General features: G+C 67.2%; 87 protein-coding genes. 45 read left to right on the top strand and 42 right to left on the bottom strand.

What is annotated here, in order from left to right:
• On the bottom strand, positions 1 to 311 hold a 311-nt coding region (locus BLQ74_RS24165; protein ID WP_280139870.1), incomplete at its 3' end, for a serine dehydratase beta chain.
• Positions 312 to 625: 314 nt separating this feature from the next.
• Here BLQ74_RS24165 and BLQ74_RS24160 point away from each other — a divergent pair.
• The 4 genes from BLQ74_RS24160 (at position 626) to choV (ending at position 4,776) form a co-directional block, all read left to right on the top strand.
• A complete protein-coding gene (locus BLQ74_RS24160) occupies positions 626 to 1,552 on the top strand; it encodes a choline ABC transporter substrate-binding protein (protein ID WP_090267683.1) in 927 nt (308 codons plus the stop codon).
• Between the two features lie 218 nt (positions 1,553 to 1,770).
• Positions 1,771 to 2,709, top strand: a complete 939-nt coding sequence (locus tag BLQ74_RS24155) for a choline ABC transporter substrate-binding protein (RefSeq protein ID WP_090267680.1) — start codon at positions 1,771 to 1,773, stop codon at positions 2,707 to 2,709.
• Positions 2,710 to 2,751: 42 nt separating this feature from the next.
• Positions 2,752 to 3,591: a choline ABC transporter permease subunit gene (gene choW, locus BLQ74_RS24150; RefSeq protein ID WP_090267678.1), complete on the top strand. Its 840-nt coding sequence runs from the start codon at positions 2,752 to 2,754 to the stop codon at positions 3,589 to 3,591.
• A 6-nt stretch (positions 3,592 to 3,597) separates the two neighbouring features.
• Positions 3,598 to 4,776: a choline ABC transporter ATP-binding protein gene (choV, locus tag BLQ74_RS24145; RefSeq protein ID WP_090267676.1), complete on the top strand. Its 1,179-nt coding sequence runs from the start codon at positions 3,598 to 3,600 to the stop codon at positions 4,774 to 4,776.
• 124 nt (positions 4,777 to 4,900) lie between these two features.
• On the opposite strand, the gene BLQ74_RS24140 is transcribed toward choV, so the two are convergent.
• The 4 genes from BLQ74_RS24140 to BLQ74_RS24125 form a co-directional block, all read right to left on the bottom strand.
• The gene (locus BLQ74_RS24140) at positions 4,901 to 5,926 is read right to left on the bottom strand and encodes an alpha/beta fold hydrolase (RefSeq protein ID WP_090267674.1); all 1,026 of its coding nucleotides are present in this window, start codon (positions 5,924 to 5,926) and stop codon (positions 4,901 to 4,903) included.
• 175 nt (positions 5,927 to 6,101) lie between these two features.
• Positions 6,102 to 6,950 (bottom strand): response regulator transcription factor, encoded by an 849-nt coding sequence (locus tag BLQ74_RS24135; RefSeq protein WP_244507258.1) that lies wholly within the window; start codon positions 6,948 to 6,950, stop codon positions 6,102 to 6,104.
• Positions 6,951 to 7,003: 53 nt separating this feature from the next.
• Positions 7,004 to 8,422, bottom strand: coding sequence for an aminotransferase (locus BLQ74_RS24130; protein WP_090267670.1), 1,419 nt, complete (start codon positions 8,420 to 8,422; stop codon positions 7,004 to 7,006).
• A 172-nt stretch (positions 8,423 to 8,594) separates the two neighbouring features.
• Positions 8,595 to 9,698: a polyamine ABC transporter substrate-binding protein gene (locus BLQ74_RS24125; protein WP_090267668.1), complete on the bottom strand. Its 1,104-nt coding sequence runs from the start codon at positions 9,696 to 9,698 to the stop codon at positions 8,595 to 8,597.
• Positions 9,699 to 9,897: 199 nt separating this feature from the next.
• Here BLQ74_RS24125 and BLQ74_RS24120 point away from each other — a divergent pair, with 199 nt between their 5' ends.
• The 5 genes from BLQ74_RS24120 to BLQ74_RS24100 all read left to right on the top strand — a co-directional run bounded on the left by BLQ74_RS24120 (position 9,898) and on the right by BLQ74_RS24100 (position 16,097).
• Positions 9,898 to 10,545 (top strand): TetR family transcriptional regulator C-terminal domain-containing protein, encoded by a 648-nt coding sequence (locus tag BLQ74_RS24120; RefSeq protein ID WP_090267666.1) that lies wholly within the window; start codon positions 9,898 to 9,900, stop codon positions 10,543 to 10,545.
• A gap of 110 nt (positions 10,546 to 10,655) precedes the next feature.
• A complete protein-coding gene (locus BLQ74_RS24115; RefSeq protein WP_090267664.1) occupies positions 10,656 to 11,393 on the top strand; it encodes a response regulator in 738 nt (245 codons plus the stop codon).
• 10 nt (positions 11,394 to 11,403) lie between these two features.
• Positions 11,404 to 12,195: a substrate-binding periplasmic protein gene (locus BLQ74_RS24110; RefSeq protein ID WP_090267662.1), complete on the top strand. Its 792-nt coding sequence runs from the start codon at positions 11,404 to 11,406 to the stop codon at positions 12,193 to 12,195.
• On the top strand, positions 12,192 to 14,441 hold the full coding sequence (locus BLQ74_RS24105; RefSeq protein ID WP_090267660.1) for an ATP-binding protein: 2,250 nt from the start codon (positions 12,192 to 12,194) through the stop codon (positions 14,439 to 14,441). Before BLQ74_RS24110 ends, BLQ74_RS24105 begins: the two co-directional genes overlap by 4 nt.
• A 246-nt stretch (positions 14,442 to 14,687) precedes the next feature.
• A complete protein-coding gene (locus tag BLQ74_RS24100) occupies positions 14,688 to 16,097 on the top strand; it encodes an amino acid permease (RefSeq protein WP_090267658.1) in 1,410 nt (469 codons plus the stop codon).
• A 38-nt stretch (positions 16,098 to 16,135) separates the two neighbouring features.
• Here the strand turns inward: BLQ74_RS24100 and BLQ74_RS24095 are convergent, their stop codons facing one another.
• Positions 16,136 to 17,023: a dihydrodipicolinate synthase family protein gene (locus BLQ74_RS24095; RefSeq protein ID WP_090267656.1), complete on the bottom strand. Its 888-nt coding sequence runs from the start codon at positions 17,021 to 17,023 to the stop codon at positions 16,136 to 16,138.
• Positions 17,024 to 17,073: 50 nt separating this feature from the next.
• Complete coding sequence (locus BLQ74_RS24090) at positions 17,074 to 17,856, bottom strand: aldolase (RefSeq protein ID WP_090267654.1); 783 nt, start codon at positions 17,854 to 17,856, stop codon at positions 17,074 to 17,076.
• Between the two features lie 161 nt (positions 17,857 to 18,017).
• Here BLQ74_RS24090 and BLQ74_RS24085 point away from each other — a divergent pair, with 161 nt between their 5' ends.
• From BLQ74_RS24085 to BLQ74_RS24015, 15 genes are all read left to right on the top strand, one after another.
• The gene (locus tag BLQ74_RS24085) at positions 18,018 to 18,557 is read left to right on the top strand and encodes a helix-turn-helix domain-containing protein (RefSeq protein WP_090267653.1); all 540 of its coding nucleotides are present in this window, start codon (positions 18,018 to 18,020) and stop codon (positions 18,555 to 18,557) included.
• Positions 18,558 to 18,832: 275 nt separating this feature from the next.
• Positions 18,833 to 19,621, top strand: a complete 789-nt coding sequence (locus BLQ74_RS24080; protein ID WP_090267651.1) for an enoyl-CoA hydratase/isomerase family protein — start codon at positions 18,833 to 18,835, stop codon at positions 19,619 to 19,621.
• Between the two features lie 16 nt (positions 19,622 to 19,637).
• Positions 19,638 to 20,798 carry an acyl-CoA dehydrogenase family protein gene (locus BLQ74_RS24075; protein ID WP_090267649.1) on the top strand — a complete coding sequence of 387 codons (1,161 nt, stop codon included), beginning with the start codon at positions 19,638 to 19,640 and terminating at the stop codon, positions 20,796 to 20,798.
• Between the two features lie 10 nt (positions 20,799 to 20,808).
• Positions 20,809 to 22,893 carry an acetate--CoA ligase family protein gene (locus BLQ74_RS24070; protein ID WP_090267647.1) on the top strand — a complete coding sequence of 695 codons (2,085 nt, stop codon included), beginning with the start codon at positions 20,809 to 20,811 and terminating at the stop codon, positions 22,891 to 22,893.
• Between the two features lie 105 nt (positions 22,894 to 22,998).
• A complete protein-coding gene (locus BLQ74_RS24065; RefSeq protein WP_090267645.1) occupies positions 22,999 to 24,609 on the top strand; it encodes a 5-guanidino-2-oxopentanoate decarboxylase in 1,611 nt (536 codons plus the stop codon).
• Between the two features lie 151 nt (positions 24,610 to 24,760).
• Positions 24,761 to 25,951, top strand: a complete 1,191-nt coding sequence (locus BLQ74_RS24060; protein ID WP_090267644.1) for a pyridoxal phosphate-dependent aminotransferase — start codon at positions 24,761 to 24,763, stop codon at positions 25,949 to 25,951.
• Positions 25,944 to 27,362, top strand: a complete 1,419-nt coding sequence (locus BLQ74_RS24055) for an aldehyde dehydrogenase family protein (RefSeq protein ID WP_090267642.1) — start codon at positions 25,944 to 25,946, stop codon at positions 27,360 to 27,362. Before BLQ74_RS24060 ends, BLQ74_RS24055 begins: the two co-directional genes overlap by 8 nt.
• 46 nt (positions 27,363 to 27,408) lie before the next feature.
• Positions 27,409 to 28,113 (top strand): NAD(P)H-dependent oxidoreductase, encoded by a 705-nt coding sequence (locus tag BLQ74_RS24050; RefSeq protein ID WP_090267641.1) that lies wholly within the window; start codon positions 27,409 to 27,411, stop codon positions 28,111 to 28,113.
• A gap of 299 nt (positions 28,114 to 28,412) precedes the next feature.
• Positions 28,413 to 29,348 (top strand): LysR family transcriptional regulator, encoded by a 936-nt coding sequence (locus tag BLQ74_RS24045; protein WP_212633170.1) that lies wholly within the window; start codon positions 28,413 to 28,415, stop codon positions 29,346 to 29,348.
• Positions 29,349 to 29,468: 120 nt separating this feature from the next.
• Positions 29,469 to 29,666, top strand: coding sequence for a hypothetical protein (locus tag BLQ74_RS24040; protein ID WP_090267636.1), 198 nt, complete (start codon positions 29,469 to 29,471; stop codon positions 29,664 to 29,666).
• A 531-nt stretch (positions 29,667 to 30,197) separates the two neighbouring features.
• A complete protein-coding gene (locus BLQ74_RS24035; protein ID WP_090267635.1) occupies positions 30,198 to 31,055 on the top strand; it encodes a MurR/RpiR family transcriptional regulator in 858 nt (285 codons plus the stop codon).
• A gap of 2 nt (positions 31,056 to 31,057) precedes the next feature.
• Complete coding sequence (locus BLQ74_RS24030; RefSeq protein ID WP_090267633.1) at positions 31,058 to 31,699, top strand: cysteine hydrolase family protein; 642 nt, start codon at positions 31,058 to 31,060, stop codon at positions 31,697 to 31,699.
• Positions 31,700 to 31,800: 101 nt separating this feature from the next.
• Positions 31,801 to 33,138, top strand: coding sequence for a glutamine synthetase family protein (locus BLQ74_RS24025; protein ID WP_090267631.1), 1,338 nt, complete (start codon positions 31,801 to 31,803; stop codon positions 33,136 to 33,138).
• The gene (locus tag BLQ74_RS24020; RefSeq protein ID WP_090267630.1) at positions 33,122 to 33,865 is read left to right on the top strand and encodes an N-formylglutamate amidohydrolase; all 744 of its coding nucleotides are present in this window, start codon (positions 33,122 to 33,124) and stop codon (positions 33,863 to 33,865) included. Before BLQ74_RS24025 ends, BLQ74_RS24020 begins: the two co-directional genes overlap by 17 nt.
• Before the next feature lie 136 nt (positions 33,866 to 34,001).
• Positions 34,002 to 35,345: an APC family permease gene (locus tag BLQ74_RS24015; protein WP_090267628.1), complete on the top strand. Its 1,344-nt coding sequence runs from the start codon at positions 34,002 to 34,004 to the stop codon at positions 35,343 to 35,345.
• 96 nt (positions 35,346 to 35,441) lie between these two features.
• On the opposite strand, the gene BLQ74_RS24010 is transcribed toward BLQ74_RS24015, so the two are convergent.
• Both BLQ74_RS24010 and BLQ74_RS24005 read right to left on the bottom strand, forming a co-directional pair.
• Positions 35,442 to 36,776, bottom strand: a complete 1,335-nt coding sequence (locus BLQ74_RS24010; RefSeq protein WP_090267626.1) for a sigma-54-dependent transcriptional regulator — start codon at positions 36,774 to 36,776, stop codon at positions 35,442 to 35,444.
• On the bottom strand, positions 36,773 to 38,530 hold the full coding sequence (locus BLQ74_RS24005; RefSeq protein WP_090267624.1) for a sensor histidine kinase: 1,758 nt from the start codon (positions 38,528 to 38,530) through the stop codon (positions 36,773 to 36,775). Before BLQ74_RS24005 ends, BLQ74_RS24010 begins: the two co-directional genes overlap by 4 nt.
• 105 nt (positions 38,531 to 38,635) lie before the next feature.
• Here BLQ74_RS24005 and BLQ74_RS24000 point away from each other — a divergent pair, with 105 nt between their 5' ends.
• Entirely contained in the window at positions 38,636 to 39,514 is an 879-nt protein-coding gene (locus BLQ74_RS24000; protein ID WP_090267622.1) for an alpha/beta fold hydrolase, read from the top strand.
• Between the two features lie 41 nt (positions 39,515 to 39,555).
• Here BLQ74_RS24000 and BLQ74_RS23995 read toward each other — a convergent pair whose 3' ends face one another.
• Entirely contained in the window at positions 39,556 to 39,978 is a 423-nt protein-coding gene (locus BLQ74_RS23995; protein WP_170842864.1) for a DUF3301 domain-containing protein, read from the bottom strand.
• Positions 39,979 to 40,129: 151 nt separating this feature from the next.
• Here BLQ74_RS23995 and pdxY point away from each other — a divergent pair, with 151 nt between their 5' ends.
• On the top strand, positions 40,130 to 40,996 hold the full coding sequence (gene pdxY, locus BLQ74_RS23990; RefSeq protein WP_090267618.1) for a pyridoxal kinase PdxY: 867 nt from the start codon (positions 40,130 to 40,132) through the stop codon (positions 40,994 to 40,996).
• A gap of 16 nt (positions 40,997 to 41,012) precedes the next feature.
• On the opposite strand, the gene ybaL is transcribed toward pdxY, so the two are convergent.
• The 5 genes from ybaL to BLQ74_RS23965 form a co-directional block, all read right to left on the bottom strand.
• Positions 41,013 to 42,701 (bottom strand): YbaL family putative K(+) efflux transporter, encoded by a 1,689-nt coding sequence (gene ybaL / locus BLQ74_RS23985; RefSeq protein ID WP_090267616.1) that lies wholly within the window; start codon positions 42,699 to 42,701, stop codon positions 41,013 to 41,015.
• Between the two features lie 233 nt (positions 42,702 to 42,934).
• On the bottom strand, positions 42,935 to 43,438 hold the full coding sequence (locus BLQ74_RS23980) for an acyl-CoA thioesterase (protein WP_090267614.1): 504 nt from the start codon (positions 43,436 to 43,438) through the stop codon (positions 42,935 to 42,937).
• 210 nt (positions 43,439 to 43,648) lie between these two features.
• Entirely contained in the window at positions 43,649 to 44,407 is a 759-nt protein-coding gene (locus tag BLQ74_RS23975) for an SDR family NAD(P)-dependent oxidoreductase (RefSeq protein ID WP_090267613.1), read from the bottom strand.
• 223 nt (positions 44,408 to 44,630) lie between these two features.
• Positions 44,631 to 45,998, bottom strand: coding sequence for a glutamine synthetase family protein (locus BLQ74_RS23970; protein ID WP_090267611.1), 1,368 nt, complete (start codon positions 45,996 to 45,998; stop codon positions 44,631 to 44,633).
• 111 nt (positions 45,999 to 46,109) lie between these two features.
• Positions 46,110 to 47,504, bottom strand: a complete 1,395-nt coding sequence (locus BLQ74_RS23965) for an aspartate aminotransferase family protein (protein ID WP_090267609.1) — start codon at positions 47,502 to 47,504, stop codon at positions 46,110 to 46,112.
• A gap of 127 nt (positions 47,505 to 47,631) precedes the next feature.
• Here BLQ74_RS23965 and BLQ74_RS23960 point away from each other — a divergent pair, with 127 nt between their 5' ends.
• Together BLQ74_RS23960 and BLQ74_RS23955 are read left to right on the top strand one after the other, a co-directional pair.
• The gene (locus tag BLQ74_RS23960) at positions 47,632 to 48,402 is read left to right on the top strand and encodes an SDR family NAD(P)-dependent oxidoreductase (RefSeq protein ID WP_090267607.1); all 771 of its coding nucleotides are present in this window, start codon (positions 47,632 to 47,634) and stop codon (positions 48,400 to 48,402) included.
• Between the two features lie 67 nt (positions 48,403 to 48,469).
• A complete protein-coding gene (locus BLQ74_RS23955; RefSeq protein WP_090267605.1) occupies positions 48,470 to 49,135 on the top strand; it encodes a GntR family transcriptional regulator in 666 nt (221 codons plus the stop codon).
• A gap of 6 nt (positions 49,136 to 49,141) precedes the next feature.
• Here BLQ74_RS23955 and BLQ74_RS23950 read toward each other — a convergent pair whose 3' ends face one another.
• The 3 genes from BLQ74_RS23950 to BLQ74_RS23940 form a co-directional block, all read right to left on the bottom strand.
• Positions 49,142 to 49,354 carry a YgdI/YgdR family lipoprotein gene (locus tag BLQ74_RS23950; RefSeq protein ID WP_090267603.1) on the bottom strand — a complete coding sequence of 71 codons (213 nt, stop codon included), beginning with the start codon at positions 49,352 to 49,354 and terminating at the stop codon, positions 49,142 to 49,144.
• Positions 49,355 to 49,456: 102 nt separating this feature from the next.
• The gene (locus BLQ74_RS23945; RefSeq protein ID WP_090267602.1) at positions 49,457 to 49,858 is read right to left on the bottom strand and encodes an SMI1/KNR4 family protein; all 402 of its coding nucleotides are present in this window, start codon (positions 49,856 to 49,858) and stop codon (positions 49,457 to 49,459) included.
• Positions 49,859 to 50,015: 157 nt separating this feature from the next.
• The gene (locus BLQ74_RS23940; RefSeq protein WP_090267681.1) at positions 50,016 to 50,885 is read right to left on the bottom strand and encodes a Tim44 domain-containing protein; all 870 of its coding nucleotides are present in this window, start codon (positions 50,883 to 50,885) and stop codon (positions 50,016 to 50,018) included.
• 182 nt (positions 50,886 to 51,067) lie between these two features.
• On the opposite strand from BLQ74_RS23940, the gene BLQ74_RS23935 reads away from it, so the two are divergent.
• Positions 51,068 to 51,694: an FMN-binding negative transcriptional regulator gene (locus BLQ74_RS23935; protein ID WP_090267600.1), complete on the top strand. Its 627-nt coding sequence runs from the start codon at positions 51,068 to 51,070 to the stop codon at positions 51,692 to 51,694.
• 49 nt (positions 51,695 to 51,743) lie between these two features.
• Here the strand turns inward: BLQ74_RS23935 and uvrD are convergent, their stop codons facing one another.
• Entirely contained in the window at positions 51,744 to 53,924 is a 2,181-nt protein-coding gene (gene uvrD / locus BLQ74_RS23930; RefSeq protein ID WP_090267599.1) for a DNA helicase II, read from the bottom strand.
• Positions 53,925 to 54,102: 178 nt separating this feature from the next.
• Between uvrD and BLQ74_RS23925 the strand changes: the two genes are divergently transcribed.
• The 3 genes from BLQ74_RS23925 to BLQ74_RS23915 all read left to right on the top strand — a co-directional run bounded on the left by BLQ74_RS23925 (position 54,103) and on the right by BLQ74_RS23915 (position 59,987).
• The gene (locus tag BLQ74_RS23925) at positions 54,103 to 56,985 is read left to right on the top strand and encodes a putative bifunctional diguanylate cyclase/phosphodiesterase (RefSeq protein WP_090267597.1); all 2,883 of its coding nucleotides are present in this window, start codon (positions 54,103 to 54,105) and stop codon (positions 56,983 to 56,985) included.
• An 80-nt stretch (positions 56,986 to 57,065) separates the two neighbouring features.
• Positions 57,066 to 59,258, top strand: a complete 2,193-nt coding sequence (locus BLQ74_RS23920) for a PA5441 family protein (RefSeq protein WP_090267596.1) — start codon at positions 57,066 to 57,068, stop codon at positions 59,256 to 59,258.
• 6 nt (positions 59,259 to 59,264) lie between these two features.
• Positions 59,265 to 59,987 carry a DUF3142 domain-containing protein gene (locus tag BLQ74_RS23915; protein ID WP_090267594.1) on the top strand — a complete coding sequence of 241 codons (723 nt, stop codon included), beginning with the start codon at positions 59,265 to 59,267 and terminating at the stop codon, positions 59,985 to 59,987.
• 36 nt (positions 59,988 to 60,023) lie between these two features.
• On the opposite strand, the gene trhP is transcribed toward BLQ74_RS23915, so the two are convergent.
• Complete coding sequence (gene trhP, locus BLQ74_RS23910; RefSeq protein ID WP_090267592.1) at positions 60,024 to 61,421, bottom strand: prephenate-dependent tRNA uridine(34) hydroxylase TrhP; 1,398 nt, start codon at positions 61,419 to 61,421, stop codon at positions 60,024 to 60,026.
• Between the two features lie 254 nt (positions 61,422 to 61,675).
• Between trhP and BLQ74_RS23905 the strand changes: the two genes are divergently transcribed.
• On the top strand, positions 61,676 to 62,986 hold the full coding sequence (locus BLQ74_RS23905) for an OprD family porin (RefSeq protein WP_090267590.1): 1,311 nt from the start codon (positions 61,676 to 61,678) through the stop codon (positions 62,984 to 62,986).
• A 45-nt stretch (positions 62,987 to 63,031) separates the two neighbouring features.
• On the opposite strand, the gene zwf is transcribed toward BLQ74_RS23905, so the two are convergent.
• Positions 63,032 to 64,501, bottom strand: coding sequence for a glucose-6-phosphate dehydrogenase (gene zwf / locus BLQ74_RS23900; protein ID WP_090267588.1), 1,470 nt, complete (start codon positions 64,499 to 64,501; stop codon positions 63,032 to 63,034).
• Positions 64,502 to 64,607: 106 nt separating this feature from the next.
• On the opposite strand from zwf, the gene hexR reads away from it, so the two are divergent.
• The 3 genes from hexR (at position 64,608) to BLQ74_RS27790 (ending at position 66,873) form a co-directional block, all read left to right on the top strand.
• Entirely contained in the window at positions 64,608 to 65,495 is an 888-nt protein-coding gene (gene hexR / locus BLQ74_RS23895) for a transcriptional regulator HexR (RefSeq protein ID WP_090267587.1), read from the top strand.
• Between the two features lie 137 nt (positions 65,496 to 65,632).
• Positions 65,633 to 66,577 (top strand): cation diffusion facilitator family transporter, encoded by a 945-nt coding sequence (locus BLQ74_RS23890; RefSeq protein ID WP_090267585.1) that lies wholly within the window; start codon positions 65,633 to 65,635, stop codon positions 66,575 to 66,577.
• A gap of 83 nt (positions 66,578 to 66,660) precedes the next feature.
• Positions 66,661 to 66,873, top strand: a complete 213-nt coding sequence (locus tag BLQ74_RS27790; RefSeq protein ID WP_090267583.1) for a PA3496 family putative envelope integrity protein — start codon at positions 66,661 to 66,663, stop codon at positions 66,871 to 66,873.
• Here BLQ74_RS27790 and BLQ74_RS23880 read toward each other — a convergent pair.
• Complete coding sequence (locus BLQ74_RS23880) at positions 66,827 to 67,762, bottom strand: LysR family transcriptional regulator (RefSeq protein ID WP_090267580.1); 936 nt, start codon at positions 67,760 to 67,762, stop codon at positions 66,827 to 66,829. The genes BLQ74_RS27790 and BLQ74_RS23880 overlap by 47 nt on opposite strands.
• A gap of 237 nt (positions 67,763 to 67,999) precedes the next feature.
• Here BLQ74_RS23880 and BLQ74_RS23875 point away from each other — a divergent pair, with 237 nt between their 5' ends.
• Both BLQ74_RS23875 and oadA read left to right on the top strand, forming a co-directional pair.
• Positions 68,000 to 69,415, top strand: a complete 1,416-nt coding sequence (locus BLQ74_RS23875; protein WP_090267578.1) for an acetyl-CoA carboxylase biotin carboxylase subunit — start codon at positions 68,000 to 68,002, stop codon at positions 69,413 to 69,415.
• Between the two features lie 10 nt (positions 69,416 to 69,425).
• On the top strand, positions 69,426 to 71,234 hold the full coding sequence (oadA, locus tag BLQ74_RS23870) for a sodium-extruding oxaloacetate decarboxylase subunit alpha (RefSeq protein ID WP_090267576.1): 1,809 nt from the start codon (positions 69,426 to 69,428) through the stop codon (positions 71,232 to 71,234).
• A gap of 126 nt (positions 71,235 to 71,360) precedes the next feature.
• On the opposite strand, the gene BLQ74_RS23865 is transcribed toward oadA, so the two are convergent.
• On the bottom strand, positions 71,361 to 71,642 hold the full coding sequence (locus tag BLQ74_RS23865) for a hypothetical protein (RefSeq protein ID WP_090267575.1): 282 nt from the start codon (positions 71,640 to 71,642) through the stop codon (positions 71,361 to 71,363).
• 280 nt (positions 71,643 to 71,922) lie between these two features.
• On the opposite strand from BLQ74_RS23865, the gene BLQ74_RS23860 reads away from it, so the two are divergent.
• Positions 71,923 to 72,264, top strand: coding sequence for a zinc ribbon domain-containing protein YjdM (locus BLQ74_RS23860; RefSeq protein WP_090267573.1), 342 nt, complete (start codon positions 71,923 to 71,925; stop codon positions 72,262 to 72,264).
• A 72-nt stretch (positions 72,265 to 72,336) separates the two neighbouring features.
• On the opposite strand, the gene BLQ74_RS23855 is transcribed toward BLQ74_RS23860, so the two are convergent.
• The 3 genes from BLQ74_RS23855 to BLQ74_RS23845 all read right to left on the bottom strand — a co-directional run bounded on the left by BLQ74_RS23855 (position 72,337) and on the right by BLQ74_RS23845 (position 75,288).
• Entirely contained in the window at positions 72,337 to 73,176 is an 840-nt protein-coding gene (locus BLQ74_RS23855) for an acyl-CoA thioesterase (protein ID WP_090267572.1), read from the bottom strand.
• A 78-nt stretch (positions 73,177 to 73,254) separates the two neighbouring features.
• A complete protein-coding gene (locus tag BLQ74_RS23850) occupies positions 73,255 to 74,283 on the bottom strand; it encodes a DUF5924 family protein (RefSeq protein ID WP_090267570.1) in 1,029 nt (342 codons plus the stop codon).
• A 69-nt stretch (positions 74,284 to 74,352) separates the two neighbouring features.
• Positions 74,353 to 75,288 carry a LysR substrate-binding domain-containing protein gene (locus BLQ74_RS23845; protein WP_090267568.1) on the bottom strand — a complete coding sequence of 312 codons (936 nt, stop codon included), beginning with the start codon at positions 75,286 to 75,288 and terminating at the stop codon, positions 74,353 to 74,355.
• Positions 75,289 to 75,466: 178 nt separating this feature from the next.
• Here BLQ74_RS23845 and BLQ74_RS23840 point away from each other — a divergent pair, with 178 nt between their 5' ends.
• The 5 genes from BLQ74_RS23840 (at position 75,467) to BLQ74_RS23820 (ending at position 82,025) form a co-directional block, all read left to right on the top strand.
• A complete protein-coding gene (locus BLQ74_RS23840; protein WP_090267566.1) occupies positions 75,467 to 76,267 on the top strand; it encodes a carbon-nitrogen hydrolase family protein in 801 nt (266 codons plus the stop codon).
• A 162-nt stretch (positions 76,268 to 76,429) separates the two neighbouring features.
• The gene (locus tag BLQ74_RS23835; RefSeq protein WP_090267565.1) at positions 76,430 to 77,920 is read left to right on the top strand and encodes an aldehyde dehydrogenase; all 1,491 of its coding nucleotides are present in this window, start codon (positions 76,430 to 76,432) and stop codon (positions 77,918 to 77,920) included.
• A gap of 49 nt (positions 77,921 to 77,969) precedes the next feature.
• A complete protein-coding gene (locus BLQ74_RS23830) occupies positions 77,970 to 79,352 on the top strand; it encodes an aspartate aminotransferase family protein (RefSeq protein ID WP_090267563.1) in 1,383 nt (460 codons plus the stop codon).
• 140 nt (positions 79,353 to 79,492) lie between these two features.
• The gene (locus tag BLQ74_RS23825) at positions 79,493 to 80,569 is read left to right on the top strand and encodes an ABC transporter substrate-binding protein (RefSeq protein WP_374438580.1); all 1,077 of its coding nucleotides are present in this window, start codon (positions 79,493 to 79,495) and stop codon (positions 80,567 to 80,569) included.
• A gap of 64 nt (positions 80,570 to 80,633) precedes the next feature.
• A complete protein-coding gene (locus tag BLQ74_RS23820; protein ID WP_090267559.1) occupies positions 80,634 to 82,025 on the top strand; it encodes a purine-cytosine permease family protein in 1,392 nt (463 codons plus the stop codon).
• Between the two features lie 128 nt (positions 82,026 to 82,153).
• Here BLQ74_RS23820 and fdhA read toward each other — a convergent pair whose 3' ends face one another.
• The 7 genes from fdhA to glyA all read right to left on the bottom strand — a co-directional run bounded on the left by fdhA (position 82,154) and on the right by glyA (position 91,466).
• The gene (fdhA, locus tag BLQ74_RS23815) at positions 82,154 to 83,353 is read right to left on the bottom strand and encodes a formaldehyde dehydrogenase, glutathione-independent (protein ID WP_090267557.1); all 1,200 of its coding nucleotides are present in this window, start codon (positions 83,351 to 83,353) and stop codon (positions 82,154 to 82,156) included.
• Between the two features lie 302 nt (positions 83,354 to 83,655).
• Positions 83,656 to 84,513 carry a formyltetrahydrofolate deformylase gene (locus BLQ74_RS23810; protein WP_090267555.1) on the bottom strand — a complete coding sequence of 286 codons (858 nt, stop codon included), beginning with the start codon at positions 84,511 to 84,513 and terminating at the stop codon, positions 83,656 to 83,658.
• A 141-nt stretch (positions 84,514 to 84,654) separates the two neighbouring features.
• The gene (locus BLQ74_RS23805) at positions 84,655 to 85,290 is read right to left on the bottom strand and encodes a sarcosine oxidase subunit gamma (protein WP_090267554.1); all 636 of its coding nucleotides are present in this window, start codon (positions 85,288 to 85,290) and stop codon (positions 84,655 to 84,657) included.
• 179 nt (positions 85,291 to 85,469) lie between these two features.
• Positions 85,470 to 88,490, bottom strand: coding sequence for a sarcosine oxidase subunit alpha (locus BLQ74_RS23800; RefSeq protein ID WP_090267552.1), 3,021 nt, complete (start codon positions 88,488 to 88,490; stop codon positions 85,470 to 85,472).
• A 2-nt stretch (positions 88,491 to 88,492) separates the two neighbouring features.
• Positions 88,493 to 88,816 carry a sarcosine oxidase subunit delta gene (locus BLQ74_RS23795; RefSeq protein ID WP_090267550.1) on the bottom strand — a complete coding sequence of 108 codons (324 nt, stop codon included), beginning with the start codon at positions 88,814 to 88,816 and terminating at the stop codon, positions 88,493 to 88,495.
• Between the two features lie 13 nt (positions 88,817 to 88,829).
• The gene (locus BLQ74_RS23790; protein ID WP_090267548.1) at positions 88,830 to 90,080 is read right to left on the bottom strand and encodes a sarcosine oxidase subunit beta; all 1,251 of its coding nucleotides are present in this window, start codon (positions 90,078 to 90,080) and stop codon (positions 88,830 to 88,832) included.
• Positions 90,081 to 90,212: 132 nt separating this feature from the next.
• Positions 90,213 to 91,466 (bottom strand): serine hydroxymethyltransferase, encoded by a 1,254-nt coding sequence (glyA, locus tag BLQ74_RS23785; protein ID WP_090267547.1) that lies wholly within the window; start codon positions 91,464 to 91,466, stop codon positions 90,213 to 90,215.
• A gap of 448 nt (positions 91,467 to 91,914) precedes the next feature.
• Here glyA and BLQ74_RS23780 point away from each other — a divergent pair, with 448 nt between their 5' ends.
• A complete protein-coding gene (locus BLQ74_RS23780; RefSeq protein ID WP_090267545.1) occupies positions 91,915 to 92,940 on the top strand; it encodes a GlxA family transcriptional regulator in 1,026 nt (341 codons plus the stop codon).
• Between the two features lie 98 nt (positions 92,941 to 93,038).
• On the opposite strand, the gene gabP is transcribed toward BLQ74_RS23780, so the two are convergent.
• From gabP to BLQ74_RS23735, 9 genes are all read right to left on the bottom strand, one after another.
• Complete coding sequence (gene gabP / locus BLQ74_RS23775) at positions 93,039 to 94,457, bottom strand: GABA permease (protein WP_090267543.1); 1,419 nt, start codon at positions 94,455 to 94,457, stop codon at positions 93,039 to 93,041.
• A 59-nt stretch (positions 94,458 to 94,516) separates the two neighbouring features.
• On the bottom strand, positions 94,517 to 95,302 hold the full coding sequence (locus BLQ74_RS23770; RefSeq protein ID WP_090267541.1) for a creatininase: 786 nt from the start codon (positions 95,300 to 95,302) through the stop codon (positions 94,517 to 94,519).
• A 45-nt stretch (positions 95,303 to 95,347) separates the two neighbouring features.
• Positions 95,348 to 96,436 carry an ABC transporter ATP-binding protein gene (locus tag BLQ74_RS23765; protein ID WP_090267539.1) on the bottom strand — a complete coding sequence of 363 codons (1,089 nt, stop codon included), beginning with the start codon at positions 96,434 to 96,436 and terminating at the stop codon, positions 95,348 to 95,350.
• A 38-nt stretch (positions 96,437 to 96,474) separates the two neighbouring features.
• Positions 96,475 to 97,266, bottom strand: a complete 792-nt coding sequence (locus BLQ74_RS23760; protein WP_090267537.1) for an ABC transporter permease — start codon at positions 97,264 to 97,266, stop codon at positions 96,475 to 96,477.
• The gene (locus BLQ74_RS23755; RefSeq protein ID WP_090267535.1) at positions 97,263 to 98,186 is read right to left on the bottom strand and encodes an ABC transporter permease; all 924 of its coding nucleotides are present in this window, start codon (positions 98,184 to 98,186) and stop codon (positions 97,263 to 97,265) included. The genes BLQ74_RS23760 and BLQ74_RS23755 overlap by 4 nt, the downstream gene beginning before the upstream one ends.
• Positions 98,187 to 98,208: 22 nt before the next feature.
• A complete protein-coding gene (locus tag BLQ74_RS23750; RefSeq protein WP_090267533.1) occupies positions 98,209 to 99,336 on the bottom strand; it encodes a polyamine ABC transporter substrate-binding protein in 1,128 nt (375 codons plus the stop codon).
• 628 nt (positions 99,337 to 99,964) lie between these two features.
• Positions 99,965 to 101,176 carry a M24 family metallopeptidase gene (locus BLQ74_RS23745; RefSeq protein ID WP_090267531.1) on the bottom strand — a complete coding sequence of 404 codons (1,212 nt, stop codon included), beginning with the start codon at positions 101,174 to 101,176 and terminating at the stop codon, positions 99,965 to 99,967.
• A 249-nt stretch (positions 101,177 to 101,425) separates the two neighbouring features.
• Positions 101,426 to 102,181, bottom strand: a complete 756-nt coding sequence (locus BLQ74_RS23740; RefSeq protein ID WP_090267530.1) for a GlxA family transcriptional regulator — start codon at positions 102,179 to 102,181, stop codon at positions 101,426 to 101,428.
• Positions 102,182 to 102,191: 10 nt separating this feature from the next.
• Positions 102,192 to 102,543: L-serine ammonia-lyase, iron-sulfur-dependent, subunit alpha (locus BLQ74_RS23735; protein WP_212633169.1), on the bottom strand; the 352-nt coding region annotated here is incomplete at its 5' end.

Below are 102,543 nucleotides of genomic sequence, written 5' to 3'. Positions count from 1 at the left end.
CGCCGTTCGCCGGCCAGGTGCAGTTCGCCGCTGTCCAGCAGGGCGGCCATGCGCGGGGCGATCTGGGACGGGTCGATGCGGTCCGGCCACTCGCCCATCAGGCCCATGATCACCGCGCGGTCGGTGCCGTGTCCGACGCCGGTGGCGGAGAGCGAGCCGTACAGGCGCACTTCGAGGCGCTCGACGCGCGCGAGCAACTGGCGCTCGCGCAGGGCGCCGATGAACAGCGCGGCGGCGCGCATCGGCCCCACCGTATGCGAGCTGGATGGGCCGATACCGATCTTGAACAGGTCGAACACACTGATAGCCATGCCGGCCTCCGCGAGAACTGGGCGTCGAACAGGGGAACCGCCCCTGCCTCATGATGCGCCGCCATCATCGGCCCTCGGCCGGGGGCGACGGCGTCCGGCACCGACCCGGCCTTATCCAAAAGCGCCGCTGCCGTCGCACAGGCACGGGGCCGCAGGCGAGCTATCCTGTTCGCGACAGGGGCATGTCCGTGCACGACGCGAGCGTCCAAGACCTCGACCGGTCGATAGGCGCGGGACGCTGGCTGTTCCATGATCCGGCGGCCGACGAACGGTATGTCGCCGTTCGCATTCCGCTAATGGCCGAGGCTGACCTCATGAAGCGTCTTATGTCGTTGCTGTTCGCGTTGTCCGCATTGTCTCCCGCGTTGTCCTCCGCCGCCGAGGCGGATTCCTGTTCCATGGTGCGCTTTGCCGATGTCGGCTGGACCGACATCACCGTGACCACCGCGGTGACCCGCCTGGTGCTCAGTTCCCAGGGCTATCGCACTCAGGTGGAGCGCCTGTCGGTGCCCGACACCTACAAGGCGATGGCCGACAAGCGCATCGATGTCTTCCTCGGCAACTGGATGCCGAGCATGGCCAACGACATCAAGCCCTATGCCGACAAAGGCTCGGTGCAGACCGTGCGGGCCAACCTGGAGGGTGCCAAGTACACCCTGGCGGTGCCGCAGTACGCCTATGACGCCGGCCTGAAGAGCTTTGCCGACATCGCAAAGTTCAAGGACCAGCTGGGCGGCAAGATCTACGGCATCGAGCCGGGCAACGACGGCAACCAACTGATCAAGAAGATGATCGCCGACAAGGCCTTCGGCCTCGGCGACTTCCAGTTGGTGGAGTCCAACGAAGGCGACATGCTCGCCTCGGTCAAGCGCGCCGGCGTGCTGAAACAGCCGATCGTCTTCCTCGGCTGGGAACCGCACCCGATGAACACGCGTCTGCAGATGCATTACCTGGAAGGCGGCGACACCTACTTCGGGCCCAACTACGGTGGCGCGACCGTCTACACCAACGTGCGCGCCGGCTATCTGGAAGAATGCCCGAACGTGGCGCGGCTGCTGCACAACCTGCAATTCAATCTGGACATGGAAAACCACCTGATGGATGCCGTGCTCAACGAGCGGAACAATCCGCGGCAGGCGGCGAAGGAGTGGCTGAAGGCCAACCCGCAGATGCTCGAAGGCTGGTTGAAGGGTGTTCAGCCGCGCGCCGGTGGCATGGCGAAAGCCGTTGCCAGCGAGTGAAAGCGACCCGCCGCGAGCGCCTTGCCAGGGCGCTGGAACTGGATGCGACACCCCTGGTGCTGAATGCGACTTCGCCTGCACTGGTTGCGACGCACCCCGTATGCGGCGGATTTTTCCTGTTCCATGATCGTTCCCGAATCGACGAAAAAAGCCTGCGCTTCGGCGCAGTCCTACTAAAAACCCAAGCAGATCGCCCCACCCCGCAGAGGAGTACGCTCATGAATGGTTGCAAGTCTTTGCTGCTGGCTGTGTCCCTGATTGCGCCGCTGGTGGTTCAGGCCGCTGAACCTGAGTCGTGCGGCACGGTACGTTTCTCCGACGTCGGCTGGACCGACATCACCGTCACTACCGCCACCACTCGCCAGGTGCTGGAGTCGCTCGGCTACACCACCAAGGTGGACATGCTTTCCGTACCGGTGACCTACCGTTCGCTGGCGAACAAGGATATGGACGTGTTCCTCGGCAACTGGATGCCGAGCATGGCCAACGACATCAAGCCCTATACCGAAGCCGGCACCGTGGAAACCCTGCGTGCCAACCTGGAAGGCGCCAAGTACACCCTGGCCGTACCGGACTATGTGTACGACGCCGGCCTGAAGAGCTTCGCCGACATCGCCAAGTTCTCCGACAAGCTCGAAGGCAAGATCTACGGCATCGAGCCGGGCAACGACGGCAACCGCCTGGTCCAGGGCATGATCGATAAGAACCAGTTCGGTCTCGGCAAGTTCAAGCTGGTCGAGTCGAGCGAAGCCGGCATGCTCTCCCAGGTGCAACGCGCCAGCCGGCGTAACCAGTGGCTGGTGTTCCTCGGCTGGGAACCGCACCCGATGAACACCCGCTTCAAGATGAAGTACCTGGAAGGCGGCGACGACGTGTTCGGTCCGAACTACGGCGGCGCAACCATCTACACCAACGTGCGCAAGGGCTACGCTCAGGAGTGCAGCAACGTTGGCCAGTTGCTGAAGAATCTGACCTTCACCCTGGACATGGAGAACAAGCTGATGGATGCCGTGCTCAACGGGGGCAAGAAACCCGAGGACGCGGCCAAGGCTTGGTTGAAGGACCATCCGGAACTGCTCGATGCCTGGCTGGCCGGAGTCACTACGCGTGACGGCAAGCCGGCGATCGCTGTCGCCAAAGCCGCTTTCGCCAAGTGATGGCGGCTGGTTGCTTCCACCCTGCTTCGATGGGCCCGCATTATGTTTCTGACTGATCACAAGATACCCCTGGGAGCGCACATCGCCTCCTTCGTCGATTGGCTCACCCGTCATGGGGCGGCCGTCTTCGACAAGATCTCGGATGTGCTCGAGTTCTTCATCCACGGCGTCACCGGCAGCTTGTTGTGGTTCAACCCGCTGGCGTTGATCGTCATCCTGGTAGCCCTGGTTCACGTGATCCAGCGCAGCCTCGGCCTGACCTTGTTCGCGTTGGCGTCGCTGCTGCTGATCCTCAACCTGGGCTACTGGCAGGAAACCATGGAGACCCTCGCCCAGGTCATCTTCGCCACCCTGGTGTGCGTGGCCATCGGTGTGCCGCTTGGCATCGTGGCCGCGCACAAGCCCTGGTTCTACACCGCCCTGCGTCCCCTGCTCGACCTGATGCAGACGGTGCCGACCTTCGTCTACCTGATCCCCACCCTGACGCTGTTCGGTCTGGGTGTGGTGCCGGGGCTGATTTCCACGGTGATCTTCGCCATCGCCGCGCCCATTCGCCTGACCTGCCTGGGTATCCAGGACGTGCCGGCGGAACTGATGGACGCCGGCAAGGCCTTCGGTTGCTCGCGCTGGCAGTTGCTCACGCGCATCGAGCTGCCGCATGCCATGCCGAGCATCGGCGCGGGTATCACTCAGTGCATCATGCTGTCGCTGTCGATGGTGGTGATCTCCGCGCTGGTCGGCGCCGACGGCCTCGGCAAGCCGGTGGTCAACGCGCTGAACACCGCGGATATTTCCCTCGGCTTCGAAGCCGGTCTGGCCATCGTCCTGCTCGCCATCCTGCTCGACCGGGTGTGCAAGCAACGTTCGCTGCGGGGGAGGTAAGCAACTATGTCAGCGATCCGATTCGAACACGTGGATGTGATTTTCGGCACCCACACCAAGGAGGCCCTCAAGCTGCTGGACCAGGGCATGGGCCGCGAGGAGATCCTCAAGCGCACCGGGCAGGTGCTCGGCGTCGAAGACGCCTGCCTGGACGTCAACCGCGGCGAAATCTGCGTGATGATGGGGCTCTCCGGCTCCGGCAAGTCGAGCCTGCTGCGCTGCATCAACGGCCTCAACCGGGTCAGCCGCGGCAAGCTGTTGATCGAACACGAAGGCCAGCAGGTGGACATCGCCAACTGCTCGCCGGCGACCCTCAAGACCATGCGTACCAAGCGCATCGCCATGGTTTTCCAGAAGTTCGCCCTGATGCCCTGGCTGACCGTCGCCGAGAACATCGGCTTCGGCCTGGAAATGCAGGGCCGCCCGGCCAACGAGCGGAAGAAGGTGATCGACGAGAAGCTCGAACTGGTCGGCCTGACGCAGTGGCGCGACAAGCGTCCCGACTCGCTGTCCGGCGGCATGCAGCAGCGCGTCGGCCTGGCCCGCGCACTGGCCATGGACGGTGACATCCTGCTGATGGACGAACCCTTCTCGGCCCTCGACCCGCTGATCCGTCAGCAGTTGCAGGACGAACTGCTGGTGCTGCAACGGCAGTTGCACAAGACCATCGTGTTCGTCAGCCACGACCTCGACGAGGCGCTGAAGATCGGCACTCGCATCGCCATCATGAAGGACGGCCGCATCATCCAGCACGGCAAGCCCGAGGAAATCGTGCTGAGCCCGGCGGACGAATACGTGCGCACCTTCGTCGCGCACACCAACCCGCTCAACGTGCTGTGCGGTTCGAGCCTGATGCGCGGCCTCGACCAGTGCCGTCGGCAGGCCGACGAAGTCTGCTTCGACCAGGGGCGCGACTGCTGGATCGGCCTCACCGAGGGCGACCAGGTCAGGACCGCCCGCCAGGGCAGCAACATCATCGACCTGCAACGCTGGCGTCCGGGCGACCCGGTGGAAAAGCTCAAGCACGAGCCGACCCTGGTCGATGTCAGCATCCGCATGCGCGATGCGCTGCAGATTCGCTACCAGACCGGGCACAAGCTGGTCCTGCAGGAGCAGAACCGCGTGGTCGGGGTGCTCGGCGACAGCGAGCTGTACCACGCCCTGCTGGGCAAGAACCTGGGCTGACGGGGCTTGGGGATGACAGACGCCGGCGTCCTGTGAGGGACGCCGGCGTTTTTCATTGGGCGGGATTCGGCGCTGGCCGCCTTGCGCGGGCGGGGCGCGCGATTGGCAGACCGGCGCGGTCGCCTCAGTGCGGCAGGTCGGCCAGGCCCTTGAGCAGGGCGGCGTGGAAGGTCTGCGGGTCCTGGATCTGCGGCGCGTGGCCGAGCTTGTCGAACTCCACCAGGGTGGCGTGGGGAATCGCCTGGGCGGTGCGCTTGCCCAGCTCGGCGTAGTTGCCCAGCTTGTCGCGCAGCTCCGGCGGCGCGATGTCCTTGCCGATCGCGGTGTTGTCCTGGGTGCCGATCAGCAGCAGGGTCGGCGCCTGGAGGCGGGCGAAGTCCTGGACCACCGGCTGGGTGAAGATCATGTCGTACTGCAGCGCCGAGTTCCACGCCACGCGCTCGTGGCCGGAGCCGTTGTAGAGACCGGCGAGCATGTTCACCCACTTGTCGTACTCGGGCTTCCACTGGCCGGCGTAGTAGGTCGCCTGCTCGTATTTGCGGATGCTATCGGCGCTGGTCTTCAGCTCGCGCTCGTACCACTGGTCCGGGGTGCGGTAGGGCACGCCCAGGGCACGCCAGTCTTCCAGGCCGATGGGGTTGACCAGCACCAGTTGCTCGACCTGCTGCGGATACATCAGCGCGTAGCGGCTGGCGAGCATGCCGCCGGTGGAATGGCCGAGCAGGGTGAACTTGTTCAGCTTGAGCTTCTGCAGCAGCGCGTGGGTGTTGCTGGCCAGTTGCTCGAAGCTGTACTGGTAGTGCTCCGGCTTGGTCGATTTGCAGAAACCGATCTGGTCCGGCGCGATCACCCGGTAGCCGGCGCCGCTGAGGGCGGCGATGGTGCCTTCCCAGGTGCCGGCGCAGAAGTTCTTGCCGTGCAGCAGGACCACCGCGCGGCCGTTGGGCTTGGTCGGCTTCACGTCGATGTAGGCCATGTGCATGTGCTTGCCCTGGGACTCGAAGCTGAAGTGGCCGACCGGATAGGCGTAGTTGAAGCGCTCCAGCTCGGGACCATAGGTCACCTTGGATTCGGCGGCCTGCAGCGGCAAGGTGGCGGCCGGCAGCGGCAGCGCGGTGGCCAGCAGCAGGGCGGGGAGCCAGCGGGGCATCGGGTGGTTCTCCTGACACGACGGGAAAGGCAGATTTTTAGCACGTTGGCGGCACTAATGCAGTGATCGCAACGGTTAACGCTGTATTTATCAGGAGGCAGTGTGGCCGATGCGTGGCCGGATTGCCCGCGACCGCGCCTGCCACATCCCCCCGGCCGGCGCCCGTGCCCCGCGCCTAGCCGGCGTCCTGGGTCAGCCAGTCGATGAACAGCGAGAACAGCTCGGCCTGGGAGTTGATCGCCAGCTTGGTGTAGAGGTGCTTGCGGTGCATGCGCACGGTTTCCGGGGAAATTTCCAGCACCCGCGCGCTGGATTTCACCGAGTGACCGCGCAACAGCAGGTGGGCGATCTCGCGCTCGCGTTCGGTCAGGCGGTCGCTGCCGAAGTTCATGAAGGCCGCGCGGATATGCCGGTCGAGAGGGCGGCGCGCGCTGGCGCCGCGCTCGCCGCTGCCGGCCAGCAGCCGCTCCAGGCCGCCGCTGCTGTCGAACTGCCGGAACAGCTCGCGGACCAGCGGTTGCGCGGCGCGCAGCAGTTCCAGCTGGCTGGCGGAGAAGCGCGCGCCGCTGTGGCCCTGGTACATGCACAGGGAAATCTTGCGCTGCGCGTCGAGGTCGACGATGTAGTGACAGTCCTCGCTGGAGCCGGCCTTGAGGTAGTAGGTCTTGTAGTACTCGCTGCCGAAGAAATCGTCCGGGGCGATCTCGGCCAGTGGGTAGAAGCCTTCGCTGAGGCCCTCTTCCATGGCCAGGCAGAAGGGATCGAGCAGGTAGCCACGGGCGTAGTAGCGCTCGATCAGCGCCTCGCGGTACTGCGCGGCGATGCCGCGCTGGTACAGCGGTTGCGGCGGTAGCCCCTTGCGCTCCAGGCCGAGCATGATCGACTCGATGGACGCCAGGCAGGCCAGCGCTTCGCCGAGGTGTTCGACGAAGCCCGGCTCGGCCAGGCTGGCCATGGCGCGGGCCAGCCCGGCATGCCAGTCATGCAGGGCCGGGGAGGGGATTGCCGGTTCGGTGTCGCTCATGTCCGGCAGTCTACTGAGCCCGCCGGGCAGGCGCAAAACGCCGAGCGCGGCCATCAGTGCCCCGCGTATTCGCCGCTGCGCTGCAGGTCGGCGGCGGTTTCGAGGATGGCGTCGCGCAGGCTGTCGACGATCTCGTCGACCTGGGCATGGGTGATGGTCAGCGGCGGCGACATCACGTTCAGGTGCACGATCGGCCGCACCAGCAGGCCACGGGCCTGGGCGCGCAGGTGGATCTTCTCGCCGATGTTCAGCTCTTCCGGGAACAGCGCCTTGCTACGTTTGTCGGCGACGAACTCGACGCAGGCCATCAGCTTCTGGCAGCGCACGCTCCCCACCAGGGGCAGTTCGGCGAGGCTTTGCAGACGCTGCTCCAGGTAGGCGCCGACGTCGGCGACGTGCGCCAGCAGGTTTTCGCGCTCGATGATCTCGATGTTCTTCAGCGCCGCCACGCAGCTCACCGGGTGGCCGCTGTAGGTGAAGCCATGGCTGAAGCAGCGGCCGCGGTTCGGTTCGGCGATGACCTTCCAGATCCTCTCGGAGAAGATGCACGCGCCCAGCGGCAGGTAGCCGGAGGTCAGGCCCTTGGCGGTGGTGATGATGTCCGGCTGCATGCCGAACACCGCCTCGGAGGCGAAGAAGGCGCCGAGGCGGCCGAAGGAGGTCACCACCTCGTCGGCGACGTAGAGCACGTCGTACTGGCGGCAGATTTCCCACAGCCGCTGGTGGTAGCCGCGCGGCGGAATGATCACCCCGCCGGAGCCCATGATCGGCTCGGCGAAGAAGGCCGCGACCTTGTCCGCGCCCAGTTCGAGGATCTTGTCCTCGAACTCCTTGACCAGGAATTCGAGGAAGTCGCCTTCGGTCATGCCGTCCGGCGCGCGGTAGGGGTTGGGGCAGGAAATGTGGTGGATGTGGTCCTTGAGGAAGTCGAACTCGGCCGGGTGGTCGGCGACCTTGCCGCCGAGCGACATGGTCAGGAACGTCGAGCCGTGGTAGGCGTTGACCCGACTGATGATGTGCTTCTTCTCCGGTTTGCCGCGGCAGTTCTGGTAGTACTGGATCAGCCGGTAGGCGGTGTCCACCGCGGTGGAGCCGCCGGTGGTGAGGAACACATGGTCGAGATCGCCCGGGGCCAGTTCGGCGAGCTTCTCGCAGAGCTGGATGGCGCTGACGTTGGCCATGTCGCAGAAGGGGTTGGAGTAGGCCAGCCGGCGCACCTGGTCGGCGATCGCATCGGCCATCTCCGCGCGACCCAGGCCGATGTTCGTGCACCACATGCCGCCGACCGCATCCAGGTAGCGGTTGCCGTGGGTGTCGTAGATGTAGGCGCCTTCGCCGGCGGCGATGTTCAGCGCACCGTTCTCGCGGTGGTCGTCGAACAGGTGATAGCCGTGCAGGTAGTGGGCCTGGTCGGCGGCGACCAGTTTGTCGTCGTCGAACTGGGCGAAGAAGGCGGCGGATGGGGCGGTCATGGCTGTACCTCGATCGTGCGGTTTCATCGTGTCGATTCCGTTTGTCCCTCTCCCGTCGGGAAGAGGGAAGCGTTCGGGGTGCGTGGAGCCCCCGAATCTCCCTGGTGCTCTGGCAGCCCCCTCGCCCCGCGGCAAGTGCGCGGGGAAGAGGCGGCGCTGGAGCGGTGACTGTTCAGGTCCCGGTCTTCACCGCGTTCCAGGTGCGGGTGATCAGGCGGGTGGCCTGGGGCGTCTGCACCTTCTGCGTGAACAGGCGGGCGCGGGTCGCGGCGTCCGGGTAGATCGCCGGGTCGTTGCGCACCGCGGCGGTCAGCAGCGGGGTGGCGGCGCCGTTGCTGGTGGCGTAGCGGATGTAGTCGCTGACCTCGGCGGCGACCTTCGGCTGCAGCAGGTATTCGATGAAGCGGTGCGCGTTGGCCGCGTGCGGCGCGTCGGCCGGGATGTAGAAGTCGTCGAACCAGATCAGCGAGCCTTCCTTGGGAATGAAGTAGTCCAGCTTGACCTTGGCCCCGGCTTCGTTGGCGCGGGCCTGGGCGGTGGCGTAGTCGCCGGACCAGGTCATGGCCATGCACTGGTCGCCGTTGGCCAGGCCATTGAGGTAGCTGGTGGAGTCGAACTTGCGGATGTACGGGCGCACCGCGCTGAGCAGCTCCTGGGCGGCCTTGAGGTCTTCCGGCGCGGCGCTGTTCGGGTCGCGCCGCAGATAGGCCAGGGCCAGCGGGATGACGTCGGTGGGCGAGTCGATGATGGTCACCCCGCAGTCGGCGAATTTCGACACCACCCGGGGATCGAAGAGCATCGCCAGCGAGCCGATGGGCGCGTCGGGCATGCGTGCCTTGATCTTCTCGACGTTGTAGGTGATGCCGTTGCTGCCCCAGGTGTAGGGCGCCGAATACTTCACGCCCGGATCGTAGTGATCCAGGTGCTTGAGCACGTCCGGGTCGAGGTTGTTCCAGCTCGGCAGGCGGCTCTTGTCCAGCGCCTGGAACACCCCGGCCTTGAGCAGCGGCGGCACCAGCGCGGCGTTGAGCACCACCAGGTCGTAGCCGGAGCGCCCCGGCAGCAACTTGCCTTGCACCGTCTCGTAGGAGTCGAAGGTGTCGTAGACCACCTTGATCCCGGTGGCCTTCTCGAAATCGGCGATGGTGTGCTCACCGATGTAGTCCGACCAGTTGTACAGCCTCAATGTGTTGGCGTTGCCGGCGTCGTCCGCCAGGCTGAACAGCGGACACAGCGCCAGCGCCGTGCCGATCGCGGCTGCAAGGATTCTCTGCATGTCACTCCCACCTGTGGTTGTTGTTCGGGTCGTGCGGCTGGCTCCACTGTCCGCCGCTGGCCGGACAGCGGCCATTCCCCGAATGGGTGGGTCGGGCTGATATGCTGTTGCCCTTTGCCGCCCGACCCGCCGATGATCCGCGGCGCGGAACAGGCATGGGCCCCGAGAGTGGCGGCGAGCGAGACAGGAGCGACAGGCGATGAACCAGGAAGTGCGCTTTTCCCGGCTGGAACCCGAACAGCGCAAGGCACTGCTGATCGAGGCAACCCTCGCCTGCCTGAAGCGCCACGGCTTCCAGGGCGCCTCGATCCGCAAGATCTGCGCTGAGGCCGGGGTCTCGGTGGGGCTGATCAACCACCACTACGCCGGCAAGGACGAGCTGGTCGCCGAGGCCTACCTGACCGTCACCGGGCGGGTCATGCAACTGCTCCGCGAAGCCATCGCCGAGGCCGCGCCCGACGCCCGCGCGCGCCTCTCGGCGTTCTTCCGCGCGTCCTTCTGCGCCGAACTGCTCGACCCGCAACTGCTCGACGCCTGGCTGGCCTTCTGGGGCGCGGTGAAGACCGCCGAGGCGATCAACCAGGCCCACGATCAGTCCTACGGCGAATACCGCGCGCTGCTCGCGCAGGCCCTTGGCGAACTGGCGCAGGCGGAGGGCTGGAGCGACTTCGACGCCGACCTCGCGGCCATCGCCTTGAGTGCGCTGCTCGATGGCCTCTGGCTGGAGTCCGGGCTGAACCCCAGCACCTTCACCCCGGAGCAGGGCGTGCAAATCTGCGAGGCCTGGGTGGATGGGCTGCAGGCTGGCGCGCGGCAACGCTTCCGCCGCTCGCCGACCGGTTGTTGATCGTCCGTTCAGCAGTCGCTACTCTGCGCCGGCGCGGGAAAAATCCCACGCGTGACCCGCTAATCCAATAAGAATTCCGCCCCGCCACGGTGGGCGGTCGCAGCAGGGCAATGGCGATGGCTCCCCGTGTTCTGATCGTCGATGACGATCCGTTGATTCGCGAACTCCTCCAGTCCTACCTCGCCGGCGAGGGCTATGCCGTGTCCTGCGTCGGTACCGCCGAGCAGGCCGAAGCCAGCCTCGCCGAGGCCGAACGCGGCGGCGCGCCGATCGACCTGGTGCTGCTGGACATCCGCCTGCCCGGCAAGGACGGCCTGACCCTGACCCGCGAACTGCGCGTACGCTCGGAGATCGGCATCATCCTGATCACCGGGCGCGGCGACGACATCGACCGCATCGTCGGCCTGGAATGCGGCGCCGACGACTACGTGATCAAACCGCCGAACCCGCGCGAACTGGTGTCGCGGGCGAAGAACCTGATCCGCCGCGTGCGCCATGCCCAGGCGCCCGTCGCCGGGCCCGGGCGACAGCAGCTCAAGCGCTTCGCCGAGTGGGTGCTGGACCTCGACCGGCGGCGCCTGATCGACCGCGATGGCGGCGAAACCGCGCTGACCCACGGCGAGTTCCAACTGCTCTGCGTGTTCCTGCGCAACAGCGGCCACACCCTCAGCCGCGACCAACTGATGGACCAGATCCGCAACCGCGAATGGCTGCCCAACGACCGCTCCATCGACGTGCTGGTCGGGCGCCTGCGGCGCAAGCTGCGCGACGACCCGGCCGAGCCCGACCTGATCATCACCATCCATGGCGCCGGCTACCTGTTCAGCGCCGCGCCGAGCGACGCGTGAAGGACCGGCCATGAGCCGCTGGTCGGTCCTGTTCGCCCTGCTGCTCGTCCTCCTGCGCAGCGGCGCCGCGCTGGCCGCCGAGCGCATCCGCTACTGCGACTACCCGGTCTACCCTCCGGTGTCCTGGAGCGATGGCGCGCAGGTCCGGGGCCTGGCGCCGCAGGTGGTCAAGCGCGTGCTCGGCGGCCTCGGCTACGAGGTCCAGGTGGTGGTGCTGGGCAACTGGAAGCGCTGCCTGCTCGACGCCGCCGCCGGCCGCGTCGACGTGGTCCTGGCCTATCGCACCGAACAGCGCGACCAGGGCCTGCGCTTCGCCGAGACGCCGGTGCTGCGCGAAGAGGTGGCGCTGTTCTACAACCGCCGCAAGCCGCTGCGTTTCGAACGCCTGGAGGATCTCGCCGGCTACCGTGGCGGGCTGCTCTTCGGCGAAAGCTACGGCGCCGACTTCGACCGCCTGGTCGCCAGCCACGACAACGTCGAATGGGTCTCCGACAGCCAGCAGAACTTCGGCAAGCTGATCCGCCAGCGCATCGACTTCATCGCCTATGAGCGGCGCACCGGGCAACTCTTCGTGGAGCGCCTGCCCGGCGGCGCCGACATAGTCGCGGCGCCGCGGCCGATCACCGTGGACTACCTGCGCCTGGCCGTCTCGCGGCACTCCGCGCTGCTCGCGCGGCTGCCCGAGATCGACGCCGCGCTGCGCCGCCTCAGCGACGACGGCAGCCTGGCGCGTTGGCTCGCGCAAAGCGAGCGCGACTACCGCGCCATGCTCGCCGGTGCGCCGCCGGAAACCGCGCCATGACGGCCCTGCGCGCGCCCGGCCGCCTGGCCCGGCGCCTGCTGCTGCGGGTGCTGGCCTTCAGCCTGTGCTTCACCCTGCTCGCCGGCGCCGTGCAGCTGTGCCTGGAATATCGCCGCGAGATGCGCGACATCGACACGCGCCTGGAGCTGATCCGTGCCGGCTACCTGGCCAGCTTCGAGCGCAGTCTCTGGGACCTCAACCAGGCGCAATTGCGCGTGCAACTGCACGGCCTGGTGGACTTCCCCGACATCGCCTGGGCCAGCCTGGTCAGCGAGGATTTCAAGCTGATCCAGGGCGACATCCAGGGCCCCGGCCCGTTGCGCGTCGAGCATTTCCCGCTGAGCTACCAGCCGCCCGATGGCGAGCCGCGCCAGCTCGGCGAACTGGCCATCGCCATCGACCTCGGCGCGATCTACCGGCGCCTCTGGCACGGCGGCCTGAGCAACCTGCTGTGGATGGGTCTGTTCCTCTGCGGCCTGGCGGTGGCGCTGAGCTGGTTGTTCCACAGCCTGGTCACCCGTCACCTCGGGCAGATGGCCGGCTTCGCCGGGCGCATTGCCGCCGGCGACCTGCAGCACCCCCTGCGACTGGACAAGCGTGTGCGCAGCGAAGCCGACGAGATCGACACCGTGGCCGATGCCCTGGAGGACATGCGTCAGTCCCTGCGCGCCGACCTGCGCCGCCGCGAGGCCGACCGCCAGGCCTTGCAGCACAAGCGCGACGAGCTGCAGCGCCGGGTCGAGCGGCGCACCGCCAGCCTGCAACGGGCCAAGGAGGAAGCCGAGGCGGCGAACCTGGCCAAGAGTCGCTTCCTGGCCACCATGAGCCACGAAATCCGCACCCCGCTCAACGGCATCCTCGGCATGGCCGAGCTGCTGCGCGACGCGCCCCTGGGCGAGCGCGACCGCCAGCGCCTGCACGCCCTGCACAAGGCCGGCGAGGGGCTGCTGGCGGTGCTCAACGAGGTGCTGCATTTCGCCAAGCTGGAGGACGGCGCGAGCCTGCCGGAGTCAGTCGATTTCGACCTGCGCGCATTGCTCGACGAAGTGCTGACCCTGCTCGAACCCTGCGCCGCCGCCAATGGCACCTGCCTGCGTCTGCACATCGAGCCGCGGGTCCGCAGCGCCTGCCGTGGCGCCGAGCAATTGCTCCGCCAGGTACTGAGCAACCTGGTGGCCAACGCGGTGAAGTTCACCGAGGAGGGCGAGGTCTGCCTGCGCCTGCAACTGCTCGAACGCGGCGAGCAGCGCCAGCGCCTGCGCTTCGCCGTGGTCGACGATGGCATCGGCATTCCCGACGCGCTGCAGGCGCGCATCTTCGAGCGCTTCACCCAGGCCAGCGACGAGGTGGCGCGGCGCTACGGCGGCAGCGGCCTCGGCCTGGCCATCAGCAAGCGCCTGGTGGAGGCCATGGGCGGGCGCATCGGTGTCGACAGCCGCGAAGGCCAGGGCAGCACCTTCTGGTTCGAGATCGAACTGGCCGATGCCACTGCGCCCGGCCTCGCTCCGGCGCCGCCAGCGCCGCGCGCGGAGCAGGCGCTGCGCATCCTGCTGGTGGAAGACGTGCCGCTCAACCGCGAGGTGGCCCACGACCTGCTGGCGCGCGATGGCCACGCGGTGACCCTGGCCGAGGACGCCGAACCGGCGTTGGCGTTGTGCCGCGAGCAGGCGTTCGAGCTGATCCTGCTGGACATGCACCTGCCAGGGCTGAGTGGCGTCGAACTGTGTCGGGCGATTCGCCAGCAGACCGCCGGGCGCAATCGTCAGACGCCGATCCTGGCCTTCACCGCCAGCGTGCAGCCGGCCATGGTCCGTCGCTACTTCGATGCCGGCATGCAGGGCGTGCTGGCCAAGCCGCTGCGCCTCGACGACCTGCGGCGCACCCTGGCCGGCATCGGCGCGGCACGTCCGACGCCGCCGGAGGATGGCGTGCTCGACCGCCAGGTGCTGGCCACCCACCGCGAGCTGCTCGGCGCACACCGCCTGCACGAGCTGCTCGGCCTGCTCCGCAACCTGCTCGCGGAACACTGGCCGGCACTGCACGAGGCCATCGCCGCCGAGGACGCGGCGGAAGCCGCGAGCCTGGCCCACCGCCTGGCCGGCGGTTGCCACTCCATGGGCCTGCGCGGCCTCGGCGACTGCCTGCACGCCCTGGAACGAGCGGCGCTGGCCGGCGAGCCGCTGCAAGGCTGGGCGCAACGGCTCGACGCGCAACACGCCGCCGCCGCCGCGCATCTGCAGCCCTAGGGCGAACGACCGCGCAGAGGGCATCCGCCGTCATGCCTCGCCGCGCCGGACTGCGCCGGGCCGCTCGCGACAAATTCCTTACGACTTTTTACATCTTCGATCCGCCCGTACAACGCCGCCTTACATCGCCTTCGAATAATCCTGGCATCCGTGCCCAAGCCACGGCCTCTGACAGATTGGAGATAACAATAATGAGCCAACGTAGAGTTCCGCCCCTGTGCGCCCGCCGTTTCGCGGAGGTGCGCCATGTCTGAGTCGCCCGAGCGCATCCAGCTCACCCGTGCCCTGAAGAGCCGGCACATCTTCATGCTGTCCCTCGGCGGAGTGATCGGCACCGGCCTGTTCATGGGCTCGGGCGTGACCATCAACCAGGGCGGCCCGGCCGGCGCCGTGCTGGCCTATCTGGTCGCCGGCCTGCTGATGTACCTGGTGATGGTCTGCCTCGGCGAACTGTCGGTGCAGATGCCGGTTTCCGGCTCCTTCCAGGCCCACGCCACGCGCTTCATCGGCCCGGCCACCGGGTTCATGATCGGCTGGGTCTACTGGATGAGTTGGGCTTCCACCGTCGGCCTGGAATTCACCGCCGCCGGCATGCTCATGACACGCTGGTTCCCCGAGGTGCCGATCTGGCTCTGGTCGGGCTTCTTCGTGGTCGTCCTGTTCTCCCTCAACGCCCTCGCCACGCGCGCCTTCGGCGAGGCCGAATACTGGTTCTCGGGGATCAAGGTGGCGGCCATCCTCGCCTTCATCGTGGTCGGCCTGCTGGTGATCTTCGGCGTCATCCAGCTGAACAGCGGCGCGCCGGCGCCGATGATGTCCAACCTGGTCGGCGAGCGCCTGTTCCCCAACGGCCTGTCGGCGGTGTTCGCGGTGATGATGACGGTGGTCTACGCCTTCCAGGGCTGCGAGATCATGGGCGTCGCCGCCGGCGAGACCGACCAGCCGGAGAAGAGCATCCCGCGCGCGGTGCGCAACGTGGTGTTCCGCGTACTGATCTTCTACGTGCTGGCGGTCGTGGTGCTCGCCGCCATCGTCCCCTGGCAGCAGGCCGGGCTGATGGAAAGCCCCTTCGTCCAGGTCTTCGACATGGTCGGCATCCCCTACGCGGCGGACCTGATGAACTTCGTCATCCTCACCGCCATCCTCTCGGTGGGTAACTCCGGCCTCTATGCCTCGACGCGCATCCTCTGGGCGATGTCCAAGACCGGCATGGCGCCCAAGCGCCTGTCCAAGCTGAGCGCCCGTGGCGTGCCGCTCTACGCGCTGCTGATCAGCCTGGCCTTCGCCCTGCTCTCGCTGCTCACCAGCGTGGTCGCCGCCGACACCCTGTTCATGGTGCTGATGGCGGTGAGCGGGATGTCCGGCACCGTGACCTGGATCGTCATCGCCTACGCGCAGTACCGCTTCCGCCGCGAGCACCTGGCCAAGGGCGGCAGCGTCGCCGACCTGAAATACGCCGCGCCGCTGTTCCCCTTCCTGCCGCTGGCGTGCATCGCCATCTGCTGCTCGCTGTTCGTCTTCCTCGCCCTCGACCCGACCCAGCGCCCCTCGCTGTACTGGGGCTTCGGCTTCATGGCCGCCTGCTACCTGGCCTACTACCTGCTCAAGCGCAAGCGCCCGCCCGTGGCGAGCGAGACCGCGCTGGGCCTGGGCTGAGGTTCAGCCGCCGCAAGGGCGCCCTGGCGGCGGCTGATTTATCGACGCAGCGGCGCCAGCAGTTCTTCCAGGTAGCGGCAGCCCTCGGCGTCCAGCGCCTGCAGCGGCAGGCGCGGAGCGCCAGCGTCGAGGCCGGTCAGGCGCAGGCCGGCCTTGATGGTGGTGGGTAGGCCCCGGCGGGTGATGTAGTCGAGCAGCGCCAACTGGCGATAGAACAGCTCGCGGGCCTCCTCCAGGCGACCCTCCCGCACCGCCTGGTAGAGCGCCAGGTTGTGCTGCGGGATCAGGTTCGGCGCCGCCGTGCACCAGCCCTTCGCCCCGGCCACCAGCGCCTCCAGGGCCAGGGGGTTGCAGCCGTTGTAGAAGGCTACCTGGCCGTCGGAGAGCAGCCGCAGGCGGTGCATGCGCTGAATGTCGCCGGTGCTCTCCTTGACCATGGTGACGTTGTCCACTTCCCGGACAATGCGCAGGATCAGTTCCACCGACAGGTCGGTGCCGCTGGTGCCGGGGTTGTTGTAGAGCATCACCGGAATGCCGATGGCCGCGCCAATGGCATGGTAGTGGGCGAGGATTTCCGCCTCGTTGAGCTTCCAGTAGGACACCGGCAATACCATCACCGCGCTGGCGCCCAGGCGCTCGGCGAAGCGCGCGCGGCGCACGGTGCGCGCGGTGGTCAGGTCGGACACGCTGACGATGCTCGGTACGCGGCCGGCGATACGGGTCAGGCTGTATTCGACCACCGCCTGCCATTCCGCGTCGTCGAGGTAGGCGCCTTCGCCGGTGCTGCCCAGCGGGGCGATGGCGTGCACGCCGCCGTCGATCAGGCGGTCGATGGAACGGCCGAGGGTGGGCAGGTCGAGGGAGCCGTCGGCGGCGAAGGGGGTGATGGTGTAGCCGATAATGCCGTGGAGGATGGTAGTGGACATGGTTGCACCTGTGGCACGAGTCAATGGGAGAGTCTTGTCGGGGGCGCGGGTCAGCTCAGGCAGTCGCCGTGCTCGCGCAGGCTGCGCCGCGCGTAGTAGTCGAAGGCGGCGCCGTGGCGCTTGGGCGTGGAGATCCAGTCGTGCGCTTCCCGGCCCAGGGCCGGCGGGATCGGCTGGATCTCACCGGCGGCCATGGCCAGCAGCTGCAGTTTCGCCGCGCGCTCGAAGAGCATGGCCAGCACGCAGGCCTCCTCGATGCTCGAACCGGTGACCAGCAGGCCGTGATGCGAGAGCAGGATGGCGCGCTTGTCGCCGAGGGCGGCGGAGATGATCTCGCCCTCTTCGTTACCCACCGGCACGCCTGGCCAGTCCTTGAGGAAGGCACAGTCCCCGTACAGCGGACAGATATCCATGTGCGACACCGCCAGCGGGACTTCCAGCATGGACAGCGCCGCGGCGTGCAGCGGGTGGGTGTGGATGATGCAGTTGATGTCCGGGCGGGCGCGGTAGATCCAGCTGTGGAAGCGGTTCGCCGGGTTGGCCATGCCCTGGCCCTGGAGCACCCGGAGGTCTTCGTCGACCAGCAACAGGTTGCCCGCACTGATCTCGTCGAAGCCCAGGCCCAGGCGCTGGGTGTAGTAGCTGCCGGGCGCTTCGGCGCGGGCAGTGATCTGCCCGGCCAGGCCGGAATCATGGCCGCCGTCGAAGAGGATTCGACAGGTCAGGGCCAGTTTTTGCCGCGCGCTCCACGTATTATCGGCAAGGCTGGTCCGCATCTGCTGCTCGGCGTGCTGGATCAACTGGTCTTTGGGAAGTTGCAAGGTGGTTGCCATGACGGAACTCCTGGTAGCGGGTGTAGGCGAGGTCGCGCTCGCCATCATCGATGGGCACCAGGCAGGGCCGGCGGCTGTCGATGACACAAAACAAGCTATATGACACAAAGTGTCATTGGCAAGGAAAAAGTTTCCCGCACCCGCGCCAAGGGGCGTTCTGCATGTCTATGCGCTTGAAATTATTGAGAAAGAAATTGGGGGTCACCTTGGAAACGCTGGCCGAGAAGACCGGCATGACCAAGAGCTACCTGTCCAAGGTCGAACGTGGCCTGAACACCCCGTCGATCGCCGCCGCGCTCAAGCTGGCCAAGGCCCTTAACGTCCAGGTCGAGGAACTGTTCGGCGAGGAGAATGGCGGTGACCCGGGCTACAGCCTGGTGCGCCGCGAGCAGCGCCAGTCCCTGACCCAGGACGACCAGGGCCCGGCCTATGCCTCCCTGGCGCGGCATATCGGTGGCCGCGCGCTGCTGCCGTTCGTTGTCTATCCGCCGGCGGATTTCAGTCAGTCGACCTTCAAGGAGCACCTGGGCGAGGAGTTCATCTTCGTCCACCGCGGCCGGGTGGAGGTCGACTTCCTCTCCGAACGGCTGGTCCTGGAAACCGGCGACGCCCTCCACTTCAATGCGCAGAAACCGCACCGCCTGCGCTCCCTTGGCGACGAACAGGCCGAGTTGCTGGTGGTGGTGCACAGCGAGGACTGACGCCGCGCCTGCCCACTGACGCCCCTGGCGCCCCCGATCCGCGGCGGGCGCCCCGGCTCGCGCCCCGACGCGGGCCGCTTCCGGCCGATTGTTCGAAGTTGTAACAAACCCCGCCGCGAATCTTCCGAAAACTCCGCAGCCCCCGCGCCACGCGGCCTTCGCGTGCTTTTCCGTTGCCGTTACAAGCCCCCGTTCGGGTGCATTGCCGTCTTGTTGAACACTTGTTTAGTATTGTGACCAACGCGGCACCATGCGACAACAACAACGAGGCCAGCATGACTCAAGCATCCCCGCTCAGCCGGGTCCAGGACGCTATCGCCTGGATTACCCTGAATCGCCCCGAGCAGCGCAACGCGCTGGACATCCCCACGCTGAAGCGCCTGCACGCCCTGCTCGACGCCCACCAGGCCGACCCGGCGGTGCGCGTCATCGTGCTGACCGGCGCGGGCCGCAGCTTCTGCGCCGGCGCCGACCTCGCCGAATGGGCCGAGGCCGAAGCCCGTGGCGAGCTGGAAAGCTACGGCTGGACCGAAACCGCCCACGCCCTGATGCGTCGCCTGCACGACCTGGACAAGCCGACCATCGCCGCGGTCAACGGCACCGCGGTCGGCGCCGGCATGGACCTGGCCCTCTGCTGCGACTTCCGCGTCGCCGGCGCCTCGGCGCGCTTCAAGGCCGGCTACACCGGCATGGCCTACTGCCCGGACGCCGGCGCCAGCTGGCACCTGCCGCGGCTGATCGGCGCCGAGGCGGCCAAGCGCCTGCTGTTCCTCGACGAGCTGTGGAACGCCGAGCGTGCCCTCGGCGCCGGGCTGGTCGGCGAAGTGGTCGCCGACGCGCAACTGCTGGCCGCCGTCGCTGAATTCGCCGCGCGCCTGGCCGCCGGCCCGACCTTCGCCTTCGCCCAGACCAAGCGCCTGATCCGCGACGGCGCCAACCGCTCGCTGGCCCAGCAACTGGAGGCCGAACAGGCCGCCGGGTTGCTCTGCGGGCGCAGCGAAGACGCCGCCGAGGCGCTGCGCGCCGTGGCCGAAAAACGCATCCCCCACTTCCAAGGCCGCTGAGCGGCGAGGTGAGTCCATGGACTTCAAACTGACCCAGGAACAGGAAATGCTCGTCGAGGCGGTCAAGGCCTTCGTCGAGAAAGAGCTGCTGCCCCACGAGGAAGCGGTAGACCGCGCCGACGCCGTGGCGCCGGAGCTGGCCGCGCAGATTCGCGGCAAGGCCATCGCCGCCGGCTTCTACGCCTTCAACATGCCCGAGGAGGTCGGTGGCGGCGGCCTCGACTACCTGTCCCAGGCGCTCATCGAACGCGAGCTGTCCAAGGTTTCCTGGGCGCTGCACGTGTTCGTCGCGCGGCCCTCGAAGATCCTCATGGCCTGCCAGGGCCAGCAGATCCAGGACTACCTGCTGCCCTGCGTGCAGGGCGAGAAGATCGACTGCTTCGCCCTCACCGAACCGGGCGCCGGCTCCGACGCCAACTCGATCAAGACCCGCGCCGTGCGCGACGGCGACGACTTCGTGATCAACGGCGCCAAGCACTTCATCAGCCACGCCGGGCACGCCGACTTCGCCATCGTCTTCGCCGTCACCGACAGCTACGAGCGCAACGGCAAGAAGCGCAACGCGGTGACCGCCTTCCTGGTCGACAAGGGCACCCCGGGCATGACCGTGCGCCGTGGGCCGCGCTGCGTCAGCAACAAGGGCTACCACACCTACGAGATCTTCTTCGACGACTGCCGTGTGCCGGCCGCCAAGGTGCTCGGCGAGGTCGACAAGGGCTGGGACGTGGCCAACGCCTGGCTCACCGCCGGCCGCGTGATGGTCGCCGCCAACTGCGTCGGCCAGGCCCAGCGCGCCATGGACCTGTCGCTGCAATGGGCGGCCGACCGCAAGCAGTTCGGCCAGCCGATCGGCGCCTACCAGGGCATCGCCTTCAAGCTGGCCGACATGGCCACGCAGATTCGCGCCGCCGAACTCATCACCCTGCACACCGCGTGGAAGATGGACCAGGGGACCATGACCGACGGCGAGGCCGGCATGGCCAAGCTGTTCGCCAGCGAAGTGCTCGGCAAGGTCGCCGACGAGGCGGTGCAGATTTTCGGTGGCATGGGCCTGATGGACGAAGGTCCGATCGAGCGCATCTGGCGTAACGCGCGCATCGAGCGTGTGTGGGAAGGCACCTCGGAAATCCAGCGCCACATCATTTCCCGCGAACTGCTGCGGCCGCTGCTGCGTTGAGGTCTGGGCGATGAAACGCGAAAACCTCCAGCGCCTGCTGGCGCCCCGGCACCTGGCCTTCATTGGCGGACGCAGCATGGCGCGCGCGCTCAAGCGCTGCGCCGAAGGCGGCTTCGCCGGCCCGCTGTGGCTGGTCAACCCGCAATACGACGAACTCGAAGGCGTGCCTTGCGTGCGCAGCATCGCCGCGCTACCTGAAGGCCCGGACGCGGTGTTCGTCGCCACCAACCGCGAGCTGACCTTGCAAGCGGTCGCCGAACTGGCCGCGAAAGGCGCCGGCGGCGCCATCTGCTACGCCTCCGGTTTCGCCGAGACCGGCGCCGAAGGCCAGGCCCTGCAACAGCAATTGCTCGCCGCGGCCGGCGACATGGCCCTGCTCGGGCCGAACTGCTACGGCCTGCTCGACTACCTGCACGGCGCCGCGCTGTGGCCGGTGGCCCATGGCGGGCAGCGGGTGGAGAAGGGCGTGGCGGTGCTGACCCAGAGCGGCAACTTCGCCTACAACCTGTCGATGAGCGACCGCTCGCTGCCCATCGCCTACATGGCTTCGGTGGGCAACCAGGCGCAGCTGGGCGTGGCCGAGTTGATGGACGTGCTGCTCGACGAGCCGCGCGTGACCGCCATCGGCCTGCACCTGGAAGGCCTGAAGAACGTCCCCGGCTTCGCCCGCGCCGCCTACAAGGCCTTGCAAAAGGGCATTCCGCTGATCGCCCTGAAAACCGGCGTCTCGCAGATCGGCGCCGAGCTGGCGCTCAGCCACACCAGTTCGCTGGCTGGCTCCGACGCGCTCTACGACAGCCTCTTCGAGCGCCTCGGGGTGATCCGCGTGAGCGGCCCGGTGAGCTTCATCGAAACCCTCAAGGCCGCCGCCTGCGGCAACCTGCCGGGCGGCCCACGCCTGGCCGCGCTGGCCTGCTCCGGCGGCGATGCCGGGCTGATCGCCGACTACGCCGAGCGCAACGGCCTCAGCCTGCCGCCGCTGAGCGAGGCGCAGCGCCTGGCGCTGGCCGAGGTGCTGCCGGACTACGCCAACATCGCCAACCCGCTGGACTTCACCACCGCCATCTGGGGCGACGGCGCGGCCCTGGAACGGATGCTCGACAGCGCCCTGCGGACCCCCGCCGATGCCGCCCTGCTGGTGCTCGACTACCCCGGCGAAGAGACCGGCGAACGCCCGCAGTGCGACCTGCTGCTGGAGCTGTACTGCGCGGCGCTGGCGCGCCACGGCAAGGTCGGCTTCATCGCCTCGGCACTGCCCGAACTGCTGCCGGCGCATGCCCGCGAACGGCTGCACGGCCACGGCGTCGCCGCCTTGCAGGGCGTCGAGGACGGTCTCGCCGCCTGGGGCCGCATCGCCCATTACCGCCAGCGCCGCGAGGCATTGCTGGCGCGTGGCGAAGCGGCGCTGGTGCCGCTGTGTCCGCAAGCCGTAGAAGGCGAAGGCCGGCTGCTGGACGAGTGGCAGTCCAAGCAGGCGCTGAAAGCCTTCGGCCTGCCGCTGCCGGCGGCCGTGCTGAGCACGCCGCGGCAAGCCCGCGAAGCGGCCGCCGACCTGGGTTATCCGCTGGTGCTCAAGGCGGTCAGCGTCGAGCTGCCGCACAAGACCGAAGCCGGCGGCGTGGCGCTGAACCTGCGCAACGAGGCGGCGCTGGAAGCGGCGCTGTTCGACATGCGCGAGAGCCTGGCGAAGCACGCACCCCAGGTGCCCTTCGACCAGGTGCTGCTGGAGCGCATGGCCAGCCCGCCGCTGGCCGAGCTGATCATCGGCATCAAGCGCGAGGTCGGCTTCGGCCTGGCCCTGGTGCTGGGCGCCGGCGGCATCCTCGTCGAGCTGCTCAAGGACAGCCGCAGCCTGCTGCTGCCGACCACCGACGCGGCGATCCGCGACGCCCTGCTGAGCCTGCGCAGCGCTCCGTTGCTGAGCGGTTTCCGTGGCCGCCCGGCAGTGGACATGGACGCGCTGGTGGATGCCATCCGCGCGGTCGCCGACTACGCCTGCGAGCACGTCGACAGCCTGCTGGAGCTGGACGTCAACCCGCTGCTGGTGAATGCCGAAGGCGCCGTGGCGGTGGATGCGTTGGTTCGATTGGGTTAGGCGCCGGATGGCGGATGACGCGCTGGCGTCATTCGCCCTCGGGATTGGAGTAGGGCGAATGACCGCGTGCGGTTATCCGCCGAAGAACAGCTTTGGAGATTTCCCATGCGCAACGACAAGACTCTCACCGGCGGCCAGGCGCTGGTCCGCCTGCTGGCCAACTACGGCGTCGACACCGTGTTCGGCATTCCCGGCGTACACACCCTGGAGCTGTACCGTGGGCTGCCCGGCAGTGGCATCCGCCATGTGCTGACCCGCCACGAGCAGGGCGCCGGCTTCATGGCCGATGGCTACGCGCGGGTCAGCGGCAAGCCCGGCGTGGCCTTCATCATCACCGGTCCGGGGGTGACCAACGCCGCCACCGCCATCGGCCAGGCCTACGCGGACTCCATCCCGCTGCTGGTGATTTCCAGCGTCAACCACACGGCGAGCCTCGGCAAAGGCTGGGGCTGTCTGCACGAGACCCAGGACCAGCGCGCCATGACCGCGCCGATCAGCGCCTTCTCGGCGGTCGCCCTGAGCCCGGAGGATTTGCCGGAGCTGATCGCCCGCGCCTACGCCGTGTTCGACAGCGAGCGCCCGCGTCCGGTGCATATCTCGGTGCCGCTGGACGTGCTCGCTGCGCCCATCGCCCGCGACTGGACCGCCGAGGTGGTGCGCCGTCCCGGCCGTGGCCTGCCGGCGGCCGCCGCGCTGCAACAGGCGGTGGCCAAGCTGGCGGGCGCCCAGCGGCCGATGATCATCGCCGGCGGTGGCGCGCTGCATGCCGCCGAGGCCCTGGCCGCGCTCAGCGAGCGCCTGGCCGCGCCGCTGTTCACCAGCGTTGCCGGCAAGGGTCTGTTGGCGCCGCAGGCAGCGCTGGCCGCTGGCGCTACCCTGTGCACCCAGGCCGGCTGGGACATGATCGCCGAGGCCGATGTGGTCCTGGCCATCGGCACCGAAATGGCCGACACCGACTACTGGCGCGAGCGTCTGCCGCTGAGCGGCGAGGTCATCCGCGTCGACCTCGATGCGCGCAAGTTCAACGACTTCTACCCCTGCGCCGTGGCCCTGCTCGGCGACGCCAAGGCCAGCGCCGAAGCGCTGCTCGCCGCGCTGCCGGGCGCCGCGCGCGACGCCGGCGGCGCCCATGCCCGCGTGGCGCAACTGCGCCAGCAACTGGAGGCCAGTCACGCGCCGCTGCAGCTTATCCACAAGGCGATCCTCGAACGCATCGCCACGGTGCTGCCGGAGAACGCCTTCATCGCCAGCGACATGACGCAACTGGCCTACACCGCCAATTACCTGTTCCCCAGCCGGGCGCCGCGCGGCTGGCTGCACCCCACTGGCTACGGCACCCTCGGCTATGGCGTGCCGGCCGGCATCGGCGCCAAGTTCGGCGCGCCCGAGCGTCCCGGTCTGGTGCTGGTCGGCGACGGCGGCTTCCTCTACACCGCGCAGGAGCTGGCCACCGCCAGCGAGGAGCTGGACAGCCCGCTGGTGGTGCTGCTGTGGAACAACGACGCGCTCGGGCAGATCCGCGACGACATGCTCAGCCTGGACATCGAGCCGGTCGGCGTGCTGCCGCGCAACCCGGACTTCGCCCTGCTCGGCCGCGCCTACGGCTGCGCCGTGCGCCAACCGCAGAGCCTGGACGAGCTGGAGCGCGACCTGCGCGCCGGCTTCGCCCACCCCGGCGTGACCCTGGTCGAGCTGAAACACGCCTGCGCCCGCTGAGCCCGTTCCATGCCTGCCTGCGCTTGCCCATGCGGCGTCGAAGGCAGGCTCGACAGGCACATTTGGCACGCCTAACTGCGCTTTTTCGCCTGCTTTTGCCTGGCCCGAGCGGCGCTCGGACAGGCCTTGAACAGGCCCAGGAGATCGACACATGCGCTACTCACACTTCACCCAACGCATCGCCGGCGACGGCGCCGCCGCCTGGGATATCCACTACCGCGCCCTGGCGCGCAGGGCGCAGGGCGACGACATCCTGCTGCTGTCGGTCGGCGACCCCGACTTCGACACCCCGCAGCCCATCGTGCAGTCGGCCATCGACAGCCTGCTGGCCGGCAACACCCACTACGCCGACGTGCGCGGCAAGCGCACGTTGCGCGAAGCCATCGCCCGCCGGCACACGCAGCGCAGCGGCCAGGCCGTCAGCGCCGACGAGGTGGTCGTGCTGGCCGGTGCCCAGTGCGCGCTCTATGCCGTGGCGCAATGCCTGCTGAATCCCGCTGATGAAGTCATCGTCGCCGAGCCGATGTACGTCACCTACGAAGCGGTGTTCGGTGCCTGCGGCGCCAAGGTCATCCCGGTGCCGGTACGTTCCGAGCACGGCTTCCGCGTGCAGGCCGAGGACGTCGCCGCGCTGATCACCCCGCGCACCCGCGCGCTGGCGATCAACAGCCCGCACAACCCCTCCGGCGCCAGCCTGCCACAGGCCACCTGGGAGGCCCTGGCGGCGCTGTGCATCGAGCACGACCTGTGGATGATCTCCGACGAGGTCTACAGCGAACTGCTGTTCGACGGCGAGCACATCAGCCCGGCCAGCCTGCCGGGTATGGCCGAACGCACCGCGACCCTCAACAGCCTGTCCAAGTCCCACGCCATGACCGGCTGGCGGGTCGGCTGGGTGGTCGGTCCGCCGGCGCTCTGCGCGCACCTGGAGAACCTCGCCCTGTGCATGCTCTACGGCTCGCCGGACTTCATCCAGGACGCCGCCTGCACCGCGCTGGAAGCGCACCTGCCGGAGCTGGACGCCATGCGCGAGGCCTATCGCCAGCGTCGCGACCTGGTCATCGACTGCCTCGCCGATTGTGTCGGCGTTCGCGCCCTGCGCCCGGACGGCGGCATGTTCGTGATGGTCGATATCCGCGCCACCGGGCTTTCCGCCCAGGCCTTCGCCGACCGGCTGCTGGAGCGCCATGGCGTCTCGGTGCTGGCCGGCGAAGCCTTCGGCCCCAGCGCCGCCGGGCATATCCGCCTGGGCCTGGTGCTCGGCGCCGAGCCGTTGCGCGAAGCCTGCCGGCGCATCGCTCTGTGCGCCGCCGAACGGCTCAAGGAGAAGCGCTATGCATGACCGTCGCCAGCTCTACATCGACGGCGCCTGGGTGGCGCCGCAAGGGCAGGGCCTGGCCGAGGTGCAGAACCCGGCCAGCGAAGAAACCATCGGTCGCGTAGCGCTGGGCAGCGAAGCCGACGTGAACCGCGCGGTGGACGCCGCGCGCCGTGCCTTCCCGGCCTGGTCGCAAACGCCGTCCCACGTGCGCGCCGGCTACATCCGTGCACTCGCCGCGCAGCTGAGGCAGCGCGCCGACGAGATGGCCGCGCTGATCACCGCCGAGCTGGGCATGCCCGTCCAGTGGTGCCGCATGGTGCAGGTGGACGGGCCGATCGAGGGCCTGGAAAGCTATGCCGAGCTGGCTGCGCACATGGACACGGTGCGCGAGGTCGGCAACTCGTTGGTGATGAAGGAAGCGGTGGGCGTCTGCGCCTTCATCAACCCCTGGAACTACCCGCTGCACCAGCTCATCGGCAAGCTCGCCCCGGCGCTGGCCGCTGGTTGCACGGTGGTGGTCAAGCCGAGCCAGGACACCCCGCTGCACGCCTTCCTGCTGGCCGAGATGATCGACGCCATCGGCCTGCCGGCAGGCGTCTTCAACCTGGTCAGCGGCCCCGGCGCCAAGGTCGGCGAAGCCCTGGCGCGGCACCCGGACGTGGACATGCTGTCCTTCACCGGCTCCACCGGCGCCGGCGTGCGCGTGGCCGAAGCGGCGGCGCCGACGGTCAAGCGTGTCTGCCTGGAGCTGGGCGGCAAGTCGCCGTTCCTCATCACCGCCGATGCCGATCTCGCCGCCGCCGTGCGCCACGGCGTGCAGGACGTGATGATCAATTCCGGGCAGACCTGCACCGCGCTGACCCGCATGCTGCTGCCGGCCAGTCGCTACGCCGAGGCCCTGGAGATCGCCCGCGCCGAGTGCGAGAGCCTGACGCTCGGCGACCCGCTGGACCCGCGCAGTTTCCTCGGCCCGATGTGCTCGGCCAGCCAGCGCAAGACCGTGCTCGACTACATCCGACTCGGCCAGGAGGAGGGTGCGCGCCTGCTTTGCGGTGGCGCCGAGCGGCCGTCCGGTCTGGCGCGCGGACACTACGTGCGGCCGACCCTGTTCGCCGCGGTGAACAACCGGATGCGCATCGCCCGCGAGGAAATCTTCGGCCCGGTGCTCTGCCTGATCCCCTACGCCGACGAGGACGACGCCGTGCGCATCGCCAACGATTCGCCGTTCGGCCTGTCCAGCGCGGTCTGGGCCGGCGACCGCGAACGCGGCCTGCGACTGGCGCGGCGGATGCGCGCCGGCCAATGCTTCGTCAACGGTGGCGCCTTCAACTACCGCGCGCCCTTCGGCGGCTACAAACAGTCCGGCAACGGCCGCGAATGGGGCGAGGAAGGCCTGGCCGAATTCGTCGAACACAAAGCCATCCAGCTCTGATGCACGGGGAGGGCAGGGCCCTCCCCCAACCCCCCCAAGGATTCCCATGAACGTACTGATCGTCCACGCGCATAACGAGCCGCAATCCTTCAGCTCCGCGCTCTGCCAACTGGCCGAGGAAACCCTGCAAGGCCAGGGGCACGCCGTGCAGGTCTCGGACCTCTACGCGATGAACTGGAACCCGGTGGCCAGCGCCGCCGATTTCGCCGAGCGAGCCAACCCGGACTACCTGGTCTACGCCCTGGAGCAGCGCGAAGGGGCCAAGGCGAAGACCCTCGCCGCGGACATCCAGGGCGAGCTGGACAAGCTGCTCTGGGCCGACCTGGTGATCTTCAACTTCCCGATCTATTGGTTCTCCGCGCCGGCCATCCTCAAGGGCTGGTTCGACCGCGTGCTGGTCTCGGGCATCTGCTACGGCGGCAAGCGCTTCTATGACCAGGGAGGCCTGACCGGCAAGCAGGCGTTGCTCAGCGTGACTCTCGGCGGGCGCGAGCACATGTTCGGCGAAGGCGCCATCCATGGCCCGCTGGAAGACATGCTGCGGCCGATCCTGCGCGGCACCCTGGCCTACACCGGCATGGCCGTGCTGCCGCCCTTCGTCGCCTGGCACGTGCCCTACATCGGCAACGACGCGCGCCAGGATTTCCTGCGCCAATACCAGGAGCGTTTGCAGCATCTGCAGAGCGACCAGCCGCTGGCGTTTCCGCGCCTGGAGCAGTTCGACGAGCGCCTCTACCCGCTGCCGCGCTGACGCAGGATGGCGTGGCGCGATGCGCTGGTCAGCGGCGGACTCAATTAGCGCTGAATCCGCCGGCGGGGGGACGACGAAAAAAGGCGCATGCCGGTCAAGCATGCGCCTTGGAGGAAGAGAGCAGCCGCTGCAGCCAGGTATGCGCGGGGGAGAGTGACCACTCGGTGGGTGTACCGAGGGTCGTACGATGGACGGGGTGGTGCCCACCGTTGCTGCAGCGGCTTGGTTGGCACTATACCCGGCAACGGTTGTAGGAAAATCGCCCTATACTGCGATTCAGTTTTGCAGGCAGGGCAACAGTGGACACATTACATGCAATGCGGGTCTTCGCCCGCGTCGTCGATGCCGGCAGTTTCACCGCTGCCGCCAATGCGTTGGGACTCTCCACCGCCCAGGTTTCCCGGGTGGTTTCCGATCTTGAAGCCTACCTGCAGGCACGGCTGCTGCACCGCACCACGCGGCGCCTGGCGCTGACCGAAACCGGCGAGCGCTACCTGCAGCGCTGCCGCGAAATCCTCACGGATGTCGACGAGGCCGAAGCCGAGGCCAACGGCGCGCACCTGCGTCCGCGCGGGCGGTTGCGCGTGCACTCGCTGACCGGCCTCGGCCAGCAGCACCTGATCCCGCTGATCTCGCAGTATTGCCAGGCGCATCCCGAGGTCTACGTCGAGCTGACCCTGGCCCAGCGCCAGCCGGACATCCTCGAAGAAGGCCAGGACGTGGTGATTACCCGCGATCGCGAACTGCCCGACTCCGAGTTCGTCGCCCAGACCCTCGGCACCATCTTCAGCGTGCTCTGCGCCAGCCCGGCCTACCTGGCGCGGAACGGCACGCCGCAGACCGTCGGCGACCTGCGCGAACACCGTTGCCTGCGCCTGCAGGACCCGACCTTCCCCGAAGGCTGGGCCTTCGAGGAGGGCAACGAGGAAAGCGTGATCCGCCCGCGCGACACCTTCATGGTCAACGTCGCCGAGGCGCTGTCCGGCGCCGCGCGCGCCGGCATGGGCGTGTGCCTGCTGCCCAGCTACGTGGCGGCGCCAGTGCTGCGCCAGGGCGAACTGGTGCGGGTGCTGCCGCAACACAGCCTGCATGTGCGGCAGATTTTCGCTTTGTACCCGTCGCGGCGCTTCCTCGACGCCAAGATCCGCACCTGGGTGGAGTTCCTCAAGGACGAATTGCCCAAGGCCTTCAGCGCCGACGAAGAGGTGCTGAACGACCCGAAGAACTGGGCCTGACGGGGATTATTGCTTTTTAGGCAACTGTATCTTGGTTAGCTGGCTATTTTTCTCGGCGTCATCGAGTCGTAACCTTTCTCTGCCCCCACCAAGCGGGGCTTTCGAAAGGGTTCGAATATCATGTCTCGTAATTTCCTCGCTGCCGCTCTGCTTTCCGTTTGTTCGCTGTCCTTCGTGCAGATGAGCTTCGCCGAAGAGTCCAGCCTGATGACCGACAAGATGGTCAAAGCCAATCAGGCCGCCATTGCCGGCCAATCCTCCGGCGCCGCCGAGCGCACTGCAGGCAAGACTGCACAGCAGCCCCACACCGATTCCTGATCGGTGTGCCCTTCCCCCGGGAGGCCCGGTGCGTGAGCCGGGATTCCCAATACCTTGCGCCGCATATGAAGTGCGGCGCTTTTTTATCGCCGCCGCCGCTGAAGTGATCTTTGCGAATTATGAAAAGGTCTATCGTCAACGCCGGCATTTATCCGAGGTAGATAGGTCAATAGACTTGCCCCTGTCGAACGGCGCCGCGAAGAGCCTTCCCTCCGGGTAGCGCCCGCCACCGTTCCACGGCTTGTTCCTCAGCCTGATGCTTCATCGCTCGACGCTTGCCGCGCGATTCGCCCAAGCGCCGTCGATCCGCTTCCCGACGCCGATATCCGATTGCTCCAATCGACGTCTTCTCTGGCCGCTGCCCTTTCAGCGGCCTTTTTTTTGCGCGAAGAAAATGACCGGGCATGCCGCTCCCATCCTTGAGCGGCCCGGGCGCTATGGCAGGAAAATGTAGTGAATCAGACATAAACAAAGTATTTGCAATGTTCTGAAATATTCATTACAAAATTCAAAAGCAATAGCGGAGCTGCCATGTCCAACCTCAAAGACCGCCTGGCGTCACCGGAAATCGCCCTCACGCCTGCCGAACGCAAGGTCCTGCGCGCCCTGCTGGACGACTATCCGCGCCTCGGCCTGGGGCCCATGGCCCGCCTCGCGCGCCAGGCCGGAGTCAGCGACCCGACCATCCTGCGCCTGGTGAAGAAGCTCGGCTTCGCCGGTTACGGCGAGTTCCAGGACGCCCTGCTCATCGAGGTCGACGACCGCCTGCGTTCCCCACGCACCTTGCTGGCCGATCGCCGCGAGCGGATGGACGACGGCGATGCCTGGTCGACTTACCTGAGCGATGCCGGCGACAACCTGCAGCGCACCCTCGGCCTGACCCGCGCCGACGACATCCACTTGCTCGGCGATTGGCTGCTCGATCCACGCCTGCGCCTGTTCTGTCTCGGCGGCCGCTTCAGCCGCTTCCTCGCCGGTTACCTGGTCACCCACCTGCGCCTGCTGCGCGGTGGCTGCCAGTGGCTCGATGACGGCGTGGCGCTGCCCGACCAGCTCAGTGAGCTGGACCGGCAGTCGCTGCTGATCCTCTTCGATTACCGCCGCTATCAGGCCCAGGCCCAGGTGGTGGCCCAGGAGGCCAAGGCGCGCGGTGCGCGGCTGGTGCTGTTCACCGACATCTATGCTTCGCCGCTGCGCGAGCTGGCCGACCTGATCATCAGCGCGCCGGTGGAGTCCGCTTCGCCGTTCGATTCGCTGGTTCCGGCCATGGCTCAGGTGGAAGCCCTGGTGGCCAGCCTGGTCGCGCGTAGCGACAACCAACTGGACGAGCGCCTGGACGGCATCGATCGCCTGCGCGCCGCGTTCAACACCCACTTGCTCGAGGAGTGATCATGTTCAGCCTGCCCCATCAATCGCCCCGCGATCTGCCGTACCAGCGTGGCCGCACCGCCATCCTTTTCGTCGACATGCAGCGCGCCTGGGTCGAGCCTGGGCTGGATCCGCACGTCGATGCACAGCGGGCCGGCTACTTCTACGAGCGCGTGCACGGACAGGTGATCCCCAACCAGCAGCGCCTGCTGGCGGCCATGCGTGGCGCCGACGAGAACGTCCTGCACACCATCATCGAGAGCCTGACCAGCGATGGTCGCGACCGCTCCCTCGACCACAAGCTTTCGGACATGCACCTGCCCAAGGGCCACCCCGATGCCCAGGTGATAGACGCGCTGGCGCCGAGGCAGAACGAGATCGTGCTGCCGAAAACCTCCTCCGGGGTCTTCAACTCCACCGCCATCGATTATGTGCTGCGCAACCTCGACACCCGCCACCTGATCGTCTGCGGCGTGGTCACTGACCAGTGCGTGGACATGGCGGTGCGTGACGCCGCCGATCGCGGCTACCTGGTGACCCTGGTCGAGGACGCCTGCGCCACGCACAGCGCCGAGCGCCACCAGGCCTGCCTGGAGGCGATCAAGGGGTACTGCTGGATCGCCGACACCGACAGCGTCCTGGCGCGCATCGCCGCCATCGCCTGAACGTCGCCGCGCGCGGTTGCCCGCGCGGCCGAAAGAATAAGGAAAATCGCCGCCGCTTTGTCAGCGTGCCGGTGCAGACAAGTGCTTTCGAGGAGTTCGCCATGAGTCTTCCCAGCCAGACCGGTCCGCTGCGCCTGAGCAGCTTTGTCACCACCGACCTCGCCGGCATCACCCGCGGCCGTTCGCTGCCGGAGTCGGCGGTCGCCGAGCAGCTCGCCAGTGGCTGCGGCTGGGTGCCGGCGAACAGCGCGCTGACTCCGCAGGACATCATCGCCGACGATAACCCCTGGGGCAGTCACGGTGATCTGCGCCTGCTACCGGACCCGGCCAGCCGCGTGCGCCTGGAGCAGGGACCCGATCCGTTGGCGCCGGCCTTCGACTATTTCCATGGCGATTTGGTGGAAACCGATGGCCGCCCGTGGCCAGTGTGTCCGCGCAGCCTGCTGCGCGCGGAAATCCTGCGCTACCGCGAATTGGGCCTGCAGGTCACTGCCGCGTTCGAGCATGAGTTCACTCTGCTCGGCCTGGCGTCGGCGCCGACGGCGGCCTTTTCGCTGCAGGCGCAGCGCGCCGCCGGTGCCTTCCCAGGCTGGTTGATGAGCGCCCTGGAGCAGGTCGGCGCCGAGCCGGAAATGTTCCTCCCCGAATATGGCCGCCTTCAGTACGAGGTGACCTGTCGCCCGACCCAGGGGGTGGCTGCCGCTGACCGCGCGGTGAACGTCCGCGAGATTACCCGCGAGATCGCGCGACAGAGCGGCCTGAGCAGTTGCTTTTCGCCGCTGCGTGCGCCCGGCGAAGTGACCAATGGCGTGCACCTGCACCTGAGCTTGCAGCGCCTGGACGGCACGCCGGTGTTCTATGACGACAGCCGCGCCAATAGCCTTGCCGAACTGGCCGAGCACTGGGCGGCCGGTGTGTTGCGGCATCTGCCGGCGTTGTGCGCGCTGACCGCGCCGACGGCGGTGTCCTATCTGCGCCTGAAGCCGCATCACTGGAGCGCCGCCTATGCCTGCCTGGGCCTGCGCAACCGCGAGGCGGCACTGCGCATCTGCCCGGTGGTGAGCCTCGGCGGCAAGCCGCTGGCGCGCCAGTTCAACCTGGAATTCCGTCCGATGGACGCCACCGCGTCACCGCACCTGGCCATGGCCGCGGTGCTGATCGCCGGTCGTCTCGGCATGCAGGAGCGCCTGCCGCTGGGCGCGGTCACCGATGTCGATCCGGACAGCCTCGGTGCCGAAGAACGCGCGCGGCGCGGTATCGAAGCGCTGCCCGGTTCCCTGGAAGAAGCGCTGCGCCTGCTGGCTGACGACCGCCTGCTCCGCGAGCAACTGCCGCCGGCGTTGCTCGACACCTATTTCGCCATGAAGCGCCAGGAACTGGCGCTGACCCGCGACCTCACCGATGAAGAAGTCTGCCAACGCTATGCCAGTCTCTATTGAAGCCGGGCTCTACCGCGAGCCGCCGTATCGCCTGCTCAACGCCCAGGGCCGCAGCCCGGTGCTGCTGGTCTGCGAGCACGCCAGCCGCTACATCCCCGCCGAGTTGCAGCAACTTGGCCTGGACGATGCCGCCGCGCAGGAACACATCGCCTGGGACATCGGCGCGCTGGCCCTGGCCGAAGCGCTCTCGGCGCGCCTCGATGCGCCGCTGCTGGCGGCCGGATACTCGCGCCTGCTGATCGATCTGAACCGCCCGCTGGCCGCGCCGGACAGCATTCCCGAGCACAGCGAGATCTACCCGATCCCCGGCAACTGCAAGCTCGACGCGGCGACCCGCGCGCAGCGCCAGGCGGCGATCTTCGAACCTTTCCACCGGCGCCTCGGCGAGCTGATCGACCAGCGCCTGGCGGCCGGCGTGCCGCTGCGTCTGGTCGGCGTGCACAGTTTCACCCCGAGCTATCGCGGCGTGCCGCGCCCCTGGAGCGCCGGCGTGCTGTTCGACCGCGCCGCGGGCTATGCCGAGCGGATCATCGCCGGCCTGCGCCAGGGGGATGAGGCGATCGGCGCCAACCAGCCGTACCAGATCGACCCGGCCGAGGACATGACCGTGCCGGTGCATGGCGATGAGCGCGGCCTGGACGCCGTGCTCATCGAGATTCGCAACGATGGATTGCGGACACCGGAAGCGGTGGCCGCCTGGGCCGAGCGTTTGGCGCCCTGGCTCTGAACGCGCCAGGGACCCCGCAGGGATTGGCCGGTGGATCGGCGCCAAGGCGCCTGTCGACCGGCATCGGCCGTCACAACAAAAACAACAGCGCATCCGCGCAGCCTTCCCACACTGCCTCCTCCAGAGGAGATGCCCCATGGCCATCGAACAGTTCGGATATCAGCAACAGCTCCGCCGCAGTCTTTCCCTCAGCGACCTGGTCATCTACGGGATGATCTTCATGATCCCCATCGCGCCCTTCGGCGTGTATGGCTGGGTCCATGCCGACTCCCACGGCATGGTGCCGATGGCCTACCTGGTGGGCATGCTGGCAATGCTCTTCACCGCGCTCAGCTACGGCGCCATGGCCCGCGCTTTCCCCATCGCCGGCTCGGTGTATTCCTACGCTCAACGCGGTATTCACCCGCACGTCGGCTTCCTCGCCGGCTGGGTGCTGTTGCTCGACTACCTGCTGATCCCGCCGTTGCTCTACGTGTTCAGCGCGCTGGCGCTCAACCACTTGTTCCCGGCACTGCCGAAGCTGGTCTTCATGCTCTTGTTCCTGGTCTCGGCGACCCTGGTCAATCTGCGCGGCATCACCTTCGCCGCGCGCTTCAACCTGCTGTTCCTGATCGCCGAGCTGATCGTCCTGGCGATCTTCCTGGTGGTCGGCTACCAGGCCCTGCAAGGTGGCATGGGCAATGGCCGCCTGACCTTGGCGCCGCTGTACCAGCCGGAGCACTTCGACCTTGGCCTGGTGATGAAGGCGGTGTCCATCGCCGTGCTCTCCTTCCTCGGCTTCGACGCCATCTCGACCCTGGCCGAGGAGGTCAAGGGTGACCCGGCCCGGCAGATTGGCCGGGCTTCGCTGATCGCCCTGTTCGTCATGGGTGGCATCTTCGTCGTGCAGACCTGGCTGGCCACCGACCTGGCCGCCGGTATGACCTTCCAGTCGGCCGACACCGCCTTCTACGAGATCGCCGAAGCGGCGGGCGGCGCCTGGCTGTCCACCCTCACCGCAGTGGCTACCGCGCTGGCCTGGGGGGTGACCGTGTCCATCACCTCGCAGGCGGCCGTGTCGCGACTGCTGTACTCCATGGCCCGCGACGGCAAGCTGCCACGGGTGCTGGCCAAGGTGCATCCGACATACCAGACCCCGCACGTCAGCCTGTACCTGGTGGCGGTGCTGTCGCTGGGCATCGGCATCGCCTTCCTCGATGCCCCGGACGTGCTCACCTCGCTGGTCAACTTTGGCGCGCTGACCGGCTTCTGCCTGCTGCACCTGGCGGTGATCGTGCATTACTTCGTCCGCCAGAAGACCGGCCAGGTACTGCGCCACCTGCTGTTCCCGCTGATCGGCCTGGCGATCATCGGCTACGTGCTGGCGAGCATGAGCCGCGATGCGCAGTACCTGGGCCTGGCCTGGATCGCCGTGGGGCTGGTGTACCTGGCGGTGCTGCAGAAGCGCGGCAAGGCCGGGGTGCTGGCCGAGGGGCTGTGAGGGCGCCGGGCGGATAAGGCGCAGCGCGTCGGTCGCCCGGCGCGGCGGGCGCGCTCGCAGGGCCCATGACCTCTGCGGCGCTGAGCGCCGCAGGCGTCACCCCTCGCCGCGGTAGTCGCCACGGCTCAACCCGTGGCGCTGCATCTTCTCGTTGAGGGTGCGGCGTGGCAGGTCGAGCAGTTCCATCACCGCCTTGATGTCGCCCTTGCACTGTCCCAGGGCCTGGCGGATGCATTCCGCCTCGTAGGCTTCCATGCGTTCGAACAGGCCGTTGCCGGCCGGCATCGCGACGGCCTGGCCACGGTCCAGACCGAGGACGTGGCGCTCGGCGGCGTTGGCCAGTTCGCGGACGTTGCCCGGCCAGTCGTGGGCCAGCAGGCGCGCCAGTTCGGCGGTGCTCAGCGGCGGCGCTTCGCGGCCGAGCCTGGTGCTGGCGAGGTGCGCGTAGTGCTCGAACAGCAGCGGGATGTCTTCGCGGCGCTCGCGCAGCGGCGGCAGGCGCAGTTCGGCGACGTTCAGGCGGTACACCAGGTCTTCGCGGAAGCGCCCGGCGCGGGCTTCTTCGAGCAGGTCCGGCTTGGTCGCGGCGATCACTCGCAGGTCGACGCGGATGCTCTGGTTCGAGCCCAGGCGTTCCAGTTGCTGCTCCTGCAGCACGCGCAGCAGCTTGACCTGCTGGGCCAGCGGCATGCTCTCGATCTCATCGAGGAACAGGCTGCCGCCGTCGGCGTGCTCCAGCTTGCCGATGCGCTTGCCCTGGGCGCCGGTGAAGGCGCCGCTCTCGTGGCCGAACAGCTCGCTCTCGAAGAGTTGCTCGGGGATGGCCGCGCAGTTCAGCGCGACGAAGGGCTTGCCGGCGCGCGGGCTGAAGTCGTGCAGACAGCGCGCCACCAGTTCCTTGCCGCTGCCGGTTTCGCCACGGATCAGCACGTTGACCGGGGTATCGGCCAGGGCCAGCACCTGGCGGCGCAGCGCCTCCATCGGTCGCGACACGCCGAGCAGGCGCGATTCGACCTGGTCCTTGAGCGCCGCCTGTTCGCGCAATTGGCGGTTTTCCTGGACCAGCCGGCGTTTCTCCAGGGCGCGGCGCAGGCTGTCGAGCAGGCGTTCGGGGGTGAAGGGCTTCTCGATGAAGTCGTAGGCGCCCTGGCGCATGGCCTGCACCGCCATGGGCACGTCGCCGTGGCCGGTGACCATGATCACCGGCAGGTCGCGGTCGAGTTGCTGCAGGCGTTCGAGCAGGGCCAGGCCGTCGGTGCCGGGCATGCGCACATCGCTGATGACCACGCCGGGGAAGCCACGGTCGAGGCTCTTCAGGCACTCCTCGGCGCTCTGGCACAGGCGCACGCTGAACCCGGAGAGTTGCAGCCACTGCTGCACGGCTTCGCGGATGGCGGCTTCGTCGTCGACGAAAATGACGTGTTCGCTCATATCTCTTCTGCGGCGGCGGGCAGGCACAGGCGGAACTCCGCGCCACCCTGGGGTTGGTTGGCGGCTTCCAGGCGGCCGCCAAGCTCATGGACGATGCCGTAGGATACCGCGAGGCCGAGACCGAGTCCTTCGCCCACCGGCTTGGTGGTGAAGAAGGGGTCGAAGACGCTGGCCAGGTGCTCGGCGGCGATGCCCGGGCCGTTGTCGGCGACCCGCAGGCACCAGTCGGCGCCTTCGCGGCGCAGGCTCACGGCGATGTGCGGACGCTCGGCGCCCGCCACCGCGTCGAGGGCGTTGCGCAGCAGGTTGACCAGCACCTGTTCGAGGCGGATGGCGTCGCCCAGCACCCAGGCCGGGATGCTCAGCTCCTGGCTGATTTCCACCTGTTCGGCGCGGATGCGCACGGCCAGCAGTTGCAGGGCCTGTTCCAGCACGTTGCCCAGTTCGATGCGCTCGCGCAGGCCGCCGGGGGTCTTGCGGGCGAAGGTCTTCAGGTGTCCGGTGAGCGCGGCCATGCGCTCCAGCAACTCGTCCAGGCGCGCCAGGGCGCCGCGCGCTTCCTCGGTGCGCCCGGCATCGAGCAACAGGCGAACGCTGGCCAGGTGCATGCGCTGGGCGGTGAGCGGCTGGTTGATCTCATGGGCCAGGGCCGCCGACATCTGTCCCAGGGCGGCCAGCTTGGCGGCTTGCACCAGGCCGTCCTGGGCGGTGCGCAGGGCCGCGGTGCGTTGCTCGACCAATTGCTCCAGTTCTTCCCGGCTGCGCTGGTGCAGGCGGGCGATACGCCAGCGCTGTTGCAGCAGCAGGATCAGGCACACGAGGGTCAGCCAGGCGCCGGCGGCGGCCGCGCGGGCGGTGGCCACGTCGCTCTGGATGCCACTGCTGTCGCGCAGCAGGTGCAGGGTCCAGGCGTCGTCGGGCAGGGCCAGGGATTGCCAGAGGTAGTCGCTCTCGCGCGGCGGGCCGGCGACCCGTTCCAGGCGGCTGTCTTCGCCGAGGTGTTCCAGGGTCTGGTGGCGCAGGGGGCTCAGCGGCTGGCGGTCGTACTGGCGGGTCTGCGCCAGTTCCAGGCGGGCGAAGGTGTCCAGCGGTTGCAGTTCGCGGTAGCGCCACTCCTGGCGGTTGGCGAGGAAGACGATGCCTTTGGCGTCGCTGACCAGTACCAGGTCGGGGGTCTGGCTCCACTGCCGTTCGAGGTCGGGAAACTCCAGCTTGACCACGATGGCGCCGAGGAAGCGCCCTTGCTCGTCGCGCACCGCGTTGGCGAGGAAATAGCCGGGAACGCCGCTGGTCACGCCGACCGCATAGAAGCGGCCGGTGCCCTGGGCGATGCACTGGCGGAAGTAGGGGCGGAAGGCATAGTTGTGGCCGACATAGCTGGTCGGCAGGTCCCAGTTGCTCGCCGCCACCGCCAGGCCGTCGCGGTCGAGCAGTTCCAGGGTCGACGAGCGCGCCGCCGTGTTGATGCGTTGCAGCTTGAGATTCAGCGCCTGTTGCCGCTCGCCTTGCACCGGGCCTTGCAGGGCGCGGCCGATCTCCGGATCGAGGGCGAGCACCGCCGGCAGGCTGCGGTAGCGCTCCAGCAGGGTGCGCAGGGAGTTGGCGTACAGGCCCAGCTGTTCGTGGGCGGTCTCGGCCTCGGCGAGCAGCGCGCGCTGCCGCGCCTGCTGCCCGGCCCAGTGCATCGACAGCAGCAGACCGGCCAGTACCAGCAGGGTGACGAGGACAATGCGCAGCGGACGGGGTGGCGGCATGGCGAATCGGAGACTGGGCGCGGAGCGCGACCATAGCATGCCGCGGCGCTGGTCTGGCGCGCTCGTCGGTCGCTACACTTCGCGGCCTTCGAGGAGAGTCTTCCGATGCAGTTGATCGCCTGGTCCCACCCCTGTTCCGCTGGCTTCACCCTGCGTGGCTGGCGCAGCGAGCCGAGCGGCAAGCCCTTGCTGCACTTTCTGCATGGCAACGGCTTCTGCGGCCGCGCCTACGAGCCGATGCTGGCGCGCCTGGCCGCCGACTTCGACCTCTGGCTGTGCGACGTGCAGGGCCACGGCGACAGCGACCATGGCGGGCGCTTCCACGGCTGGAACCGCAGCGCGGAGATGGCCGTGGAAGCCTTCGAGGCCGGCCGCGGGATCTTCGGCGAGGTACCGCGCCATGCCTGCGGGCACAGCTTCGGTGGGGTGCTCAGCAGCCTGATCCTCGGCCGTCACCCGGCGCTGTTCCGCCGGGCGGTGTTGCTCGACCCGGTGCTCTTCACCCCGGCGATGATCGGTGTGATGGCGCTGTCCGAAGTGCTCGGCCTGCACGAGCGCCGGACCATGGTGCAGAAGGCGCGGGCGCGTCGCAGCCAGTGGCCGGACCGCGCCGCCGCCTACGCCGGGCTGCAGGGCCGGGGGATCTTCAGGGGCTGGAGCGACGAGGCGCTGTGGGCCTATGTGGAGAACGCCATCAAGACGGTCGAGGGCGGCGTCGAGCTGAAGTGCCGGCCGAGCCGCGAGGCGGAAATCTTCAGCTCCTTCCCCAAGCGCCTGTGGCCGTCGCTGGCCAAGGTCGTGACGCCGAGCCTGGTGCTGTTCGGCGAGCAGACCTATCCCTTCGTGCCCAAGGCGGTGGCGCGCTGGTGCGCACAGAACGACCACGTCAGCGGCCAGTGCGTCGCCGGCGGGCATTGCTTCATGCAGGAATATCCAGAGGACAGCGCCGAGCGGGTCGCGCGTTTCCTGCTCGCGCACGAATAGCCGGAAGCCGCTTCAGCGGCCGGGCGGCCGGCGCCCGTGGCTCAGTCGCCGACCTTTTTGTTCTGGTGCGCGCGCCGCCACTCGGCGAGGTGCACCACGTCGGCCTTGTGCGGCGGCGGCAGGGTTTCCGCCTGGGGCGGCACCACTTCGATCACGTTGCCCGCCTCGTGCGCCTCGGGCTGGAAGCGGAAGGCTTCCAGCTCCACCGGACCGGGGCGCTGTCCGAGCATGGTGATGCGCCCGCTGTAACGATCCTGGCCCGTGGCGGTGAACTCGAAGGCGTACTCGCGGGCCAGGCAGAGCACACCGCTGCCGTTGCGTTGCAGGCGCATGCGGCGCAGCGCGACGTTCTCGTCGAGCAGCTCCACGCCCTGGCGCGCGCAGTGCTGCTTGGCCAGTTGCAAGGCGCGCTCGCGAATGCCATGGACGCGCCACCACCAGGCGGCGGCCGCGGCTAGCAACATGAATGCGAAAAGGTTGCCCAAGGTCACTTCAAGGCTCCGCTCGGGAATCGGCGCACCAGCTTACCCACTCTGTCGTTCAGCGGCGAGCGCCACTGGTTCCCTGGCTGTGAATTGCGCCCCATACTGACGCATTCTTCCGTAGGAACCCGCCATGTCGCGTACGCCCCATGTTCTCGCCATCCAGTCCCATGTGGTTTTCGGCCATGCCGGCAACAGCGCGGCGGTCTTCCCGATGCGCCGTGTCGGGGTGAATGTCTGGCCGCTGAACACCGTGCAGTTCTCCAACCATACCCAGTATGGACACTGGACCGGACAAGTGCTGCCACCGGAGCAGATTCCGGCGCTGGTGGAGGGCATCGCCCAGATCGGTGAACTGGGCAATTGCGACGCGGTGCTTTCCGGCTACCTCGGCAGCGCCGCCCAGGGCCGCGCGATCCTCGAAGCGGTGGCGCGCATCCGCGAGGCCAATCCGCGGGCGATCTACCTCTGCGACCCGGTGATGGGCCATCCCGACAAGGGCTGCATCGTGGCGCCGGAGGTCGGCGACTTCCTCCTCGAAGAGGCCACCGCGGTAGCCGATTACCTGTGCCCCAACCAATTGGAGCTGGACAGCTTCTGCGGCCGCTCGCCGGCGTCCCTGGGCGATTGCGTGGAGATGGCCCGCAGCCTGCTGGCGCGCGGCCCGAAAGCGGTGCTGGTGAAGCACCTGAACTACCCGGGCAAGCCGAGCGACGATTTCGAGATGCTGCTGGTGAGCGACCAGGAAACCTGGCACCTGCGCCGGCCGCTGCTGGCCTTCCCGCGCCAGCCGGTGGGCGTCGGCGATCTCACTTCCGGGCTGTTCCTGGCCCGCCTGCTGCTCGGCGACAGCTTGCGCGCGGCCTTCGAATTCGCCGCCGCCGCGGTGCACGAGGTGCTGCTGGAAACCCAGGCCTGCGGAAGCTACGAGCTGGAGCTGGTGCGCGCCCAGGATCGCATCGCCCACCCGCGCGTGAAGTTCGAGGCGCGGATGCTCTGAGGCGCGCGGCGGCGGCTCAGGCCGGCGCCGGTCGCTGCGCGTCGTCCGCGCTTTCCTCGGTCAGGCCGAGGCGCTTGGCCATGCCGCGGGCGATTTCACGCTCGCCCATGATCACCAGGTTGGCGCCGTTCTGCTCGAGGTATTCCACCTCGGCATCGAAATGCGCGCGGGCGATGATTTCCAGACCAGGATTGGCGGCACGCGCCTGGCTGGCGATGCGTCCCGCCTCGAAGCCGTTGGGGATGGCGATCAGCATCCAGTGCGCCGCCTCGATATTGGCCTGGGCCAGTACTTCCGGGCTGACCGCGTTGCCGACCACCACGCTGAGGCCGCGCTCGCGCAGTTCGGCGGCTTTCTCGCGCTTGTCCTCGATCACCACCAGCGGCACCCCGGCGCGCTGCAGGCGGGTGCTGAGCAGCGTGCCGACGCGGCCGTGGCCGATGAGGATGGCGTGCTCGCGCTCGCGTACCGGCGGTGGCAGGTCCGGCGCTTCCAGCGGCGTCTGATCGGTGCCGGTGTCGAGCAGGCGCGCCTGCAGGCGTTCGATGGCGATGAACAGCAGCGGGTTGACCAGGATCGACAGGATGGCCCCGGCCAGCACCAGGTCGCGGCCCTGTTCGGGCAGGAGGTTGAGCGTGCCGCCGAGGCCGACCAGGATGAAGGAGAACTCGCCGATCTGCGCCAGGCTGGCGGCGATGGTCAGCGCCGTGCTGTTGGGGTGGCCGAAGGCGCGCACGATCACATAGGCGGCGATGGACTTGCCGAAGACGATGACCAGGAAGGTGGCCAGCACCGGCAGCGGTTCGTGGATCAGGATCGCCGGGTTGAACAGCATGCCCACCGACACGAAGAACAGCACGGCGAAGGCATCGCGCAGCGGCAGCGAGTTTTCCGCCGCCGCGTGGCTGAGTTCGGATTCGTTGAGGATCATCCCGGCGAAGAAGGCGCCGAGGGCGAAGGACACGCCGAACAGCACGGCCGAGCCATAGGCGATGCCAAGGGCGATGGCCAGCACGGCGAGGGTGAACAGCTCGCGCGAGCCGGTCGCCGCGACCCGCTCCAGGACCCAGGGCACCAGGCGTCGGCCGCCGAGGATCATCAGCGCGACGAAGGCCACCACCTTGCCCAGGGTGAGCAGGATCGGCAATAGCACGCCAGCCGCGTTGCCGTCCGGGGTGCCGCCGAGCGAGCCGGCGAGGGCTGGCAGCAGGACCAGCGTGAGGACCATCGCCAGGTCTTCGACGATCAGCCAGCCAATGGCGATGCGCCCGCGCTTGGTGTCGATCAGCTGGCGCTGCTCCAGGGCGCGCAGCAGCACCACGGTGCTGGCCACCGACAGCGCCAGGCCGAACACCAGGCCGCCGCCGAAGCTCCAGCCCATGGCCCGCGCCAGGCCGATGCCGAGCAGGCTGGCGACGCCGATCTGCACCACCGCGCCGGGAATCGCGATGGCTTTCACCGAGAGCAGGTCTTTCAGCGAGAAGTGCAGGCCGACACCGAACATCAGCAGGATCACCCCGAGTTCGGCGATCTCCTGCGAGAGGGCCTGGTCGGCGACGTAGCCGGGAGTGAAGGGGCCGGCCAGCACGCCGGCGAGCAGGTAGCCCACCAGTGGCGAGATGCGCAGGCGATTGGCCAGGGTGCCGAGGATGAAGGCCAGCACGAAGCCGGCGGCGAGGGTGGTCAGCAGCGGAGTGTGGTGCATGGTCTGGGCTCCGGGCACACAGGGAGCCGCCGTGCCGGATCGGCGCGGCGGCTCGAAGCTGAGTCACGGGGGCAAACCCGCGCAAGGGAAAAACCTGGTTCTGTACGAAGGCTTGCCGCGCTCGGTGAGCTGTCGTACTGAGCCTAGGCGCTGGCAAGGCGTTCGCCATGGCCAGCGCTCAAGGTTAACCCGTTGACGCGTTGAGGTTTTTCAGTGGAGCCGGGGATTTCTTGTCAAGACATGTCGGCCGGGCGGTCCCACTCCTCGCGGATCGCCTGGTAGCGCTGTTCCAGTTCCTGGCGCAGTTGGCGGCGCTGCTGTGCCTGGGCGAAGCGGCGCTTCTCCTCGCGGGTCTGCGGTTGCAGCGGCGGCACGTTGGTGGGTTTGCGCTCGTCGTCCAGCGCCACCATGGTGAAGAAGCAACTGTTGGTGTGGCGCACCGATTTTTCGCGGATGTTCTCGGTGACCACTTTCACGCCGATTTCCATGGAGGTGCGCCCGGTGTAGTTCACCGAGGCGAGGAAGGTCACCAGCTCGCCGACGTGGATCGGCTCGCGGAAGATCACCTGGTCGACCGACAGGGTCACCACGTAATGACCGGCGTAGCGGCTGGCGCAGGCATAGGCCACTTCGTCGAGGTACTTGAGCAGGGTGCCGCCGTGGACATTGCCGGAAAAGTTGGCCATGTCGGGGGTCATGAGGACGGTCATGCTGAGTTGATGGTTGCCGGGTTCCATAACGCTCTCGGGTGAACGGTGACAAGGGACCAACACTGGACGCGCGCGGCCGGGGCTGGCGACACAGTTTTTTCTATACACGCCCTTGGCGGCGATGAACAGCCGGGCGTGGTCTGGCCGAGGCGGAAGTGGGCGATCAGTGCGCGCGGCGGGATCGCGGGCGGCTCGTGCTCCCTTTCGGAAGCGTGCGCCGCCCGCGCGGGGTGGGGCTCAGCGCCCGGCGGAGAGACCGAAGTCGATGGCCAGGTCGGCACCGGTGATGGCTTCGGATTGCGGGCAGCAGAGATACCAGACCAGTTCGGCGACTTCTTCCGGGCGGATGAAGCGCGCCACCTTGCCCTGTGGATAATCCATCAGCAGGGCGCGTTTGTAGGCGTCGGGGTTGCCCTGGCCGTAGCGCTCGGCCTGGTAGTCGAGCATCGGCGTGGCGATGTCGGCCGGCGAGATGGCGTTGACCCGCACGCCTTGCTCGGCCAGTTCCAGGGCCAGGGTGCGGGTCAGCATGGTCAGCGCCGCCTTGCTCGCGCAGTAGGCCGCCGAGCCGCGGTAGGCCTGGCGCCCGGAGTCGCTGGAGATGTTGACGATGCAGCCGTGGTTTTCCTTCAGGTAGGGCGTGGCGGCCTGGCACATATAGAAGGCGGCCTTGAGGTTGACCCCCAGCACCAGGTCGAAATCGTCCTCGTTGAAGGACTCCACCGGCCCTTCGCGCCAGACCCCGGCGGCGTTCACCAGGGCATCCAGGCGGCCGGTGCGGGCGAGGATGTCGGAAACCAGGCTCTGGCAGTTGTCTGCGTGGCGCAGGTCGGCCACCGCGCTGGCTTCCAGCGGCACCTGCGCGTTGAGGGCGTGCAGCCCGCTCTTGTCGACGTCGGTGGCGGCAATGCGCCAATGGCTCTGGGCGAAACGCTTGGCGATGGCTTTGCCGAGGCCGCCGGCGGCGCCGGTGATCAGAACAACGGGTGTGCTCATTGTGTGAGAGATCTCCCTGCCTGATAGGGAAAGGCGCGCCGCCAGGCAGCAGCGGAGGCGCCGTGGGGAAGGGCCCTTCGGACCCTTGCATCTACTGACCAAGAAAAGACCAGAATCTTCGCTTTGCCAGGGTAATTTTTGCGTAAAGGCCCGGGCGTCCATGGACGCCCGGGCCGTGTTCCTTCAAGCCGATAGCCGCTCGGAGTTACGGCGGCGCCGGCGCTCAGGCGTGGTGCAGATACCAGCGCCAGTCCTGCTCGCCGACTTCGCCCATGAACTGCCGATACTCCTCCCACTTGATCGCCAGGAACACCTTGAGGAAGTCCTCGCTCAAGGCCTCGCGCGCCCAGGTCGACTGTTCCAGCGCGCGCAGGGCGGTGAGCCAGTCGGTGGGGAGGAATTCACGGGCCTGTGCATAACCGTTGCCGGTGATGGCGGCGCCCGGGTCGAGTTGCTCGCGGATGCCCTGGTGGATACCGGCGAGGATCGCCGCGGCGGCCAGGTAGGGGTTGGCGTCGGCGCCGCAGATGCGGTGCTCGATGTGCCGGCTGTTGGCCGGGCCGCCGGGCACGCGGAAGGACACGGTGCGGTTGTTCACGCCCCAGCTCTTGGCCAGCGGCGCGTAGCTGTTGGCCTGGAAGCGGCGGAAGGAGTTGGCGTTGGGGCAGAAGATCGCCAGCGAGTCGAGCAGGGTCGCCATCATGCCGCCGATCGACTGGCGCAGCAGCGGCGTGCCGTGCGGGTCTTCGCTGGCATAGAGGTTGTTGCCGTCGGCATCGGCCAGGCTGACGTGCATGTGCATGCCGCTGCCGGCGCGGTCGCCGAACGGCTTGGCCATGAAGCAGGCCTGCAGCCCGTGCTTGTTTGCCACGCCCTTGACCAGGCGCTTGTAGCGCACCCCTTCGTCGACCGCCTGGAGGGCGTCGAAGCGGTGCTCCAGGGTCAGTTCGAGCTGGCCGGGGGCGTACTCGGAGATCGCCGTGCGCACCGGCAGGCCCTGGGCCTCGCAGGCGGCGTAGAGGTCGTCGAGGAACGGCTGTACTTGCTCCAGCTCGTAGACGCCATACACCTGCGGCGCGTCCGGGCGCACGCCGTTCATCTGCACCGCCGGTTGCGGACGGCCCTGGGCGTCGCGTTGCTTGTCCAGCAGGTAGAACTCCAGCTCCACCGCCATCACCGGGTGGAAACCGTCGGCCTTGAGCCGCTCGACCACGCGCGCCAGCACCTGGCGCGGATCGGCCGGGGTGGCCGGCAGGCCCTGGGTCGGATGCATGCTCACCTGCAACTGGCCGGTCGGCGTGGCGCGCCAGGGTTGCAGGGTCAGGCTGCCGGGCAGCGGGTAGGTCCAGCAGTCGGCGTCGGCGACTTCCCAGACCAGCCCGGTGCTCTCGACGTCCTCGCCCTGGATGGTCAGCGCGAGAATCGAGCTGGGCAGCGGCCGGCCGTTGTCGTAGATCGCCAGCAGTTCGTCGCGGTGCAGCAGTTTGCCGCGCGGCACGCCGTTGGCGTCGATGATGAAGAGTTCGATGCTGCGCACCTCCGGGTGCGCGGCGAGGAAGGCTTCGGCTTCCTGGCGATTGGCGAATTGCATGGCGATGTCTCGTTGTGGAACCTGGATTGGATGGGCCGGCCGCGGCGCGGCAGGACCCATCGATACGCTGCGCGCGCGCGTCAGCATGGCATTCGCGCTACTCGGCCGAGCCTACGCCGCGCGCGCGCCGGGGATCGCCAGCAGCTCGGTCAGCGCCTGGTCGAGGGTGGCGATCAGGCGGTCGACGTCGGCCTCGCTGGTGGCCGGACAGCACAGCGTCATGTTGTGGAACGGCGTGATCAGGATGCCGCGGTTGATCAGGTACAGGTGCAGGGCCATCTGCAGCTCGTCGTGGAAGGCCGCCTCGGCTTCGGCGCCGGTGCGCGGCGAAACCGGGCAGAACTGGAACTCGCTGCGTGCGCCGAGTTCGGTCACCGACCACTTCAGCGCGTGCTTGGCGATCAGCCGGCGGAACCCGTCTGCCAGGCGCTTGGCCAGGGGCAGCATGTGCGCGTAGGCGGCCGGGGTCATCACCTGCTCCAGGTTGGCGCGCATGCAGTGCATGGCCAGGGCGTTCGCCGAGAGCGTGGTGCCCATGCCGCTGTGGCCGTGGCCATGGCTGTCTTCCTGGGCTTTCTGGCGCGAGGCGAGCATCTTCTCGGCCATCTCCGCGCTGCAGCCGAAGATGCCGCAGGGCACGCCGCCGGCGATCGGCTTGCCGACCACGAAGAAGTCCGGGTCGAGGTTCCACAACTTGGTGCAGCCACCGATATCGGTGGAGATGGTGTGGGTTTCGTCGATGATCAGCAGGCTGCCGTACCGGCGGGTCAGCTCGCGGCACTTCTGCAGGAAGCCAGGATCGGGCAGGACCATGCCGATGTTGGTCATCGCCGGCTCGCAGAGCAGGGCGCAGACGTCACCCTGGGCCAGCGCGGCTTCCAGTGCCTCGAGGTCGTTGAACGGAATGGCGCGGCTGTACTGGGTCAGGTCGTAGGCCTGGCCGACCAGCCCGGAGCGGTGCACGGTCGCGCCGTCGCGGTAGCGCACCATCACGTCGTCGACGGTGCCGTGGTAGCAGCCGTCGAACACCAGCAGGGTCTTGCGCCCGGTGATGGCGCGCGCCCAGCGCAGCACGTAGCGGTTGGAGTCGGTGGCGGTGGCGGTGACTTGCCAGAAGGGCAGGCCGAAGCGCGCGGCGAGCAGCTCGCCGCAGACCACCGCGTCCTCGCCCGGCAGCATGGTGGTCAGGCCGTTGTTCGCCTGCTCGGCGATGGCGCGCGCCACGGGGTCCGGCGAGTGGCCGAACATGGTGCCGGTGTCGCCCAGGCAGAAGTCGATGTACTCGTGACCGTCGACGTCATAGAAGCGCGCCCCCTTGGCGCGATCGACGAACAGCGGGCAAGGCGTCGACCAGTCGGCCATCCAGTGCATCGGCACCCCGGCATACAGGGAGTTGCGCGCGCGTTCGGCGAGGGCCACGGATTTCGGGTTCTGTTCCAGGAAACGTTGCCGTTCGCGGGCGGTGAAGGTTGCCACTGCCTGTTCGCTGATACCGCTGGCGGTCATTTTGCACACCTCGTTTGTTTTTTTGCACATCTTCCATTTGTGATCACAAAAATGTCAATACAGGGCGATGAACGCCTGTTAATCTTTCCTTCACACAAATTTGTGATCACAAAAGCGAGGATAGACCATGCAATGGCAAGGCCAGGTCGCTCTGGTGAGCGGCGCCGGCAGTGACGCCGGGATTGGTTTCGCCATCGCGCGCCGGTTGGCGCGCGAGGGTGTCAAGGTACTGCTCAGCGCCACGGGCGCGCGGGTCGAGCAACGCGCCGCCGAGCTGCGCGCGGAAGGCTTCGAGGCGCGCGCCAGTCGCGCCGACCTGACCGACGAGGCGCAGGTCGCCGCCCTGGCCGAATGGGCCCAGGCGCAATGGGGCAGGGTGGACATCCTGGTGAACAACGCCGGCATGGCCATGCAGGGCAGCCCCGAACCCTTCGCCGAGGTGGCGGCCATGGACCTGGCGACCTGGAACCTGTCCCTGGCGCGCAACCTGACCAGTGCCTTCCTGCTCACCCGTGCCCTCTTGCCGGGCATGCAGGCGCGTGGCTACGGACGCATCGTCAACATCAGCTCGACCACCGGCACGCGCGGCAGCAATCCCGGCGAAGCGGCCTACAGCGCGGCCAAGGCGGGAATGCTCGGCATGAGCATGGGCCTGGCGCTGGAAGTGGGCCGGCAGGGCATCACGGTGAACAGCGTGGCGCCCGGCTGGATCGCCACGGCGTCGAGTACCGAGGAAGAAGCCCGCGCCGGCCTGCAGACGCCGGTCGGCCGCGCCGGGCGTCCGCAAGAGGTGGCGGCGGCGGTGGCCTTCCTCGCGTCGCCCGAAGCCAGTTACATCACCGGCGAGTTGCTGGTGGTGGATGGCGGCAACTGTCTGATCGAAAACAAGGGAATCTGAACATGCACAACTGCAGCCTGACCTTCGCCCAACTGCCGGCCCCACCGGCCGGCGCGGAGTGACCCGAATGGCCGATAACCTCCAGGAACAGCTGTACCAGAACCTGCGCCAGGCGCTGTTGAGCGGACGCTTCCAGCCAGGCGAACGCTTGAAGATCCGCGACCTGGCCAACGAATGGGGCACCAGCCCGATGCCCGTGCGCGCTGCTTTGCAGCGGCTGGTGGCCGAGGGCGCGCTGGAGGGCGAGCCGCAACGCTCCCTGCGCGTGCCGCTGATGACCCGCGAGCGCTTCCTGCAGATCCTGCAGGTTCGCCAGTCACTCGAAGGCCTGGCCGTGGAGGCGGCGGTGCCGCGCCTGAGCGACGCGGACAAGACGCTGCTGCGGGTGTGCACCGATGGCATGGAAACGGCCCTGCAGCGGCGCGACGTGCGGGCCTACCTGGAAGACAACAGCCGCTTCCACCTGACGCTCTACCGTGCCTGTGACAATCCCACGCTTCTGCGCATGATCGAGGCGCTCTGGCTGCAGGTCGGGCCTTTTTTCAACCGTCTGTTCACCGAGGCCGACTTGTCGCTGCGCCTCAACGATTTCCACGAGAATGCCCTGGAGGCCGTGCAGCGCGGCGATGCCCGGGCGGCCCGGGCGGCCATCGAACAGGACCTCGGCTATTTCGGCCAATACCTGCTCAATCTGTTGGCGCTGGACTCGGGCGGCCGGCTGGACGCGCGCTGAGCGGCGTCACTCCGAGCGGATGTAGCGGACGTTGTCCTTCTTGATCAGGATGGTCTGACCATTGAGTTGCTCGAACTCATAGTAGTCATGGTACTTGTCGTAGTCGGCATGGTCCTTGACGAGGACCTCGCTGCCATCCTGCAGCGCCACCACGGCCTTGTCGGCACAGCCGGCAAGGCCTAATAGCAAGGCGCCGAGGCACATGAATTTCAGCTTCATAAAGTCTCCACGGGGCATCGTGGGCCGGCTTTGGCAGGAGGGCCGACGCACGCTGGGTTGCCAGTCTGACAACCGAGTCTTTTGGAAATTCAGAAATTTCGATCAAGTATCCAGCCATACGTCGCGTGCCCAGGTCCACACCGAGTCCCAGGTTTCCTCGGTGAGTTCGCCGTCGGCCCAGAGCACCACTTCGCCGTCCTGGGCCACCGCGTAATAGTCGTCGCCATCGGCGCAGATCGGAATCAGTTCCCGCGGCAGCCCCATGGACCAGGCCACCGCCGCCACTTCCGGCAGGTAGGTGTGGGATTGCGGATCGCTGACGGTGACGGGTTCCAGGCGCCCATAGACCACGTCGCTGACCTTGAGGAGGAATTCGCGGAACTCCGAGGGAATGCTGATCAGCAGCTGTTCCTCGATTTCCACCAGCAGTTCCTCGTCCGGCAGTTCCAGTGGTACCGGCACCGGCTCGTTGAGTTCACGTAGTTGGTCGATGACGTCTTCCACGGCAGGGCCCTCTCGATTGGATGGCGCGCTTTATACAGTAGTAGCCGGGCCTGGGCGCAAGTACACCGGTGGGCGCTCGCGCTGACGGGCGGCATTGCGCGCGGCCCGGAATGAAAAAGCCCGGCATGCGCCGGGCTTTTCGATTGCGACGGGAGGCTCAGCCGTTCTGCCGGATACCGGCCAGCAGCCAGGGCTGGTTCTGCCCTTGGGCGCGCTCCATGCGCCAGCTTTCGCTGAACGCTTCGCCCTGGTCGAAGCGCGAGCTCTTCGACACGCCGCTGAAGGTCAGGGTGGCGATGGTCTTGTCGGCCTGATCGTCGATGCCGTCGAGCTGCACCTGAAGGTTGTCGATGTAGGTCGACTGGTAGCCGTCGCCGAGATCGGCGCGTTCCTGCTTCAGCCACTGCAGCATCTGCGGGGTGACGAACTCGCCGATCTTGTCCATTTCGTTGGCGTCCCAGTGCTGCTGCAGCGCCAGGAAGTGCTCGCGGGCGGCGCCGATGAAGCGTTGCTCGTCGAACCAGCTCGGTGCGTTGAGCGGCGCGCGTGCCGCCGGTTGGGCGCTGCCGCCGAAAATCGGCGCGGCGGCCGGCATGTCGCGTTGCATCGGCGCGGGGTGCCCGGCCGCGAGTGGACGTGCCTGCTGGCGACGGCGCGCGGCGATGAAGCGGAAGGCGATGAAGGCGATCAGGGCGATGATCAGGATGTCGAGGAACTGCATGCCCTGGAAGCCACCGCCCATGAACAGGGAGGCCAGCAGGCCACCGGCGGCGATGCCGGCCAGTGGGCCCAGCCAGCGCGAGGCGCCACCGGCCGCGGCTGCGCCAGCGGCGGCACCCGCGGCGGGAGCGGCGGTGTTGGGCGTGCTCGGGGTGTTCGGGGCGGTGCTCGGTTGCACCTGACGGGTCTGGTGGCTGGGCGCCGAGCCCATGCTCTTGCCGCCGCCGAAACGCTTGGCTGCTTGGACGTCGAGGCTGAGCGTCACGGCGACACAGAGGGCCATGGCAAGGCTGAGAAAGCGCTTCATGGTGGTCATTCTCTTGGTTGGAATACGACGCGCGTCATGTTGCCCAGCATCCTCAGCAGCGACCAGCCGGATTTTGTTTCCGGCTATTGCCCTTGCGGCAAAGTGTTTTCGCTGGCTGTGACTGGCGTCGACGGCGGCGACAGGGTAAACCGGACGGACATTCATCGCCAGGAGTCGACCACATGTACCTGCCCTCTGCCTTTCGTCAGGATGACCGCGGCGAGTTGCTGCGGCTGATCGGCGAAACCCCTCTCGCCACCCTGGTGACCGCCGGCGAGCAGGGGTTGCAGGCCAGCCACCTGCCGCTGTTGCTGGCGGCGGACGAGGGTGAACAGGGCACGTTGTATGGCCACCTGGCGCGTGCCAACCCGCAGTGGCGCGAACTGGCCGCCGGCGCCGAAGCCATGCTGATCTTCCAGGGCCCGGACGCCTACGTCAGCCCTTCCTTCTATCCGTCCAAGGCCGAGCACGGCAAGGTGGTGCCGACCTGGAACTTCATCGCCGTGCATGCCTATGGCGTCGCCGAAACCATCGAGGACGCGCCGCGCCTGCTGCAGATCGTCAGCCGCCTGACCGAGTTGCACGAGCGCGAGCGGGCGCAGCCCTGGGCGGTCAGCGACGCGCCGGAGGACTACGTCGCCGGCATGCTCCGCGCCATCGTCGGCTTCCGTCTGCCGATCGCCCGCCTGGAAGGCAAGTGGAAGCTCAGCCAGAACCGTACGGCGGAGGATCGCGCCGGGGTTCGCCAGGGCCTGGGCGCCTCTGCCAGCAGCACCGATCGGGCGCTGGCGCAACGCCTGCCGGAGTGACCCGGCGCGGCTTCGCTGTTGGCGGGTGCGCAGCGGTCTTGGCGGCGCGCTAAACCGCCTCCAGCTTCGCGTAGCCGAGCATCAGCCACTTGCTGCCTTCGCTGTCGAAGTTCACCTGCACGCGGGCCTGGGCACCGGAGCCTTCGAAGTTGAGGATCACCCCCTCGCCGAACAGCGGGTGGCGCACCGCCTGGCCAAGCGAGAAGGGCGTATCGGGGACGCCGGCGCCGCTGAACAGGCTGCCGCTGCGCTGGTTGCCGGCGAGCGGCCGGCTCACCGAGTTGGACAGGCGCACTTCCTGGATCAGCGCCGGGGGGATTTCGCGGACGAAGCGCGAGACCTTGTTGTAGGTCTCGCTGCCGTACAGCCGGCGGGTCTCGGCGTAGGTCATCACCAGGCGCTGCATGGCGCGGGTGATGCCGACGTAGGCCAGGCGGCGCTCCTCTTCCAGGCGGCCGGGTTCTTCCAGGCTCATCTTGTGCGGGAACAGGCCTTCTTCCATGCCGGCCATGAACACCAGGGGGAACTCCAGGCCCTTGGCGCTGTGTAGGGTCATCAGCTGCACGCTGTCCTCGAAGGCGTCGGCCTGGGTGTCGCCGGATTCCAGCGCGGTGTGGTCGAGGAAGGCCACCAGCGGCGGCATGTCCTCGTCGTCGGGCGTCTCGAAGGCCCGCGCGGCGCTGACCAGTTCTTCGAGGTTTTCCACCCGCGCCTGGCCTTTCTCGCCTTTTTCTTCCTTGTGATAGGTGATCAGCCCGGATGCCTCGATGACGGTCTGGGTCATCAGGTGCAGCGGCATGCCCTCGACCTTCTGCGCCAGCAGGTCGATGGTTTCGAGGAAGGCGTTCAGCGCGCTGGCGGCGCGGCCGGTCACCGCCTTGGCGGCGATCACGTCGTTGATCGTGCGCCACAGCGAGGTGCCGTTGGTGCGCGCGGCGTTGCGCAGGGCTTCCACGGTTTTCTCGCCGATGCCGCGCGGCGGCACGTTGATCACCCGTTCCAGCGCGGCGTCATCGTCGCGCAGGCGGATCAGCCGCAGGTAGGCCAGGGCGTTCTTGATCTCGGCGCGCTCGAAGAAGCGCTGGCCGCCGTAGATGCGGTAGGGGATCTTCTCCCGCAGCAGGGCCTCTTCGAGCACCCGCGACTGCGCGTTGGAGCGGTAGAGGATGGCGATTTCGCTGCGCTTGAGGCCGTCCTTGCGCAGGGCGTCCTCGATGGTTTCGACGATGTAGCGCGCTTCGTCGTGCTCGTTGAACGCGGCGTACAGGGTGATCGGATCGCCATCGCTGCCGTCGGTCCACAGCTGCTTGCCGAGACGCCCCTGGTTGTTGGCGATCAGCGCGTTGGCGGCATTGAGGATGGTGCCGGTGGAGCGGTAGTTCTGCTCCAGGCGGATGTCCTCGGTGCCGGCGAAGTCATCGGCGAAGTGCTGAATGTTCTCGATCTTGGCGCCGCGCCAGCCGTAGATCGACTGGTCGTCGTCGCCCACCACCATGAGGCTTTCGCCACCCTTGGCGAGGAAGCGCAGCCAGGCGTACTGCACGGCGTTGGTGTCCTGGAACTCGTCGACCAGGATGTGCCGGAAGCGCCGCTGGTAGTGCGCCAGCAGACCGGGGTTGTTGCGCCACAGGTCCAGCGAACGCAGCAGCAGCTCGGCGAAATCGACCACACCGGCGCGGGCGCAGGCTTCTTCGTAGGCCTGGTAGATGCTCACCATGGTGGACAGGTAGAGATCGCCGGCGGCCTGGATGTTCTGCGGACGGTTGCCCTCGTCTTTCTGCCCGTTGATGAACCACTGCGCCTGGCGCGGCGGCCAACGCTGCTCGTCCAAGCCCAGCTCGCGGACCACGCGCTTGACCAGGCGCAACTGGTCGTCGCTGTCGAGGATCTGGAAGCCCTCCGGCAGGCCGGCCTCCTGCCAGTGCGCGCGCAGCAGGCGGTGGGCCAGGCCGTGGAAGGTGCCGACCCACATGCCCATGGGGTTGATCCCCAGCAACTGCTCGATACGCGCGCGCATTTCCGCGGCAGCCTTGTTGGTGAAGGTCACCGCCAGGATGCTGTGTGGCGAGGCGTGCTCGACCTGGATCAGCCAGGCGATGCGGTGCACCAGCACGCGGGTCTTGCCGGAACCGGCGCCGGCGAGCACGCGCTGGTGCCCGAGCGGGGCGGCGACGGCCTGGCGCTGCGGGTCATTGAGGGAGTTGAGCAGGAGGGAGAGGTCATCGTTCATGGGCCGGCATTCTACCGATGGCGGGGAAAGCCCGGCAAACCGGGGCGCCATTCGGCGTGCTCCAGACGAAAGTTCAGTCGATTACTGGCATATTGCCGAACCTGCACCCTTGGGTGACCCCAGCGCCTCGGTTATGCTCCGCCGACGCCTAGGCATCAGACTACAAGAAAAAAAGCCTATGACCGCTTATCTAGAGACGTCGGCTGCGCCTGTCAGTCATACCGAAATTCACCAGCAATACGCCCACCAGATCGCCATCGAGCGCATCCGCCTGCTCTACCAGGGCTCGCGGGTTCCGACCCTGCTGATGCTGCTCAACGGCCTGGCCTGCGCCGGATTGCTGTGGGGCACCCAGAGCACCGTGCTGTTGGCCGGCTGGCTGGTCTGGCTGGTGTTGCTGGGCGTGCTGCGGCTGGTCCAGGTCGCCGCGTTCAATACCGCCTCGCCGTCGCGCCAGGCCGATCCCCATTGGCAACGGGTGTTCCTCTTTGGCGCCGGCGCGTCCGGGTTGACCCTGGCCTTCGCCGTCATCGCCCTGGTGCCGCCCGACGCCTTTCTGCAACAGGCCCTGGTGTTCGGCCTGATCGCCGCGGCCATTCTCTCCGCCAGCGTCGCCTACGCGGTCAGCCTGTCGGCCTTCCTGACCTTCGCCTTGCCCTGCCTGCTGCCGGCCATCGGCTACCTGCTATTCCAGGGCAGCCAGTTGCAGCAGGGCTGGGGCGTCCTCGGGATGATCCTGCTGTCGGCCCTGCTGGTGATGGCCTGGCAGATTCACCGGCTGGTCCAGGGCAGCCTGCTACGGCGTTTCCAGACCCTGTCCCTGGTGTCGCATCTGGAGCAGGCGAAGAATCGCGCGGAGCAGCTCAACCACGAACTGGCCCGCGAGATCGAGCAACGCCGCAGCGCCGAGCGCGCCCTGCGCCTGGCGCGCGACCAGTTGCAGGAGCGGGTCGAGGCCGGCAGCGTCGAACTCAGCCATAGCGAGGTGCGCCTGGGCCTGGCGCTGGAGGCCAGCGAGCTGGGCTTGTGGGACTGGAACCTGGAAACCGACGAGGTGCATCACTCGCGCCTCAAGGAAATCTTCGGCATTACCCAGGACGCGGTGAAGAGCATGCGCGCCGACCTGCGCCCGCGCCTGCACCCGGATGACCTGCCGCTGCTGCGCCGGGCCCTGGTCAACCACCTCAAGGGGCGCACCGACGGCTACTGCATCGAGTACCGCGTGCGCCATGCCGACGGCCATTGGGTCTGGGTCGAGGACCGTGGCCGGGTGATGCAGCGCGATGCGCGTGGCAAGGTCACGCGCATGGTCGGCACCCGCTGCGACATCAGTGCGCGCAAGCGTCGCGAAGAAGAGCAACGGCTCGCCGCCACGGTGTTCGAGGCCGCCAGCGAGGGCATCGTCATCCTCGACCCGGACTATCGCCTGCTGGCGGTCAACCAGGCGTTCAGCCGGGTCACCGGGCACCGCGCGGAAGACGTCATCGGCCAGTTCGCCGCGCACCTCAGCGGCAATCCCGAGACGGCGCGCCAGTACCAGCAGATCCGCGGCGAGCTGGAGAGCCTCGGCCATTGGCAGGGCGAATTGCTGGAGACGCGCAAGAACGGCGAGTTGTATCCGCAGTGGCTGCAGCTCAACGTGGTGCGCGACAGCCGCGGGCAGGTCGCCCATGTGGTCGGCTTCTTCGCCGATCTCACCGCCCGGCGCGATGCCGAGGATCGCTTGCGCTACCTGTCGCACTACGACGAACTTACCGGCCTGGCCAATCGCGGACTGTTCAAGCAGCGCCTGCACGACGCCGGCCAGCGCGCGCGGCAGAGCGGCCGTAACCTGGCCCTGCTGCTGATCGACCTGGACCGCTTCAAGCTGCTCAACGACAGCCTTGGCCACGAAGTCGGCGACCAGTTGCTGCGGCAGATCGCCCGGCGCCTGACCCAGACGGTGCCGGAGGCGGACACCATCGCGCGGCTGTCGGCCAACGAGTTCGCCGTGCTGATCGACACTTACACCAGCCTGTCTACCCTGGCGCGGCTGTCCAGCCGGCTGTTGACCAAGCTGCGTGTGCCGATGAGCGTCGCCGGCCAGGAGCTGGTGGTCAGTGCCTCGCTGGGTATCAGCCTGCTGCCGGAGAACGCGCGGGAAATCTCCGCGTTGATGAGCCAGGCGAACATGGCCATGCAGCACGCCAAGCACCTGGGCGGCAACACCTTCCAGTTCTTCACCGACAACCTGCAGGCCTGCACCCTGGAGCGTCTGCAGATGGAAGTGCAGTTGCGCAAGGCCATCGAAGAAGGCCAGTTGGACGTCTACTACCAACCCAAGCTGAATCTGGCCAGCGGCCGCCTGGACAGCGCCGAGGCGCTGGTGCGCTGGCGCCATCCGCAGCTGGGCATGGTGCCGCCCGGCGAATTCATCCCGCTGGCCGAGGAAACCGGGCTGATCGGCGCCATCGGCGAGTTCGTCCTGCGTCGCGCCTGCCACCAGTTGCGCGAATGGCAAGCGCGCGGGCTGACCGACCTGCGACTGTCGGTGAACCTGTCGGTGCACCAGTTGCGCCAGGGCAACCTGGCCAGCCTGGTGCGCACCGTGCTCGACGAAACCGCGCTGGCGCCGCACCTGCTGGAGCTGGAACTGACCGAAAGCCAGTTGCTGGAGAACGTCGAGAGCGTCGGCCTGACCTTCCGCCAACTGCGCCAGATGGGGGTGAAGCTGGCCATCGACGACTTCGGCACCGGCTACTCCTCGCTCAGCTACCTCAAGCGCTTCCCGGTGGATTACGTGAAGATCGACCAGACCTTCATCCGCGACCTCTCCACCCATGGCGAGGATGCCGCCATCACCCGCGCGATCATCGCCATGGTGCACAGCCTGGAACTGAAGGTGGTCGCCGAGGGTGTGGAGACGCCGGAGCAACTGGAGTTTCTGCGTCAGCACCAGTGCGACGAGATTCAGGGATTCCTCATCAGTCGGCCGCTGGAGGCCGAGGCCCTGGTCGCTTTCCTCGGCGCCGCCGACCGCGCCGATGCGCAGGACGCGCCACTGGAGGGCCTGTCGAGGTAAGATCGTGCCCCAATGAGCTGACGCCTAGCGTGCCCTGGTCTTCCGGCCAGCGCGCGGGCCCCATTGGACAAGGACCTAGCATGCGCTTGCGCGGACTCCCCTACCTGGCCCTGACTCTCGGCCTGCTGGCTGCCCAGCAGGCCAACGCCAGCAGCGACGACTCCTGCTACCCGAGCTGGAACCTCAAGCGAGACACCCTGGATGTCTGCAACAGCTTGCCCTTCCTGAGCCCCGGCAACGACAGCCGGGTCAACCTGCAACTGCTGCTGGCCGATGGCGGGCGCGCGACGCTGCCTGAGCGGCCGCTGTCCGACGACGAACAGCAACTGGGCTATGCCCTGGTGCCCTTCCCGCTGACCCGCCTGTTCGACGAGCCGCCGCAGGCCGATGTCGCGGCCCCGTCCGGCAATGCCAAGCCGGCGGCGCCGCTGGCCGAACTGGCGGTGCGCATCGGCCTGCCCGCCGACAGTGTGCCGGCCGAAACCGAGAGCTTCGCCAACGGCGAAGGCAGCCGCTGCCGCAGCAACAACCCAGCCACCGCCCAGGATTTCCTCGCCCAGTTGCTGCTCGCCGACGTGCCGGCTGCCGAACGGCAGAGCCTGGCGCGCGCACGCCTGTCCCTGCTGCAGGGCTGCCAGTGGGATGACGCCCAGCTCAGCGGCATCCTGCCCAGCGACATCGATTCGGCGCCGGGGCATGACTTCGCCACCTATCTGGAAGGCGTCGCGGCCTTCTACAACGGCCGTTTCAGCGATGCCCGGCAGCGTTTCCTCAGCCTCGGCGGCAGCGCCCTGCCCTGGGTCCAGGAAACCGCGCGCTACATGCTCGGCCGCAGCCAGTTGAACCAGGCGCAGCAGAATGCCTTCGACGACATGGGCTACCCCGACCTGCGCAAGGTCGATCGCGCCCCGCTGAAGGTCGCCGAGAGCGACTTCAAGGCGTACCTGGAGGCCTATCCGCAGGGCCGCTACGCCGCCTCCGCCAAGGGCTTGCTGCGCCGCGTCTATTGGCTGATGAATGACCAGGGCCGCCTGGCCGGCGAGTACGCCTGGCTGTTCGCCCAGCCGGAGTCGGCGCAGGGCGGCGCCGATCAGGCGCAATGGATCGCCGAGGTGGACAACAAGCTGCTGGTCACCGCGCACCCGGCGGATGTCCGCGATCCGCGCCTGCTGGCGGTGCTCGACCTGATGCAGATGCGCCACCACGAGGCCAACGAGGCGCGCGCCCTCGATCTGGCCGGACTGCAGGGGCAGAAAGCCCTGTTCGCCGAGCAACCGGGGCTCCACGATTACCTGCTGGCGGCCTGGCAGCTATACGTCGAGGGCAACCTCGAACAGGCGCGGCAGAGCCTGCCGCAAACGCTGCCGGAGAAACTCGACTACCTGGCCTTCAGCCAGCAGACCCTGCGCGGCTTCAGTCTGGAGGCCGGCAACGACTGGCTCGGCGCCGAGAAGCTCTGGCTGCAACTGCTGCCCCTGGCCCGTCAGCCGCTGCAGCGCGAGCAGCTGGAGCTGGCCCTGGCCTTCAACTACGAACGCAGCGACCGCCTGGTGAAAGTCTTCGCCGATAACTCGCCGGTGCGCACGCCGGCGATCCGCGAGCTGCTGCTGCGCCATGTCGCCGGCCCCGAGTTGCTGCGCCAGCAGGCCAAGGCCGAAGCGGTGCCTGCCGAAGAGCGCGATACCGCGCTGTTCAGCCTGCTCTACAAGGACCTGCTGCACGGCCATTACGCAAATTTCATCAACGACCTGGCGCTGTTGCCCGCCGAGCCCTCGACCAAGCCGCTGACCGCCAGTCTCGGCTTCGTCTATGGCAATGGCATGCCCTTGACCCTGTTCCAGTGGCCCGGTGGCAAGGGCACGTCCGGCTATGACTGCCCGGCCATCCGCGATATCGCCGTGGCCCTGCAGCAGCAGCCACAGCCGCCGCAGGCGCTGAACTGCTTCGGCGAGTTCATCCTGCGCAACAACCTCGACGGCTTCCCCCTCGACAGCCAGCCGGGCCCGCGCGAGCTGGGCGGCAGCCCGACGTTGTTCGATGGCGCGCTGTATTCGCGCCTGGACGGCTACATGAAAGTGATCGCCGATCCCCAGGCCGGCGGCGACGACAAGGCCTATGCCTTGTTCCGTGCGATCAATTGCTATGCGCCCAGCGGCTACAACGGCTGCGGTCGCCAGGACATCGCCCCGGCGCAGCGCAAGCAGTGGTTCCGCGCGCTGAAGACGCAATACGCCGCCACGTCCTGGGCCAAGTCCCTGAAGTACTACTGGTAAGCCGCGATGCGCCATGGCCGGGTGTGGCTGGTCGCCGGCCTGCTGGCGCTGCTGGGCGGCCCGGCGCGTGCGGAGGTGGTGGATGCCGCCGACTATGACGCCTTCTGGCTCTGGGGCGGTGTCGGTGCGCAGCCGGCACTGGCGCATGCGCGCACCCTGTATGTCCTCCAGGGCCAGATCAGCGCGCCGCGCGGCGCCGCTTCCGCGCCGGCGCGGCTGCATGCCCAGGGCATCGCCATTCCACGCCTGAAGGGCGCCGAGGTGTGGGTGGTCTACCGCGCGCACAGTCTGCGCTGGAGCGAGGACAGCTACCGCACCCTGCTGGCCCAGTTGAAGCGCTGGCGCCGTGCCGGCAACTCGCTGCGCGGCGTGCAGATCGACTTCGACGCGCGTACCCGCTACCTCGCCGAATACGTCGCTTTCCTGCGCGATTTCCGCCAACGCCTGCCGGTCGACTATCGCCTGAGCATCACCGGCCTGCTGGACTGGAGCAGCAACGCCGAAGCGGCCACCATCAACCAGCTCAAGGGCGTGGTCGACGAGGTGGTGGTGCAGACCTACCAGGGCCGCCAGACCATCCCCAACTACGCCGACTACCTGCCGCGCGTGGCGCGCCTGCAGTTGCCCTTCCGCATCGGCCTGGCGCAGTACGGCCGCTGGCAGGCGCCGGATTACCTGGCGCGCAGCCCCTGGTTCCGCGGCTACGTGGTGTTCCTGCAGAACCCCTAGGGCGGCTGGGCGTTTGCGCTTATCCGCCGTTGCGCGTCAGCCCGCGCAACTGCCGCAACCGCCGCCGCCACAACCGCCCTTGGCGGCTGGCGCGGCCGCCGTCGCGGCCTGGCTGGCGCGAGCGCCGTCGAGGTCGCGCAGCAGCAGGGCGTAACCCAGGTCGATGTCCTGCGGCAGTGGCAGGTAGACCACATGGCCGTCGCCCGGCGCCACGCCGATGGCTTCGCCGCGAGCGTTCTGCAGGGACTCGATGCGCAGGGCGTGGTTGCCCGCCGGGGTCATCAGCTCGACGCTGTCGCCGACTTCGAAGCGGTTCTTCACCCGCACCTCGGCCAGGCCGTTGCGGCGTTCGCCGCTGAATTCGCCGACGAACTGCTGGCGCTCCGAGCGCGAGCTGCCGTACTGGTAGTTCTGGTATTCGTCGTGCACGTGGCGGCGCAGGAAGCCTTCGGTGTAGCCACGGTGGGCGAGGGATTCCAGGCGATCCATCAGGCCACGGTCGAAGCCGCGCCCGGCGACCGCGTCATCGATGGCCTGGCGATAGGCCTGGGCGGTGCGTGCGACGTAGAAGTGCGACTTGGTGCGGCCCTCGATCTTCAGCGAGTGCACGCCCATCTCCGCCAGGCGCTGGACGTGCTGGATGGCGCGCAGGTCCTTGGAGTTCATGATGTAGGTGCCGTGCTCGTCCTCGAAGGCCTCCATCAGTTCGCCGGGGCGGTTGCTTTCTTCGAGCAGGAAGATTTCCTGGCTGGGCGCGCCCAGGCCCAAGGTCGGCTCGGCCACGGCCAGGCCCAGTTCGTCCTCGCGCGCCGGGTGCGCCTGGTACTGCCAGCGGCAGGCGTTGGTACAGGTGCCCTGGTTGGGGTCGCGGCGGTTGATGTAGCCGGACAGCAGGCAGCGCCCGGAATAGGCCATGCACAGGGCGCCGTGGACGAAGACTTCGAGTTCCATCTCTGGCACCCGCTCGCGGATCTCGCCGATCTCTTCCAGCGACAGTTCGCGGGACAGAATCACCCGGCTCAACCCCTGGTCGCGCCAGAAGGCCACGCTGGCCCAGTTCACGGCGTTGGCCTGCACCGACAGGTGAACGGCTACCTCGGGGAAATGTTGGCGAACCAGCATGATCATGCCCGGATCGGACATGATCAGCGCGTCCGGCCCCAGGGCCAGCACCGGTTCCAGGTCGCTCAGGAAGGTCTTCAGCTTGGCGTTGTGCGGGGCGATGTTCACCACCAGGTAGAAGCGCTTGCCGAGGGCGTGGGCTTCGGCGATGCCGATGGCCAGGTTGGCCAGGTCGAATTCGTTGTTGCGCACCCGCAGGCTGTAGCGTGGCTGGCCGGCGTAGACGGCGTCGGCGCCATAGGCGAAGGCATGGCGCATGGCTTTCAGCGAGCCGGCGGGAGCGAGCAGTTCGGGTTTGAAGGGGACGGACATGCTGGGGAACTCGGATGACGCGTAAATAGGTGGACGAATTGTACGGGAATTGTCCGAGGCTTCGCAGCGTTCCGACCTGTGCGCGGCGGGGGCGCCCGGCATAAGAAGAGTGGTTTTTTATTCTTTATTGTTTTAATTGAATGCTAATTAATTCTTTCAAGGAATATGCGATTTTCATTAGAGTGCGCCCCGAAAATCGCAGTCGCTCTGGAATGAGCATTTCCAGCCAGTCTTACCGATCTCGGGTGTCCTCGATGCACAAAATCCTCCTTCCCCTGCTGACGGCCGTGGGTATCGCCCAGTCCGTGTCGGCGGCCGGTTTCCTCGAAGACAGCAAGGCTTCGCTGGATCTGCGCAATTTCTACTTCAACCAGGACACCCGCAACGAAGACAAGCCCACCGACAGCGAGTGGGGGCAGGCCTTCATGCTCAACTACCAGTCGGGATTCACCGAGGGGGCGCTGGGCTTCGGCGTCGACGCGCTGGGAATCGAGGCCGTGCGCCTGGACGCGCCGGGCTCGTCGAGCAGCAAGAAGTACCAGCCGGGCAGCGTCTTCCCGCTGGAGCACGACGGTTCTGCGGTAAGCAGTTTCAGTCGTCTCGAGGCCACCGCCAAAGCGCGCTTCGCACAGACCCAGTTCAAGGGCGGCACCCTGATGCCGAAGCTGCCGGTGCTGACCTACAACGACGGGCGCCTGGTGCCGCAGACCTTCCAGGGCTGGCAGGTCGAGTCGAAGGATGTGCAGGATTTCAACCTGCTGGCCGGGCGCATCGACCAGGTGAACGACCGTAACTCTTCGAATGCGCAGGGGATGTCGATCAACGGCGCCAACGATCCGAAAACCGGGCGTTTCAGCAATCAGTTCTATTACGCCGGGGTCGATTACCAGGCCAGCAAGCAACTGCAGTTGCAGTACTACTACGGCGAGCTGGAGAACTTCTACCAGCAACATTTCCTCGGCCTGGTGCATCAATGGCAATTGCCGGTCGGTCAGTTGAAAACCGACCTGCGCTATTTCTACAGCTCGCCCGACGGCAAGAACGGCAGCGCCTCCGGGCAGAAAGAGGGCTATGTCAGTGCCGGTTACTACGGCAATGGCGTCGGCAAGGGCGAGGTGGATAACCGCCTGTGGAGCAGCATGCTCACCTACAGCCTGAAGGGCCATGCGTTCAGCCTGGGCTACCAGGGCATGAGCGGCGACAGCGACTTCCCGCACATCAACCAGGGGCAGGGCCGCTCGCCGTACCTGATCACCAACGCGCAGGTGCTGCGCTTCGTCAACGCGGGCGAGGACACCTGGATGGCCGCCTACGCCTACGACTTTTCCAGGCTCGGCGTGGACGGGCTGAAATCCAGCTTCACCTACTGGAGCGGTTCGCACATCAAGGCCAAGAACGGCGACAACAAGGAGTGGGAGCACGATCTGCGCGTGGATTACGTGATTCCCCAGGGCACCTTCAAGGGCCTGGGATTCACCTGGCGCAGCGCGGTCCTGCGTGGCAATGATTCGAGCGACAAGGACGAGAATCGCCTGATCGTCAGCTACAGCATCCCGCTGCTCTGAGCGCCGCCGCTCGCGGCGACGGCGTGGGTTCGGTCGCGCGGGGGCTTAGCTGTACCATTCGCGTCCGGCCAGTTCGAGCAGGCTCTGCGCCTGCTCCGGGCCATTGCTGCCGGCGGGGTAGGGGCGCGGGCGCTGGTAGTGCTCCCGCCAGCCGGCGAGGATCGGGTCGACCCAGCGCCAGGCCGCTTCCACTTCGTCGCGGCGCATGAACAGCGTCGAGTCGCCTTCGATCACGTCCAGCAGCAGGCGCTCATAGGCATCCCAGCGGCGTTTGTTCTTGCTGAACGCCTGGGCCAGGTTCAGGTCCAGCTCCACCGCTTCCAGTTGCATGCCTTTGCCCGGCATCTTGGCCATCAGTTGCAGGCTGATGCGTTCCTCCGGCTGCAACCTTATCCACAGGCGGTTGGCCGGGCCGCTGCCGTCGCCGATCAGGTTGTGCGGCACCGGCTTGAACTGGATGACGATCTCCGAGCACTTCTTCGCCATGCGCTTGCCGGTGCGCAGGTAGAAGGGCACCCCGGCCCAGCGCCAGTTGTCGATGTCCGCCCGCACGGCGACGAAGGTTTCGGTGTCGCTGTCGTTGTCCACCTGCTTCTCGAACCAGTAGGCCGGCACTTCCTGGCCGCCGATGTGGCCGGCGCTGTACTGCCCGCGCACCGTCTTGTCCTGCACGTCCTGGCCGCCGATCGGCCGCAGCGCCTGGAGGATCTTCAGTTTCTCGTTGCGCACGGATTCGGCGTCGAAATGCACCGGCACCTCCATCGCCACCAGGCAGAGCAGTTGCAGCAGGTGGTTCTGCACCATGTCGCGCATGGCCCCGGCATGGTCGTAGTAGGCGCCGCGGTTTTCCACGCCGAGCGTCTCGTTGACGCTGATCTGCACATGGTCGACGTAGGCGCTGCGCCACAGCGGCTCGAACAGGGTGTTGGCGAAGCGCAGCGCCATGAGGTTCTGCACGGTTTCCTTGCCCAGGTAATGGTCGATGCGGAATACCCGCGACTCATCGAAGACCTGGCCGATCGCCAGGTTGATCGCGCGTGCCGACTCCAGCGAGTGGCCGAGCGGCTTCTCCAGCACGATGCGCGCCTCGGGACCGGCCAGGCCGGCGAGCTTGAGGTTCTGTGCGATGGGGGTGAAGAGGTTCGGCGCGGTCGCCAGGTAATGCACCAGTACGCGCGTCTCGCTGTGCTTGAGGCGTTCGCGCAGACGGCCGAAGTCGGCGCTCTGCGCGGCGTCCATGGCCAGGTAGTCGATGCGCGCGGCGAAGCTTTGCCAGTCGGCCAGGGTGAAGTCGTCGCGGCTCACCTGGGCCCGGCAATGCCGCTCGGCCAGCGCCAGGTAGTCGTCCAGCGCCCGCGTGCTGCGGGCCAGGGCGAAGATGCGGGTATCGGCCGGCAGGCGCTGCTCGCGATGCAGGTGGTAGAGCGCCGGCAGCAGTTTGTGCAGGGCCAGGTCGCCACTGCCGCCGAACACCAGGATGTCGCAGGAACGGGGAAACGCCGGGGAATTCGACATGATGAATACTGCTCCGCCACTTATTGCCTGGGCGTCATCGCCTGTTTTGTAGTATAACTACAAGCCGACTACATCCCATCCGCCGATCATAGCCGAGTCCAGCCCAGTGAACCTGTTGCAACACATCGCCCAGTCGCGTCATCTGCTTCGCAAGTCGGAACTCAAGGTCGCCGATCACGTGATGCAGGACCCGGCGTCGGTCATGCACAGCTCCATGGCCGACCTGGCGCATGGCGTCGGCGTCAGCGAGCCGACCATCGTGCGCTTCTGCCGCGCCATCGGTTGCACCGGCTTCCAGGACCTCAAGCTGAAGCTGGCGCAGAGCCTCGCCGCGGGGGCCAGCTTCGGCCAGTTCGCGATCAACGAAAGCGATTCGGTGACCGACTTCAGCCTGAAGATCTTCGACACCACCCTGCATTCGCTGATGGAAGTGCGCGAGAAGCTCGACACCCATGCCCTGGAGCGCGCCATCGCCGCCATCGCCCATGCCCAGCGCGTGGAGTTCTATGGCTTCGGCGCTTCCGGCGCGGTAGCGGCGGATGCCCAGCACAAGTTCTTCCGCCTGCTGCTGTCGGCGGCGGCCTACTCCGACCCGCACATGCAGGCGATGTCGGCGGTGACCCTCAAGCCCAGCGACGTGGCTATCTGCATCTCGCAGTCCGGGCGCTCCAAGGACCTGCTGGTGACCGCCAACCTGGTCCGCGAGGCCGGCGCCACCCTGATCACCCTGTGCCCGAGCCAGACCCCCCTGGCTGACCTGGCCACGGTCAACCTGGCGGTCGATGTCCATGAGGACACCGACATCTACACCCCGCTGACCTCGCGCATCGCCCACCTGGTGGTGATCGACGTGCTGGCCATGGGCGTGGCCATGGCGCGCGGGCCGGACCTGGTCAACCACCTGAAGAGCGTCAAGCGCAGCCTGCGCAGCCTGCGCCTGTCGCCCAAGGTGGTGAAGAGCCACGACGAGCCGCGCGCCGACGACGCCAACTGATCGGGGCGCGCTGTTTTGCCGCGCCGCCGGGCTTGCCCGGGGACGCGGTCTTGACGTCTTTTTGACCGGTTTTCTGTGAGCATTGGCCGACTCTCTATGCGCAGCCATTGCGCCAGCCATGCGTGGAACCGCGAACCATGAAGAACACCCCTTTCCTGGAAGATCACGAAGACGATCGCGTCAGCGCCGAGGAGCGCAGCCGCGCGGCGTCGCGCAGTACCACGGTGAGCATCGTGGTCAATCTGGTGCTGAGTCTGGTGCAGATCGCCGTCGGCTTCTTCTCGCGTTCCCAGGGCCTGATCGCCGACGGTATCCACTCGCTGTCCGACCTGGTCGCCGATTTCGTCGTGCTGCTGGCCAACCACCACAGCAGCAAGGCCGCCGACGAGGACCATCCCTACGGTCACCAGCGTTTCGAGAACGCCGCCTCGCTGGCGCTTGGCGGCATTCTCCTGGCGGTCGGCGTGGGCATGCTGTGGGCGGCCGTGCGCAAGCTGGAATATCCCGAAACCATCGCCACCGTACACGCCACGGCATTGTGGGTCGCCGGCACCGCGCTGGTGGCCAAGGAACTGCTGTTCCGCTACATGCTGAGGGTGGCCGAGCGGGTCAAATCGAGCATGCTGGTGGCCAACGCCTGGCACGCCCGCTCCGACGCGGCGTCGTCGCTGGTGGTCGGTATCGGCATCGTCGGTAACCTGGCCGGCTATCCGATCCTCGACCCGATCGCCGCGCTCATCGTCGGCTGCATGGTGGCGAAGATGGGCTGGAGCTTCACCTGGGACGCGCTGCACGATCTCACCGACCGCGCCGCCGACAAGGAAGAGGTCGAGGCCATCCTGGAAACCCTGCGCGGCACGCCGGGCGTCGCCGGTGTGCATGACATCCGCACGCGCAAGATGGGCGACATGATCGTGGTCGACGCGCACCTGGAAATCGACGCCACCCTGTCGGTGGAGGTGAGCCACGAAATCGCCGTCGAAGCCCGTAGCCGGGTGCTGCAGCGGCACCGGGTGCTGAACCTGATGACCCACGTCGATCCCTGGTATCCGCCGAGCGGGGCTGCCGCGCAGGAGTCCTGATCAGCGGCGCGCGGGCGCCATCAAACTGTCACGGCGTGCGCCCATGCTGGCCTCTCCAGCCCTTCGGCCATGGGAGATGCGAGATGCCACGCCAGATCGACGATACCCAACTCCTGGATAGCAAGACCCGCCGCAAGCTTGAAGACCAACGCCGCATGCAGTTCCGTCGGGCGATCGAAGATCGCATCGAAAGCCGGCGTCTTAACCAAGAAATCTCCGATTATCCCGACCTGATCGCCGCCGCCTACCTTAGCTCTGCGCGGGGCTCGCGGCGAAGCGCTCGGCAAGCTGGCTGATCAGCGCCCGCTCTTCACGGATGAAGGCGACGAACGCCTGGGCCACGGGGCTCAGGCGCTTGCCGCGGGCATGCACGAGACACCAACTGCGGTACAGCGGCAACTCTTCCACCGGTAGTTCGCGGAGCAGCCCGGCCTGCAGTTCGCGGCTCACCGCATGACGTGGCAACAGGGCCAACCCGAGCCCGGCCACGACCCCTTCGCGTAGCGCTTCCAGCGAGGAAACTTCCAGCGTTTGCGGGAAATGTGCGCGCTTCTGCTGGAAATGTTCCTCACAGGCCTTGCGCGTGCCGGAGCCCGGCTCGCGGATCAGCAGCGGCCAGGCTTCGAGGTCTTTCAGCGACAGTTTGGCGGTGTTGCACAGCGGGTGGTCCGGCGGTGCCACGGCGACGATCGGGTTGTTCAGGAACGGCAGGAATTCCAGCGCCATGTCCTGTGGCACCAGGGACATGATCACCAGGTCGTCGCGGTTGTCCGACAGGCGCTTGATCACCTGCGCGCGGTTGACCACGGTGAGGTGCAGGCTGACGTCCGGGTGCTGCTGCTGGAAGGTGGCGAACAGGTGCGGGGTGATGTACTTGGCGCTGGACTCCACGGCCAGGCGCAGTTGCCCCTGCAGCGAACCCTTGAGGTCGGAGAGCTGCATGTCCAGCACCTCCAGGCGCTGGAAGATGTCGTTGCTGGCGCGCAGCAGGGCATCGGCGGCGTCGGTCTGGTAGAGCTTCTTGCCGATGTACTCGAACAGCGGCTGGCCGACCAGTTCTTCCAACTGGCGAATCTGCAGGCTGACCGCCGGTTGCGTCAGCGCCATTTCCTCCGCGGCGCGGCTGTAGGAACGGCTTTCGCACACTGCCCGGAAGACCTGCAGTTGGCGAAGTGTCATGCGCATCAATGACTTACGCATCTTTGGCGGCTCGCGAAGGGGACGATGCGCTCAACTATAAGATAAAAATTATGGCTACCCCAATAATTATTGATTTTGGTTAATCCTTCAGGCCGCGTAGGGTAAAAAAACGCCGGAACCCTGCTCCGGCGATGCGCCCAGCCGACGCGGAAGCCTCTCCGCGGCGGATTGCCGATTGGTTCAAGCGCCGAATCCACAAGATTCAGCCGAGGGAAACCGAAAGTGATCAAGAAAATCCTGATCGCCAACCGTGGGGAGATCGCTGTCCGGATCGTGCGCGCCTGCGCCGAGATGGGCATCCGTTCGGTGGCCATCTACTCCGACGCCGATCGCCACGCCCTGCATGTGAAGCGCGCCGATGAGGCGCACAGCATCGGCGCCGACCCCCTGGCCGGCTACCTCAACCCGCGCGCCCTGGTGAACCTGGCGGTGGAAACCGGCTGCGATGCCCTGCATCCGGGCTACGGATTCCTTTCCGAGAACGCCGAGCTGGCGGAAATCTGCGCCGAGCGCGGGGTGAAATTCATCGGCCCGTCCGCCGAGGTCATCCGCCGCATGGGCGACAAGACCGAAGCGCGGCGCAGCATGATCGCCGCTGGCGTGCCTTGCACCCCCGGCACCGAAGGCAACGTCGCCGACCTCGCCGAGGCAATCTCCGAAGCCGAGCGCATCGGCTACCCTGTGATGCTCAAGGCCACCTCCGGTGGCGGCGGCCGTGGCATCCGCCGCTGCAACAGCCGCGACGAACTGGAGCAGGCCTTCCCCCGGGTCATCTCCGAGGCCACCAAGGCCTTCGGCAGCGCCGAGGTGTTCCTGGAGAAGTGCATCGTCAACCCGAAGCACATCGAGGCGCAGATTCTCGCCGACTCCTTCGGCAACACCGTGCACCTGTTCGAGCGCGATTGCTCGATCCAGCGCCGCAACCAGAAGCTCATCGAAATCGCCCCGAGTCCGCAGCTCACCCCCGAGCAGCGCGCCTACATCGGCGATCTCGCGGTGCGCGCGGCCTCGGCCGTGGGCTATGAGAACGCCGGCACCGTGGAGTTCCTGCTCGCCGATGGCGAGGTGTACTTCATGGAGATGAACACCCGGGTGCAGGTGGAGCACACCATCACCGAGGAAATCACCGGCATCGACATCGTCCGCGAGCAGATCCGCGTGGCCTCCGGCCTGCCGCTCTCGGTCAAGCAGGAAGACATCCAGCACCGCGGTTTCGCCCTGCAATTCCGGATCAACGCCGAGGACCCGAAGAACAACTTCCTGCCCTCGTTCGGCAAGATCACCCGCTACTACGCGCCCGGCGGCCCCGGCGTGCGCACCGATACGGCGATCTACACCGGCTACACCATCCCGCCGTACTATGACTCCATGTGCCTGAAGCTGATCGTCTGGGCACTGACCTGGGAAGAGGCGCTCGACCGCGGCCTGCGCGCGCTGGACGACATGCGCCTGCAAGGCGTGAAGACCACCGCGCCGTATTACCAGGAAATCCTCAAGGACCCGGAATTCCGCAGCGGCCAGTTCAACACCAGCTTCGTGGAAAGCCACCCGGAACTGACCAACTACTCGATCAAGCGCAAACCCGAAGAGCTGGCCCTGGCCATCGCCGCCGCCATCGCCGCCCATGCCGGCCTGTGAGGATCATCGAATGAGCAAGAAAGTCACCGTCACCGATATCATCCTGCGCGACGCCCACCAGTCGCTGCTGGCCACGCGCATGCGCACCGAGGACATGCTGCCGATCTGCGACAAGCTCGACAAGGTCGGCTACTGGTCGCTGGAAGTCTGGGGCGGCGCCACCTTCGACGCCTGCGTGCGCTTCCTCAAGGAAGACCCCTGGGAGCGTCTGCGCAAGCTCAAGGCCGCGTTGCCCAACACCCGCCTGCAGATGCTCCTGCGCGGGCAGAACCTGCTCGGCTACCGCCATTACAGCGACGACGTGGTCCGCGCCTTCGTGGCCAAGGCGGCGGTCAACGGCATCGACGTGTTCCGCATCTTCGACGCCATGAACGATGTGCGTAACCTGCGCGTTTCCATCGAGGCGGTGAAGGCTGCCGGCAAGCACGCCCAGGGCACCATCTGCTACACCACCAGCCCGGTGCACACCATCGAGGCCTTCGTCGCCCAGGGCCGCGCCATGGCCGACATGGGTGTCGACTCCATCGCCATCAAGGACATGGCCGGCCTGCTGACCCCCTACGCCACCGGCGAACTGGTCAAGGCGCTCAAGGATGCCCTGCCGCTCGATGTGGTGGTGCACTCCCACGACACTGCCGGCGTTGCCAGCATGTGCCAGCTCAAGGCCATCGAGAACGGCGCCAGCCGCATCGACACCGCCATCTCCAGCATGGCCTGGGGCACCAGCCATCCGGGCACCGAGTCGATGGTCGCGGCGCTGCGCGGCACCCCTTACGACACCGGCCTGGACCTGGAGCTGATCCAGGAAATCGGCCTGTACTTCTATGCCGTGCGCAAGAAGTACCACCAGTTCGAGAGCGCCTTCACCGGCGTGGATACCCGCGTGCAGGTCAACCAGGTGCCGGGCGGGATGATTTCCAACCTGGCCAACCAGTTGAAGGAGCAGGGCGCCCTCAACCGCATGGACGAAGTGCTCGCGGAAATCCCCAAGGTGCGCGCCGATCTCGGCTACCCGCCCCTGGTCACCCCGACCTCGCAGATCGTCGGCACCCAGGCGTTCTTCAACGTGCTCGCCGGCGAGCGCTACAAGACCATCACCAACGAGGTGAAGCTGTACCTGCAGGGCCGCTACGGCAAGGCACCGGGCGAGGTGAGCGAGCAACTGCGGCGCCAGGCCATCGGCAGCGAAGAAGTCATCGACGTGCGCCCGGCCGACCTGATCAAGGCGGAACTGAACAAGCTGCGTGAAGAGATCGGCAGCCTGGCCAAGTCCGAAGAGGATGTGCTGACCTACGCCATGTTCCCGGACATCGGGCGCAAGTTCCTCGAAGAGCGCGCCGCCGGCACCCTGAAGCCGGAAGAGCTGCTGCCGATTCCCAATGGCAACGGCGTGGCCGCGGCCGGCGGCGAAGGCGTGCCCACCGAGTTCGTCATCGACGTGCACGGCGAAACCTACCGCGTGGACATCACCGGCGTTGGCGTGAAGGGCGAGAACAAGCGTCACTTCTACCTTTCCATCGACGGCATGCCCGAAGAAGTGTTGTTCGAGCCGCTCAACGAGTACGTCGGCGGCGCCGGCAACAAGCGCAAGCAGGCCAGCGCGCCGGGCCACGTCACTACCACCATGCCGGGCAATATCGTCGATGTGCTGGTGAAGGAAGGCGACAGCGTCAAGGCCGGCCAGGCCGTGCTGATCACCGAGGCCATGAAGATGGAAACCGAGGTCCAGGCCGGCATCGCCGGTACCGTCAAGGCCATTCACGTGGCCAAGGGCGACCGGGTCAACCCGGGTGAGATCCTCATCGAGATTGAAGGCTGACCGACGGACAGACGGGTCTTAAGGTTTAGTCCCCAGGGGAAGCACGATGCTTCCCCTTTTTTTATTCGGGCGTGCGCTACGCCGGCAGGCGAGGCGGGCGTGTCCGGCCCGCCTCGAACAGGCGCGCTATTCGCTCGGCGCTGCTGGCTTGCTATCCATCGAGTTCTTTTCCTTGGTCTCCATGGAACTCTTTTCCTTGGACTCCTGCTGCTTGGTTTCTTTCTTGTGAGTGGTCTTCTTGTGCTGCTTGTGTTTGGTCGTCGTGGTCTTGCTCGGCGTGGTACTGCTCGCCGCTGCGCCATCCGCCGGAGCCGTCGAATCGCTTGCAGACGTGGCTGCAAGCAGGTATCCCGGACCTGCCAGGACCGTGGCCAGGCCAAGTACCACTAACTTGCGCGCTATTCTCATGGCTGAACTCTCAACAGTGATAGGTAATGGAACGGCACCCACTCCCGGCGACTGAGGCCAGTGGTGGATTACCCTGCGGACGACGACCGAACGAAGCTCGTCCCAAGTGCCCAGCAACTTCAGCAGTCGGCCGGCTCAGGAGGCGTCCTCCTATCAGATTAGACGGTCTTTGCGCACTGGATGGGCGTTGTGCGCCAGGCTTGACCCAGATCAGGCGCGCGCGCGACGGCATGTCCTTATATAATCCGTGGTTTTTCCATGCCGTGAAGCGAGAGACCCGATGAGCACCCTGCCGCCCTGCCCGAAATGCCACTCCGAATTTACCTACGAGGACGGCGCCATGCTGGTCTGCCCGGAGTGCGCTCACGAATGGTCCGCCACCGGCGCCGCCGAGGGCGCTGACGAGGCCAAGGTGATCAAGGATGCCGTTGGCAACGTCCTGCAGGACGGCGACACCGTCAGCGTGATCAAGGACCTCAAGGTCAAGGGCTCGTCCCTGGTGGTCAAGGTCGGCACCAAGGTGAAGAACATCCGCCTGGTCGACGGCGACCATGACATCGACTGCAAGATCGACGGTATCGGCGCGATGAAGCTGAAGTCGGAGTTCGTGAAGAAGGTCTGACCGTCGCGCCAAGCGAAAAGCCCGGCATTCGCCGGGCTTTTTCGTTTCCGCGGCAGGCCGTTCCCGGCGCGCTCATTCCTTGTAGTAGACGATCTGGTTGCTGGTGGCGAGCAGCTCGCCGGCCTCGCTCCACAGCTCCGCGCTCTGGTCGAAGAAGCCATTGCGGAAGGCCTGGCCACGCGCGTCGCCGAGCAGGTAGCCGCTGCCGACGCTGGCCAGTTGCTCGGCGTCGACGTGGAAGTAGGTGGTGATCGACACGGTACCGGCCGGCACCGGGATGGCCCGGCGCAACCAGACGCGCGGGAAGAAGATGTCACTCATCGCCGCCAGGGCCGGGAAGTCCAGCGCGCGCGGCTGCGCATCGCGCATCCACAGGCGGCTGTGGCTGTGCTCGCCGGCACCGTCCCAGACGCTGGGGAAGCTGCCGCTGAGCGGGCGTATTTCGTACTGCTCGATCCAGGCCACGCCCTTGGCCCTCGGGCGCAGCGCCTCCAGCTCGGCGGCTGCGGCCACCTGCGGCCGCGCCAGGTCGGTGCTGCTCCAGGTCTCGCGGCGAATGGCCGTGACCAGGGTGGCGGTGCTGGCGACTTGCTCCTCGCCCTGCGCGTCGACCTGGCTCAGTTGCAGCAGCCAGTGCTGGGTCGAGCGGTTGGTGCGCACTGGCGTGGCCTGGATACGGAAGTCGCCGGCGGCGATGGCGGCGGCATAGTTCACGGTCAGCGACAGCGGCGTGCCGATGCGTTGCGGATGCTGTAGCACGGCCTGCAACAGCGTGGCCGCGGTGATCCCGCCGAAGGGCCCGACCATGTTCCAGTAGGCGGGGCTGGTGCGGCCGGTGAAGCGGTCGGCGTCGGCGGGATCGGCCTGCAGGGCGATGGCCTGGTCGAACGGGTGGCGGAGGGCGTCGCTCATTCTTGTGGTTCTCTCTGCACGCGGGTGATCGGCGACTTTTAGGGGAAGCCGCGGGGCGTGGTCAAGCGAACCGCACGGTCAGGGCGTGACCTCGAAGCGCAGGGTGCCGATCACCTGGCCCACTTCGGTGAGCACCTGTACCTGCCAATCGCCGCTGGGGTCGGTGGGGAAGTTCTGCTTGTGCGTCCAGGCGCGGTAGCCGGCTTCGCGACCGCCATGGATATCCAGGGCGATACGGTCGACTTCGCTGCCGTTTTGCCGCCACACGTGGTAGATGCGCTCATCCAGCCCGCGCGGCGCGTTGATCGCGGTGTAGGCGTAGAGGCCCTGGCTGCGCACCTGCGCGGCGCTGATCTGTTCGAGGCTGTCGCCGGGCGTGCGCTGGCTATCGTCGAAGTCCTCGGTGACCGCCATTTCGGTCAGCCACAGGGTCGAGGGCGGCACCCAGGCCCGGCCGAACCAGCCGACCGCGCCAATCGACAGGCTCAGGCCGAGCAGGGCCAGCCAGCGCCACCATTTATGGATGGAAACCGATACCAGCAGGCTGGGGAAGGACAGCGCCACGGCAATGCCCAGGGCCCACTTGTAGCTTTGCGGGGTGCTCAGCTGGAGGATCAGCGGCAGTGCCGTGAGCAGCACGGCGAACAGCGTCAGGGTGTGATAGCCGAGGAAGGTCCAGCGCCGCCGCGACAGCCATTTGTAGTAGATCGGGTCGGTGATGGCGACCAGCCCGGCCAGGGTCAGCAAGCCGGTGAAGAGGATCTGCCCGCTGTTCCAGGTGGTGGTGACGAAGAAGAACGGCAGGACGAAGAACAGGCTTTCCTGGTGGATCAGTTGCGTCGCGTAGCGCATCAGCCCCGGCGGCACCGACCAGCCGAAGCGCTTCTTGAAGCGCTCGGTGAGCAGGTTTTCCAGCATCAGCCAGAGCCAGCTCACCAGCATGACGATGGCCATCATCCGGGCGAAGCCGGCGCGGTGGCGGTCGACCATGACGAAGCTGAAGAGCCCGGAGCAGAAACCGGCGAGCGCGACCAGGCGCGGGTAACGTTCGAGGAGCGAGAGGACCAGCGCGATCAGGCGCTGCACGCGGTTTTTCCAGACAAGCATGGGATGGCTGCGGAGCGAAAAGCGGAAGGGTGGCGATTGTAGCGCTTGCGCGGCCGGCGGCGAACCCGTTCAGCCGTTGGCCGGCGCTTTGTCCAGGCCCGCCGTGCCGCTCAGTTCACCACGAGCGTATTCGACGAACAGTTGCGCCGGCTTGGTCAGCTGGGAGCGCTTGAGCCAGGCGGCGACCAGGCCGGAGGCGCTGACCGGCTCGGCGATGTCGACCATCACCACCTTCTTGCCGTCGTAGGTGCACTCCGAATGGGGCCGGGTGACCAGCACCGAGAAGCCGAAGCCCTGGCCGACCATGCCGCGCACCATCTCGATGGACGGCGAGCTGAAGGCAATGTTCGGGGTCAGCCCGAGTTCCTCGAAGATGCTCACGAAATAGGTGCGGCTGGGCTGCACGTCGAGCAGGATCATCGGTTCCAGCACCAGGTCGCGCAGCGACACCTGTGCCTGGCGGGCGAAGCGGTGGTCGGCCGGGAGCAGCGCGTAGGGGCGCTGGGCCGGCATCAGCGGCTCGGTTTCGATGGTGCTGTCGAGGTCGTGCTTGTACAGGAAGGCCAGGTCGAAGCGGCCGGCGGTGAGGCCCTGCACCAGTTCCTGCTGTTCGCCGTCGCGGATGCGGATTTCCACCCCCGGGTAGCGTTCGCGGAAGCCGGCGATCAGGCGCGGCAGGTACAGCGGGGCGACCGTTTCGAAGCAGCCCAGGTCGATCTGCCCGGCGACCACGTCATTGTCGGCCAGGGCGTTCTGCTCGAACTCGTGGGCCATGCGTAGCAGTTCCTGGGCCTTGCGGTAGAAACGCCCGCCGCCCGGGGTCAAGGACACGCCCTGGGCGTGGTGACGGATGAACAGCTGCACGCCGAAGCTCTCTTCCAGGCCCTTGATCGCCGTGGAGATCGACGGCTGGGCGATGTACAGCTTGCGCGAGGCCTCGGCCACGCTGCCGCATTCCACGGTGGTCACGAAATACTTCAATTGCCGCAAGGTATAGGACGCCACACGCAACCTCTGTCATTTTTCTTTCGCGCCACCTTACCGCGTCGTCGGGCGCGGCGGGGTGGGGCGAAGTGAGCTTTTTCTTCGATAGCGACGATATTTTCCATGGCCAGCGCCCGCTGGGCCGGCATGCATACTGCTGTGCAATTCCCGTACACGCTTGCGCCGAGGAGAATGCAGCATGCAATTGGCCATCTGGCAAACCCAGGGCTTCCCCGCCGATCCGGCCGCCAACCTGGCGGCGCTGGAGCGGCAACTGGCGAGCGTCGCCGGCGTCGGCGGCGAGCTGTTGCTGTGCCCGGAGCTGTGGCTCTGCGGCTATCAGGTACCGGCGCAGATGGCCGCGCTGGCCGAGGCCGCCGACGGCCCCGCGGCGCGGCGTATCGCCGAGCTGGCCCGGCAGTATGGTGTGGCGGTGTGCTACGGCTATGCCGAGCGCCATGCCGAGGGCGGCAAGCCGTATAACAGCGCACAGTTCATCGACGCCAGCGGCCAGCGCCTGGCCAACTACCGCAAGACCCACCTGTTCGGCGCCATGGAGCGCGAGCTGTTCACCCCGGGCGAGCGCCTGGAGACGCCGTTCCGCTTCGGCGACTGGACCCTCGGCCTGCTCATCTGCTTCGACGTCGAATACCCGGAGGCGGTGCGCCACCAAGCCCTGGGCGGTGCCGACCTGCTGCTGATCCCCACCGCGCTGACCCCGGAATACGGCGCCGTGCCGCAACTGATCGTGCCGGCGCGGGCGGTGGAGAACCAATTGTTCGTCGCCTACTGCAACCATTGCGGCGAGGAGAACGGCCTGGCCTACCTGGGCGGCTCGCGGGTCGTCGGGCCGGACGGCGAGGCGCTGGCCGCCGCGGGCGCCGCCGAGTGCCTCCTGCTGGTGCGCCTGGACCGCGCGCGGCGCGCGGCCCTGGCCGACTGCTTCCCTTATCTGCCGGGGCGCCGTCCGCAGCTGTACGCGGCCCTGGTCCAGGGTTGAGCGGGGGCGTGCACCAGAAGCTGGCGGGTGAACCGATTCGGTGCGCGCCTGCCCAGCTTTTTCATATACAGCGAAGACATATTTAATAATTTTCCTCGGCAGGGGCATGGGCGACCATCTGGCCGTATCCAGAACAATAAGCCCGTGAGCAGGAGTGCCCTGGTGTACCAACTCAACGACTGGCAGCAGCGTGCCGCGCGCCAACAGTTCATCGACAGCGCCCTGATCGGTGGCCGCCGCGTCACCGCCCGTGATGGCGCCACCTTCGCCTCCATCGACCCGGCGACCAACCGCCTGCTGGCGAACGTCGCCGCCTGTGGCGCCGCCGAGATCGACGCCGCCGTGCGCAGCGCGCGCCAGGCGTTCGACCAGGGGCCCTGGGCGCGCATGGCGCCGCGCGAGCGCAAGGCCGTGCTGCTCAAGCTGGCCGAGCTGATGCTGGCCAACCGCGAGGAGCTGGCGCTGCTCGACTCGCTGAACATGGGCAAGCCGGTGATGGATGCCTGGAACATCGACGTACCCGGCGCCGCCGGCGTCTTCACCTGGTACGCGGAAAGCCTCGACAAGCTCTACGACCAAGTCGCGCCGACCGCGCAGAACGCCCTCGCCACCATCACCCGCGTGCCGCTGGGGGTGATCGGCGCCGTGGTGCCGTGGAACTTCCCCCTCGACATGGCCGCCTGGAAGCTCGCCCCGGCGCTGGCCGCCGGCAACTCAGTGGTGCTCAAGCCGGCCGAGCAGTCGCCGTTCTCCGCCCTGCGCCTGGCCGAACTGGCCCTCGAAGCCGGCTTGCCGGAAGGCGTGCTGAACGTGGTGCCGGGCCTCGGCGAACAGGCCGGCAAGGCCCTCGGCCTGCACCCGGACGTGGACTGCCTGGTGTTCACCGGCTCCACCGAAGTGGGCAAGTACTTCATGCAGTATTCCGCCCAGTCCAACCTCAAGCAGGTCTGGCTGGAGTGCGGCGGCAAGAGCCCGAATCTGGTGTTCGCCGATTGCCGCGACCTGGACCTTGCGGCAGCAAAAGCGGCTTTCGGCATTTTCTTCAACCAGGGCGAGGTGTGTTCGGCCAATTCGCGCCTGCTGGTGGAGCGCTCGATCCACGACGAGTTCGTCGAGCGCCTGATCGCCAAGGCCCGCGACTGGCTGCCCGGCGATCCGCTGGACCCGGCCAGTCGCGCCGGCGCCATCGTCGACGGCAAGCAGACCGCGAGCATCCTGCGCTTCATCGACGAGGCCCAGGGCAGTGGCGCCAGCTTGGCCCATGGCGGTCGGCAATTGCACTTCAATGGTTCGGACAACTTCATCGAGCCGACCATTTTCACCGGCGTCGATCCCCGGCAACGCCTGGCCCGCGAGGAAGTCTTCGGCCCGGTGCTGGCGGTCAGCGCCTTCGACAGCGAAGACGAGGCCGTGCGCCTGGCCAACGACAGCCCCTTCGGCCTCGCCGCTTCGCTGTGGAGCGACGACCTCAATCGCGCCCACCGCGTGGCCGCGCGGTTGAACGTCGGCACGGTATCGGTGAACACGGTGGACGCCCTCGACCCGGCGATCCCCTTCGGCGGCGGCAAGCAGTCCGGCTTCGGCCGCGATCTTTCCCTGCACTCGTTCGACAAGTACACCCAGCTCAAAACGACGTGGTTCCAACTGCGTTAACAGCCGGCCAGCGAGTCGGTGACAAGAAGAAAATCGGAGACCCTCAGCGATGACAGCCCAGATCAGCGGACAGCGTGACACCCGCGACTACCAGGCAGCGGATGCGGCCCACCATATCCATGCCTTCCTCGACCAGAAGGCACTGAACGCCGAAGGCCCGCGAGTGATGGTGCGCGGCGAGGGCCTGTATCTCTGGGACAACGACGGCAAGCGCTACCTCGACGGCATGTCCGGCCTCTGGTGCACCAACCTCGGCTACGGGCGCAAGGACCTCAACGCCGCGGCCAGCCGCCAGTTGGAGCAGTTGCCGTACTACAACATGTTCTTCCACACCACCCACCCGGCGGTGATCGAACTCTCCGAACTGCTCTTCAGCCTGCTGCCCGACCACTACAGCCACGCCATCTACACCAACTCCGGCTCCGAGGCCAACGAGGCGCTGATCCGCACCGTGCGCCGCTACTGGCAGATCCTCGGCAAGCCGCAGAAGAAGATCATGATCGGCCGCTGGAACGGCTACCACGGCTCGACCCTGGGCAGCACCGCGCTGGGCGGCATGAAATTCATGCACGAAATGGGCGGCATGCTGCCGGACTTCGAGCACATCGACGAGCCCTACTGGTTCGCCCACGAGGGCAACCTGAGCCCGGCCGAGTTCGGCCGTCGCGCCGCCCTGCAACTGGAAGAAAAGATCCTCCAGCTGGGCGCCGACAACGTCGCCGCCTTCGTCGCCGAACCCTTCCAGGGCGCCGGCGGCATGATCTTCCCGCCGGAAAGCTACTGGCCGGAAATCCAGCGCATCTGCCGCCAGTACGACGTGCTGCTGTGCGCCGACGAGGTGATCGGCGGCTTCGGCCGCACCGGCGAATGGTTCGCCCACCAGCATTTCGGCTTCCAGCCGGACACCCTGTCCATCGCCAAGGGCCTGACCAGCGGCTACATCCCCATGGGCGGCCTGGTGCTGAGCAAGCGCATGGCCGAGGTGCTGGTCGAGCAGGGCGGCGTGTTCGCCCACGGCCTGACCTACTCCGGGCACCCGGTGGCGGCGGCGGTGGCCATCGCCAACCTCACCGCGCTGCGCGACGAAGGCGTGGTGACCCAGGTGAAGAACGACACCGGCCCCTACCTGCAGCAGTGCCTGCGCGAAGTGTTCGGCAACCACCCGCTGGTCGGTGAGGTACAGGGCGCCGGCTTCGTCGCCGCGCTGCAACTGGCCGAGGACAAAGCCACGCGCAAGCGCTTCGCCAACGAGAACGACATCGCCTGGCGCTGCCGCACCATCGGCTTCGAGGAGGGCGTGATCATTCGCTCCACCCTCGGCCGCATGATCATGGCCCCGGCGCTGGTGGCCGGGCGCGGCGAAATCGACGAACTGGTCGACAAGACGCGCATCGCCATCGACCGCACGGCGCAGGAATTCGGCGTGCTCTGACGCCGCCATGCGGGGGCGGTCTCCGCCCCCGCAAACCACGCCGCCGCACCCCCAAGACAACGCCACGGGCTCGCAGAAGCCCGCGCGACGGAACCCTATTGTCCGGCCTCTGGCCAGTCACTGCCCCGCAATACACAACAATGCCTAACCGCTGTGGGAGTCGTTCCATGTATCCGTCCTTACTCAAGCGTGCATCGCTGAGCTGCGCCATCCTCGCCACCCTGGCGGGAGTCACCCAGGCGCACGCGCAGAACCTCACCGTCATCTCCTTCGGCGGCGCCACCAAGGCCGCCCAGGAGCAGGCCTATTTCAAACCCTTCGACCAGAGCGGCGCCGGTACCGTGGTCGCCGGCGAGTACAACGGCGAAATGGCCAAGATCAAGGCCATGGTCGAGGTCGGCAAAGTTAGCTGGGACGTGGTCGAGGTGGAAAGTCCCGAGCTGCTGCGCGGCTGCGACGAGGGCCTGTTCGAGCACATCGACCCGGCCGTGTTCGGCGACTCCGCGCAATACGTGCCCGGCACCCTCAGCGAGTGCGGCGTGGCCACCTATGTCTGGTCCATGGTGATGGCCTACAACGGCGCCAAGCTGGCCAAGGCGCCGACTTCCTGGGCGGACTTCTGGGACGTCAAGGACTTCCCCGGCAAGCGCGGCCTGCGCAAGGGCGCCAAGTACACCCTGGAAGTCGCCCTGCTCGCCGACGGGGTCAAGCAGGAGGACCTGTACAAGGTGCTCGCCACGCCCGAGGGCGTCAGCCGCGCCTTCGCCAAGCTCGACCAGCTCAAGCCCTACATCCAGTGGTGGGAGGCCGGCGCACAGCCGCCGCAGTGGCTGGCCGCCGGCGACGTGGTGATGAGCGCCGCCTACAACGGGCGCATCGCCGCCGCGCAGAAGGAAGGCGTGAAGCTCGGTATCGTCTGGCCGGGCAGCCTCTACGACCCGGAATACTGGGCGGTGGTCAAGGGCACGCCGAACAAGGCCCTGGCCGAGAAGTTCATCGCCTTCGCCAGCCAGCCGCAAACGCAGAAAGTGTTCTCCGAGAGCATCCCCTACGGCCCGGTCCACAAGGGCACCCTCGACCTGCTGCCGGCCGAGGTGCGCGCCGCGCTGCCGACGGCGCCGGCCAATCTGGAAGGCGCGCGCGCGGTGGACGCGGCCTTCTGGGTCGACCACGGCGAAGAACTGGAAACCCGCTTCAACGCCTGGGCGGCACGCTGATCGCCCGGCTTCCCCTGGCGTCCGGCGTTCGCGCCGGGCGCCGCATTCCCCTGCGAGAACGATAATGACAACGACGCACACTCCGGCGGCGACTCTTGAGCTGAGCACCATCCAGCCGATCGCCGCACACGAGCGACATGGCCGCGCGCGCGATCTGTTCACCATCTGGTTCGGCAGCAACATCATGCTGCTTACCGTGGTCACCGGCGCCCTGGCCGTCACCGTATTCAAGCTGCCGTTCTTCGCCGCCGTGCTGGCGCTGGTGCTCGGCAACCTCATCGGCGGCATCTTCATGGCCCTGCACTCGGCCCAGGGGCCGCAGCTCGGCGTGCCGCAGATGGTGCAGACCCGCGGCCAGTTCGGCTCCTTCGGCTCGCTGCTGGTGGTGGCCCTGGTGGTGATCATGTACCTGGGCTTCTTCGCCTCCAACCTGGTGCTCGGCGGCCAGTCGCTGAACGCGCGCTTCCCGGCCATCGGCACCGATGCGGGCATCCTCCTGGTCGGTGTGGTCAGCGTGGTGGCGACGGTGTTCGGCTATCGCCTGATCCACGGCTACACCCGGCTGATGTCCTGGCTGTCCGGCGCGGTGCTGCTGGCCAGCTTCGTCTGGCTGCTGTTCGTCCACGGCTTGCCGGCGGACTTCTTGCAGCGCAACCAGAACAACCTGCCGGGCTTCCTCGGCGCGCTCTCGGTGGCGGCGCTCTGGCAACTGGCCTATGCCCCTTACGTTTCCGACTACTCGCGCTACATGCCCCAGGACACCGGCTCGCGCACCGCGTTCTGGTCGAGCTACTGGGGCTGCTGCCTTGGCTCGATCCTGCCGATGCTGCTCGGCGTGATGGTCGGCCTGTGCGTCAGCGACGGCAACGTCATCGCCGGCCTGATCGAGATGACCGGCGGCCTCAGCGCGCTTATGGTGGCGGTGTTCTCCATCGGCATCGCGGCGACCAACGCGATGAACCTGTATTGCGGCACGCTCTCTACCATCACCGTCGGCCAGACCCTGCTGCCGGCCTGGACCGCCCGCGCCGGCTGGCGCGCGCTGATCGCCCTGCTGCTGTTCAGCGCCTCGCTGGCGATCGCCCTGCTCGGCCAGGATAACTTCATGGCCAACTACACCAACTTCATCCTCCTGCTGCTCTATGTGCTGGTGCCCTGGAGCGCGATCAACCTGGTCGACTACTACCTGGTCGCCCACGGCCAGTACGACGTGCCGTCGTTCTTCCGGCGCGACGGCGGCATCTACGGCACCTTCAACTGGACCGCGGTGAACTGCTATGTGCTGGGCATCCTGGTGCAGGTGCCGTTCATGTCCACCGAGCTGTACACCGGGGTGGTGGCACGCGCCATGAACGGCGCCGACATCTCCTGGATCGTCGGTCTGGGCGTGGTCTCGCCGGTCTACTGGCTGGCCAGCCGCAAGCGCCAGCGCGCCTTGCAGGCGGCCCGCGCCTGAGGCTCCCGGCGCGGGCGCCATGCCACGCTGCCACGGACAGGGTTGTGGATAAAAAGAGGGAGCCCGAAGGCTCCCTTGGAGAGAGACCGCGGTAGTGGCGCCGCGGCCGGGGTCTTGCGCGGAACGCCTCAGGCGGCGCGGAACAGGTTGTGCGGGTCGATGACGAATTTCTTCGGCACGCCGGCATCGAACTGGCCGTAGCCCTTGGGCGCGTCGTCCAGGGTGATGACTTCCACCCCGACGATGTCGGCGATCTTCAGGCGGTCCCACATGATCGCTTGCATCAGTTGGCGGTTGTACTTCATTACCGGGGTCTGGCCGGTGTGGAATGTGTGCGACTTGGCCCAGCCGAGGCCGAAGCGGATGCTCAGGCTGCCGTGCTTGGCGGCGTCGTCCACCGCGCCCGGGTCTTCGGTGACGTAGAGGCCGGGGATGCCGATCTTGCCGGCGACGCGCACCACGCCCATCAGCGAGTTGAGCACCGTGGCCGGGGCTTCGTGCTGCGAGCCGGAGTGGCCGTGGCCACGCGCCTCGAAGCCCACCGCGTCCACCGCGCAATCGACTTCCGGCTCGCCCAGCAGATCGGCGATCTGCTCGTGCAGCGGGGTGTCCTTGGACAGGTCGGCGATCTCGAAGCCCTGAGCCTTGGCATGGGCCAGGCGAGTCGGGTTGACGTCACCGACGATGACCACGGCGGCGCCCAGCAGGCGTGCCGAGGCGGCAGCGGCCAGGCCCACCGGACCGGCGCCGGCGATGTACACGGTGCTACCCGGGCCGACCCCGGCGGTGACCGCGCCGTGGTAGCCGGTGGGCAGGATGTCCGACAGGCAGGTCAGGTCGCGGATCTTCTCCATGGCCGCGTCGCGGTTCGGCAGCTTGAGCAGGTTGAAGTCGGCGTAGGGCACCAGTACGTATTCCGCCTGGCCGCCGACCCAGCCGCCCATGTCGACGTAGCCGTAGGCGCCGCCGGCACGCGCCGGGTTGACCGTCAGGCAGACGCCGGTGTGCTGTTCCTTGCAGGTGCGGCAGTGGCCGCAGGCGACGTTGAAGGGCACCGAGACCAGGTCGCCGATCTTCATGGTTTCCACGCCGCGGCCGATCTCGACGACTTCGCCGGTGATCTCGTGGCCGAGGACCAGGCCCACCGGCGCGGTGGTGCGGCCGCGCACCATGTGCTGGTCGGAGCCGCAGATGTTGGTGGAGACCACGCGCAGGATCACCCCGTGATCGATCTGCTTGCCTTGCGGGTCCTGCATCTTCGGATAGGGGATGTTCTGCACTTCGACCTTACCTGGGCCGAGATAAACCACACCACGATTACCAGACATACGCATTCCTCATTGTCGTTGTGGGCACAAATGCACGGCGAGCCGTGCGGCTTTGCACTGGGATGTCGTCTGTTGCGCGACAGGGCCGGAATGAATCGGCAGCCGGCGGGTCTGTCGGTGTTGCTTGGTCGCCGGCTGCCCGCGTGACACGGGAAACCGGCTGGCGTAGGGCGGATGGAGGTCATCCATTCGCCGTTGCTCCGGCGCATGACGCCTGCGGCGTCATGCGTCCTACAGCGCTGAGCGGTGTCTCTCCCCGCGCCGGCCGCCCTATGCGAGCCGCCTGGCGGGCGAGGGCGCGGTCAAAGAACCACGGTCCGGTTGGCGTTGGGGAAGACCCGCCGCTCGATGTGGTAGCCCACGGCGCGGGCCAGGGTCAGGCACTCGACGTCGCGGCCCTTGGCGATCAGGTCCTCGGGGTAATGGGCATGGTCCACGGCCTCGACGCCCTGGGCGATGATCGGCCCCTCGTCGAGGTCGTTGTTGATGTAGTGGGCGGTGGCGCCGACCAGCTTGACGCCTTTCTGGTACGCCTGGTGGTAGGGCTTGGCGCCCTTGAAGCCGGGCAGCAGCGAGTGGTGGATGTTGATCGCCCAGCCGTCCAGCTTGCGGCACAGCTCGGGCGAGAGCACCTGCATGTAGCGGGCGAGAATCACCAGTTCGGCGCCGCTGTTCTCGATCACCTGCCAGACCTTGGCTTCCTGCGCGCCCTTGTCGTTCGGGTCGAGCGGGAAGTGGTGGTAGGGGATGCCGTGCCAGCGCGCCAGGGGTTCCAGGTCCGGGTGGTTGGAGACCACCGCGACCACGTCCATCGGCAACTGGCCGATGCGCTGGCGGTAGAGCAGGTCGTTGAGGCAGTGGTCGGCCTTGGACACCATGATCACCACCTTGCTGCGATAGCCCGGCGGGGTCAGCTCGGTGTTCATCTGGAAGGGCGCGACACGCTCGCCCAGGCCGGCGCGGAAGTCGGCTTCGTCGAAGCCGGCCGGTGCGCGGAATTCGACGCGGATGAAGAAGCGTTGCGCCAGGCGGTCATCGAAGGAGTGGTGTTCGGTGACGTAGCACTGCCGCTCGAACAGGTAGCGCGTCACCACATCGACGGTGCCCAGCAGGCTGGGGCTGTCGGCGGTGAGGATCCAGGTATCGGGGGTGCGGCTCATCTCGATCTCCTGCGGCGCGCCAAGCGGATCGGCGCCGAGCGTGCGACGTGCGACAGGGAACGCGCAGCGCTCCCGGAGGCGCCGCGAAACCCGTGCTTGCCGAGGCATCGCCTCGGCCGTCGGGGTTCGCGGCGCTCGACCTTAGGCGGCGACCTGCAGGCCGTACTCGGCGCAGGCGTCCTGCAGCCACAGCCAGAAGTAGTCGGCGAAGCTGCGGCGCACCACCAGTTCCCAGGTGTCCTCGGCGGTGTGGCGGATCACGCACTGCGACTTGGCGAAGATGCTGCCCACGGCCTTGCCCACCGGGAAGTTGCTCGGGTGCACGTCGTAGCTGGTGGATTTCATCAGCATGTCGCGCACGTTCGGGCCGCTCAGTTCCAGCAGCGTCTGGCCGCCGCTGACGTTGACCACCGAGTAGTGCAGCGCCTCGCCGAGCACGTCGCGCAGACGCTTCTCGACGGCGAACTCTTCGCCGCCGGGGACGATCAGCAGCCACTCGTCCGGGCCGAGCCACTGCAGCGAGGTCGCGCCCTTGGCCACCAGGGTCAGGGCCACCGGCAGCTCCAGGCCGAGGGCCTTGTGCACGCCTTCGGCGAAGGCCGGGTCATGGGCGTCGCCACGCAGGGTCAGGTGGCCGAGCAGTTTCTTCTCGCGCAGGGTGATGCCGGCGTTGGCCACGGCGCGGCTGGCGAGCTTGTCCAGTTCGGCGTGGTGCAGCGGGGTTTCGGCCTTGATGCCGGCTTCGGGGCGTTGCTGGTAGAGGTTTGCCTTGCTCATTCGTGTTCACCTTGGGGCGCCGTGCGCCCGGGAAGCCTGTTTGCCCTCGCCCTGGTCCTGTCCCGCAAGCGGGACAGGTGACGGGTTCGGCGTCCTGCTGGCTGGGGGCTCCGCGTCCGCCTCCGGGAAGCCCCTCTCCCATCGGGGAGAGGGCTGGGGACAGGAGAGCCCGTGCCGGATCAATCCACGTTCTGCCGTTCGCCTTTCGGGTCGTAGAACACCGAGCTGCAGATTTCCGCTTCGATCACCCGGCCATCGACCAGGGGCGCGTAGACCTTCTCGCCCATGCGCTTGAGACCGCCCTTGACCACCGCCAGGGCGAAGCCATGGCCGAGGCTGCTGCTCATGTAGCTGGAGGTGACGTGGCCGACCATGTTCATCGGGATCGCCTGCTGGGTGTTGAACACCAGCTGTGCGCCTTCCGGCAGGACGTCCATCGGGTTGGTGGGCTTCAGGCCGACCAGCTGCTTGCGGTCTTCGCGCAAGCAGTCGGAACGGTTCATGCCGCGCCAGCCGATCCAGGAGAACGGCTTGGTCCGGCCCACCGCCCAACCCATGTTGAGGTCATCCGGGGTCACCGAGCCGTCGGTGTCCTGGCCGACGATGATGAAGCCCTTTTCGGCGCGCAGCACGTGCATGGTCTCGGTGCCGTACGGGGTCAGGTTGTACTTCTTGCCGTGCTCGACGATCGCCTCCAGCACGCCCATGGCGTAGTTGGCCTGGATGTTCACCTCGTAGGACAGCTCGCCGGTGAAGGAGATGCGGAACACCCGTGCCGGTACGCCGGCGACCTTGCCTTCCTTCCAGGTCATGAACGGGAAGGCGTCCTTGTCCAGGTCGATGTCGGTGATCTCGGCGAGCAGCTTGCGGCTGTTCGGGCCGGACAGGGTCAGGGTCGCGTAGTGGTCGGTGACCGAGGTGAAGTACACCTTGAGGTCCGGCCATTCGGTCTGGTGGTACAGCTCCAGCCACTCCAGCACGCGCGCCGCGCCGCCGGTGGTGGTGGTCATGACGAAGTGGTTGTCGGCCAGACAGGCGGTGACGCCGTCGTCGAAGACCATGCCGTCTTCCTTGCACATCAGGCCGTAGCGCGCCTTGCCGACGTCGAGCTTGGTCCAGGCGTTGGTGTAGACGCGGTTGAGGAACTCGCGGGCGTCCGGGCCCTGGATGTCGATCTTGCCCAGGGTCGAGGCGTCGAGCAGGCCGACCGACTCACGCACGGCGCGGCATTCGCGGGCCACGGCGGCGTGCATGTCTTCGCCACGCTTGGGGAAGTACCAGGGACGTTTCCACTGGCCGACGTCCTCGAACTCGGCGCCGTTCTGCACATGCCAGGCGTGCAGGGCGGTGAAGCGCACCGGCTCGAACAGGTGGCCGCAGTGACGGCCGGCGACGGCGCCGAAGGTCACCGGGGTGTAGTTCGGGCGGAACATGGTGGTGCCGGTGTCGGCGATGCTCTTGCCCTGGGCCCGCGCGGCGATGGCCAGGCCGTTGATGTTGCCGAGCTTGCCCTGGTCGGTGCCGAAGCCCAGCGCGGTGTAGCGCTTGACGTGCTCGATGGACTCGAAGCCCTCGCGGCAGGCCAGTTCGATGGCCGCGGCGGTGACGTCGTTCTGCGGGTCGACGAACTGCTTGGGCGCGCGCGAGGTGGGTTTGTCGTGGGGCACCTGGAACAGCGCGACGGTCGCCTCTTCCTGGCGCTCGGGAGCCTTCGGCAGCACACCGGCGACGGCCTTGAAGCCGCTTTCCTCGGCGGCCTGGGTGCCGGCGTCGTAGCCGTCCTGCAGGCTGTCGGCGAGGCGGAACACGCCGTTCACCGCGCCGGCGCAGACGCGCTTCTGCAGGCCTTCGCCGGGCACGAAGGCGAGGATGTCGTCACGCCATTCCGGCTTGCCGCCCAGGTGCGAAGCCAGGTGCACCACCGGGCTGTAGCCGCCGGAGCTGGCGATCAGGTCGCAGTCCAGCCAGTCGCCGGGAGCGGTGACGCGCAGGCGGATCGGATCGATGGCGGCGACCTTCGCGCCGGTCACGCGCTTGCTGCCGCGCGCTTCGATCACCGCGCTGCCGGTGATCACGCGCATGCCGCGCTTGCGGGCTTCCTCGACCCACTCGCCGCGCGGGTTGTTGCGCGCGTCGGCGATGGCCACCACTTCCAGGCCGGCTTCCTGCCAGTCGAGGGCGACGCGGTAGGCGTAATCGTTGTTGGTCGACAGCACCAGCTTCTTGCCCGGCGCCACGCCGTAGCGGCGCACGTAGGTGGATACCGCGCCGGCGAGCATGTTGCCCGGCAGGTCGTTGTTGCCGTACACCAGCGGCCGCTCATGGGCGCCGGTGGCCAGCACCACGCGCTTGGCGCGCACCCGGTGCACGCGGTGGCGCACCTGGCCCAGCGGCGCGGTTTCGCCGAGGTGGTCGGTGAGCCGCTCGTGGATGGTGAGGAAGTTGTGGTCGTGGTAGCCGTTCACCGTGGCGCGCGGCAGCAGGGTGACTTCCGGCAGGTTTTCCAGCTCGGCGAGGACCTCGCTGACCCATTCGGCGGCGGGCTTGCCGTCGAGGGTTTCACGGGTGTCGAGCAGGCTGCCGCCGAACTCTTCCTGTTCGTCGGCGAGGATCACCCGCGCACCGCTGCGCGCGGCGGCCAGGGCCGCGGCCAGACCGGCGGGGCCGGCGCCGACCACCAGCACGTCGCAGTGGCGGTTCATCCAGTCGTAGCTGTCCGGGTCGACCTCGGTGGGCGCGCGGCCCAGGCCGGCGGCCTTGCGGATGTACTTCTCGTAGGTCAGCCACATCGACTGCGGGTACATGAAGGTCTTGTAGTAGAAGCCGGGCGGCATCATCTTGCCGCCGACCTTGCCGAAGATCCCCATGAGGTCGTTCTGCACGTTCGGCCAGCCGTTGGTGCTGCTGGCCACCAGGCCCGGGTAGAGGGCCTGCTGGGTGGCGCGCACGTTGGGCACCTGGGTGGCTTCGCGGGAGCCGATCTGCAGGATCGCGTTGGGCTCTTCGGCACCGGCGGCGACGATGCCGCGCGGGCGCGAGTACTTGAAGCTGCGGCCAACGATGTCGACGCCATTGGCGAGCATGGCGGCGGCCAGGCTGTCACCGGCGAAGCCCTGGTATTGCTGGCCGTTGAAGGTGAAGGTCAGCGGCTTGCTGCGGTCGATGCGACCGCCGCGGGAAAGGCGATTGATCTGGCTCATGTTCAGGCCTTCTCGACTGCGGGCTGGACGGCGGATTTCTTATCGGCGCTGGTGACGCTGGGCTTCTCGCCGATCTTGTAGGTTTCGAGGATTTCGTAGGTCACGGTGTGGCGGGTGACGTTGAAATACTGGCGGCAGCCGGCGGCGTGCACCCACAGCTCGTGGTGGATGCCGCGCGGGTTGTCGCGGAAGAACAGGTAGTCGCCCCACTCCTCGTCGGTGCAGGCGCCGGGATCGAGCGGGCGCGGGATGTGCGCCTGGCCCTTGGCGTGGAATTCCTCTTCGGAACGCAGCTCGCCGCAATGGGGGCAGAAGATGTGCAACATGGTGTAAGCCCTCTTAGTGCGCGACGGCGGCAGCGCCGTGCTCGTCGATCAGTGCGCCGCTGTAGAAGCGGTCGATGGAGAAGGGCGCCGCCAGCGGATGCGGCTCGCCGGTGGCGAGGGTCGCGGCGAAGACGTTGCCCGAGCCGGGGGTGGCCTTGAAGCCGCCGGTGCCCCAGCCGCAGTTGAAGAACAGGTTCTTCACCGGGGTCTTGGAAATGATCGGGCAGGCGTCCGGGGTGGTGTCGACGATGCCGCCCCACTGGCGGTTCATGCGCACCCGCGAGAGCACCGGGAACATTTCGACGATGGCCTGCAGGGTGTGTTCGATCACCGGGTAGGAACCGCGCTGGCCATAGCCGTTGAAGCCGTCGATGCCGGCGCCGATGACCAGGTCGCCCTTGTCCGACTGGCTGATGTAGCCGTGCACGGCGTTGGACATGATCACGCTGTCGATGATCGGTTTCAGCGGTTCGGACACCAGGGCCTGCAGCGGGTGGGATTCCAGCGGCAGGCGGAAGCCGGCGAGCTTGGCCATGTGCCCGGAGTTGCCGGCGGTGACCACGCCGACGCGCTTGGCGCCGATGAAGCCACGGTTGGTCTCGACGCCGATCACCGCGCCATCCTGCTTGCGGAAGCCGATCACTTCGGTCTGCTGGATCAGGTCCACGCCCAGGGCGTCGGCCGCGCGGGCGAAGCCCCAGGCCACGGCATCGTGACGGGCGACGCCGCCACGGCGCTGGACGGTGGAGCCCATGACCGGGTAGCGCGCGCTCTTGGTGCAATTCAGGTAGGGGATTTCCTCGGCCACCTGCTTGGCGTCGAGCAGTTCGCCATCGACACCGTTGAGGCGGTTGGCGCTCACCCGGCGTTCGCCGTCGCGCATGTCTTGCAAGGTGTGGCAGAGGTTGTAGACGCCGCGCTGGGAGAACATCACGTTGTAGTTGAGGTCCTGCGACAGGCCTTCCCACAGCTTCATGGCGTGCTCGTAGAGGTGCGCCGCCTCGTCCCACAGGTAGTTGGAGCGGACGATGGTGGTGTTGCGCGCGGTGTTGCCGCCGCCCAGCCAGCCCTTCTCGATCACCGCGACGTTGCGGATGCCGTGTTCCTTGGCCAGGTAGTAGGCGGTCGCCAGGCCGTGCCCGCCGCCGCCGACGATGACCACGTCATAGACCGGCTTGGGCGTCGGCGTGCGCCACATGCGCTGCCAGTTCTCGTGGTGGCTCAGTGAATGCTTGAACAGGCCGAAGCCGGAATAGCGTTGCATGTGGATGCTCCTGATGTGCTGCTCCCTCTCCCACTGGGAGAGGGCCGGGGCGAGGGGCGCGGCGCTGAGGTCGGGACCGCGCTGTTCCTCACCTGCCCTTGGGGCGCCGCCTCCCGAAGGAGGCGGTGAAACTCAACGATAGACCGGATAGTCGGCACAGAGGCCGGCGACCTGGGTGGCTACCTTGGCTTCCACGTCGGCGTCGCCGAGGTGGTCGAGTACGTCGCTGATCCAGCCGGCCAGCTCGCGGCACTGGGCTTCCTTCAGGCCACGGGTGGTGATGGCCGGGGTGCCGATGCGGATGCCGGAAGTGACGAACGGGCTCTGCGGGTCGTTCGGCACGGCGTTCTTGTTCACCGTGATGCCGACGCGGCCGAGAGCGGCGTCGGCTTCCTTGCCGGTCAGGCCCTGCTTGACCAGGCTGATCAGCATCAGGTGGTTGTCGGTGCCGCCGGACACCACGTCATAGCCGCGCTCGATGAACACCTCGGCCATCACCTTGGCGTTCTTGATCACCTGTGCCTGGTAGTCCTTGAAGCCAGGCTCCAGGGCTTCCTTGAAGCACACCGCCTTGGCCGCGATGACGTGCATCAGCGGGCCGCCCTGGGCGCCGGGGAAGACCGCCGAGTTGAGCTTCTTCTCGATCTCTTCGTTGCTGCGCGCCAGGATCAGGCCGCCGCGCGGACCGCGCAGGGTCTTGTGGGTGGTGGTGGTGACCACGTCGGCGTAGGGCAGCGGGTTCGGGTAGAGGCCGGCGGCGACCAGGCCGGCGACGTGGGCCATGTCGACGAACAGCAGCGCCCCGACCTTGTCGGCGATGGCGCGGAAACGCGGGAAGTCGAGGGTCTTCGAGTAGGCGGAGAAGCCGGCGACGATCATCTTCGGCTTGTGCTCGACGGCCAGGCGCTCGACCTCGTCGTAGTCGATCAGCCCGGTGGCGGGGTCCAGGCCGTACTGCACGGCGTTGTACAGCTTGCCGGAGGACGACACCTTGGCGCCGTGGGTCAGGTGGCCGCCGTGGGCCAGGCTCATGCCGAGAAGGGTGTCGCCGGCATTCAGCAGGGCCAGGTAGACCGCGGCGTTGGCCGAAGAGCCGGAGTGCGGCTGGACGTTGGCGTAGTCGGCGCCGAACAGTTGCTTGGCGCGGTCGATGGCCAGTTGCTCGACTTTATCCACATGCTCGCAGCCGCCGTAGTAGCGCTTGCCCGGATAACCTTCGGCGTACTTGTTGGTCAGCCCGCTGCCTTGCGCCTGCATGACCCGCTTGCTGGTGTAGTTCTCCGAAGCGATCAGTTCGAGGTGGTCTTCCTGGCGCGCCTCTTCGGCGGCCATCGCTGCGAACAGCTCGTCGTCATAACCCTGGATCTGGTCGTGCTTGCTGAACATCGTGGATCTCCGTGCGACAACCCGGTGTCGCCTGTGGGTGGAGGCTCCCTGGCCGGTAGCGGCTGCGCCTGCGGACGCTTCCCGGCGCGCCGGAGGGCATTACGCGAGAGCCGGGCGGGGGCGCCAGGACCGGTCGGTATGAGCCAGTTGCGATCGATTGTGCTCAATAGCCATGACCTTCATTTGCCTGTTTGCGACGTCAAAATGCCCAAACTGACCCGTCTGCGCTGCCGCTGGTCCGTCGTCGGCCGACAGCGGGTGGCGCCGCGCCCGAGCGGGGCCTTCCGCCCCGGGCCGATCGGTGTAAGCTAGGCGCCGACATCGATCGCGCATGTCGCTGAAGAACAAGAAGTCGCAAAACAACAAGAAATAGCGAGCTGTCCTGACCGCCCTCACCGCTCTCCCGAGAGTTCCCGTTTCGACAGTCCGTGCAGTGGAGGTATTGCAGATGGCAAGCGCTGCCCATGTTCTTGACCGAGAACGCCAGCCCGACGTTGTTCCCGCTACCGGCACGAAGACCTTCGGCTTCCTGCTGATCCCCAATTTCACCACCATCGGCTTCGCTTCCGCGGTGGAAACCCTGCGCATGGCCAACCTGGCCGCGCGCCGCCCGCTATACCGGACCCTGCAGATCGCCGCCGACCTCGAAGCGGTGCGTGCCAGCAACGGCATGCGCGTGATGCCCGACCACAGCATCGACGACGCACCGCGTCTGGACGCGCTTTTCGTCGTTGGTTCCAACCCGATTCCGACGAAACCCGACCGGCACCTGCTCGACTGGCTGCGCAAGCTGGCGCGCCAGGGCGTGCCGTTGGGCGGCATCTGCACCGGCAGCCATCTGCTGGCCAGCGCCGGACTGCTCAAGGACTACCGCTGCACCATCCACTGGGAAGACCTCGACCAGCTCAAGGAGCGCTTCCCCGGCATCGTCATTTCCAATCAGTTGTACGAACTCGACCGTGACCGCTACACCTGCTCGGGCGGCACCGCGGCCATGGACATGACCCTGCAACTGATCGCCCGTGAAGCCAATGGCGTGGAGATCGCCACCCGCGCCGCCGAACTGCTGCTCTGCGACCGCATGCGCGGCTCGCGCGAACAGCAGCGCATCCCCCTGCGGCAGAAGCTCGGCAGCGCCCAGCCCAAGCTCAGCCAGGTGGTCGCGATCATGGAGGCCAACATCGAGGAACCGCTGGAGCTGGATGAGCTGGCCCAGCTCAACGAGGTGTCGGTGCGCCAGTTGGAACGGCTGTTCCACAAGTACCTGCAACGCACGCCCAGCCAGTACTACCTGGAGCTGCGCCTGAATCGCGCGCGCGACCTCTTGCTGCGCAGCGAGGCGCAGATCCGCGAGATCGCCCTGTCCTGTGGTTTCGCTTCGCCGGCGCACTTCTCCAAGTGCTACAGCCGTTTCTTCGGCTGTTCGCCGCGTGGCGAGCGCAAGCAGAGCCCGTTGCGCTGCCAGAGCGCCTGACGCACGGCGCCTGCCGCCACCGGGCAGGCGCCTGAGCGAAAATGCCGTCCTGGGGGAGGGCGGCATTCACGGCGAGCGAAACTGGCGAGTTCAATACCTCACTGGAAATCGACCCTGGCCAGCTCGCGGGATGCGCGCGGCGCCCGCCCCTTGCGGCTGTCGAGCAGGCCCAGGCAGACGATGACGATGCTCAGCATGCCGGTGGCCAGCACTTCCGCGCGGTGCTCGGGCAGGGCCAGCATGATGGCGAGAACGCTGACGATGAACAGGATCACCAGCCAGGTCAGCCACGGGTACAGCCACATGCGAAACTCCAGGGCCTTGCCCGAGCCGCTCAGTTTGCGCCGCAGCAGCAATTGCGACACCGCGATCACCAGGTACACCAGCAGCGCCACGGCGCCGGAGCTGGCGAGCAGGAAGGCGAAGACCTTCTCCGGGGCGAAGTAGTTGATGACCGTGGTGAGGAAACCCACCGCCGTGCTGGCCATTACCGCGGCATAGGGCACCGCCTTGCCGGACGTCTTCTGCAGGAAGTGCGGGCCGTCGCCGCGCTTGCTCAGCGAGAAGACCATGCGCGACGCGGTGTAGATCGCCGAGTTCAGACAACTGGCGACGGCGACCAGCACCACGCAGTCGACGATCAGTTTGGCGCCGGGGATGTTCATGATCTCCAGCGCACGCTGGTAGGAGCCCACCTCGGCGAGCAGCGGATCGTTCCACGGCACGATGGAGACGATCAGGAAGATCGAGACGATGTAGAAGATGCCCATGCGCCAGACCACCGAGTTGGTCGCCCGGGTGATCTGCCGCGCCGGATTCTTCGACTCGGCCGCGGCGATGGTGACGATCTCCGTGCCCATGAAGCTGAACACCGTGGTCAGCAGCGCACCGAGCACCGCGCTGAAGCCGTTGGGCATGAAACCGCCGTGCTCGCGGGTGAGGCGCAGCACGCCGCTGACCTCATGGCCGGGCAGGCCGCCGGTGAGGGCGAAGACGCCGAGGATGATGAAGCCGACCACCGCGATGACCTTGAGCAAGGCGAACCAGAACTCGAACTCGCCGTAGCGCGCCACGCTGAACAGGTTGGTGGCGGTGAGCAGCGCGGTCACCGCCAGGGCGAACTGCCAGGTGGCCACGGCCGGGAACCAGGCGTTGAGGATGGCCGCCGCGGCGACGGCCTCCAGCGGAATCACCAGGACCCAGAACCACCAGTACAGCCAGCCGATGGAGAAGCCCGCCCAGCGGCCGATGGCGCGTTCGGCGTAGGTGGAGAAGGAGCCGGTGTCCGGCGAGGCGACGGCCATCTCGCCGAGCATGCGCATGACCAGCACCACCAGCGTGCCGGAAATGATGTAGGCGAGCAGGGCGGCGGGCCCGGCGGAGGCGATGGCGTGGCCGGAACCGACGAACAGGCCGGCACCGATGGCGCCGGCGATGGACAGCATGGTGACGTGGCGTTGCTTCAGTTCGGTGGCCAGGGCCGGGCCGCCCTGGTTGGATGGGAGAGGCGTGGACATGACGGATACCCTTGATTCTTGTTGGAGTGGGTGTGCCTAGGGGGAGCGCTGCTGCGCGTTCAGGACTGCGGCGAGAACGCCTCCTGGATCGCGGCGGCGATGCCTTCGGTGCAGACCTGGAGGATCAGTTCGCCCTTCTCGCGGCTGGCATCCTTGGCCGAGGACAGCGTGCCGCACGCCGGCGTGCGTTCGGCGATGACGGGAAACACGTCATAGGGCGGGAACTTGGCCGGCGGGTGGTCGACCACCTTGTCCATGTCCACCAGCTGTGGATAGAGCGCGAGCATCAGTGAGGTCTCGAAGACCCCGCCGTGCTCGATGTCCCAGCCGAGGAAACCGTCCGGGTAGAGCTGCGCGATCACCGCCGGGTCGTTGATGAAGTCCCAGTAGGACAGCACCACCACGCGGAAGTCATGGATGCCGGCGTAGCGCAGTTCGCGCAGGCCCAGGTCGATGCCCTCGACGATGAACATCGAGTTCTCGTAATGACCGTTCATCAGTACCAGTTTGCGGGCGCCGTGGCGTGCCAGCTCACGGATGATGTCCTGCACGGTGCCGGTCAGCGTGGCGCCGTCCAGGCTGGTGGTGCCCGGGAAGTGATTGCCACCGCCGGATTTCTGCTGCGACTTGTAGCCGTACTGCAGGCCCGGCAGCACCAGCGCGCCGATCCGCTCGGCAACCCGTTGGCAGACCGCCGTGGGCAGCAGCACGTCGACGTTCATGCACATGTGATGGCCGTGCTGCTCGAGCGCACCCACCGGCAGCATCATCACGCAGTTCCCCTGAGCGACCCTGGCTTCGTACTCTTTCCAGGTCAGCTCGCCTACGAAAACGCTCTTGCTCATCGATACTTCTCCACGGTTTCGGCGCGGCCGTCGTCGGGCCGTCGATCACTCGCCACGCAGGACCAGCGCATTCGCGCTGTCCCAGGCGGCGAAGACTTTCTGCCCGCCCTGCAGGGCCAGGCAGTCGTATTCGGCGTGCGGTTTCTGTACTTGCAATTCGAGCCCGCTGGCGGACTCCAGGTGGACGTTGACCATCGAACCGATGAACTCCTCGCCGACCACCCGGCATTCCAGGCGATTGGGCAGTTCGGGACGCAGGCCGAGTTGGACGTGCTCGGCGCCCAGGCAGACACTGACCTGCTCGCCACGCGTCAGCGTGCGTTCCATGGGCGGCCGCGCGAGGAAGGCGCCGTGCTCCGAGTGGATGCGCACCAGGCCGCTCTCATCGAACCCGGCGACGCTGCCGGCGAGGATGTTCTTGCCGCCGATGAACTCGGCGACGAAGCGATTGCGCGGTTCGCGGAACACCTCCTGCGGTGTGCCGACCTGCTCGACCCGGCCGCGGCTCATGATCACTACGCGGTCGGCCATGGCGAAGGCCTCGGACTGGCTGTGGGTCACGTAGACGAAGGTGATGCCCAGGTCCTTCTGCAGCCCGGTCAGCACACCCTGCATGCGGACGCTGAGGTGCGCGTCGAGGGCGCTCAGCGGTTCGTCGAGCAGGAGGATCGGCGGTTCGGTGACCAGCGAACGGGCCAGCGCCACGCGCTGCCGCTGGCCACCGGACAGCTGGCTGATATCGCGCGTGGCGAACTCGCTCAGGCCCAGCCGCTCCAGCCAGTGCAAAGCCTTCTGGCGCCGCTCGGCCTTGGCCATGCCGCGCATCTTCAGGCCGAACTCGACGTTCTCGACCACGTTGAGAAAGGGGAACAGCGCCAGGTTCTGCCAGACCAGGGGCGTGTCGCGCTCCCAGGAATGCAGATCGTTGATCCGCTCGCCGTTCAGGCGGATTTCGCCCTCGCTGGGCTTCTCCAGTCCGGCCAGCATGCGCAGCGTGGTGGTCTTGCCACAGCCGCTGGAGCCCATGATGGCGACGAACTCGCCCTTGTTGATATTCAGGTTCATGCGCTCGACGGCGACGAACTCACCAAAGTGCTTGACCACGTTATCGAATACGACCAGCGGTTGAGTCATGGCGTTTTACCTGCGCTTCGAGTGGTTGTCGGGATGCTTCATGCCGTCTTCCGCCGGCGCGTCAGCAGCAGTTGGGCGAGCAGCACCAGGGCGATGGTGGTGGCGAACACCAGGGTGCCGATGGCGTTGATGGTCGGGCTCACCTGGCCCTGCAGGGTGTTGAGGATGCGCACCGGCACCGTCTCGTTGAGCCCGGAGACGAACCAGGCCACGGCGAACTCGTCGAAGGACACCGCCATGGTCACGAACAGCGCGGCGAGGATGCTCGGCGCGGCGAACGGCAGGATCACATGGCGCATGGCCTTCCACTGGCTGGCGCCGAGGTTCCAGGCCGCCGCTTCGAGGGTCGGGTCCATCTGTGCCAGGCGCATGCGGGTGACCGCCATGGCGAAGGGCGCGCACATCACGATGTGGCTGATCATCACCGCATGGATTTCGCCGGACAGGCCGATGCGCGAGAGGAACGCCAGCATCGCCAGGCCCATGATCACCACCGGAATGGTCGGCGGCAGCAGGGCCAGGGCCATGTACACCGGCTTGCCGAGGAAGTGGTAGCGGAAGTCGGTATAGGCCGCGGTGAAGCCGAGGACGGTGGACACCAGCGACACTACCAGGCCGACCTTCAGGCTATTGCGGAAGGCCTGCCAGACGGCCGGGTCGGCCGCGATGCTCTGGTACCAGTGCAGGCTGAATCCGCCCAGCGGCAGCGACGGGAAGCGGTCTGCGTTGAAGGAGAACACCACGCTGCCGACGATCGGCAGGAAGATGAAGAGGAACAGCAGCCCCACATAGCTGCGCAGCAGCAGGTTGATCAAGCGATGCTCGTTCATGCGCGTCTCCGGTAGGCGAAACGCACCGCGCCCAGGGCCACCAGCAACAGGGTCACGATCATCATCGTGGCGATCACGGCGGCGCGCGGCCATTGCTGGCCAGACTTGGTGGTGTCGGCGATCAGGGTGCTGAGGGTCGGTGGCTGGCCTCCGCCCAGGTACAGCGGACTGACGAAGTCACCGAAGCTGAGGATGAAGCAGAACAGCGCGCCGACCACGATACCGATGCGGGCCGCCGGCACCACCACCTGCAACACCGTGCGCAGGCGGCCACAGCCGAGGTTGTGCGCCGCCTCCACCAGCGAGCGATCGATGTACATCAGGCTGAGCAGTTGCAGCAGCACCACCAACGGCAGGCACAGCGTGAAGTAGCCGACGTAGGTGCCGAACGCACTGTTCAGCATCGGCAGGGCGCCGATGCCCACCTGGCCGAGCAGGGCATTGAGGATGCCGTTGTCGCTGAGGAACACTTGCCAGGAGTAGGTGCGCACCAGGTAGCTGGTGAAGAACGGGGTGATCAGCAACAGCATCATCAGTTGCCTGGCCGAGGCGCGGAACTTGAAGGCGATGGCATAGGCACAGGGGAACGCCACCAGGCTGACCAGCAGGGCGGCCCCCGCCGCCATGCCGAGGGTGTGCGCGTAGGCTTCCCAGAAGAAGCCGCGGCTGAGGATGTAGTGCCAGTTCTGCCACTCGAACGCCGGCACCATGCGGAAGTTGCGCACCACCCAGAAGCTGATGGTGACCAGGAACGCCAGCGGAAAGACGAAGAAGGCCAGTTGCCAGACCAGCATCGGCAGCGAGAAGCCCAGGCCATACCAGGGGAAGTGGCCGGCCGTTCGGGAGCCCCGCTGCTTCTCGGTGCCAGGTTCGTTGACCAATGGCGTGCCGGGTAACGGAGAGTTACGTAAGGAAGTCATCGCGATCACCTCGCCGCCTGGGTCAAGCGCCCTTGTATTCCGACCAGAAGTCGTTCCACTCCTCCAGGCTCTGCTGCACGGGGAGCTGGCGGTACTGGATGCGTCCTTCGCGGATGTCGTCCATCACGTTGCGCTGGCCCAGCAGCATGCCCTGGCGTTTCGCCTCGGCCGGATCGGTCTGGTTGAGCAGCGCCCAGCCGCGCTGGTTGGGGATCAGCGCCGGGTAGGCGAGCATCTTCGCGGACTTGACCTGGCCTTCCGGCGAGGTGATGTACTGGATGAACTTCTTCGCCAGCTCCGGGCTGCGCGCGTTCCTGGCAATGCAATAGGACTCGCTCCACTGCAGGCCGCCCTCTTCCGGAATCACCGTTTTCACCGGCGCCCCGGCGCGTTGCAGCACGCCGGTGATCCAGTCGCCGATACCGCACATGGCGTGGATCTGGCCGTTCTTCAGCGACGAGAAGGTGCCGCCATAGTCGAAGAAACCGCCGATCTGCGGGCGCAGGCTCATCAGCTTCTTCTGCACGCCGGCCCACTGCGCCGCGTCGATGCTATAGGGGTGCTTGTTACCGTTGTACAGGCTGATCTGGCCGAGGTTCGGCAAATGCCAGTCGAAGTGGCCGACCTTGCCCTTGAGGCTCTCGTCCCAGAACAGGCCGTAGCTGCGCACCTTGGATTCGGGAATCAACTGGCTGTTGAAGGCGATGCCGAGGAAGCCGAAGCGGATCAGCACCGAGTACAGATCGTTGCCGTCCCAATGCCCGGGGAAATGCTGGAACTCCGGGAAGTAGTCGTCGAACGGGTAATCGGCCGGGTCGAGGCGCTCGATGTAGTTGGCGGCCTTGAGCTGCTGCACGTATTCGGCGTCGGACAGGATCAGGTCGAAGGTGCCGGGCGGGGACTGCGAGATCAGCCCGAGCATGTTGTCGCCGCCGGTGTAGTACTTGGCGCGTACCTTGACACCGTACTGGCGCTCGAAGTCGGCGACGATGTCCGGTTCGGCGTGGCCGGCCCAGGCGAGGATCACCAGCTCCTTCTCGGCTGCGGCGGCGCCGCGCATGGGCAACAGGCTGGAAAGGGCGGCGCTGCCGGCCAGCACCCCGGTGGTGATCAGAAAATTGCGGCGTGTAAGGTCGATACGGTTTTTCATCGTTCTGTCTCCTGCGGTGAGCAAAGGGCTTGCCGTTCTTCCTGGCCTGGCTCGTCGTTGTCTGTTCGCTCCTGGCGCGCACAACGCGTCCGCCAGGGTTCCGGCATGACAGGCAAAGGAATGGATGAACTCGAATCAGCTTTGATTTCCGCCGGGGCGCGGAGCCCTGGTGGAGCGCTCTGTGGCGCGGAGACGGTCTTCTGTTGGTAACCATTGCAGCAAAAGCGGCTGCAAGGCTTTTGTCTGAATCCGACCCGAAGTTGGCAGGATTCCAGTGACCGACCCCATGCCCATGGCCCTCGCCGGCGTCAGTCCAGCATCGGTCGATGCGCGGTTTCTCGCTCGCCTAGCATCGCGGCCCGTGTCATCAGCGCTGGGTGGAGGGCTTGCCGGCCGGTGGAGTGACGGATGCCTTGGAATTCGGGGGCCGCGTAGGCGCCCGGAGAGAAAGTGACCATTGCCCATACCTCTGTGTTGTTATCGAAATGGAAGTTCGGCAGCGGGTAGTCAATGTGTGCGCGGCTACAGCCGGGGCGCAGCGTTCTTGTTATTCGGGCGTGCACCGCGTCGGGCGGTGGCTGGGGGGAAGAGAACCGCGCGGTGCCTTGGCGCCGCGCGGCTGTCGGGGTCACTTGCGGATGATGTTGCGCTCCGGGCCATAGGGGAACCGGGTGATGTTCTCCGCGCCCTGCTCGGTCACGATGAGGATGTCGTGCTCGCGGTAGCCACCGGCGCCCGGCAGGCCTTCCGGGAGCATGATCATCGGCTCCATGGAAACCACCATGCCCGGCTCCAGCACCGTATCGATGTCTTCGCGCAGTTCCAGCCCGGCCTCGCGCCCGTAGTAGTGGCTGAGGGTGCCGAAGGAGTGGCCGTAGCCGAAGGTGCGGTATTGCAGCAGGTCATGCGCGAGGAAGATTTCGTTCAGCTCGCGGGCGATATCGCTGCAACGCATGCCCGGCTTGATCAGCTTCAAGCCGGCCTCGTGCACCGCCACGTTGACCTGCCACAGGCGCAGGTGCTCGTCGGAGCAGTGGTCGAGGAACAGGGTGCGTTCCAGCGCGGTGTAGTAGCCGGCGATCATCGGGAAGCAGTTCAGGCTGAGGATGTCGCCCTTGTTGACCCGCCGCGAGGTCACCGGGTTGTGCGCGCCATCGGTGTTGATGCCGGACTGGAACCAGGTCCAGGTGTCCATCAGCTCTCCGTCGGGGAAGCGCTTGGCGATCTCGCGGACCATCGCCTGGGTGGCGTGCAGGGCGACCTCGTATTCCGGCACCTGGTCGTGCAGCGCTTCGACCACCGCGGCGCCGCCGATGTCGGCGACCTGCGCCCCGTGGCGGATCATGGCGTGTTCTTCGGCGGACTTGATCATGCGCATGCGCATGCAGGACGCGGCGATATCGACCAGTTCGGCGCCGGGATAACGCGCGGCGAGCTTGTCGCGGTTCTGCAGGTTCAGGTGATCGAATTCGATGCCGATGCGGCCGGCCTTGGGCAATGCCTGCTGGATGGCGACGAAGTAATTGTCACGCTGCCAGTCGGTATAGACGATGTTGTCGCTGCCCTGGGTGCGGCGCCAGGGCTGGCCACCGTCGATGTTGGCGCTGATGGTCACTGCCGTGTCCTGGGTGACCACCAGGGCGTAGGGACGGCCGAAGGAGCAGTAGAGGAAGTCGGAGTAGTAGTTGATGTTGTGGTAGGAGGTGAAGACCGCGGCGTCGATGTTCGCCGCGGCCATGTGTGCGCGCAGCTTGGCCTGGCGGTTGGCATATTCCTGCTCGGAGAAGGTCGGACGGACCTTCTGGCCATTGCGGATCCGGATCGTCTGGGGCATTTGCATGGCGTACGTCCTCGTTGCTTGTCGTCAGTCGACGCGCCGATCTGGCGGGTCGTTGGATGGCATTGCAGCAGAACCCCGGTGCGCTCTTTTGCACGAATCCGACCCCTAGTTGGACGTATCCGCTCGACTGCCCGCGGGCGCCCGCGGGACCGATCCGAGACAGCTCCGCGGGTATTGGCGCCGCCGCAGAAAAAAGGCCCGGAGCGTGCTGCCAACACGCCCGGGCCTGTGGAAAAACGCTTGTCGCCGTCAGTGCAGCGCTGTCGATTGCTCCAGAGCCTGCTGCCGTTCCTGCTGCGGCGGCCGGCCGAAATGCTCGCGGTAGCAGCGGGCGAAATGCCGCCGGCAGGGGAACCCGCAGGCGCTCGCCACGTCCGCCAGCGGCCGGGGGCTGTGCCGCAGCAACTGGCGCGCATGGGCCAGGCGCAGGCGCTGGTAGTAGCGCGCCGGGGTGCAGTGCAGATAGCGCTGGAACAGTCGCTCGACCTGGCGCCGGGAAAGGCCCAGGTCCGCGGCCAGCCGTGGCAACTCGATGGGCTGCGCCAGGTGCGTGCGCATCAGCGCGATGGCGCGCTGCAGGCCCGGGTGGGGCGGCTCGGCGGGTGGCGCCTCGTCCCGTGGCCGGGTGAGGTCGAGGATGGCGCGTAGCGCATCGGCCAGGGCCAGCCCCTGGTGCCGGCCGATCAGCGCCAGCAGGGCTTCGCGGGTATCGCTGCTGTCCGAATCGCGCCCCGGCCAGCAGCCGCTGCGGTTGCAGATGATCAGCAGGTCCGCCGGCGCGCAGGACTTCAGCGCCGCGTCCGCATTCACGCTGATGCCAAGGCTGGACCTGACCGGCGCACCGTCCACGCTGAGCAGCTTCAGGCTGAAGGCGTTGTTGCCGGCCAGGCGGTTCGCCTGGCGCAGCGGGTCCATGGCCAGGGCCAGGGCGAACAGGTCGAAGCCGTCCTGCAACAGATACTGCACGCAGGCCGTGCGGGGCATGCCGGGTTCGTATGCGCTCATGCCGTTGCCCTCAACATTCGATGCTGCTGACGGCCAGGCCGCCGCGCGAGGTTTCCTTGTACTTGTCGTGCATGTCGGCGCCGGTGTCGCGCATGGTGCGGATCACCTGGTCGAGGCTGATGAAGTGCTGGCCGTCGCCGCGCAGGGCCATCTGTGCGGCGTTGATGGCTTTCACCGCGGCGATGGCGTTGCGTTCGATGCAGGGCACCTGGACCAGCCCGCCGACCGGGTCGCAGGTCAGCCCGAGGTTGTGTTCCAGGCCGATCTCGGCGGCGTTCTCGACCTGTTCCGGGGAGGCCCCGAGGACTTCCGCCAGGCCGGCCGCGGCCATGGCGCAGGCGGAGCCGACCTCGCCCTGGCAG

Source organism: Pseudomonas panipatensis, from assembly GCF_900099785.1.
Classification (GTDB): Bacteria; Pseudomonadota; Gammaproteobacteria; order Pseudomonadales; family Pseudomonadaceae; genus Pseudomonas; species Pseudomonas panipatensis.
Note: the sequence above shows the minus strand (reverse complement) of the source record. Positions and strands in the feature narration are given on the sequence as shown.

Coding starts and splice junctions, on each gene's coding strand:
- BLQ74_RS23790 (WP_090267548.1), bottom strand. CDS start 90,080: ATGCAACGCTATTCCGGCTTCGGCCTGTTCAAGCATTCACTGAGCCAC.
- BLQ74_RS24015 (WP_090267628.1), top strand. CDS start 34,002: ATGGCCATCGAACAGTTCGGATATCAGCAACAGCTCCGCCGCAGTCTT.
- BLQ74_RS24040 (WP_090267636.1), top strand. CDS start 29,469: ATGTCTCGTAATTTCCTCGCTGCCGCTCTGCTTTCCGTTTGTTCGCTG.
- BLQ74_RS24090 (WP_090267654.1), bottom strand. CDS start 17,856: ATGGCAACCACCTTGCAACTTCCCAAAGACCAGTTGATCCAGCACGCC.
- BLQ74_RS23770 (WP_090267541.1), bottom strand. CDS start 95,302: ATGAGCAAGAGCGTTTTCGTAGGCGAGCTGACCTGGAAAGAGTACGAA.
- BLQ74_RS23935 (WP_090267600.1), top strand. CDS start 51,068: ATGTACCTGCCCTCTGCCTTTCGTCAGGATGACCGCGGCGAGTTGCTG.
- BLQ74_RS24125 (WP_090267668.1), bottom strand. CDS start 9,698: ATGCAGAGAATCCTTGCAGCCGCGATCGGCACGGCGCTGGCGCTGTGT.
- BLQ74_RS24020 (WP_090267630.1), top strand. CDS start 33,122: ATGCCAGTCTCTATTGAAGCCGGGCTCTACCGCGAGCCGCCGTATCGC.
- BLQ74_RS23915 (WP_090267594.1), top strand. CDS start 59,265: ATGCGCCATGGCCGGGTGTGGCTGGTCGCCGGCCTGCTGGCGCTGCTG.
- BLQ74_RS24010 (WP_090267626.1), bottom strand. CDS start 36,776: ATGAGCGAACACGTCATTTTCGTCGACGACGAAGCCGCCATCCGCGAA.
- uvrD (WP_090267599.1), bottom strand. CDS start 53,924: ATGAACGATGACCTCTCCCTCCTGCTCAACTCCCTCAATGACCCGCAG.
- BLQ74_RS23940 (WP_090267681.1), bottom strand. CDS start 50,885: ATGAAGCGCTTTCTCAGCCTTGCCATGGCCCTCTGTGTCGCCGTGACG.
- BLQ74_RS24135 (WP_244507258.1), bottom strand. CDS start 6,950: ATGAGCGACACCGAACCGGCAATCCCCTCCCCGGCCCTGCATGACTGG.
- BLQ74_RS24085 (WP_090267653.1), top strand. CDS start 18,018: ATGTCTATGCGCTTGAAATTATTGAGAAAGAAATTGGGGGTCACCTTG.
- BLQ74_RS23855 (WP_090267572.1), bottom strand. CDS start 73,176: ATGAGCGACGCCCTCCGCCACCCGTTCGACCAGGCCATCGCCCTGCAG.
- BLQ74_RS23780 (WP_090267545.1), top strand. CDS start 91,915: ATGGCAAGCGCTGCCCATGTTCTTGACCGAGAACGCCAGCCCGACGTT.
- BLQ74_RS23805 (WP_090267554.1), bottom strand. CDS start 85,290: ATGAGCAAGGCAAACCTCTACCAGCAACGCCCCGAAGCCGGCATCAAG.
- BLQ74_RS23760 (WP_090267537.1), bottom strand. CDS start 97,266: ATGAACGAGCATCGCTTGATCAACCTGCTGCTGCGCAGCTATGTGGGG.
- BLQ74_RS23830 (WP_090267563.1), top strand. CDS start 77,970: ATGACAGCCCAGATCAGCGGACAGCGTGACACCCGCGACTACCAGGCA.
- BLQ74_RS23970 (WP_090267611.1), bottom strand. CDS start 45,998: ATGCAATTCGCCAATCGCCAGGAAGCCGAAGCCTTCCTCGCCGCGCAC.
- BLQ74_RS24005 (WP_090267624.1), bottom strand. CDS start 38,530: ATGCCGCCACCCCGTCCGCTGCGCATTGTCCTCGTCACCCTGCTGGTA.
- BLQ74_RS23800 (WP_090267552.1), bottom strand. CDS start 88,490: ATGAGCCAGATCAATCGCCTTTCCCGCGGCGGTCGCATCGACCGCAGC.
- BLQ74_RS24000 (WP_090267622.1), top strand. CDS start 38,636: ATGCAGTTGATCGCCTGGTCCCACCCCTGTTCCGCTGGCTTCACCCTG.
- BLQ74_RS23955 (WP_090267605.1), top strand. CDS start 48,470: ATGGCCGATAACCTCCAGGAACAGCTGTACCAGAACCTGCGCCAGGCG.
- BLQ74_RS23745 (WP_090267531.1), bottom strand. CDS start 101,176: ATGCAAATGCCCCAGACGATCCGGATCCGCAATGGCCAGAAGGTCCGT.
- glyA (WP_090267547.1), bottom strand. CDS start 91,466: ATGTTCAGCAAGCACGACCAGATCCAGGGTTATGACGACGAGCTGTTC.
- BLQ74_RS24140 (WP_090267674.1), bottom strand. CDS start 5,926: ATGCCCCGCTGGCTCCCCGCCCTGCTGCTGGCCACCGCGCTGCCGCTG.
- BLQ74_RS23890 (WP_090267585.1), top strand. CDS start 65,633: ATGAAGAACACCCCTTTCCTGGAAGATCACGAAGACGATCGCGTCAGC.
- BLQ74_RS23960 (WP_090267607.1), top strand. CDS start 47,632: ATGCAATGGCAAGGCCAGGTCGCTCTGGTGAGCGGCGCCGGCAGTGAC.
- BLQ74_RS24155 (WP_090267680.1), top strand. CDS start 1,771: ATGAATGGTTGCAAGTCTTTGCTGCTGGCTGTGTCCCTGATTGCGCCG.
- BLQ74_RS23810 (WP_090267555.1), bottom strand. CDS start 84,513: ATGAGCCGCACCCCCGATACCTGGATCCTCACCGCCGACAGCCCCAGC.
- BLQ74_RS24055 (WP_090267642.1), top strand. CDS start 25,944: ATGCATGACCGTCGCCAGCTCTACATCGACGGCGCCTGGGTGGCGCCG.
- BLQ74_RS24070 (WP_090267647.1), top strand. CDS start 20,809: ATGAAACGCGAAAACCTCCAGCGCCTGCTGGCGCCCCGGCACCTGGCC.
- zwf (WP_090267588.1), bottom strand. CDS start 64,501: ATGTCGAATTCCCCGGCGTTTCCCCGTTCCTGCGACATCCTGGTGTTC.
- choV (WP_090267676.1), top strand. CDS start 3,598: ATGTCAGCGATCCGATTCGAACACGTGGATGTGATTTTCGGCACCCAC.
- BLQ74_RS23950 (WP_090267603.1), bottom strand. CDS start 49,354: ATGAAGCTGAAATTCATGTGCCTCGGCGCCTTGCTATTAGGCCTTGCC.
- BLQ74_RS23975 (WP_090267613.1), bottom strand. CDS start 44,407: ATGAGCACACCCGTTGTTCTGATCACCGGCGCCGCCGGCGGCCTCGGC.
- BLQ74_RS23865 (WP_090267575.1), bottom strand. CDS start 71,642: ATGAGAATAGCGCGCAAGTTAGTGGTACTTGGCCTGGCCACGGTCCTG.
- BLQ74_RS23920 (WP_090267596.1), top strand. CDS start 57,066: ATGCGCTTGCGCGGACTCCCCTACCTGGCCCTGACTCTCGGCCTGCTG.
- gabP (WP_090267543.1), bottom strand. CDS start 94,457: ATGTCCACGCCTCTCCCATCCAACCAGGGCGGCCCGGCCCTGGCCACC.
- BLQ74_RS23905 (WP_090267590.1), top strand. CDS start 61,676: ATGCACAAAATCCTCCTTCCCCTGCTGACGGCCGTGGGTATCGCCCAG.
- trhP (WP_090267592.1), bottom strand. CDS start 61,421: ATGTCCGTCCCCTTCAAACCCGAACTGCTCGCTCCCGCCGGCTCGCTG.
- choW (WP_090267678.1), top strand. CDS start 2,752: ATGTTTCTGACTGATCACAAGATACCCCTGGGAGCGCACATCGCCTCC.
- BLQ74_RS23825 (WP_374438580.1), top strand. CDS start 79,493: ATGCCTAACCGCTGTGGGAGTCGTTCCATGTATCCGTCCTTACTCAAG.
- BLQ74_RS24030 (WP_090267633.1), top strand. CDS start 31,058: ATGTTCAGCCTGCCCCATCAATCGCCCCGCGATCTGCCGTACCAGCGT.
- oadA (WP_090267576.1), top strand. CDS start 69,426: ATGAGCAAGAAAGTCACCGTCACCGATATCATCCTGCGCGACGCCCAC.
- BLQ74_RS23750 (WP_090267533.1), bottom strand. CDS start 99,336: ATGAAAAACCGTATCGACCTTACACGCCGCAATTTTCTGATCACCACC.
- BLQ74_RS23795 (WP_090267550.1), bottom strand. CDS start 88,816: ATGTTGCACATCTTCTGCCCCCATTGCGGCGAGCTGCGTTCCGAAGAG.
- BLQ74_RS24095 (WP_090267656.1), bottom strand. CDS start 17,023: ATGTCCACTACCATCCTCCACGGCATTATCGGCTACACCATCACCCCC.
- BLQ74_RS23880 (WP_090267580.1), bottom strand. CDS start 67,762: ATGCGCATGACACTTCGCCAACTGCAGGTCTTCCGGGCAGTGTGCGAA.
- BLQ74_RS23995 (WP_170842864.1), bottom strand. CDS start 39,978: ATGTTGCTAGCCGCGGCCGCCGCCTGGTGGTGGCGCGTCCATGGCATT.
- BLQ74_RS24160 (WP_090267683.1), top strand. CDS start 626: ATGAAGCGTCTTATGTCGTTGCTGTTCGCGTTGTCCGCATTGTCTCCC.
- BLQ74_RS23850 (WP_090267570.1), bottom strand. CDS start 74,283: ATGCTTGTCTGGAAAAACCGCGTGCAGCGCCTGATCGCGCTGGTCCTC.
- BLQ74_RS24035 (WP_090267635.1), top strand. CDS start 30,198: ATGTCCAACCTCAAAGACCGCCTGGCGTCACCGGAAATCGCCCTCACG.
- BLQ74_RS23740 (WP_090267530.1), bottom strand. CDS start 102,181: ATGAGCGCATACGAACCCGGCATGCCCCGCACGGCCTGCGTGCAGTAT.
- BLQ74_RS24110 (WP_090267662.1), top strand. CDS start 11,404: ATGAGCCGCTGGTCGGTCCTGTTCGCCCTGCTGCTCGTCCTCCTGCGC.
- BLQ74_RS23840 (WP_090267566.1), top strand. CDS start 75,467: ATGCAATTGGCCATCTGGCAAACCCAGGGCTTCCCCGCCGATCCGGCC.
- BLQ74_RS24120 (WP_090267666.1), top strand. CDS start 9,898: ATGAACCAGGAAGTGCGCTTTTCCCGGCTGGAACCCGAACAGCGCAAG.
- BLQ74_RS23765 (WP_090267539.1), bottom strand. CDS start 96,436: ATGACTCAACCGCTGGTCGTATTCGATAACGTGGTCAAGCACTTTGGT.
- BLQ74_RS24065 (WP_090267645.1), top strand. CDS start 22,999: ATGCGCAACGACAAGACTCTCACCGGCGGCCAGGCGCTGGTCCGCCTG.
- BLQ74_RS24130 (WP_090267670.1), bottom strand. CDS start 8,422: ATGACCGCCCCATCCGCCGCCTTCTTCGCCCAGTTCGACGACGACAAA.
- BLQ74_RS24105 (WP_090267660.1), top strand. CDS start 12,192: ATGACGGCCCTGCGCGCGCCCGGCCGCCTGGCCCGGCGCCTGCTGCTG.
- fdhA (WP_090267557.1), bottom strand. CDS start 83,353: ATGTCTGGTAATCGTGGTGTGGTTTATCTCGGCCCAGGTAAGGTCGAA.
- BLQ74_RS24050 (WP_090267641.1), top strand. CDS start 27,409: ATGAACGTACTGATCGTCCACGCGCATAACGAGCCGCAATCCTTCAGC.
- BLQ74_RS24115 (WP_090267664.1), top strand. CDS start 10,656: ATGGCGATGGCTCCCCGTGTTCTGATCGTCGATGACGATCCGTTGATT.
- pdxY (WP_090267618.1), top strand. CDS start 40,130: ATGTCGCGTACGCCCCATGTTCTCGCCATCCAGTCCCATGTGGTTTTC.
- BLQ74_RS24060 (WP_090267644.1), top strand. CDS start 24,761: ATGCGCTACTCACACTTCACCCAACGCATCGCCGGCGACGGCGCCGCC.
- BLQ74_RS23965 (WP_090267609.1), bottom strand. CDS start 47,504: ATGACCGCCAGCGGTATCAGCGAACAGGCAGTGGCAACCTTCACCGCC.
- BLQ74_RS27790 (WP_090267583.1), top strand. CDS start 66,661: ATGCCACGCCAGATCGACGATACCCAACTCCTGGATAGCAAGACCCGC.
- BLQ74_RS24100 (WP_090267658.1), top strand. CDS start 14,688: ATGTCTGAGTCGCCCGAGCGCATCCAGCTCACCCGTGCCCTGAAGAGC.
- BLQ74_RS23860 (WP_090267573.1), top strand. CDS start 71,923: ATGAGCACCCTGCCGCCCTGCCCGAAATGCCACTCCGAATTTACCTAC.
- BLQ74_RS23925 (WP_090267597.1), top strand. CDS start 54,103: ATGACCGCTTATCTAGAGACGTCGGCTGCGCCTGTCAGTCATACCGAA.
- BLQ74_RS23980 (WP_090267614.1), bottom strand. CDS start 43,438: ATGGAACCCGGCAACCATCAACTCAGCATGACCGTCCTCATGACCCCC.
- BLQ74_RS24080 (WP_090267651.1), top strand. CDS start 18,833: ATGACTCAAGCATCCCCGCTCAGCCGGGTCCAGGACGCTATCGCCTGG.
- BLQ74_RS23755 (WP_090267535.1), bottom strand. CDS start 98,186: ATGACTTCCTTACGTAACTCTCCGTTACCCGGCACGCCATTGGTCAAC.
- ybaL (WP_090267616.1), bottom strand. CDS start 42,701: ATGCACCACACTCCGCTGCTGACCACCCTCGCCGCCGGCTTCGTGCTG.
- BLQ74_RS23820 (WP_090267559.1), top strand. CDS start 80,634: ATGACAACGACGCACACTCCGGCGGCGACTCTTGAGCTGAGCACCATC.
- BLQ74_RS24025 (WP_090267631.1), top strand. CDS start 31,801: ATGAGTCTTCCCAGCCAGACCGGTCCGCTGCGCCTGAGCAGCTTTGTC.
- BLQ74_RS24075 (WP_090267649.1), top strand. CDS start 19,638: ATGGACTTCAAACTGACCCAGGAACAGGAAATGCTCGTCGAGGCGGTC.